Origin of the sequence: Streptomyces hesseae (genome assembly GCF_031845785.1) — a bacterium.
GTDB lineage: Bacteria > Actinomycetota > Actinomycetes > Streptomycetales > Streptomycetaceae > Streptomyces > Streptomyces hesseae.
In genome coordinates this window covers 114,300-203,420 of the sequence record NZ_JAVRFI010000011.1, presented here as the reverse complement: position 1 = coordinate 203,420, position 89,121 = coordinate 114,300, and the positions used below count along the sequence as shown (strand labels likewise).

The following is an 89,121-nucleotide window of genomic DNA, read 5'->3' as shown; positions in this document are numbered from 1 at the left end:
GCCCCCGGACCCCCGGTTGATTTCAGCCCCGCCGGCATTTGAGGCGCGGGGTCTGGGGCGGATCCCCAGGAAACGGTGAAAGGGCGGGACTGGGGCCTCCTCCCCCACGGCTCCTGCCACCGAAAGGAAGAGACACATGGAGTTCCAGAGCCCCGCACTGCGCAAGCTGGCCGGCGAACCCGGCGCCCTCGACGACTTCTGGAAGCGCGCCACAGCACACGGCACCCCCCTCGTCGAACCCGACCCCGAAGGAAACGACGCCTGGCGCCTCGTCACCTTCCTCTGGCGCGACGACCCCACCAGCCCCGCCTCCCACGTCCTCGCCCTGCTCCACACCGTCACGGACAAGGACCGGCACGCCCACGACCTGGCCCCCCACCTCATGGCGAAGGTGCCCGGCACCGACGTGTGGGCGATCAGCCACCGGCTGCGGGCCGATCACCGGGCCTCGTACCAGTTCTCCGTGCACCGCGGCACCCGCGAGGACGCCCTGCGCACCGACCGCCGCAGCTGGCTGCGCGTCCTGGACGAGGCGCTGCCCGATCCGCTCGCCGTGGGGGTCCCGCTCGCGGCCCGCGACGGCCGCAACCCCTCCTCCGTGCTGGCGCTCCCGGACGCCCCGGCCCAGGACTGGGCCGGCACCCGCGACGCCGTACCGCGCGGCAAGCGAATCGACGCGGAGGTCGACGGACGACGCGTCGGCGTGCACCTCCCCGCCGCGCACACGGCGGACGGCGGCCCGTACTCCGTCGCCGTGCTGCTGGACGGCGAGATGTGGGGCCCGGTGCTGGACTTCGGCACGACCCTGGACAACCTCCACCACGACGGCCGCATACCACCGACCGTGACCCTCATGGTCGAGACCATGGGCCGCGACCGGCGGATGGCCGATCTCAGCTGTAGCGAGGAGTTCGTCGACTGGCTGGCGGACGTGCTGCTGCCGTGGGCGGCGCGGGAGTACGGGGTGACGGGCGACCCGGCCCGTACGGTCGTGGCGGGGCAGAGCGCGGGCGGCCTTACGGCAGCGTTCGCCGCCTTCCGCAGGCCCGAGCGGTTCGGGAACGCGCTGTCCCAGTCGGGCTCCTTCTGGTGGCCGGACGGGACCGAGTTCGACGGCGGCAGCGAGTGGCTGACCCGGCAGTTCGCGACGCACGAGACGCTGCCCGTCCGCTTCCATCTGGAGGTGGGCCTCCAGGAGTGGATGCTCCTGCCGCAGAACCGCCACCTGCGCAACGTACTCGAAGCACGCGGCTACGACGTGGCCTACCACGAGTTCAACGGCGGCCACGACTACGCCTGCTGGCGCGGCGGCCTCGCCGACGGGCTCGTGGGGCTGCTGGGACGGTAGAAGACGCGGAAAGCCCCCACACGCTCGGCGTGTGGGGGCTTTCCGCGTCGCCAGGGTCAGGCGGCCGCAGCAGCCTGCGGCTCGTCGTCGAACGACGGAGGCGCCGGGGCCTCCCTGGGCATCCGGAACGCGCACAGCGTGCCGAGGGCGACGAGGCCCGCGGTGACCGCGATGGCGGCCCGGTACGGGGCCGGGTCCGTCTCGTGGCCGCCGGAGCCGCCCCAGGCGGAGATCACCGCGGCGACGGCCGCGATGCCGAGCGCGCCGCCGAGGGTGCGCACGATGGTGAACAGGGCCATGGCCTGGCCCATGGCCGGGGGCGGTACGTCCGCGAACCCGGCGATCTGCACGGTGAGCACGGCCGTCCCCAGCACCAGGCCCACGCAGAACATCAGCGCCCGCACGGCCCACGCGTTCTCGGCCACCCCCGGCACGGCCAGCGCGCCGAAGACCGCCGTCGCCAGCAGCAGGGCGGGCACGGCGAGCCACCGGGGCCCGAGCCGGGGCATCAGCCGGTCGGCCACCTGGGAGGCCAGCATCAGCCCGAGCGCCTCCGGGAAGACGCTCAGCCCGGCGTCCAGGGCCGAGGCGCCCAGCGCCGCCTGGTAGAGCAGCGGGAACGCGAAGAGCACGCCCATCAGCCCGGCCGAGGTGACCACCGCGAGGACCGTGGCGGACGCGAACACCTTGTCGGCGAGCAGTCCCAGCTGAAGCAGCGGCGTCCGCGCCCTGAGCAGATGGACGCACCCGGCGGCCAGCAGCACGAGCCCGAGCACACCGGAGACCAGGACGGACGGCGTGGTCCAGCCGTGCGTGGGCCCGAAGCCCAGCGCGTAGGTGAGCAGGCCCAGCGCCGGGGTCGCCAGCAGGAAGCCCGTCAGGTCGAAGCCCTCGGTACCCTCCGTGTGCTCCGACAGCCCCAGCACGCCGACGATCACGGCTGCCGCGCCGATCGGCACGTTCACGAAGAACAGCCAGTGCCAGGACAGGTGCTCGGTCAGGAAGCCGCCGAGCGGCGGGCCGAGCGCCGGCATCAGCGCGGTCGGCACGATGAGCACCTTGGACAGCTTCATCCGCTCGTGCGGCGGGAAGGCCCGGAAGAGCAGCGTCATGCCGACGGGCGTCAGCAGCCCGCCCGCGATGCCCTGGACGACGCGCGCGAGGACCAGCGTCGGGAGGTCCTGTGCCAGGCCGCAGACGGCGGAGGCCGCCGTGAAGACGGCGAGCGCGCCGAGGAAGACCTTCTTGGTGCCGAGGCGGTCGCCGAGCCAGCCCGCGACGGGCAGGGCGACGGCGAGCGCGACGAGGAAGGCCACCTCGACGGTGTTGGCGGCCGACACCGGTTCGCCGAAGTCCCGGGCGATGGTGAGCAGCGCCGGGTTGACGATGGTGGAGTCGAGCCCGTTCATGCACATCGCCGCCGTGTAGACGACCACGACGGCGATGCGCGGAGGGAGCCCCCTCACCGGGCGGAGACCGGGGTCAGGTCGGTCCAGTTCTCGGTGATCCAGTCGGTGGCCGACTGCCGGGCGCAGGGCCCGTGGACGGTCGTCCAGCCCTCGGGCACGGCGGCGAAGCCCGGCCAGAGGCTGTGCTGCCCCTCGGCGTTGACGAGGACGAGAAACTCCCCGTCGCCGTCGAAGGGGTTGGCGGGTGCGTCGCTCATGGGGTCAGTTCTCCAGATTCCGCAGTCGGTCGGCGATGACGCTCGCGATGTGCGCGATCGGTTCGGGCAGGGTCATGTCCTTGTGCGAGCAGGCGACGTTCGTGTTGTCGATCCGCCCGGTCGCATAGGGGGTCCAGGTGTCGGGGGTGAGGGTGTCGTCGATGGTGTCGACGGTGGCCCGGAAGAAGAGCACGTCGCCCTTGAAGACGCGGTGGTCGAAGGCGCGCACCAGGTGGTTGGTGTTGAGGTAGGTGCGGTTGAGGGCGTCGAAGGTGGTGTCGTCGAGGCCGGCCAGCGGGGAGCCCTCGCGGCGCAGCACCTCGATGACGTTCTCCAGTTCCAGCGGCTTGCCCTCCAGGCTGTCCGGGCCGTGGCCGCCCATGGTCAGCAGCGCCTCCAGGGCCTCGGCCTGGTCGGGCACGGGCAGCTCGCGGAAGCCCTCGGCGGGGTAGGCGTCGAGGATGGCGAGCAGTTCGACCTCCGCGCCGAGGTCCTGGAGGCGGGTGGCCATGGCCTGGGCGATGATGCCGCCGGTGGACCAGCCCATCAGGCGGTACGGGCCGTCGGGCCGGACCTCGCGGAGCCGGTCGACGTAGTGCGCGGCGAGCTCCTCCATGCTGGCGGGCAGCGGCAGGGCGGCCGTGGCCGGGCCGACGCCCTGGGCCTGGAGGCCGTAGATCGGCACATCGGCGGGCAGGTGGCGGATGAGTCCGGCGTAGCACCAGCTCAGGCCGCCGGCGGGGTGGACGCAGTAGAGCGGTGCCTTGTCGCCGTCCTTCGCGGGGCGCAGGGGCAGCAGGACGTCCAGGGCGTCGGCGGCCTCGGCGTCCAGGGCGGCGGCCAGCGCGGCCGGGGTCGGGGCCTGGAAGACCGTGCCGATGCCGGTGTCCGTGCCGAGGGCCTCCTTGACCCGTCCGGCGAGGCGCACGGCGAGCAGCGAATGGCCGCCCAGGTCGAAGAAGTTGTCGTCCACGCCGACCCGGGGCAGGCCCAGGACGTCGGCGAAGATCGCGCAGAGCTGTTCCTCGCGGGGGCCGCGCGGGGCGCGTCCCTCGGTGACGGCGGCGGCGAGGTCGGGGGCGGGCAGGGCCTTGCGGTCGAGCTTGCCGTTGGCGGTCAGCGGCAGCCGGTCCAGCAGGACGACGGCCGAGGGGACCATGTGGCCGGGGAGTTCGCCCCGGGTGTGCTCGCGCAGCAGGGCCGGGGTGGTCTCGCCGGCGGGGACGGCGTAGGCGACGAGGCGCTTGTCGCCGGGGGTGTCCTCGCGGACGACGACGGCCGCGTCGGCGACGTCGGGGTGGTCGGCGAGGACGGCCTCGATCTCGCCGAGCTCGATGCGGAAGCCGCGGATCTTCACCTGGTGGTCGGCGCGCCCGAAGTACTCGAGGGTGCCGTCGGGGCGGCGGCGGGCGAGGTCGCCGGAGCGGTACATGCGGCTGCCGGACTCGCCGAACAGGTGGGCGAAGGGGTCGGCGACGAATCGTTCCGCCGTGAGGGCGTGCCGGCCGAGGTAGCCACGGGCCAGGCCCTCTCCCGCGACGTACATCTCGCCGGTGACGCCGGGCGGCACGGGCTGGAGGTACCGGTCGAGGACGTAGACGCGCAGGTCGGGGATGTTGACGCCGATGGTGCTGGAGGTGCCGGCGGCGGCGCCCGCCCGGTCGAGGGCGATGTACGAGACGTGCACGGTCGTCTCGGTGATGCCGTACATGTTGACGAGCGTCGGCGCGTCATCGGCGTGCCGCTCGTACCAGTCGTCGAGGCGGCCCAGCTCCAGGGCTTCGCCGCCGAAGACGACGTAGCGCAGGGCGAGTTCGCGTCCCGGGTTCTCCTTGTCCGCGGCCATGAGCTGGTAGAAGGCGGACGGCGTCTGGTTGAGGACGGTCACGCCTTCGTCGTCCAGCAGGCCGAGGAAGGCGGCCGGGTCGCGGCTGACGAGGTGGGGGACGACGACGAGCCGGCCGCCGTGCAGCAGCGCGCCCCACATCTCCCAGACGGAGAAGTCGAAGGCGTAGGAGTGGAAGAGGGTCCACACGTCGTTCTCGTCGAAGCCGAACCAGTGGTCGGTGGCGGAGAACAGCCGGGTGACGTTGTGGTGGGTGACGGGGACGCCCTTGGGGCGGCCGGTGGAGCCCGAGGTGTAGATGACGTAGGCGACGTCGCCGGGGCGCTGGGCCCGGGTGCGGTCGGCGTCGGTGAGGTCGGTGGGCGCGTACGCGTCGGCGTCGGTGCCGTCGACGAGGACGACCGGCAGGTCGTGCGCCGGGATCCGGTCGGCGGTCGCGGTGTCGGTGACGACGGCGGCCGGGGCGGCGTCGGCGAGCATGTAGGCGAGCCGGTCGGCCGGGTAGTCCGGGTCCATGGGGAGGTAGGCGGCGCCGCACTTGGCGACGGCCAGCAGGCCGGTGACGAGTTCGAGCGAGCGCGGCAGGGCGAGGGCGACGATGGAGCCGGGGCCGATGCCGCGCCCGGCGAGCAGCCTGGCCAGACGGTTGGCGCGGGCGGACAGCTCGGCGTAGGTGAGGGACGCGTCGTCGCAGGTGACGGCGGTGCGGCCGGGGTGGTGGCGGGCGGCGTCCTCGTACAGCTCGACGAGGGTGCGCTGCCTCACGGGGGTGTGGGTGCCGGCGTTCCACTCGACGAGGGAGCGGTGCAGCTCCGCCCCGTCGAGGAGCGGGAGGCGGCCGACGGGGGTGTCGGGGTCGGTCGCGGCGGCGGTGAGCAGCCGGGTGAGGTGGGCGGAGAGGCGTTGGGCGGTGGTGGTGTCGAAGAGGTCGGTGCGGAACTCCAGGAAGCCGGATATGCCGCCGCCGGGCCGCTCGCCGGCGTTGAGGGTGAGGTCGAACTTCGCGGTGCCGGTGGGCATGGCGGTCATCCGCGCGGCGAGGTCCGGTCCCATGGCGAACGCGGCGTCGGGCATCGACTGCCAGGCGAGCATCACCTGGAAGAGGGGGTGCCGGGCCAGCGAGCGGGGCGGGTTGAGCTCCTCGACGAGCCGGTCGAAGGGCACGTCGGCGTGCTCGTACGCGGCCAGGGCCGTGGTGCGGACGCGCTCCAGGAGGGCGCGGAAGGTGGGGTCGCCGGAGGTGTCGGTGCGCAGGACGAGGGTGTTGACGAAGAAGCCGACGAGGTCGGCGGTGGTCTCGTCGTCGCGTCCGGCGACGGGGGTGCCCAGCGGGATGTCGGTGCCGCAGCCGTAGCGGGTGAGGAGGGCGGCGAGGGCGGCCTGGACGGCCATGAAGACGCTCGTGCCGCTCGCGCGGGTGAGGGCGGCGAGCGCGGCGTGGGCGTCGGCGCCGAGCTCGAAGGGGACGGTGGCGCCCGCGGTGGAGGCGATGGCGGGGCGCGGCCGGTCGGTGGGGAGTTCGAGCTGGTCGGGCAGGCCGGCGAGGGCCGCCTTCCAGTGGTCGAGCATGCGGACGGCGGCCGGGGTGGGCGCGTCGGCGGTGCCGAGGAGGCGCTCCTGCCAGGCCGTGTGGTCGGTGTACTGGACGGTCAGGGGTGCCGCGCCGGGCGCCCGGCCGGCCGCGCGGGCGGTGTAGGCGGCGGCGAGGTCACGGGCGAGGGGCGTGGTGGAGGCGCCGTCGCCGGCGATGTGGTGGAGCAGGAGCAGCAGGGTGTGCCGGTCGCCGCCGTCGCTGAAGAGGGTGACGCGCAGCGGGAGTTCCGTGGCCAGGTCGAAGGAGTGGCGCACGGCCTCGGTGAGGTCGGCGTCGAGTGGGGCGACGCGCAGCTCGGGGCGGGCCTGTTCGGGGGTGAGGATCAGCTGGTGGGGCTCGTTGTCGAGGGCCGGGTAGATCGTGCGCAGCGTCTCGTGGCGCTCGGCGAGGTCGGCGAGGGCGAGGCGCAGCGCGTCCTGGTCGACGGGGCCGGTGAGGGTCAGCAGCAGCGGGATGTTGTAGGTGGGGCTGGGGCCTTCGAGGCGGTACATGAACCACAGCCGCTTCTGGGCCGGGGAGAGCGGCATCCGGTCGGTGCGCGGTACGGGCACGAGCGCGGGCCGGTCGGGGTCGGTGTCCCGGTCGCGGACGAGGGCGGCGAGGGCGGCGGGGGTGGGGTTGCGGAAGACGTCGGCGAGGCCCAGGAGGTCATCGCCCAACGCATCGCGGACACGGGCGGCGATCCGGCCGGCGAGCAGCGAGTGGCCGCCGAGGGCGAAGAAGTCGGCGTCGGGGGAAGGTGCCTCGGGCAGGCCCAGGACGTCCTGGAAGAGAGCGCAGACGATCTCTTCCTGGGGGGTGCGGGGGGCGCGGTGCGCGGTGGAGGTGGGTTCGGGGTCGGGCAGGGCATTGACGTCGAGCTTGTCGTTGGCGGTGCGGGGCAGGGCGTCCAGGATCAGGATCGCGGCGGGCACCATGTGGTCGGGCAGCCGCTCGGCGAGGTGGGCGCGGAGCTCCTCGGGGTCGGGCGCGGCGCCCTCGGCGGGTACGGCGTAGCCGAGGAGGCGCTTGCCGGTGGCGGTGTCGCGGGCGATGACGGCGGCCCGGTCGACGGCGGGGTGGCCGGCCAGGACGTTCTGGATCTCGCCGAGTTCGATGCGGAAGCCGCGGATCTTGATCTGGCCGTCGGCGCGGCCGAGGAATTCCAGGGTGCCGTCGGGGCGGCGGCGCACGAGGTCGCCGGTGCGGTACATCCGGGCGCCGGGCTCGCCGTGGAGGGCGCCGAAGGGGTCGGCGGTGAAGCGTTCGGCGGTGAGGTCGGGGCGGCCCAGGTAGCCGGCGGCGAGGCAGGCGCCGGCGAGGTACAGCTCGCCGGTGACGCCGACGGGGGCCGGGCGCAGGGAGTTGTCGAGGACGTACGCGCGTGAGCCGCGCACGGGCCGGCCGACGGGGGTGCCGTCGCTGTCGGCCAGCCAGTAGTAGGCATCGACGGTGGTCTCGGTGGGGCCGTAGAGGTTGATGGGGCTCAGGCCCTCGGTGGCGGCCAGGCGGCGCCACAGGGGCTCGGGCACGGTCTCGCCGCCGACGACGACGAGGGCGGGGTGGTGCCGGCCCGGATCCAGCAGGCCCTCGGCGACGAGCGCTTCGACGTAGGAGGGGGTGGCGTCGAGGTAGTCGACGCGGTGTTCGTCGATGTAGGCGGTGAGGGTGGCCGGGTCGCGGTAGGCGGCGTCGTCCAGGAGGTGCAGCTCGTGGCCGTGGACCATCCAGATGACGGGGTCCCAGGAGGCGTCGAAGGCGAAGGAGGCGCTGTGCGCGATCCGCAGCCGGTCCCGTCCGGTGCGCTCCAGGGCGGGGGCGATGTGGTCGGTGCCGTGCCCGGCGTGGAGGTTGGTGAGGGAGGCGTGGGTGACGAGGACGCCCTTGGGGCGGCCGGTGGAGCCCGAGGTGTGGATGACGTAGGCGGGCTGCTGAGGTCTGGGCGCGGCGGGGGCCGTGGCGGGCCGGGCGGCGATCCGGGCGCGGGTGACCTCGTCGTCGAGGAGGAGGACGGGCACGGTGTGCTCGGGCAGGCCGCGTACGGCGTCGGTGGTGCCGACGAGGCAGCCGGGGCGGGTGTCGTCGAGGACGGCGGTGAGGCGCTGGGCGGGGTGGCCGAGGTCGAGGGGCTGGCAGACGCCGCCCGCCTTGAGGACGGCGAACAGGGCGACGACGGTGTCGGCGCTGCGGGGCAGGGCCAGGGCCACGGCGGTGCCGGGGCGGACGCCCGCGGTCAGCAGCTCGTGGGCCAGGCGGTTCGCGGCCGCGTCGAGTTCGGCGAAGGTGAGGGCGGTGGCGCCGCTGCGGACGGCGATGGCCTCGGGGGTGCGGGCGGCCTGCGCGGCGAACAGCTCGGGCAGGGTGCGGTCCACGGGGGCCTCGGTGCGGCCTGCGGTGGCCCGGTGGATCTCCTCGGCGTCGAGGAGGTCGATGGTGCCGACGGGGCGCTGGGCGTCGTCGAGCAGCAGGTCGGTGAGGGCGTCGAGGTAGCGGAGCAGTCCGTGCCCATGGGCGGCGAGGGAGTCGGCGTCGTGGCGGGCGGGGTTGGCGTCCAGGCCGAGGCGCAGGATGCCGTCGGGGCCCGGGGTGGCGCCGATGGCCAGATCGTCGACGGGGCCCGCGGCGAGGTTGCGCACGACGCCGGGCAGGCCAGCGAAGTCCAGGTCCTCGTTCTCGAAGGGCTTGATGTTGACCATCGCCCCGAACAGCGGCTGTTCCGGCGAGAGCCCGAGGTCGCGGCGCAGGTCCTCCTGGCGGTAGCGCTGGTGACGGTTGGCGGCCCGCATCTCCATGACGACACGGCGGAGGAATCCGGCGCCGGTGTCCTGGGGGCGGACGGCGACGCGCAGCGGCATGACGTTGACCATCATGGCGGGCGTGCGCAGGGCGGTCTTGTTGGTGCGGCTCTTCAGCGGCAGGCCGAGCACGATGTCCTCGGCGCCGGTGACGCGGTGGAGATAGCCGGCGGTGGCGGCGACGAGCAGTTCGGCCCAGGTGGCCTTCACCGTGCCGGCGGCGGTCGTCAGCCGGGCGAGGGAGCCGGCGGGGAGTCCGGCGGTGTGGCGCAGGACCGTTCCGGCGGGGGCGGCGGGGCGGTCGGAGAGCGAGACGGGCTCGGGGCGGTCGGCGAGGCGCTCGCGCCAGTGGGCGCGGTCGGTGGCGTGGCGTTCGCTCGCCAGGTAGGCGGCCTCGTCGGCGACGAGTTCGCCGATGGTGCCGAAGGGGTCGGTGGTGGGCTCCACGCCGGTGGCCAGCGCCGTGTAGACCTCGGCGAGGCGGCGCCCGATGAGGGTCAGGGCGTAGGCGTCGACGACGAAGTGGTGGACGCGCTGGTACCACCAGTAGCGCTCGTCGGCGAGACGGATGAGGGCGTGGGTGACGAGGGGGCCCTCGGTGAGGTCGACGGGGCGGGCGAGGTCGGCGGCGGTCCAGGCCGTCGCCTCGGCCTCGGGGTCGGCGGCGGTGCGCAGGTCGAGCCGGTGGAGGGCGGGCGCGGGGGCGCCGAGGCGCTGGGCGGGGGTGGTGCCGTCACCGGCGGTGGCCAGCAGGGCGAGGGTCTCGGCCTCGGCGGTGGTCCGCTTCAGGGCGCGCTCGAACAGCTCCTCGTCCAGGGGCCCGGCGATCTCCACCCGGTCGCCGGTGTTGTGGACCGGGTTCGCGGGGTCGAGAGCCTGGGCGTAGAGGATTCCTGACTGCGCGGCGAGGAGCGGCAGTTCGGCGGAGTTCTCGTCCTGGTGGTGACGCATCGCGTGGGGACTCCCGGTTTCTGGCGAACGTTCCTGGTCGCACCGGTAACCCCCGGTGCGCCAGCTTAGGTAAGCCTAAGCTATTTTCTGATCGCTTGTGAGCGTGGGTCCGGCTGTTCCGGACACCGCGCGGAGACGACGACAATGGAGCGGACATGACCGTGGCCGAGGGCCTCAAATCAGCCATACGCGAGCGCGTTCTGGACCGCCGCGAGGGGCTTCTGGCGCTCAGCCGGCGCATTCACGCCCACCCCGAGACGGCCTTCACCGAGCATCAGGCGGCCGCGTGGTGCGCGGAGACGCTGCGGGAGCACGGTTTCGCCGTCACCGCCCCCACCCATGGCCTGGACACGGCGTTCACGGCGACCGCCGGCTCCGGCCCGGTCACCGTGGCCATCGCCTGCGAGTACGACGCCCTGCCCGGCCTCGGGCACGCCTGCGGCCACAATCTGATCGCGGCGGCGGGCGTCGGCGCGGCGCTCGGCCTGGCCCCCTTCGCGGACGAACTGGGCCTGACCGTGCGGGTGCTGGGCACCCCGGCCGAGGAGCGCGGCGCGGGCAAGGCGCTGCTGCTGGAGGCGGGGGCCTTCGAGGGGGTGGACGCCGCGATGATGGTCCACCCCTGCCCGTTCGAGGTGGCCGAGTTCCGCTCGTTCGCGCTGGGCACGCTCTCGGTCGAGTACCGGGGGAAGGCGGCGCACCCCAGCCTCAACGCCCATGAAGGCCGCAACGCCGCCGATGCCCTGACGGTGGCGCAGGTCGCGCTGGGGCTGCTGCGCCAGCAGTTGCCGCCGCAGTGGAAGGTGCACGGGGTGACCACGGGGGCGGGCACGGCGCCCAATCTGATCCCCGACCGGGCGACCGCCGAGTACGAGATCCGCGCCTCGGCCGCGGAGGACCTGCGGGAGCTGCGCGAGCGTGTGGAGGCGTGCTTCCGCGCCGGGGCGCTGGCCACCGGCTGCGAGGTGTCGCTGACCCGTCCCGAGCCGGACTACCTGGACTTCCGCACCGACCCCGGTCTGATCGCCCTGTGGACGGCCAACGCCCGGGCGCTGGGGCGGCCCGAGCCGCAGCGGAAGGACGCGTTCGCCTGTACGGACATGGGCAATGTCTCGCACGTGGTCCCGTCGATCCATCCGGTGCTGGACATCACGGGCGGCTCGTGCGGGCCGCACGAGCCGGAGTTCGCCGAGGCGGCGGTTTCGCCGGAGGCGGAGCGGGCGATCCTCGACGGGGCGATCGGAATGGCGTGGACGGCCGCCGACTTCGCGGCGGCGCGGCGCACGTAACCGGGGGCTCCGCCCCCGGACCCCCGGTCCTCAAACGCCGGACGGGCTGACAGAAGTCAGCCCGTCCGGGGTGCTGCCTACTTCTTGAGCGCCTTCGTGATGTCGTCGATGACGACATCACTGGCGAGCGGACCACCACGCGTGGACCAGACCGAACCGTTCACGGTCACGGCGTGGTTCTTCTTCACCGCGTTCAGGTCCTTGTACGCGGGCTTCTCCTGGACGTCCTTGAGGGCCTTCTCGCCGTCCGAGGTCAGCGTGGAGAGGAACAGCCAGTCGCCGTCGATCTCGCTGATCTTCTCGAGGCTGAGCGCCGGGGTGTGGGCGTTGCCGTCCTTGTCCTGCGTCTTGGGGCGCTTGAGGCCCATGTCCAGGGCGACGCCGCTGGCGAACTGCTTCTTCTCCATCCAGCTGGGGCCGTCCGGGTTCCAGCGGACGATGGAGACCTCGGCGCCCTTGTTCTCGCCGAGCTCCTCGCCGGCCTTCTTGGCCTTGGCCTCGTAGTCGGCGATGACCTTGTTGGCCTTGTCCAGGCCGTTGACGGCGTTGGCGACACCCCGGAAGGACAGCTTCCAGTCGTCGGTCGGGGCCATGGTGACCAGGGTGGCCGGGGTGATCTCGCGGAGCTGCTTGAGGACATTCTGGTCCTGCATGTCACCGGCGAGGATCAGGTCGGGCTTGGCCGCGAGGACCTTGTCCATCACCGGCTGGAGCAGGTTGCCGACGACGTTGATGCCCTTGACCTTGTCCTCCAGGTAGGCCGGGGGCTTGTTCAGGCCCTGGCCGTTGGTGATGCCGACCGGCTTGATGCCGAGCGCCAGCACCGCGTCCAGGTCCTCCTGGGTGAGGGTGACGACGCGCTTGGGGTGGGTGGGCACCTTGACGGCCGTGCCGGTCGCGTCCTTGATCATGCGCGTCTCGCCGCCCGACGCCGCCGCCTCGTCCTTCGTCTTGTCCGAGCCCGAGTCCGAGTCGGAGCCACAGCCGGTGAGCAGCAGCGCGGCCGCACCCACAGCGGCGAGAGCCTGCGCCGCGCGGCGCGGGGCGGACTGGAGGAGGCGGTTGGGCGAGGTCATCAGATGCTCCGGACGTCGGGATGGGATACGAGAAGGGGGCGCCGTACGGGATCACTCCCGCCGGACAAGCTGGATATTAGGTTAGCCTTACCTTAAAGTCACCTCGCGGGGTGGGCCCCCTTCCGGACGCGGCCCGGCACAGCGAAGCGGCCCGCCGGGACGGCGGGCCGCGGAATCCGTTCGCTGCCGGGAGGCCTCCGCTATTCCTGACGGAGGAACAGCAGCCGGGCGAGCACCCCCGCCCGGCGCGACTCCGGCGGGATCACGTCCTCCGCGCCCGTGGACGCGTCCGGCCGTTCCTCGACGACGACGGGGGCGGGCTCCGGCTCGGGAGCGGGGTGGTGGGCGCGATAGGCCTCGGCGCGCACATAGGCGCCGAGAGCACGCGCGGAATCGATGCGCATGGCGTCACTCCTGGGTCTGAACTGCCGGCCTGCCGGGACGAGCCCGGGTGTCAGCGACGCCCCGCCCACTGCCCATCGCGCGTCGGCGGCGGGGGCGGGGCGTGGCCGTGCTCAGCAGCGCAGAACGGAATGCTGTGCGTGGCCCGCGGCGACGGTGTCGCCGGGCCGCGGCGGAACTCCGCCGCCGGGGAGCCCCCCGGTCCCCCCGGCGGACGACGCGAAGGCCGGCGGGCAGACGAGCCTGCCCGCCGGCCGCCCGACCCTCCCCGGACGTGGCACACGCTGCTCGGGCGCGCAGGCGACGCACTCGTCGGACGAGTCGTCGGACAGCGAGGCGGAGGCGAGGGTCTCCTCACGGACGGAGACGCGCTCCATCCCGGCGGACGCCGACCCGGTCAGCACCAGCAGCAGGGAGGCCAGCACGGCGACCGCAGCCCGCAGCACGGGCTGCGGTACCGCTGTGCGACCCCACATCGACATACACCAAGCGTAGATTCCAGGTCACCCCGGGTGCATTCCGTCGATCGGGTGAGATTGCGAAGTCGAGTGTGAAATTCCGGGATATCTCCGGTCGGACCATACGACTGAATGCCCGGACGCGGCCTGGCCGAAATCCCTCCCTTCCCCTCACGTCGTCTCAACTGCCGCTCAACTCACAGGACATCGCAGCGGTCCTGGGAAGTGTCCGCGTTCCCGTACGAGAGGCACAGAAGATGACCGCACGGTCCATACGCAGAGCACTGACCGGGTTCGTGGTGGCCGCGACGGCCGCCGGCGCCCTCACCGCCACGGCCCCGGCGGCCTCCGCCGCGCCCGGCCCGGAGCGCGGCCACCGCGCGACCCAGGACCTGATGGACGCCGGAGTCAAGGCGGGCGTACCCGGCGTCCTCGGACAGGCCCGGGAGAGACTTCAGGACAAGACCCTCACCTGGAACGGGTCCTCGGGCGTCGCCGACCTCGACACCCACCGGCCCCGGCTCCCCGAGGACCGGTTCCGCGTCGGCAGCATCAGCAAGGTCTTCGCCTCGGTCGTCCTCCTCCAGCTGGAGGCCGAGGGCAGGCTGAGCCTCGACGACACCGTGGAGAGCAGGCTGCCGGGCGTCCTGCGCGGCAACGGCGGCCACGACGGCCGCAACGTCACCATCCGTCAGCTGCTCAACCACAGCAGCGGGATCTACAACTACACCGAGGACCCCGGCTTCAAGGAGTACATCTCCACGGAGTTCATGGAGCGCCGCTTCGAGACACGCACCCCGCGCGAACTCGTGGACGTGGCCCTGCGGCACGACCCCTACTTCGCGCCGGGCAAGGGCTTCCACTACTCCAACACCAACTACATCGTCGCCGGGATGATCGTCGAGAAGGTCACCGGGCGCTCCTACGCCACCGAGATCACCCAGCGCGTCATCCACCGCGCCGGTCTGCGCTCCACCACGTACCCCGGCACCTCCTCCGCGATGCCCAACCCGCACGGACGCGCCTACAGCAAGCTCCTCAAAGAGGAGCCTGACGCGAAGGTCCACGACGTCACCGAGCTCAACCCCTCCTGGGGCGGGTCGGCCGGCGCGATCATCTCCACCACCGGCGACCTCAACCGCCTCTACAGCGCGCTGCTGGGCGGCAAGCTCCTGCCCGGGAAGCAGCAGCGCGAACTGCTCACCGCCATTCCCATGAGCGAGGGCGCGCCGGGCGGCTACGGGCTCGGCGTCATGCGGGCCACCCTGTCCTGCGGGGTGACCGTCTGGACCCACAGCGGCGGCATCCACGGCTCCACCTCCCTGGTCGTCTCCGACGAGAAGGGCACCCATACCGCCGCGTTCAACTACAACGGCGACTGGCACGCCGACCTGCCCGGCCTGATCCAGGCCGAGTACTGCGGCCCGGCCAAGCCCACCGGTGCCGCGCGCGACACCTTGAACAAGCTCACCTCGCTGCGCTGACGCGTGCTCCGGATCTCCGGCGCGGGCCGGGGCCGGTGAGGTGTAATACGAGCGGACCGTGCCCGGTTCCCCGGGCGCGGTCCGCCTTCTCGATTTTCCCGACAGGCTTTTCTCGACAGGTTTTTATCGACGGAAGGAGCGGCCGTGGAACGACCCGACCGGGAGCGGGAGGAGTCGGCGGCCCGGCAGGCGGCCGCGCAGCTCACCGCGCAGGGCGTCCACGGCGTCGCCCTCGCCTGGGTGGACAACGCGGGCATCTCCCGCGTCAAGACCGTCCCCACGAACCGGCTCGCGCACGCCGCCCGCTGGGGCGTGGGCATGTCGCCCTGCTTCGACGTGTTCCTCGTCGACGACTCCAGCGTCACCAGCCCGCACATCGGCGGCCCCGACGGGGACCTGCGGCTCTTCCCCGACCTGGACCGGCTGACCATGCTGGCCGCCCGGCCCGGCTGGGCCTGGGCGCCCGCCGACCGCTACGAGCAGCACGGCGGGCCGTACGCCGCCTGCCAGCGGCTGTTCGCGCGCCGGGCGACCGAGGCGGCGGCCGCCCGGGGGCTGCGGCTGCGCATGGGATTCGAGACCGAGTGGGTCGTGGCGCGGGCGGGCGCGGAGGGCCCCGGGCCGGCCTACGCCTGTTCCGGCCCGGCCTACGGGATGGCGCGGGTGACCGAACTGTCCGGCTATCTCGGCGACATCCTCGACGCCCTGGCCGCCCAGCGCGTCGACGTCCTCCAGATCCACCCCGAATACTCGCCGGGACAGTTCGAGGTGTCGGTCGCCGCGACGGACCCCGTGGGCGCTGCCGATCTCGCCATGCTCGTCCGGGAGACGATCCGGGCCGTGTCCCTGACCCATGGCCTCGACGCCTTCTTCGGGCCCGTCGTCGAGCCGGACGGGGTGGGCAACGGTGCCCATCTGCACCTCAGCCTCTGGGAGGACGACCGCTCCCTCTGCTCGGGCGGGGACGGCCCGTACGGCATGACGCGGGAGTGCGAGGCGTTCCTCGCCGGGATCCTCGCGGAGCTCCCCGCGCTGCTGGCCCTGGGCGCGCCGTCGCCCGCGAGCTATCTGCGGCTCGCGCCCTCGCGGTGGGCGGGCGCGTTCCAGTGCTGGGGCCTGGAGAACCGGGAGGCCGCGCTGCGCTTCATCGCCGGTTCCCCGGACGCCCCCGGGGCGGCCAACGCCGAGGTCAAGTGCTTCGACCCGGCGGCCAACCCCTATCTGGCCGTCGGCGCGGTCATCACCGCCGGGCTGGCCGGCCTGGACGCCGGGCTCGCCCTGCCCCCGCCGGTGAACGGCGATCCGGCGGCCACGGGCGTCGCGCCGCGCCTGCCGGCCTCGCTGGGCGAGGCGGTGGAGCACTTCGAGCGCTCGGGGCTGCTGCGCGACGCGCTGGGCGACGTGCTGTTCGAGGCCGTCGTGGCCGTTCGCAAGGGAGAGGTGAAGCTGTTCGACGGCGTCCCGCCGGAGGAGATCGCGGCGGCCACCCGGGGACGGTACTGAGATGTCCGGTCTGCGGTTGCCCCCGCTGGTGGACCAGCACTGCCACGGCGTGGCGCGCGGCGACCTCACGGACGCCGCCTTCGAGGCATGGCTCACCGAGTCGGACGCGGCCGCCGCGCCCGGCACCGGTTTCTTCGACTCCCAGCTCGGCTTCGCGGTGCGCCGCTGGTGCCCTCCCCTGCTGGACCTGGAGCCGCACGCCCCGCCCCGCCGCTATCTCGACCGCCGCCGCGAGCTGGGCGCGGCCGAGGTCACCCGGCGGCTGCTGGGCGCGACCGGTATCGGCGCCTATGTGGTGGACACCGGGATACCGGGCGACCTGACGACACCTCGGGAGCTGGCGGCGGCCGGTGGGGACGTCCCGTGTCATGAGGTCGTCCGCCTGGAGTCGCTGGCGGAGGGGCTCGCCGACCGCGCCGACGGCACGGCCGCCTTCCTGGACGCCCTGGACCGGTCGGTGGCGGATGCGGCCCGTACGGTCGTGGGCTTCAAGTCGCTGGCCGCGTACCGGCACGGGCTGGACCTCCCTCCCGAGCGGCCCCGGCCGGCCGAGGTGCGCACGGCCGCGGACCGGTGGCTGGTCACCCGTGCCCCCGGCGAACGGCTGACCGATCCCGTGCTGCTGCGCCATCTGCTGTGGTCGGCCGCCGGCACCGGGCTGCCGCTCCAGATCCACACCGGCTTCGGCGATCCCGACCTGCGGCTGCACCGCAGCGACCCGCTGTTGCTCACCGACTTCATCCGGGCCGTGCGCCCCACCGGCTGCACCGTGGTCCTGCTGCACTGCTATCCGTACCACCGCGGCGCCGCCTATCTCGCGGCCGTCTTCCCGCACGTCTACGCCGACGTGGGGCTGACCCTCTCGCACGCCGGCGCGCGGGCCGAGGCCGTGCTGGCGGAGATGCTGGAGCTGACGCCGTTCGGCAAGCTGCTGTTCTCGACCGACGCCTATGGGCTCGCGGAGCTCTATGTCGTGGGCGCGGAGCTCTTCCGGCGGGCGCTCGTCCGGCTGGTGACGGGATGGGTGCGGGAGGGCGCCTGGCCAGCCGCGGACGCGGAGCGGGTCGCGGCCCTGGTCGCGGCGGACAACGCCCGGCGCGTGTACGGCCTGGCTGGGTGAAAGTGCCCCGAAGGGACGCGGGGCAGTGTCGATATGCGGCTAACGCCGCGTGGGCGCGACCAGCCACGACGCACCCGCGGATGGATTGCCGGACTTCCGGCGGAGCGCTTAGGCGCGGAGGTCACCGGGAACGAGACGGACCACCCCGTATGTCTGTACGACACACCCGGCCGCCGGCGCGCCGCGGCGTATGTACCGTCCGGTGTCCACCCGCCGGAGTCGTTCCGACGCGTGGTCCTCCTGCGGTAGACGGGCGTCGGTCCACGGCCGCATCGGGTTCCCGCCATGCGGAGAGGACAATTTCGCTACTCTGGGCGGTCGAGCCGCCGACGCGGGGAGGACCCATGACCACCGGACCGTGGAGCATCGAGCGCATCCGCGACGCTCTCGGCAGCCCCGACCTCTCCCGACGCTTCGTCGCCGAGATCGGCCGGGCCCCGGCGCACGAGATGCTGACCGTCTTCGCGAAGTGGCAGGGCATCGCCGAGCGCACGCTCGCCGCCGTCGAGCGTGGCCGACAGGCGGCGGCCGCCGAGGCGGCGGGCGGCGAGGTCCCGGGCGAGTGGATCGACATCACCCAGAAGGTCCAGGAGGACGCCGCCCTCGTTCGCGCCCACGGGACCCCCTGCGGCTGAGAACCTGGAGCGGTGTACGCGCTCAAGTACGACGCCACGATAGCCGCCGTCTGGGACTCCCTCCCGCCGTCGGTGAGCGCACGGCTCAGCGACGTCCTCGCCACGGCCTGCACGGACCCGTTCACGGTGACCGTCCCGTACGGCGAGGACGACGGGATCATGCGGATGCTCGTGCTGGACGAGGTCCTCGTCGTCATCTACCTGGGGCACCAGACGAAGACCCTGCACATCTATCAGATCGACTATCTCGGCTGACCCGGTCGGGCCAGGCCGGCCAGCACCCCGGCGGCCCGGTCGAGTTCGTCCTCGGTGTTGTAGTAGTGCGGGGAGAGCCGTACCAGCGGGTGGACGTCCCGGCCCTCGGTCCGCGCCTGGTCGGGCGAGGTCAGGCTCACATTGATCCCGTGCCGGGTCAGCGTGTCCTTGACCTCGTCCGAGGGCACGCCGTCCACCCGGGCGGTGACGATGGCGCACCGCTCGCGGCCCTGGTCGTACGTGGTGACGCCCGGCAGCGCGTCGAGCCGCTCCCGCAGCGCCGCGCCCAGGGCGAGGGTCCGTTCGCCGGTCACGGCCGGGCCGAGCTCCAGGGCCTGGCGGACCGCGCTGCCCAGGCCGAGGACGGCGGCGTAGTTCATCTCGAACGTCGTGAACCGCCGTATCCCCTCCCGCCAGGTGAAGCCGCCCTTGTCGTCCCAGGCGGCCGCGGTGGACTCGGTGACGTGGGGTTCGAGGTGCTCCAGCGTCTCGGGGCGCACCCACAGGAATCCGGTGCCGCGCGGTCCGCGCAGGAATTTACGGCCGGTCGCGACGAGCATGTCGCAGCCGATCCCGCGGACGTCGACGGGGAACTGGCCGACCGACTGGGTGGCGTCCAGCAGGAACGGCACCCCGGCCCGGCGGGTGATCCGGCCGACGTCCGCGACCGGGTTGACCAGGCCGCCGCCGGTGGGGACGTGGGTGACGCCGACCAGCCGGACGCGCTCGTCGATGAGCTTCTCCAGGGCGGCGGTGTCCAGTTGCCCGTGCTCGTCGTCCGGGACCACCACGACCTCGGCGCCGGTGCGCCGGGCGATCTGGAGATAGGCCAGCATGTTGCTGCCGTACTCGGCGTGCCCGGTCAGGATCCGGTCGCCGGGGCGGAAGGAGAGCGCGTAGAACGCGGCATGCCAGGCGTGGGTCGCACTGTCGAACAGTGCCACCTCCCCGGCGCGTCCGCCGATGAGTTCGGCGACGGCGGCGGGGACGGCCTCGATGGCGTCGAGCCGCTCGGTCGCGGCCTCGTAGCCGCCGATGCGGGCCTCCAGTTCGAGGTGGGCGGTCACGGTCTCCAGGGTCCGGCGGGAGAGCAGGCCTGCGCCGGCGTTGTTCAGATGGGCCCGGTGGGCGCAGCCGGGGGTGCCGGCGCGCAGTGCGGTGATGTCCATGACGCGTGGTCCTCCTGAGGGAGAGGGTTCGTCCGACCCTCGACTTCGGCTCCACTTTTCCCTGGGGGTGGCACTGGTACCACCCCCGGAACGGATAGCAGCGGGATCGATCATGTACCTGGCGAGCGCGAATATCGATGGTGTCACCGCAATCGCGCAGGAGGATCCGATGTCCGCAACCGCTACGTCCCGTCGTCGTAAGGCGTCCGCTGTCTCGGCCGCCGTGGTGGCGGCCCTCGCCGTCTCCGTCCTTCCGGCGGCCGCCGCCCAGGCCCACCCCCACCCGGCCGTCACGGCCGCGCAGTCCATACCGTCCCGCTACGCCGACCAGAAGCTCGACTGGCAGCCGTGCCAGGGGGACCCGTCCCTGGAGTGCGCGACGATGACCGTCCCGCGCGACTGGCACCACCCGGACGCGGGCCCGGACCTCACCATCGCGGTCTCCCGGCACAAGACGAGCGACCCGGCCAAGCGGCGCGGGGTGCTGATGATGGCGGCGGGCGGCCCGGGCGGCAAGGGACTGCTGAGGCCCGGGAGCTTCGCCAAGGCATCGCCCTCGGTGGCCGCCGTGTACGACGTGGTGAGCTTCGACCAGCGCGGCGTCGGACGCAGCACCCACGCGGTGTGCCAGAGCGACGCGGAGTTCCCCGCCCTCATGGCCGGCGACTCCCGGGACCGCTCCCCCGCCGCGATCCAGGGCGTACTGGAGCGCTCGCGCAAGTTCGTGAACGACTGCCAGGAGCGCAGCGGCGGCCTGCTGCCCTACCTGACCACCGAGCAGACGGTCCGTGACATGGACCTCTACCGCACGCTGCTCGGGGCGCCGAAGATCTCGTACTACGGGGCCTCGTACGCCACGACGGTCGGCGCCTACTACGCCACCCTCTTCCCCCAGCGCGTCGAGCGCGCCGTACTCGACAGCAACATCGGCTTCGACAGCACGATGGAGCAGTGGATGACGGGTCAGCCGAAAAGCTTCCAGCGCCGCTTCGAGCAGGACTTCCTGCCGTGGCTGGCCAAGTACGACAGCGTCTACCACTACGGGCGCACGGTCGCCGAGGCCAAGGCGAACTGGGAGCGCCGGCGCGCGGCCCTCCACGACCACCCGCTGGACCTCGGCTCGGCGGTCCTCGACCCCAACCTGTTCGACGCCGGCACCAGCTCGGCGATCTACAAGGCGACCCAGGGCTTCCCCACGCTGGCGGGCGCGCTCGCGGCGCTCGACCACTGGGACACCGCGACGCAGCAGGAGAAGGGGCTCGTCGGGCAGCTCTTCGGCCACTACCCCGACCCGGGTTTCTTCGCCGAGTACTTCTCGGTCACCTGCAACGACACCCCGTGGAGTCGTGACATCGACAAGTGGGTCGCGCGGAGCGGCAAGGACACCGTGAACCTGCCGCTGCTGGGCGCCCGTGAGCTCACGTTCGCCTCCGTGTGCGCGTACTGGCCGAAGTCGGGAGCGCCCGAGGTGAAGGTGACCGGCGCGGGGCTGCCGGCCACCCTGATGGTCAACTCCACCCACGACCCGGCCACGTACTACGAGGGCGCGCTCAGGGCTCACCGCGCGCTGCGCGGCTCGCGCCTGGTCACCGTCACCGGCGACGGCGACCACAGCCAGTACCAGAACGGCAACGCCTGCGTGGACGGCGTCGTCGACGCCTACCTCCTCGACGGCGTGGTGCCGAAGCGGGATCTGACGTGCCAGGCCAAGCCGCTCCCCGTCCCCGCCGGGGCGGCCGGATAGCGCCGTGCCGTATCCGGTGCGGGGGGCCTGTCGTTGAGTCGGCAGGGCGGCGGCAGGAAGGCCGGGAGATGCGCATCCAGATCATCACAGCGGGCACGATGGGCTCGGTCGCCCCCTACACCGGTCTCGGTCACCGGCTGTTCGCCGAGGGCCATGACGTGGAGATCGTCACCCACGCGAAGTTCTCGGACGTGGTGGCCTGCTGCGGGCTGCGGATGCGCGCGCTGGCGGCGGACCCGTTCGAGGAGCTGCTGGACGCGCACGCCCGGCTGCGGGGCGGTCTCCGGGCGCCGCTGGCGGGCCTGCGGTTCGTCCGGGCCACCGAGCGGGCCGCGGTCTCCCTCGTCGACGGGATCCTCGCCGGTGTCGACCTCAAGGCCGACCTGGTCCTGCTGTCGGCCATCACGGCGCCCCTGGGCCGGGTGGTGGCGGACTACCACGCCCTGCCGAGCATGGGCGTCTTCCTCCAGCCCGACACCCCCACCTCCGCGTTCTCCCCGTGCACGACGGCCTGGCGGCCCCCGGGGCACGCCAACCGGCTGCGCGGCCATGTGGCGAACGCGCTGCTGGACGCGGTCTACGCCGGCGCCAACCGGGAGCTGCACGCCCGGCTCGGGCTGGCCCACCGGAGCACCCACCGGCTGCGCGTGGCCAGGGAGCGCGCCGGATGGCCGATCTGGCACGGCTTCAGCCCCTCGGTGGTGCCCCGCCCGGCCGACTGGCGGGGCGGGCTGGGCGTGGCGGGCTACTGGTGGCCGCACGAGTGCGCGGACTGGCAGCCCCCGGCGCTGGTCACGGACTTCCTCGCGGCCGGCCCGCCACCGGTGTTCGTGGGCTTCGGCAGCATGATGCCCGGCGACCCGGGGCGGCTGGCCGGGCTGACGGCCGAGGCGCTGCGCCGGGCGGGGCTGCGGGGGGTGGTGCAGTCCGGCTGGGCCGGGCTGTCCGTGCTGAACGACGACGTCATCACCGTCGGCCCGATCCCGCACGGCTGGCTGATGCCGCGCATGGCGGCCGTGGTGCACCACGCGGGCGCCGGGACGACGGCGGCCGGGCTGCGCGCCGGGGTGCCGGCGGTGCCGGTGCCGGTCCTCACCGACCAGCCGTGGTGGGCCGAGCGGCTGACGCGGCTGGGCGTGAGCCCGGGGGTGCTGCCGTTCGCCCGGCTGACCGCCGACCGGCTGGCCGCCGCCCTGCGCCGGGCCACGGGCGAGCCCCGCTTCGCCCGGCGCGCCACCGAACTGGCGGCCAGGCTGGGGCTGGAGGACGGGGCGGGGGCCGTGGCCCGCGCGGTCGCGGAGCGCGGCCGGTGAGCGGCCGGCTCCCTCGGGGGGACAACGCGCGCCGGCCGCCGGGCCGGGCCGCCTTCGGACGAGGAGACCTGTGACACCGCATCCCCACCCCACCGGCCTCGCCCTCGGCGCGCCGGCCGCCGGGCACCTGTCCGGCAGCGCCATGCCGCCGCTGGACGCCTGGATGCACCGGGACCAGAACAGCGGGACGATCTGCCTGACCTGGTGCCTCGTCGCCTGGTTCCGGGGCTCGCCGCCGTCCCTCACGGACCTGCGCGACCGGGTCCGGCGCCGGTGGGGGCGCTACGAGCGGCTGCGCCTGACGCCCGCTACGCCGGGCGACGCGCCGGACGCGTGGCCGTGGTGGACACCGGGGCCGGACTTCTCCTGCGAGCACCACGTCGTGGCGTCCTCCGCGCCGGACGGGCCGGAGGTCCGGGCCGCCCAGCTGCTCGCCCAGCCCCTCGGCCCGGCCCGGCCTCCGTGGCAGCTCCATCTGCTGCCGACGGACGAGGGGTTCGCCCTGCTGCTGCGCACTCACCACGCCCTGCTGGACGGGATGTCCGCCATCACACTGCTGCGCGCCCTGCTCGACGCGCCGACGACCGTGCCCGGCCCCCGCGCCCGGCCCGCGGCCGGCCGGGCGGAGGCGGCCGGCCCGCCCCGCTTCGCACTGACCCGCGCCCTGGCGGACGTACTGCCCCGGGCCCGGCCGCTGCCGTTCCACGGGCCGGTGGACTCCCGGCGGGCGGTGGGCTGGAGCCGGGTGCCGATGGCCGAGCTGAGCACCGCCCGGGACGCCCTGCGCTCGGGGCGTGCCTCCGCCAACGCGGTCTTCCTCGCCGCGACGGCCGGCGCGCTGCGCGCGGCGGGGGCCACCGGGCGACTGCCCCGGCTGCCGGGGGTCTGCGCCATGGTCCCCGTGGACGTCCGGGACGGCGACGGCCCGGAGGTCCTGGGCAACCACTACGCCACGGTCCGTGTCCCGCTCCCGGCCCACGACGACCCCCTGCGGCGGCTGGCGGCCGTCGACCGCTTCACCCGGCGGGCGGAGCTCAAACGACGGGCACGGGCCCAGGCGCTCCTGGTGTCGTCGCGGCCCCGGAGGTACGGGTTGCTGGGCGACGCCCTCGGTCGTTACGCGAACTCGCCCCTGTACTCCTCGTTGCTGTGCAGCAGCGTGGCGACCCACGCGAGCGGTCTGCGCTTCGGCGCGGCCCCGCTCGTCGGCGTCGGCGGGCTGCCGCCGCTGGGCCCGGAGCGCGCGCTGGCGGTGACCATGTTCCTCCACGACACACAGGCGGTGGTGGCCGTGGTCACCGATCACGGCCACCAGCGGTTGGCGGCGCGGCTGCCGACCCTGATCCGCGAGGAGATCCACGCGATGCGGCCATGAGCGGGCCCGGGCACGACCGGCCCGTCCGTTACCGCGTGCTGTACGGCATATGGGCAGTAACGTCCCCCCATTGGCCGTCGTTCCTCTGATGAAGGCCCCCCACGAACGGAGACCGGCCGTGCCGACGCGTACCGCCCTCTTGGAAGAGGTCATCCCGCTCACCCTCGACGGTTACGCGTACAGCGGCCGGGTCGTCCACCGGCCGGACGCCAGAATCGCACCCATGGTCTTCGTGGGCGGGGCGTTCCAGTACAAGAACGCCTGGGGGCGGCTGGAGCAGGGGTGCCTGGAGGCGGCCAGCGTCATCACGGTCGACCTGCCGGGCTGGGGCGAGGCGGACCGGCTGCCGGCCCGGTACGGCTTCGATTTCCTCGCCGAGGCCCTCGACCAGCTGCTGGCCAAGGTCGCCCCCTCCCCCGTCAACGTACTCGGTACGTCCTACGGCAGCGCCGTCGCCTACCAGTGGGCGCGCGAGCACCCGGAACGGGTCGAACGGCTGGCGCTCGTGGGCACCATGGCCCGGCTGACCGACACCCTGCGCGCCGATATGACGCACACCATCAGACTGGTCGAGCAGGACCGGCGCGCGGAGTTCGTGGACCGCGTCGTGGCGGGCATGATGTGCGCCTCGCCGCAGGTCACCATCTCCCGGCGCCCGACCGTCGCCCGGTGTCTGGCCCGTGCCCTGCGCGACATGTCCCCGGACGACCTAGGCAAGTACTGCGACAACTCCCGGCGACTGATGCTGCATTCGCCGCTGTCCGGCGGTGCGGGCCCGGTCCTGCGGGTCCCGGCCCTGGTCGTGACCGGCGAGCACGACCCGCTGAGCACGCCCGCGCTCGGCCGGGAAGCGGCGGGCCACTTCGCGGACGCGCGGTTCACCACGCTCCGGAACGCCGATCACCTCGTCCATCTCGAATGCCCGGCCGAACTGGTGGACCTCCTGGTCCGCTTCTTCTCCGGCGGCCCCCTGGACGGGCTGGACTACTGCCATCCGGTCGAGTACCTGCGGCACCCGGCGCGGGGCTCCGTCCCCGCGCCGCGCCCGCCCAAGGAGGACTGAACCCGCTGCCCGGGATCAGTCCTCGTGGGCACCCTTGGGCAGCTTCCGCAGCGTCATCCTGGTCGTCGCGCCGAACGCGTAGTCCAGCATTTTCGCGGCGTCCGGATAACGGCTCACGGCGTCGTTGAGAATGACGCCGACGACCGTGCGGCCCTTTTGCGTGGCGGCGAATACGAGGCAGGGCCCGGCCGCCTGTGTCGACCCGGTCTTCACACCGACGACGCCCCGGTAGGAACCGAGGAGTTTATTGGTGTTGTACCAGGTGTAGAGGCGATTCACATTCGTCGCCTTCTGCTGGGCGTTCAGCGACCGGACCACCGAGCCGAGCGTCGCGTCGCGCAGCGCGTGCCGGGCGAGCAGGGCGAGGTCGTGCGGGGTGCCGTAGTTCTCGCCGGTGCCGGAGATCCCGTCGAACGAGTCGTAATGGGTGTTACGCATTCCCAGTTCGCGGGCCTTGGCGTTCATGGCGGCGACGAAGGACCCGGTGCGCTCCTCCTCCGTGTCCCCACTGCCGAAGGTGTCGGCGAGGGCGTAGGCGGCGTCGCAGCCGGAGGGCAGCATCAGCGCGTAGAGCAGCTGGCGTACGGTCAGTTTGTCGCCGGTGCGCAGGTCGGCGGTGCTGGCGCCGGTCCGGGCCACGTAGTCGCGGTAGGACTGCTTGACGGGGATCTCCCGGCTCAGCTCGCCGGCGTGCTCGTCGAGGACGACCACGGCCGTCATGATCTTGGTGGTGCTGGCCATCTGCCGCCGGGTGTCGGCCTCCTTGCTCCACAGCGGGCGGCCCGTGCCGCCGTCGAGCAGATAGGCGCCCTTGGCGCCGATTCCCGCCGGTCCGCCCGCCGCTTCGGCGGTGGCCGACGGGAGGGCGAGCGCCACGGCCGCGACCGACGCGGTCAGCGCCGCTCCCCAGCGGCGCGGCCGTGCGTCGCGTCCCCCATATCGCTGCATAGAGTCTCCAGATTTCCTCACTGATCGGATCGGGGCGTGCGCATGGTCGCACCCGGTGCCGCGCGAGAGGAAATCCATTCACTCTTCAGTGAATACAGTCGGATGATCACCCGAGGGTCGAACGTATTTATTTATGGAAAGGGGGGAGTGCCCTTGGCCCGCGCCATGGACACTCCCCCTCTTCAGGGCCGGGAAAACCCGCTCGGATCGAGCCGCTCAGATAGCGCAGACGCCCTTCGCGTGGTCGACCGTCGCGGTCGCCTGCGAGTACGTCCACTCGGGGTCGAGCAGCTTGTTCTCCAGCTGCTTCGCCGCCTCCGGGTTCTCGACGATGTAGCCGAAGTCCTGGAGCCAGGACGGATAGAGGTTCTTCGAACCGATGTAGAAGGCGGAGCTGTCCACGGAGACCAGCTTGTGGTGGAGGGCGTAGGGGTGGCCCTCGGCCCACTTGGCGCTGTCCGAGCTGCGGAAGGTGGCCAGCTGGAGGTTGGCGCACATGGCGGCCTTCGCCTTCTGCTGATCACCCGTCACCAGGGCGAGGCGGCCGCGGAGCGTGTCGCTGATCTCGGCGAGGGACTTGATCTGCGAGTAGCCGCCGCTGCCGACCGCGCCGCGGTTGGCCGGGTCGCTGACGACGATGCGGACCTTCACACCGGCCGCGATCTTGGCGGCGAGCTGGTCGTAGAGCCGGATGTCGTAGCGGGCGATGGGCGGGCAGGTGGCGTTGAGGTCCTGCTGGGAGATGACGACGCTGCGCTCGGCGCTGGCCACCAGGGCGCGCAGGGCGCTCTCCTCGGGGTTGACCGTGTCGTAGTCACGGTCGGCGTTGGTCTTGTCCGGCAGGCCGATGACGCACTTGGTGTCGGGGGCGGTCGGCAGCCGGGGCCGGAACGCGGAGGACGGGTCGGAGTCCTTGATGCCGACGCCCAGGCCGCCGACCGCGATGACGGGGACGTTCCCGGTGCGCGGGGCGGAGGCCGGGTTGGCGTCCTTCTCCATCGTGGGCATGCAGTCGCCGCCCGACGAGGTGAACCAGACGCTGGCGACATTGCTCTTGTTGGCACACGTCCACGTCCACAGCGTGTCCAGGTAGCGGCCGGCGGAGGTGGCGGCGGGGCCGGTGAGGGCCATGTCCACGTCGGTCACCGGGTGTTCGGTGCCGACGTAGTCGCCCTGCCAGCTGTTGATGCCGCCGGCGATGGCCGACGCGCCGTCCACGACGAGCAGCTTGGAGTGGTTCCACGAGAAGCTGGTCTTGGAGGTGGTCATCGAGGCGACGTTCAGCGTGATGCTGTCGGCCGCCTTGCCGAGCCGGGCCTTGAGGTCGTCCCGGTACTTCGACGGCAGGACGTTGAGGTGGTAGACCGGCGCGGCCCCGACCAGCACCCGGACCTTCAGCTTGTTCCCGGAGGCGACGGCGGCCTTGAGGCCGGCGGCTATCGCGTCCTGGAACGCGCCGTCGGGGAAGGGCGCGAGGGTGGAGATGTCCACCGTGCGCTTCGCCTGGGAGATGTTCTCCGTCATCTTCGCCAGCAGCCGCTTGGTGCCGGGCCGGTCGGCGCACTTGTCGTCGCCCCAGCAGCCGGGGGTCTGGAGCAGCCAGCCCGCCGGGTCATCGGCGGAGGCGTCCAGCCTGTTGCCCTCGGTGCGCTGCCAGACGTCGCCCTCGAGGCCGGGCGAGACCTCGCGCAGCGCCTTCTCCACGGCGTCGAGGTGCGGGGTCGCGGAGGAGGCCGCGAAGGCGGGGGCCGCCGGCAGGGCGGCGAGGGCGACGGCCGAGACCGCCGCGCAGGAGGCAAGACGGTGTAAACGGCGGAGCCGGTGGCGAAGCATTGGTGCGTCCTTCAACAAGTAATGATTCCGTGAACGGAAGGTCAACGGATGATCAACGCGCAGAAACTATCAGCTCCTCGGACGCGTACATCTCACGTATGACATGCCCTTCGGCCACCAGCCCTCAGAGGTACACCGGACCGCCTCGCGGATGGATTCGCCCGGGCGTCCCTTGGCCATAGCTTCGTGATCACTGGTGGGGCCGGGCGACCGTGCCCGCCCCGCCCGTGGCGTCACGAAGAAAGGCAGACATGTACGGGAAGGCATTCGCGCCCGAGTACCGGGGCGCGCTCGGCGAGCTCTCGGTCAACTCCTCCCTCGAGGAGGTGCTGACCAAGGCGGTGGAGCAGCGACGGCGCGCCGAACTGGCCGGATCCGAGCTGGAATCGGCGCACGCGGGGCTGGCCGTCGCCGAGGCCAGCCGGCGGCTGGGCCGGGTGACCGAGGCCGAGGCGGCCTGGAAGGCGAGCTACCGGGCGGCGCGGGGGGCCGGCGACGAGGGCGCCATGGCGTGGGCGGTCTGGAGCGGCGGCACCCTGGCCCGGCAGCGCGGCGAACTGCGTCTCGCCCGGCGCCGGCTGGCCATGGCCGCCGGCCTCGCCGAGCGCGGCGGGGACATCGTGGCCCGCGGCTATTCGCTCGCCGGACTGGCCGAGACCGGCCGTATCCAGGGCGACTACCGGGCCGTCGCCGAGCTGCACGAGAAGCTGCTGGCGGAGGCCCGGAAGCGGGGCGAGGCCCGGCACACGGTGTGGGCGCTGGAGGGCATCGCGCAGATGCACCGCAACACCGGCGCGTACGACAAGGCCCTGGAGATGTTCGAGGAGGCGGCCCTGATAGCGGAGGGCGCCGACGACGCGCGGGGGCACTCCTGGGCGTTGCGCGGCATCGCCGACGTGCTGTCCCTGCGGGGCGAGACGGACCGGGCGCTGGCGCTGCTGTCCCGGGCGGAGACCGCCTGCCGGGAGATGAACCTGGTCAGCGCGCTGGCCTACAACCACAAGATGCGCGGCAACGTGCTCTTCCGGGCGGGGCGCCACGAGGAGGCACGGGACGTCTACGCCGGTGCCCTGGAGGAGTTCCGGGCCATGTCCGAGCCGCGGGGCGCGGCGCTGGCGACGCTCGGCCTGGTCAAGGCCCGGGCCCGGCTCGGGCGCGACCTGGCGGAGACGGCGGCCGACCTCGAGGAGCTGCGTGGCAGGCTGGGCGGGCTGGGGCTGCTGCACGCCCGGGACATGGTCGACAAGGCGTGCGCGGAGCTCGGGATCGTCCCCGGCCGGGCCGGATCGGAGGGCTGACGTGACGTCGGTCCACACGCCCCCGCCCCTGGTGTCCCCGCCCCCGGTATTGCCGGCGGGGGTGCTCGGCCGCTGCCGGGAGCTCGTCGACCCGGCCCTGCGGAAGGCGGTGGGCACCCTCCACCCGTGGCCGCGCCGGATGGCCTCGTTCGCGCTCGGCTGGTGCGAGGCGGACGGCACCCCGAGCGCGGGCGGCGGTGGCAAGGGCGTCCGTCAGGCGCTCGCGGTGCTGGGCGCCGAGGCCGTGGGCGCGGCCGGGGACGAGGGCGTCACGGCGGCGGTGGCGGTCGAGCTGGTGCACACCTTCTCGCTGATGCACGACGACGTCATGGACGGCGACGAACGGCGGCGCCACCGGGAGAGCGCCTGGCGGGCGTACGGCACCGGGCCCGCGGTGCTGGGCGGGGACGCGCTGTTCGCGCTCGCGGTCGAGACGCTCGCCCGGCACGGTGGCTCGCACACCGGGGCGGCGGTGGCGCGGCTGGCCGGGGCGCTGCGCGAGCTGGTGCGGGGGCAGGCCGACGACCTGCTGTTCGAGGCCCGGCCCTGGACGGGGCCGAGGGCCGTGCGCCCGGCGGAGTACGAGGCGATGGCGGCGGGCAAGACCGGCTCCCTGCTGGCCTGCGCCCTGACGCTGGGTCCGGTGCTGGCGGGCGCCCCGCCGCTGATGGTGGAGGCGCTCGGGGAGGCGGGCCGACAACTGGGCCCGGCCTTCCAGGCCGTGGACGACCTGCTGGGCATCTGGGGTGATCCGGGCATCACGGGCAAGCCGGTCCACAGCGATCTGACGCGGGGGAAGAAGACCCTTCCCGTACTGGCCGCGCTGGCGGCGGACGGCCCCGCCGCCCGCGAGCTCGCCGCGCTCCTCGCCCCGGGCGTCCCGCTGGACGCCGATGCCGCCGGTCGCGCGGCGGGGCTGGTCGAGGAGGCCGGGGGCCGGGACGCCGCGCTCGCGGAGGCCCGGCGCCGGGTGGCGGCGGCCCGGGAATGCCTGTACGGGGTGCCACTGGCACCCCGTACGGTGGACGAACTCGTCGCGCTCACCGGGTTCCTGGTGGACCGGCGGCTGTGACGGGGCGCGGGCCGCGTCCGCGGCCCGCGCTCAGGCGTTGCGCAGGACGACGACGCTGCTGGCGGCCTTGTCGTGGAGGCACTGGCGGTAGGGGCTGTCCCAGAGGCACCAGAGGACGTTCAGCAGGCCCAGGAACGGGACGAAGCCCATGAGGTAGCTGCTGAGCATGCGCCACAGCGCGCCGCCGTAGGAGAGGTTCTGGCCGTCGGAGAGCCGGGCGACGCGGATGCCGCAGATGCGCTTGCCGAAGGTGGAACCCGACTTCGAGAGCATCAGCGGCTCGTAGAGGAAGAACACCGCGATCATGCCGACGAGCATCACGAGGGTCGCGAGGGGGGCCGCGCCGGCGGCCGACCTGATCACGCCACTGATCACCAACGGGATGATCATGAGAATGACCACGAAGATGCCGTCGAGGATGCGCGCACCGAGGCGCGCGCCCTGGCCGGCGAGGGCCTGCGGCGGCGGGCCGCCCGCGCCCATCGGGGGCATCGGCGGCGGGTAGTAAGGAGATTGAGGCTGGCCGTAGCCGTAGGGGGGCTGCTGGCCGTACGGGGTCTGGCCGTACGGGTTCTGCCCGGCGGCCGGAGGCTGCTGATATTGACTCACACAACTGATCCAATAGGAGACGCCACCGATCATACAAATCGGTTTCGGGGGACCGCGGAGATCGATGACAAACGGTTATCCGGAGAACGGGCGCGGACCGAACGGACGCGGATCATCGAATCACCGGACATTGCCATGATTTTCGATTGCCGCCCATGACGGCCGTGGCACGGCTGTTACACAACAGCGGGAAAACCGGCGGACGCGGATCATACGATCAGTCCTTCTCTTCGCGGGCGTTCCCCGCGCTCCGTCGTTTCCGCACACACCCGCACCGTCACACCCCCACACCGCCGTCGAGGGGAGATCCGTCGTGTCAGGTCGAATAGCGCGTCGCCGGCTCCTCCGGGTCGCCGGGTGCGGCCTGGTCGCCGGAGCGGGCGCGGCTGGCGCGCTCCAGTGGTCGGCGCCGGGGGCGCAACAGAGCGCGGAGCGGGGGCGGTTCACCGCCGCGCGGCCCGCGAGCGAAGCCCCGGCGGAGGCGTTCGTCCACATCATGGCGCACGCCGACGACTCGCTGTATTTCATGAACCCCGAACTGGAGCAATGCCTGCGCGGCGGGGCTCCGGTGGTGACGGTCTGCATGACCGGCGGCGAATCCGACGGCCGCAACGCGCTGTACGCCGGCCCCGGCTACGCCGGACTGCCGGAGCGGCGGCCCGACTTCGCCCGCGCGAGGATCAACGGGCTCCGGGAGGCGACCGCTTACATGGTCACCGGCGACTGGCTCAGCCCCTGGCACGTCGAGCCGCTGACGCTTCTGCCGGGCTTCCGGGTCGAGTCGCAGACGCTCGCCGCCGCGCCCCGGGTCCAGCTGATCTTCATGGAGCTGGTCGAGGCCCGGGCCCTGCGGACGCCGCGCCGCGACAGCCTGCGGGGCCTGTGGCTGGGCGCGACGCGGGACCTCCCCACGCTCGTCCCCACCGCGAGCCCGGTCGGCCGCGTCTTCCGCTACACCCGGGAGCAGGTGATCGACTCGCTCGCCGCCGTACTGGAGCGCCACCGGCCCACGGTCGTCCGGACCCTCGACCCCACCCCCACCCGCCTGCCACGCCAGCCGCACTACTCCGGCGTCCCCTCCGTGCTCCAGGGCATCGCCACCTACGACCACCAGGACCACACGGCCTCCGCCCACTTCGCGCAGGCGGCCCTGGCCCGCTACTGGGGGCGGGGACCCGCCCGGCTCACGGCCGTGGACAGCTACCTCGGCTACGAGGTGGCCCTCCTGCCGAACAGCCTCGACGACGCCGCCACCGCCCACAAGACCACCGTCCTCGACGTCTACGGCTGGGTCGGGGGCCGGGACTGCGGCGATCCGGCCGGGTGCGGCGACCGCAAGGTCGGCGCGCGCTCGAAGGACTCCCGCTGGACGAACAACCTCCGCCATCGCGCCCCCGGCACACAGGCCTGGGTGCGACCGCTGCCGGACGGACGGCTCGCGGCGTTCGCGGTCCTCGGCGGACAGGCCCACTGCTGGACGGAGACGGGGGCGGGCAGCGGCGTCTGGTCCGGCCCGGTGCCCCTGGGGGGCTCCCTGCTGGAAGGCCAAGTGCAGGCGCTGCGGCACGCGGACGGCACGCTGGGGCTGTTCTCCGTGCGCACCGTGCTGCCCGCGCCCGGCGTCCCCCACCGGCGCGAGGTGGTGACGACGGCCCAGACCGGCACGGTGTCCGCCGGAGCCCCGGCCTTCGGCCCGTGGCTGTCCCTCGGCGCACCGGAGAAGGACCCCTCGGGGTCGCTGGAGACGGGCTATCCGGTCGCGGTGACCGGCCGGGACGGCAGGGTGTTCGTCTTCGTACGGAACCGGTCGGGCGGGGTGAGCTTCCGCTCCACCGACGGCGCCGGGGAGTGGGAGGCGTGGCGGTCCCTGCCCCCGGGCCCCGGGCGGCCCGTGGTCGTCCAGGACGGCCTGGACGCCGCCGTCGACGACGCGGGCCGCGTCCACGTCGTCGCGGCCGGCCCCCGGACCGTCCACCACTGGCGGTCCCGGGAGCAGGGCGGGCCGCCGGTCGCGGCCGGGCCCACCCTGCTCCCGGCCGCGACCGGCCCGTTGAGCCTGGCCGCGCTCCCCGGCGGGGGCATGCGCCTGGCCCTGCGCGAACCGGTCACCTCCCGAGTGGTCGTCGCCGACCTGCGGCCGGGCGGCGCCGGCTGGCGCGTCACCGCCCAGTGCGCGCCCATCGGCGGCTATGGCCGGGTGGCGCTGGCGCGTGAGGGCACGGCCACCGTGCTCGCCGCCCGCGACGCCGCCGGACTGGTACGGCTGTCCGCCGGCTCCGGCCGCCCGGGCCCCTGGCTCGGCGGGGGCGTCCCCCACCGGGGCACGGCCGCGCTCACCCGGGACTCCCGGGGGCGCACGGTCGCGGTCGTGCTGGGCATGGACGGACGCCTCGCCAGCGCCCGGGTCAGGGGCACGGGAAGCGACGCAGCCGCCGACTGGGTCACGCACGACGGCAGGGTCCTGGGCGAGCTACTGATGTCCTGAGCGCCCCCTAAGGGGCGCGAGGAACTGCGCGACAAGCCCCCACCGGCCCGCAGGTAACCAATCCCGCCCAGGCGGAGCCGCTCGTCACTTCGTCTTGATGTCCTGCTGGATGACGCGCTCGACGTTGCGCTCCGCGAGCGCGGTGATGGTCACGAAGGGATTGACGCCGATGGAACCCGGTATCAGCGAACCGTCCGTGACGTAGAGGTTCTTGGCACCGGCGACACGGCCGTAGAGGTCGGTGGCCTTGCCCAGGACGGCGCCGCCGAGGGGGTGGTAGCAGAAGTCGTCGGCGAAGGCCTTGAGCCGGGTGCCGAAGAGGTCGTAGCGGTAGATCGTCCCGTTGGCCTTGTTGACGCGGTCGAAGAGCGACTTGGCGGCGGCGACGCCAGGGGCGTTCTGGTCGCGGGTCCACCGCAGGTCCGCCCGGTCGGAGGCGGCGTCGTAGACGAAGGTGCCGCGCTCGGGGTTCTTGGTGATCGCCAGATAGAGGCTGACCCAGGTCTCCAGGCCGGCGGGCATCGGGGCGATCTCGGCGAAGACGGGGGCCGTGGGGTTGTTCCAGTCGTCGATGCCCAGGGCGGGGATGGACGACTGCTTGGCGCCGGTGGGGTTCCACATGTGGTTGGCGCGGGCCGTCATGATGTTGCCGTTGGGGCCCCAGCCCTTGCCGATCTCGGAGCTGAGGTCGGGCAGGGCGCCGGTCTCCCGGGCGCGCAGCAGCAGTTCCGTGGAGCCGAGGCTGCCGGCGCCGAGGAACAGATAGGTGCAGGAGATCTCCTTGACCGCCAGCGTCTTCCCGTAAGCGTCCGTCTCCTCGACGGTCAGGACGTAGGAGCCGTCCTTCTGCGTCCGCACGGACTTGACCTTATGGAGGGTCCGGATGGTGACCTTGCCGGTGCCGAGGGCGGTGGCCAGATAGGTCTTGTCCAGGCTCATCTTGCCGTGGTTGTTGCCGTAGATGACCTCACCGGCGAGCGCGGACTTCGGCGCCTCGCCGGTGGCCTCGCGTCGCATGTGGTCCCAGTCGTAGACGTTGGGCACGAAGGTGGTGCCCAGACCCGCCTTGCCGGCCTGATCCCGGGAGACGCGCGCGAACTTGTACCACTCGGTGTCCTCGAACCACTTCGTGTCGATGTGGTTGACGCGCAGGGTGGAGTTGGCGCGCGGGAAGTACCGGTCGTACATCTCGGCGGCGTCGACCTGCGGCAGCACCTCCTCGAAGTAAGAGCGCTTGGGCGTCACGGCCATACCGCCGTTGACCAGCGAGCCGCCGCCGACACCGCGGCCCACGTAGACGGACATCTGGTCGTAGTTGACCCGGTCCAGCACTCCGGCGTACGGGGTGATGTCACGGTTGACCACGTCGAGCCAGAGGAACGAGCCGAGCGGGGCCTCGGTGCGCTTCTTGAACCAGCTGGAGCGCTCGTCGGGCTTGAGCATGCCGGTGAACACCTTGCCGTCCGACCCCGGCTTGTCCCACTGCTGCCCCATCTCCAGCATCAGGGTCTCCACCCCGGCCTCACCGAGCCGGAGTGCCGCGACGGCGGCGCCGTAACCGGTACCGATCACCACGGCCGGCACATGCGTCCCACCGTCCCCGGCCGCGCGGCCGGCGGCCTGCGCCCGGGACGCCGTGGAGATCGTCGTGGCCCCGCTGAGGGCGGCGGCGCTCAAGGCCGCCATGCCGAGCAGACGGCGGCGCGACAGGTGCTGGTTGACTCCCACGTGGATCCTGACCTTTCGGAGGCTGGTGAAACCGCTGATGAATCCGGTGCACAGCCACTCTGCCCAACGTTCCGCTCAGGAAAGACCTAGAAGAATGACCAGACTTCAAAAGGATACTTGCACTTCTTCATCGAAAACGTTCACAAGTAGCACTCTCCTCCGAAGCCGATATGTGTGGGACATATGACTCCTGTACGCTCCCGGCCGTCACCGACTCATCGGAGCGCCCTGTGCAGTTACCACTGGACCCCGCCACCGCCCTCCGCCCGGGCCACGCCGCCGACGCCTCCTGGCCCACGGCCCTCGACGCCCCGCCCGCCGGGGCGCTCGACCTCTGGCTGCTGAGACTCCCCGGACCGTGGCTCGGCGCGACCGCCCTCGACGAGGCGCCGCTCGACGGCCAGGAGCGCGCACGGGCGGACGCGTTCGCCCATCCCTTCGACCGCGCGGGCTATGTGGCAGCGCATCTGACGCTGCGTCGGATCCTCGGGGCGTATCTGGACGCCGCCCCCGGCGCGGTGGACCTCGTCCGCGAGGCGTGCCCCTGCTGCGGCGGGCCGCACGGCAGGCCGGCCGCGCCCGGCGCACCCTTCTTCTCCCTGGCGCGGGGCGAGGGGCTGGTGCTGATCGGCGTCGCCTCCGCCCCCGTGGGCGTGGCCGCCGAACGACCCCCGGGCATCCACACGGTGGCCGAGGCCGCCCGCTCCCTCCACCCCGCCGAGCACCGCGAGGTCATGGCCGCGCCGGTGGTGCGCCGCCCCGCGGTCCACTCCCGGCTACGGGTCCGCAAGCGCGCCTACCTCAAGGGGCTGGGCGCGGGCCTGGGCCGCTCCCCCGCCCTCGACTACGTGGGCAACGGCGGCCCGGACACGCCCCCATGGCCCGCCGGCTGGACGATCGTCGACGTACCGGCCGGCACCGCCTCGGCGGCCGCGGCGGTGCGCGGCCGGCTCACGGTCCGCTACGACGTCAGGCGGCTGGACCCCGAGGATCTGGCCGCCTGAACGTCATCTCATGGTTTGTTGCTTCTCGTTACTTCTTGACCGTCCACTCCGCGGACTCCTTGGCGAAGCCGGAGTCCGGGGTGAAGCTGATGGCCTTGACCTTGGCGCTCTCGGGCATCGAGACCACCACATAGCCGAGGGCCTTCTGGCCGCCGCTGAGCTTGACCGTGGCGGGCATGTTGGCACCGGCGGTGGTGGAGCCGATGGAGTGGGTGTAGGCCTGGCCCTGCTCGTCCGTGACCTTCACGCCGTTGGCCGGGCTGTCGTCGTACACCTCGGTGCCGGTGTTGACGATCTCCAGCTGGGCGGCGACCCAGCGCTTGCCCGCCGAGGGCTTCATGAACTTGTTGTCGCTCTGGGCCGGGTCGGCGAAGTTCTTGAGCGTGACGGCGATCTGGGCACCGTTCTTGGCCTTGATGGTGACGGTGTTGCCGGTGACCTGGCTGCCGCCCTGACCGGCGGAACCCTTGTCGGCCCCGCCCTGGGCGGCGCCACCCTTGTCAGCGCCACCCTTGTCGGCGCCACCCTTGCCCGGGTCGGCGGTGGCGGCGCCCTGGCTCGCGCTGTTGTCGGGCTTGGCGTCGACACCGTCGCTGTTGCAGGCGGTGGCGGTGGCGGCGAGTGCGATCACGATCGCGGCGGTGGAGAGCTGACGACGCATGGTGTATCCCCCGTGGTGGTTCGGTTTTTGACGTGCACATTCTTACCCGCAGGTCAGAGCCGTTTTCGCCATCCAGGGGGCCTGTGGGCTTCCTGTGACATTCAGGTGATCAAACCGTGGCGGCGATACACGGCGACCGCGGACCAATCGGACCTACGGGATCGTCACCCCGGAGCGGACCCCGCCGATCCGGCCCCGGACCATGCCGGCCGGCGCGTCGAACTCCTCGACACAAAGTCGTCTCGCCATGACGACGAAGACACCGAGCAGCACGCAACCGCCGACGAGGGCCGCCGGAGCCGGGCCGCCTACCGGATCGGCATCCCCGAGATGGCTCGCGCGATCACCAGGCGCTGGATCTCGCTGGTGCCCTCGAAGACGGAGTAGATCGCGGCGTCCCGGTGCATGCGTTCCACCGGGTAGTCGCGGGTGTAGCCGTTGCCGCCGAGGATCTGCATGGCCTGGGCGGTGACCTGTTTGGCGGTCTCGCCCGCGAAGAGTTTGGACATCGAGCCCTCCGCCGCGGTGAAGGGGCGGCCGGCCGTGGCCATCCAGGAGGCACGCCACACCAGCAGGCGGGCCGCGTCGATACGGGTGCGCATGTCGGCGAGCTGGAAGGCGACGCCCTGGTTGTCGATGATCGGGCGGCCGAACTGGACGCGGGTGCGGGCATAGTCGAGCGCCACCTCGTAGGCGGCGCGGGCGATGCCGACGGCCTGGGCGCCGACGGCCGGGCGGGACGCCTCGAAGGTGGCCATCGCGGCGTTCCCGCCCCGCTCGCCGCCGTTCGCGCGCTCCCGGGCGCGGGCGAGGCGTTCGTCCAGCCGGTCCTTGCCGCCGAGGAGGCAGTGGCCGGGGACCCGGACGCCCTGGAGGACGACCTCGGCGGTGTGGGAGGCGCGGATGCCGTGCTTGCGGAACTTCTGGCCCTGCGTGAGGCCGGGGGTGCCGGGCGGGACGACGAAGGAGGCGTGGCCCCTGGACCCCAGCTCCGGGTCGACCACGGCGACGACGACATGGACGTCGGCGATGCCGCCGTTGGTGGCCCATGCCTTGACGCCGTCGATCACCCACTCGTCCTTGGCCTCGTCGTGGCGGGCGCGGGTGCGCATGGCCGAGACGTCCGAGCCCGCGTCGGGTTCGGAGGAGCAGAAGGCGGCGATCTTCACATCGTTCGCGTCGCCGTACATCTGCGGCACCCAGGTGCCGATCTGCTCGTCGGTGCCGTTGGTGAAGACGCTGACCGCCGCGAGCCCCGTGCCGGTGATCGCGAGGCCCAGGCCCGCGTCGCCCCAGAAGAGCTCCTCCATGGCCACCGGGATGCCGAGACCCGTCGGGTCGAAGAACTGGCGGGCGTAGAAGTCCAGCGAGTAGAGCCCGATCCTGGCGGCCTCCCGGACCACCGGCCAGGGGAATTCCTCACGTTCGTCCCACTCCGCGGCCGCTGGTCGCATCACGTCGGCGGCGAAGCCGTGGATCCAGTCCCGGACGGTCTCCTGCTCTTCGGTCAGCTCCGGCTCGAAGGCGGCCATGTCCCCTCCCGGCATGCGCTACTCGCGGTAACCGCAGTATGTTACCCGTCGGTAAAGCCTGTCAACGGACCGCCCATCGAATCCGCTGCGTGGAGCGGGTGTTACTTTGCGCAGGCATTTCGGATCACTGGGGCGGGGAGGCACGTCTGATGGAGACCAGTCAGCGGGAAGAGCAGCACAAGGCGGCGGAGCAGCGGCGGAGGGAGCTGCTGGAGGCCGCGGACCGGGTGGTGCTGCGGGACGGGCCGGGGGCGTCGATGAACGCCATCGCGGCGGAGGCGGGGATCACCAAGCCCATCCTCTACCGGCACTTCGGCGACAAGGGGGGCCTGTACCGGGCACTGGCCGTACGGCACACCGACGCCCTGCTCGCCGGGCTGCGGGCGGCGCTGGACGCGCCCACCAACCGGCGCGAGCGGGTGGAGACGACGCTGGACAGCTATCTGGCGGCCATAGAGGCGCGGCCCCAGGTCTATCGCTTCCTGATGCACCCGGCCGACGAGAGCCAGCCCTCCGACCAGGGCTTCGACGTCGGCCGGCACTCGGCGCCGCTGCTGCGGCGCATGGGCGAGGAGCTGGCGCAGGTCATAGTCGAGCGCGTGGACCTCGGCCCGGACGGGGAGGAGCTGGCGCGGACGTGGGGCCACGGCATCGTCGGCATGATGCACGCCGCCGGTGACTGGTGGCTGCGGGAGCGACCGTTCCCCCGCGAGCAGCTCGTCCGCCACCTCGCGGACCTGCTGTGGGGCCGCCTGGCCACGTCGGGCGACCGGGCGGACGGGCCGGGGTTCTAGCCCCTGCCGGGGCCTGTACGCGCGGGCCGGGGCCCGTACGGCCCGACCGCCCAGGCGGTCGGGTGGTCCGCGTCAGCCCGCCCGGCCGCCCATGGCCGGAGCCTCGGCCGCCGCCGCGGCCTCGGTCCCGGCCGTCGAGGCGACGGCCCCGGCCGGGGACAGCCCGGCCCGCCGGGCCGCCCGCAGGGCGCGGCGGCGACGCAGGCCCGTCAGATGGTCGAGGTACAGCCCGCCGTCGAGGTGGTCGCACTCGTGCTGGAGGCACCGCGCGAAGAAGCCGGTGCCCCGTACCGTGACCGGGGAGCCGTCCAGGCGGACGCCCTCGACGACGGCCTCGTCGAAGCGCGGGGTGCCCGCCTCGATCCCCGGAACGGACAGACAGCCCTCGGGGCCGCGGATCACGGGGCCGTCGGTGGCGACGAGCCGGGGGTTGACGACATGGCCCAGATGGCGGCGGTCCTCGTCGTCGGGGCAGTCGTAGACGAAGACGCGCAGCGGCACGCCTATCTGGTTGGCGGCGAGGCCGACGCCGCCCGCCTCGTACATGGTGGCGAACATGTCCTCGACGAGCCGGGCGAGGTCGTCGTCAAACGCCGTGACCTCCTCGCAGGGTGCCGCGAGACCCCGGTCTCCGAGCAGCCTCATGGGCCGCACACGTCCTGAACTGCCGGGAATGGTGCCTCGTCGCATGGGCTCCAGCGTACGTTCCCCGGGCCGCGGGTTCGGGCCCGCGGCCGGATCTCGATAGGCTGATCCCCGACCGGAGTCTCCTGGCCGGCCCTCGGCACTGGAGGGGCGTTCCACCGGCTGACCAGGATTTACGGCCCGGCGCCGAACAAGGAGGATCTAGGACGATGGCAGGCAACTCGGGGCCGCTGTCGCCGCGGGCCAAGCTCGCCGTGACGGCGGGCAAGGCGGCTGCGGCGGTGTCGCGCGCAGCGGGCCGCGGCAGTGGGTCGGTGATCGGCGGCAAGGTCGCGCTCAAGCTCGACCCCGACCTGCTGGCCCGGCTGGCAACCCACCTGGACGTGGTCCTGGTGTCGGCCACCAACGGCAAGACGACCACGACCCGGCTGATCGCCGAGGCACTGCGGGCCAGCGGTCCGGTGGTGTCCAACGCGTTGGGCGCGAACATGCCCGCGGGCATCACCTCCGCCCTGGCGGGCGGCTCGGACGCCCGCTACGGCGTGATCGAGGTGGACGAGAAGTACCTCGCGGGTGTCGCCCGCGACACCTCGCCCAAGGCCATAGCGCTGCTGAACCTCTCGCGCGACCAGCTGGACCGCGCCGCGGAGACCCGCATGCTGGCCGAGAAGTGGCGTGAGGGCCTGGCCGGCACCAAGGCCGTGGTGATCGCCAACGCGGACGACCCGCTGATCGTGTGGGCGGCGTCCTCGTCGCAGAACGTGGTGTGGGTCGCGGCCGGCCAGGAGTGGAAGGACGACGCCTGGTCGTGCCCCTCCTGCGGTGGTGTGATGCAGCGCCCGGGCGACGACTGGTTCTGCGGCGAGTGCGGCTTCCGGCGGCCGACGCCGAGCTGGGCGCTGTCGGGGGACTACGTCCTCGACCCGCACGGCTCCGCGTGGCCCATCCACCTCCAGCTGCCGGGCCGGGCCAACAAGGCCAACGCCACCACCTCGGCCGCCGTGGCCGCGACCTTCGGCGTGCCGCCGCAGGTGGCGCTGGAGCGGATGTACCAGGTGCAGGCGGTGGCCGGCCGGTACGACGTGGTGACCTACCTCGACCGTGAGGTGCGGCTGCTGCTGGCGAAGAACCCGGCCGGCTGGCTGGAGACGTTCTCGCTGATCGACGGCCCGCCGGCGCCGGTGATCCTGTCGGTGAACGCCCGTGGCGCGGACGGCACCGACACCTCGTGGCTGTGGGACGTCGACTACACCCGGCTCGCCGGGCACCCGATCATGGTCATCGGCGACCGCAAGCTGGACCTGGCCGTGCGCCTCGAGGTCGCGGGCGTGGACTTCCGGGTCTGCGAGACGTTCGACGAGGCGGTGCAGATGGCCCCGCCCGGCAAGGTCGAGGTCATCGCGAACTACACCGCCTTCCAGGACATCCGCCGCGTCGTCGGCAACTGACCCACGGCAGCACTCAAAGGATTGTGAGCATGAGCCAGAACAGTCTGCGTGTGGTGTGGGTCTACCCCGACCTGCTCAGCACCTACGGCGACCAGGGCAACGTCCTGGTCCTGGAGCGCCGCGCCCACCAGCGCCGCCTGGACGTCCAGCGCGTGGACGTCCGCTCCGACCAGCAGATCCCCACCTCCGGTGACATCTACCTGATCGGTGGCGGCGAGGACCGGCCGCAGCGGCTGGCCGCCGAGCGGCTGCGCCGCGACGGCGGTCTCAACCGGGCCGTCGCCAACGGCGCGATCGTCTTCTCGGTCTGCGCCGGCTACCAGATCCTGGGCCACGAGTTCGTCAACGACCTGGGCCGGCGCGAGCAGGGCCTGGGTCTGCTGGACGTCATCAGCACCCGGGGCGAGGGCGAGCGCTGCGTCGGCGACGTCCTCGGCGACATCGACCCCCAGCTGGGCCTGCCCCCGCTGACCGGCTTCGAGAACCACCAGGGCGTCACCCACCTGGGCCCGACGGCCCGCCCGTTCGCCCGGGTCCGTTTCGGCAAGGGCAACGGCACGGGCGACGGCACCGAGGGCGCGTTCAACGACACCGTCTTCGGTACGTACATGCACGGCCCGGTCATGGCCCGCAACCCGCATATCGCGGACATGCTGATCAAGCTGGCGCTGGACGTCAACGCCCTGCCCCCGGTCGACGACCGCTGGTACGAGGCGCTGCGCGCCGAGCGGATCGCCGCGGCGACACAGCCCGCATAGCGGACGGTCGTGATCCCCGCCGCCCCGACGGTTTAGGGTGGCGGGGATTCCCACCGGACGACGGGGTCCGGTCCTTAAGCGGCCCCGCGGGGCCCCGATCCAAAAGGTCCCCCTGTCATGCGCATCGGTGTGCTCACCTCCGGCGGCGACTGCCCCGGGCTCAACGCCGTCATCCGTTCCGTCGTCCACCGCGCCGTCGTCGACCACGGCGATACGGTCATCGGTTTCCACGACGGCTGGCGCGGTCTGCTGGAGGGCGACCAGCGGCCGCTGGACCTGGAGTCCGTGGCCGGCATCCTCGCCACCGGCGGCACCGTTCTCGGCTCCTCCCGGGTACGGCCCGAGGATCTGCGCGGCGGCGTGGAGCGCGCCCGCGAGCACATGGCCGCGCTCGGTCTGGACGCCGTCATCCCCATCGGCGGCGAGGGCACCCTCAAGGCGGCCCGGCTGCTGTCGGACGCGGGGCTGCCGATCGTCGGCGTGCCCAAGACCATCGACAACGACATCGCCTCGACCGACGTCACCTTCGGCTTCGACACGGCCGTCGGTGTGGCCACGGAGGCCCTGGACCGGCTGAAGACGACCGCCGAGTCCCATCAGCGGGTGCTGATCGTGGAGGTGATGGGCCGCCACACCGGCTGGATCGCCCTCCAGTCGGGCACGGCCGCCGGCGCCCACGCCATCGTGGTGCCGGAACGGCCCTTCGACATCGACGAGCTGACGGCGGTCGTCGGCAAGCGCTTCGAGGCGGGGAAACGATTCGCCATCGTGGTCGTCGCGGAGGGCGCCAAGCCGCGCCCCGGCTCGATGGACTTCGAGACCGGCGGTACGGACGTCTACGGGCACGAGCGCTTCGCCGGCGTCGCCCGGCAGCTGGCCGGGGAGCTGGAGCGCCGCCTGGACAAGGAGGCCCGGCCCGTCATCCTCGGCCATGTGCAGCGCGGCGGCACCCCCACCGCGTACGACCGGGTGCTCGCCACCCGCTTCGGCTGGCACGCGGTGGAGGCCGTGCACCGGGGCGCGTTCGGGATGATGACGGCGCTGCACGGCACGGACATCACTCTGGTGCCGCTGGCCGAGGCCACCGAACGGCTCAAGACGGTCCCGCCGGAGCGCTACGCCGAGGCCGAGAACGTGCTCTGATCCGGTCCCCGGGGCGCCCCCGGCCGTGGGTCCGCCCCGGGGCGCCTCTACTCTGGTCCCGGCGCATCGGTGCGAAATGGGAGAGACTGGATGGATCACGGCGGACACGGCATGCACGGCATGATGCACATGGACATGCCGCCGTTCACGCTGGGCCGGGGTCTGCAATTCAGCGGCGAGCCGTTCTTCATGATCGGCTGCCTGCTGGGGCTGGGCCTCTACGGCTGGGGCGTGGTGCGGCTGCGGAGACGCGGCGACGCCTGGCCGTGGGGCCGGGTGGTGGCGTTCACGCTGGGCGTGCTGAGCGTGGCGCTGGTGATGTGCACCAAGCTCAACGACTACGGCATGGTCATGTTTAGCGTGCACATGGTGCAGCACATGGTGATCAGCATGCTCTCCCCGATCCTGCTCCTCCTGGGCGCCCCGGTGACGCTGACGCTGCGGGCGCTGCCCGCGGCGGGGCGCGGTCGCAAGGGGCCGCGCGAGTGGCTGGTGGCCCTGCTGCACAGCCGCTACATGCGGATCATCACCCACCCGGCGTTCACGATCCCGATGTTCATCGCGAGCCTGTACGCGCTGTACTTCACGCCGCTCTTCGACTTCCTCATGGAGACGAGGACCGGGCACATCGCGATGATGGTGCACTTCCTCGCGGTGGGCCTGGTGTTCTTCTGGCCGATCATGGGTGTGGACCCGGGCCCCCACCGGCCCGGCTATGTGATGCGGATGCTGGAGCTGTTCGCGGGCATGCCCTTCCACGCCTTCTTCGGCATCGCGCTGATGATGGCCTCGGAGCCGATGATCGGCACGTATATGCACCCGCCGGCCTCGCTGGGCATCGACGCGCTGGACGACCAGAAGGCGGGCGGCGGCATCGCCTGGGCGTTCAGCGAGATCCCGTCGGTCCTGGTGCTGCTGGCGCTGGTGTACCAGTGGTACCGCTCCGAGCAGCGGCAGGCCAAGCGGTCCGACCGCGCGGAGGAGCGCAGCGGCGACAAGGAGCTCCAGGCCTACAACGCCTATCTGGCCTCGCTCCACGCCAAGGGCCAGTAGGGCTGGGCCGGGCGGGCTCGGCCGGGCCGGGTCCCGGCGGCGGTATGGCGGTACGGACCGCGGTGGGGAGACGATGGTCTCCTGGCCGCGGTCCGCGCGTATGTACGGCTGTACGGCCGTACGGCGGGGCCGCCGTGGAGGAGGTGCGGGATGCCCGGATCGACGAAGGCCATGGCGGGGCTCACGGTCGCGGGGCTGGTCCTGGTGACGGCCTATTCGGTGACGATCGGCAGCGACGGCTGGCTGTGGTTCGCCTGGGTGGTGCTGGGCGTGGCGACGATAGGGGCGATGGCGACGCGCGGGGCCTGAGCGCCGCGCCCCGCGCGGGCGCTCAGAAGCGGGCGTTCAGAATTGGAAGACCGCTCCCGTGGCGGCCTCCAGGAGGCAGAGGTTGGGGTAGGTCCTCCGCCAGGCCACCGTGGTGCCGTGCCACGCCCCGTCGGCGGTGGCGACGACCGGGTCGTCCTCCCGGGTGCACACCCGGCCGGTGTCGCCGGGGAGGGCGTCGGGCCGGCCGCCAGCCCGTTCCAGGTCCGCGCACGCCTCGGCCGCGTGGGGGTGGTGGCCGCCCGCGCCGGGACAGACGAGCCGGAGGCCGCGGATCCAGGTGTTCCGCGCGCCGGAGATCGTGAGGAGGAGCTGCCCCGTCTCCTTGGTGCCGGGGGTGTCGGCGCTCGCCGGATCGGGGGGCAGCGCGAACAGCGCGGTGGCGGTAGCGGTGATTGTCGCCGCCGCTGCCGCGATGGTGCGTACGGACATGGGTGCCTCCCGGGCGCGGTCGTGCCGGTCAGGGCACCTCGTGGGGCCGCCGTACGGCAAGCGACCGCACCGGGCCCTCACCCGCGTGGGGGATTGCGGCCACCCGGGCGGCCGCCGGGCCGGAGCGGAAATTCCCTCGCCGCGGACGGCTGCCGTCCGTACGCTCCCCTCCGTACAAAAGGCTTCTGACAAGGGGGAACGTAGTGAGCACACGGCTGCGCGAGGTCGCGCGGGTGACGGAGTCGATCGTCGCCGACGGGGGCTATACGACACCGGGCGGCCGGTGGACGGACATCGCCGGGGCGGTCGAGCTCGCCCGGCGGGGGACGCGGCTGTACGGGCCGGAGCCGGTGGCGGTGCCGCCGGGGAAGCCGGTGGCGGCGACGGTCTTCGAGGTGACGGCCGAGGGCAGTCTGGGAGCGTCGCGCCGGCTGGCGGCGGACGGCAGGGTGGCAGCGGACGGCGGGGTCGCGGTGCTCAACTTCGCCTCCGCCCGCAACCCCGGCGGCGGCTACCTCAACGGCGCCCAGGCGCAGGAGGAGGCGCTGTGCCGGGGCTCGGCCCTGTACACCTGCCTGCGCGAGGCCCCGGAGTACTACGCCGCCCACCGCGCGGACCCCAGCCCCTTCTACAGCGACCGGGTCATCCACTCCCCCGGCGTCCCGGTCTTCCGCGACGACCGTGACGGGCTCCTGGAGACCCCGTACACGGTGGGCTTCCTGACCTCCCCGGCCCCCAACGCCGGGGTGATCGCCCAGCGCACCCCGGAGCTCACCGCCCGGGTCCCGGCGGCGCTGGCGGAGCGCGCGGGCCGGGTGCTGGAGGTGGCGGCCGCGCACGGCTACCGCCGGCTGGTCCTCGGGGCGTGGGGGTGCGGGGTCTTCCGCAACGACCCGGGGCAGGTCGCGGCGGCGTTCGCCGGGCATCTGACGGGCACGGGACGCTTCGCCGGCCGTTTCGAGCACGTCGTCTTCGCGATCCTCGACCGGCGGACGGACTCGCCGACCCGGGCGGCCTTCGCGTCGGTGTTCGCGGCGGAGGCTCGCTGAGGCGGAGGGGCGAGGCCCATCGGCCGGGTCAGGCCCGCTCCCCCATCATCTCGGCGACGAGGAAGGCCAGGTCGAGGGACTGGGCCCGGTCGAGCCGGGCGCCGCGGGCGGCCCCGTCGGCCCGGTCGCCGGTCAGCGCCACATGGATGCCTCCCGCGTGGGTGCCGCAGGTCCGGTGGACCTCGAAGAAGCCCCGGACCTCGTCGAGGAGGGCGTCGAAGTCGTGGACCGTGTGACCGCCGGACGTCCGGACGGTGTTGCCGTGCACGGGGTCGCAGACCCAGGCGGGCGTGGCGCCCTCCCCCGCCGCCTTGCGCACCAGCGCGGGCAGCCGGTCGCGGACGGCTCCGGCGCCCATCCGGGCGATGAAGGTGAGCCTGCCGGGGATACGGTCCGGGTCGAGCCGGTCGACGCAGGCGAGGACGGTGTCCGGGTCGGCGTCGGGGCCGAGCTCCACTGCTACGGGGTTGTGGATCCGGGAGAGGTACGCGAGGTGCTCGCCGTCCGCCTCCCGGCCGGGCAGGGCGGCCCACAGCAGATGGGCGCTGGTCGCGTAGGGCAGCCCGGTGCGGGCGTCGGTGCGGGTGAGCGCCTCCTCGTAGTCGAGCCGCCGCCCCTCGTGGCCCGCGAAGAAGTCGACGGTGTGGACCTCCTTGGGGTCGACCCCGCACGCGTGCATAAAGCGCAATGAGCGCTCGATCCCGTCGGCGAGCTCCGTGTAGCGCCGGCGGGCCGGGGAGTCGGTCACGAAACCGCGGTTCCACTCATGCACTTGATGGAGGTCGGCATGCCCTCCGATACCGAAGGCGCGTACGAGATTCGTCGTAGTCGCCGACGCGTCGTACATCCGGCGCAGCCGGTGGGAGCCGGGGTCGCCCGAGCCGGTGGGCCCGCCGAAGTCGACGCGGCCGAAGTCGACCCGGCCGACCTTGACCACCGGGACCGAGGCCGCGTAGGTGAGGACCACGGCCATCTGGAGGAGCGTGCGGAGGATCCCGCCGACGGAGTCGGCGGTCGTCCGGCCGAAACTCCGTGCGCTCTCGCCCCCTTGGAGCAGGAACGCCTCGCCCCGGGCGACGGCCGCGAGCCGGTCCCGCAGCCGGTCGCACTCCTCGGCGAAGACGAGCGGGGGCAGATCCTGGAGCGGCCCGCCCGTCACCGGCGGTCCGGCCTGCGGCAGTGGAGTCATGTCCCCGTCCCTGGGCGGGCCGGCCGCGCGCGGCGGCCGGCGGGATGTCCGGCCCAGGAATTCCAGCCCACCCGCCGGGCCCCGTCAAGGACGACCCACCCCTTTTCCGGTGCGAAGGGGTTTGTCCAGGAGTTCACGCGGTACGCGCAGTGGTGAGGTCCTTGAAGACGACCCAGAGGTCCTTATGACAGCCGAGTCCGAATCAGACAAGGCCGAATCAGGCAAGGCCGACGACGCGTCCGTCGACATCCCCGTGTCCCGCGTCCTGCGGGCGGCCCGCGACCAGCTCGCCGAGCTGGCGGGCCTGCGGGCCGAGGGGGTCTCCGGTTTCGAGCGGACCCCCGAGGGCTGGACGGTGGAGATCGAGGTGGAGGAGATCCCGCGCGTTCCCGAGACGATGAGCGTGATGGGGCTCTATGCGGTGACCCTCGGCCCCGAGGGCGACCTCACGGGTTTCCGCCGCGTACGGCGCTACGAACGAGGGAGGACCGACTCCTGACGGACGCCGGCCATGAGTCGGCGGTGAAAGGAAGTTCCCGACATGAGTGTTGTCCCGGCGCAGCGGTCCGGGGGTGCCGGTGGCACCAGCGGCCTGTACGACGTCCTTGAGCTCGTTCTCGACCGAGGTCTGGTCATCGACGCGTTCGTCCGGGTCTCCCTGGTCGGCATCGAGATCCTGAAGATCGACGTACGTGTCGTCGTCGCCAGCGTGGACACCTATCTGCGGTTCGCCGAGGCGTGCAACCGGCTCGACCTGGAGGCGGGGCCGCACCGGAGTGCCGGGCTGCCCGAGCTGGTGGGCGAGGTCACCGAGAGCGGGGCCCGTGGCAAGAGCAAGGGCGTGCTCTCCGGCGCCGCCCGGACGGTCACCGACGCCTTCCACCAGGCCCGCGGGGACGACGAGCCGAGCCGGGCCCGCCGGACCTCCTCGCGGAGCAAGAAGGAGGAGAGCGAGTGAGCACCTACGTCTATGGCATCACCGACGGTGAGCGCACGCGGCTCCCCGAAGGGCTCACGGGGATCGGCGAACCGCCGCGGCCGGTCCGCCTGGTGACGGATTCCGGGCTGGCGGCGGTGGTCAGCGACTGTCCGGAGGGCCTGCGGCCCAAGCGGCGCGATCTGCTGGCCCACCAGCAGGTGCTGTCCGAAGCGGGCCGGAAGTCCGCCGTCCTGCCCATGCGGTTCGGCAGCGTCTGCGACAGCGACGACGACGTGGTCCAGGTGCTGTCCCGGTACGCCGAGCGCTACCGGTCGACGCTGGAGCGGCTGTCCGGGCGTGTGGAGTACAACGTCAAGGCGGTGCACCATGAGGAGACGGTGCTCCATGTCGTCCTCGCCGAGAACGCCGAACTGCGGGCCCTCGCCGAGGCCAACCGGAGGGCGGGCGGCGGCACGTACGAGGACCGGCTGCGATTCGGGGAAATGGTCGCCGAGGCGGTCCGTTCCCGGGAGGCGTGGGACGCCGACCTGGTGCGCGACACCCTGGAGCCGCTGGCGGAGGGGTGCCGGACCGGCCCGGAGAGCGGCGGCTGGTTCCTCAGTCTCTCCTTCCTCGTCGCGGAGCCGGCCGCCGAGGTACTGCTGACCACCGTCGAACGGCTGTGCAGGGCCCACCCACAGCTCGACCTCAAGGTGACCGGTCCGCTGCCGCCCTACAGCTTCGTCGATTTCGTCGATTCGTGATGCTGGTCGGCTGGGTCCTCCGCAGTCTCCTGGCCGAGGCCGAGCGGCTGTACTACGACCCGGCCGTCGTCCAGGGCGAACTCCGCGCCCTCGGGGAGGAGCTGGAGGCCGGCCGGGTGGACGAGGCGGAGTTCGACCGGCTGGAGGACGCGCTGCTGGACCGGCTGGAGGAGGCGCGGCGGCGCTCACCGGTCAGGGAGGAGACCCAGGACCCATGAGTTTTCCGAGCCGGCTGCCCGACGCCCGTTCCCCATCGGAGGGTTCGGCCAATCTCGCCGACATCCTGGAGCGGGTGCTCGACAAGGGAGTGGTGATCGCGGGCGACATCCGCGTCGACCTGCTCGACATCGAACTGCTGACGATCAAACTGCGTCTGGTGGTCGCCTCGGTCGACAAGGCGAGGGAGATGGGCATCGACTGGTGGGAGCACGACCCCTCGCTCTCGTCCGGGAAGCGCACCCGGGAACTGCGGGAGGAGAACGACCGCTTGCGGGCGCGCCTCACCGCTCTGGAAGAGCGACCGCCCCGGGAAGAGGACAAGGAAGGAGGCGACCGGTGACCGATCGGGAACTGCTGTACGTCTACGCGGTCGCCAGGGACACCGGCCCGGCCCGGGACGATCCGCAGACCGTGACGACGGGCGTGGCCGGGGAACCGGTGCGCGAGATGTGCCACGCGGGGTTCACGGCCCTGGTGGGCCGGGTGCCCGCGGCGGAGTTCGAGGAGGGCGCGCTGCGCGAACGGCTGGAGGACCTGGCGTGGCTGGAGCGGGTGGCGCGTGGCCACCAGCGGGTGGTCGACGCCGCGGTCTCCCGGTTCTCCTGCGCGCTGCCGTTGCGGCTGGCGACCGTCTACCGCGACGAGGAGAGGCTGCGGCGGATGCTGACGGCCGGCCGGGTGTCCATCGGCTCCGCGCTGGAGCGGCTGGAGGGGCGCGTCGAGTGGGGCGTCACCGTGTACGCCGTGCCCGGCCCGGCGGCGCCACCGCCACCGCCGCCGTCGCGGGAGCCGTCGGGCGCCCCGTCCGGCCGTGACTACCTACGGCGGCGCGGGGCCGAACGGCGGGCCCGCGAGATGGGCACGCGGCGCGAGAACCATGCGGCGGATGTGGTGCACGAGACGCTCGCCGTCCTGGCCGAGGCGGTCCGCCTCCACCCGCCGCAGAACTCCCCGCTCTCCGGCCACCGGGGCCGCAACGTCCTCAACGCCGCCTACCTGGTGCCGCGGGCCCGCGCGGAGGAGTTCACGAGGGCGGTCGCCGACCTGACGGACCGGCCCCCCGGCGACGGCCTGTGGATCCGCCTGACGGGACCATGGGCCCCCTACTCCTTCGTCACCCACGAGCCCCGCTCCCCGGACGGACCATGACCGGCCAAGGGCTCCCGGCGGAACGGCTGTCCCTGGTGGACCTCCTCGACCGGCTGCTCGCGGGCGGCGCGGTGATCACCGGCGACATCACCCTGCGGATCGCCGACGTCGATCTCGTCCGGATCGATCTGCGGGCCCTGATCAGCTCCGTGAACGCACAGGTGCCCTCACCCTGGGAGGAGCCGTCGCCATGACCCGCCGCGTGGAACTGGACCAGGACACCGTCGAGCGCGACCTCATGCGGCTGGTCCTGACCATCCTCGAACTGCTCCGGGAGCTGATGGAACGTCAGGCACTACGTCGCGTCGAGCAGGGCGACCTGACGGAGGACCAGGAGGAGCGGATCGGCCTGACGCTGATGCTGCTCGCCGACCGCATGGACCGGCTGTGCCACCAGTACGACCTGGAGCCCGAGGACCTCGACCTGGACCTGGGCCCCCTCGGATCGCTCCTCGGCAGGCGGTGAGTCAGGTGAGTCATGGGGCACATAGCTCTTCCCCGGCCCCGCCGGACGGACCACGCGATTTCGATTTCACCCGCTCCCCGCCCGGACGCGGGTGCCCAGGGCCGAGGCCAGTTCCCGCACGCCGACAGTGCGCGGGTGCCGGTCGATCAGGTCGCCGGCAACTCGCCGGATGACGGGCCGGTCCCGTACCTCCGCCGGGGAAACGCGAAGGGCGTGGAGGAGAGCGTCAGCGGTTTGCTGAGGTTTGTCCCACTGCCACCAGGCGCGGGCAAGGTCGGTGTGCATGCGGGCGCGTCGTTCGGCCGTGGAGAACTGCGCAGGGTGCAGGCTACGGCCGGAGTGAAGGGCGGCGCCGGCATCGCCGATGGCCCAGTACACGCCGACCTCGTAAAGCGTGACCGCGGCCGGGCTGATCGAGAACACAGCACCCGCAGGCGAATGGTCAGGCAGGCGTGTGGCTGCGCGGCCAGCTTCCCGCATCAGCGTCAGGGCTTGGTCGCGGTCACCGGCGCGGGCAGCGGTGTACGCGGTGGTACAGAGCATCTGGGCGTACGCCATCGCCTGCGCCTGCGTGGCCAGACCCGTGCGCTCGACGGTGGCCAGGGCGCGGTCGACCAGGCGCTGGGCCGCATGCGGCTGGTCCTGGTGCCGAAGCACGATGCTCAGCTCTCGGGACGCCTCGGCTGTGGCGATGGCGCTGCCGGACAGGTCCGCGTAGGTCAGGGCCCGGTCCGCTGTCAGCCGGGATCGCTCGTAGCGACCGATTTTCGTCAGGACCCGGGAGACCAGGGAGTAGCACGAGGACAGGGTCGCGTAGGCCGACTGCGACCCGGTGCGGGCGGCAGCGTGGGCGTCTGCCAGCAGTGTCGGCAGCGTTTCCAGGAGCTGGGCGTGTCGGCCGGCGTCGAAGAGGACAGCCGCGGCCAGAACATCTGTCGGTAACCCCACCTCGCGCGCGGCGTGTCGAAGTAGGCCCAGGTCACCCGTGCCGTGGCGTTCGAGGCGGGAGATGGTGGAGGCCGAACAGCCCAGCCTCCGGCCGAGATCGGCCTGACGCCAACCGTGACGGGTCCGGCCGAGCCGGATAAGGGCGCCGGCCTGACGCCCTTCGATCAGGACGGCGGCCTCGGCCGTCCTCCACAGCGGATCGGTGCTCATCACACCCCCAGTGGGCGCGGGACCGGCGCGCCCACGGTACGCGTCGCCGCGGGGCTCGTCGAGGGCGTGTGCAGCATCTGCACACCGTGTGCGACCTGCGGCAATGGATCACCGGGAGCGGCGTGGGAGCGATGCACTGAGGGCGCGCCCCAGCCACGGGGTGAAGGCATCGAGCACCAAGGGAGGACAGCATGGCGACGGCAGTCGAGACTGGGCCGAAGGCTCGCGACCCCCGGGAGTACGTGAAGCCGGAGGTGTGGGAGCGAGAGATCCTGCTGCTGATGCGCGACTACCCCTTCGACGAGGTGTACGCCGACCGCCTGTTCCACGCGGCCGTGTCGTACCTGATCACCGCGATGGAGAAGTGGGGCCAGGCGCTGGAGATGTGCTGCGGCCGCACTGTGGACATCGCGGTTCACACCTTCATCCTGGACACCAGGAACTACCGGGAGTTCTGCGCCGAGCACTTCCAGGGCCGGTTCCTGGAGCACATCCCCGAGATCGGGTTCAAGTACGACGGCTCGGTGGAACGCACCGCGAAGATCATCCACGGCAATGGGTTCGAGGTGGACTGGAAGCTCTGGGAGGCCGACTACGCCAAGTGCGGCCCCTGTGCGCCGGGCACGAGCTGTCACTGAGTGAACCCCGGACGGTCAGGCCCGGGAGAGCCGCGAGCGCTCCCGGGCCGCTTCATGGGCCGAGCGGGCGACCTTCGGCAAACACGCCTCGGCGGCAGGGCGGCCCCGGTACGGTGACGGACTCACGTGGCCCGCCGTTCCCCGCGAGGAGCCCCATGCCCCGCCCGCCCCTTACCCCCGCCGAATACTGGGACCTCTACAAGCCCCACCGGGGCGAGGGCGCACAGCCGGCCCCCGAGCAGGGCCGGTTCGAGTGGACGCAGTTTCCCGGTCACGGCCCCGGCCCCGAACTCCTCGGCGCGCCGCGCACGGTTCTGGAACTCGGTCCCGGAGAAGGCACCGATGCCGTCTACCTGGCCCGCCACGGCGCCCAGGTCACGGGCGTCGACTTCTCCGCGTTCCAGACCGAGCGCGCCCGCCGCTGGTGGGCGGACGAACCCGGCGTCACCTTCGTCCACGCCGACGTGTGCGACTTCCTCGTCACCGAGGCCACCGAGTACGACGCGATCTACTCCATGTGGGGCGCGGTCTGGTTCACCGACCCCGAACAGCTCCTCCCACTGGTCGCAAAGCGCCTGGCGCCGGAAGGCATCTTCGTCTTCAGCCACGCCGAGCCGGGCCCCGACACGTACGGCCCCCAGCAGATGCGCGGGAAATGGCTCGAAGGCCGGCAACGGGAACTCACGGTCCTGCGCTGGCAGTACCCACCCCAGACGTGGGCCGACCTGCTCAAGCGCAGCGGCTTCACGGACATCGACGCGCGCATCGTGCCCCCGCCAGCCGACGAGGCCCTGGGCACCCTCCTCGTGCGGGCCGGCGTCGCCTGATCCCGGCAGGACGGTCACCACGCCAAGACAACTGCGCCCCGGCCCTTCTCGGGCCGGGGCGCAGACGCTACAGGTACCGCTACCGGGAATTACTTGGCGGCGGTGGCCTTCGGGGGCACCGGGGTGGCGTGCGGGGTGCACGTCACGTCGGAGCCGCCGGTGAGCTTGCCGGTCAGGAGGTAGGCGTCGACCTTGCTGTTGATGCAGGGGTTGACGAGACCGGTGACGCCGTGGGAGCCGGCGCCCTTCTCCGTGATCAGCTGCGAGCCGCGGAAGCGCTTGTGCAGCTCGACCGCGCCCTCGTAGGGGGTGGCGGCGTCACGGTCGGACTGCACGATGAGGGTCTGCGGCAGGCCCTTGTGCGTGGTGACCTCGATGGGGTTGTACTGCGGGCCCTTCCAGGTGGCGCAGGGCAGGTTCATCCAGGCGTTGGACCACGTCATGAACGGGGCCTGACGGTCGACGCGGGTGTTGTCGCGGTCCCACTTGTTCCAGCTGGTGGGCCACTTGGCGTCGGCGCACTCGACCGCGGTGTAGACGGCGTTGCCGTTCTCCGAGGCGATGTTGCCCGCCTTGTCGGCCATGTCCGGGCCGGCGGCCTGGACCAGCGGCTTCTCGTCGCCGGCGACGTACTTGCTCCAGGTCTGGGCGACCGGCACCCACGAGGAGTCGTAGTACGCGGCCTTCTGGAACCAGCCGATCAGCTCGGCCGGGCCGACGAGCCCGCCGATGGGCTTGGCCTTGGCGGAGGCGCGGAGATTCTCCCAGTTCTGGTGGACCGTGGCCTGGGTGGCGCCGAGGTGGAAGGCGTCGTCGTGCTGGGCGACCCACTTCTCCCAGTCCTTGAACCGGCCCTCGAAGGCGATGTCCTGCTCGAGGTTGGCCTTGTACCAGATGTTGTCCTGGGCCGGGTTGACGACGCTGTCGACGATCATGCGACGGACGTGCGTCGGGAACAGCGTGCCGTAGACGGCGCCGAGGTAGGTGCCGTAGGAGACGCCGAGGTAGTTCAGCTTCTTCTCGCCGAGGGCGGCGCGGACGACGTCCACGTCACGGGCGGTGTTCGTCGTCGTCATGTACGGCAGGAGGTCGCCGCTGCGCTCGAAGCAGCCGTCCGCGTACTCCTTGGCCAGCTTGCGCTGGGCGCGCTTGTCGGCCTCGCTGGAGGGCACCGGGTCGGGCTTGGGCGCCTTGACGAACTCCTGGGGGTCGACACAGGAGATCGGGGCCGAGTGACCGACACCGCGCGGGTCGAAGCCCACGAAGTCGTACGCCTTGGCGATGTTGACGTAGAGCGGGTTCTTGGTCGTGACCTTCGTGGGGAAACGCAGGCCGGAGCCGCCCGGGCCGCCCGGGTTGTAGACGAGCGAGCCCTGGCGCTCGCTCGCGGTGCCGGTGGACTTGACCCGGTCCACGGCGATCTTGATGGTGCGGCCGTTGGGCTTGGCGTAGTCGACGGGAACCGTGACGAAGCCGCACTGGATCGGCTTCTGGAACCCCCAGTCGGCAGGACAGTCCTGCCACTGCACGCCCGTCTTCGCGGCGTGCTCGGCGGCGATCTTCACGCCCTTGGCCTCGGCGGCGCCTCCCGGCACGGCCTGCGCCGCGCCCGCCGTCGGGGCCGCCAGGAAACCGGCAACGAGCGTACCGGCCAGCACGGTGCCGGCCGCACCGGCTATCGCGTTGGTTCTCAAGATAGGAATTCCCCCTGCTTCGAACGCCGCCCCGGAGGGCAGCGATGATCACGCGGTCTGCGGGGAATCCTTTCGTCTCCCCTGCCACAAAGGACAGGGTGTAAGGGCGTTCTTTACTAATCCGTAAAGATGACGGAACAAGACAGGGCACGGGTGGTGGCCTTCACCCCAACTGGCGCTAAAACGCCCGGATTACGTCGTTCAGCTCGCTTGTCCATGAATCCAGCACCTTGCGCAGTCCCAGTGCGTCCCGTGCGACCGCGCTCACCACGACGGCCGGGCCGGCGAGCGGGGTGACGGCGGCGGTCGCGCCGAGCGGACGGGCCGTCATCGGCCGGTCCTCGAAGGCCGGATGCACGACGACGAGCTGGCCGACCGCGCGGTGCCCGCCGAGCACCGCGCCGCCGTCCCAGCCGGGCACCCCCGGTCCATAGCACAGCTCCTGGTCGAACAGCGGCCGCCCGGCGAGGTGGACCGTCAGCCGTGAGCGCAGCCGTCCCGGGGGCTCGCCCGCCCGGCCCAGGACCTGCTCCTCGCGGAGCAGCAGCCGGGCCCCGGCGGCGAGCGCGACACGGGTGGTCGTCCGGACGTCGCTGCCGTGCGCGGAGATCAGCGGCTCGGGCAGCCAGCGCAGGGCGGCGCCCTCGCCCACGTCGATACGGGTGTCATAGGTGGCGGGCGCGCCCGTCCGGCCCGGCAGGGCGATCGTGGCGGCCGTGGTGGAGAAGGACAGCGCGGCGCCGCGCTCGACGCGGGCGCCGAGCGTCAGCCGGTCGCCGCCGAGCGGGGCGCTCATGGCGCCCACGAGCGCCACCCGGGCCTCGGCCCCGCGCCCGCCGATCCGGCGCAGGGCGAACGGCCCCCCACCCTCCAGGACGGGCAGGGCGGTGCCGCCCCTGCCGTCGGGGGCGGCGACGATCCGGGCCGCCGCCACCACGCCGGCGGGGTCGGGCGCGGTCGCCGTGGCCACGGCGGACGACGGAGCCACGGCGACGGGCGGGGTCACGGCGACCGGTGGAGTCACGGCGCCGTCCAGATCGCGAGCCGTTCGAGCACCCAGTCCCGTACGGGCGCGACGCCGCCCTCGGTGGCGAGCGAGGTGAAGGCCACCGGAAGCTCCCCCCGCTGGGCCTTGGCGTCGCGCGCCATGCCCTCCAGGTCGACGCCGACGTACGGGGCGAGGTCGGTCTTGTTGACGACCAGCAGATCGGCGGTGGTCAGGCCGGGTCCGCCCTTGCGGGGGATGTCGTCACCGCCGGCCACGTCGATGACGAAGATCTGCGCGTCGACGAGGCCCTTGGAGAAGGTGGCGGTGAGGTTGTCGCCGCCGGACTCCACGAGGACGAGGTCGAGCGGGCCGACCGCGTCCTCCAGATCCTCGACGGCTTCGAGGTTGGCGGAGATGTCGTCGCGGATGGCGGTGTGCGGGCAGGCGCCCGTCTCCACGGCGGTGATGCGCTCGGGCGGCAGCACGGCGTTGCGCAGCAGGAACTCGGCGTCCTCGCGGGTGTAGATGTCGTTGGTGACGACGGCGATGGACAACCGCTCGCGCAGCGCGCGGCACAGGGCGGCGACTGTCGCCGTCTTGCCCGACCCGACGGGCCCGCCGAGCCCGATCCGCAGGGCGCGGCGGCTGCCGTCGGGACGGGTGGGCGCGGCGGCGCTGTAGGTGTGGCGGTGGGGGTAGGCGGTGGGGTGGTCGAGGTGCACGGGTTCCCTCCGGGGGTGTCGGATTCAGCCCCTCCGGCGTTCGAGGAGCGGGGGTCCGGGGGCTGGGCCCCCGGGAGACAGCGGCTACGTGGCGAACAGCCGCACCGGCCAAGCGGCGTGCTGCTCCGCCGTGATGTCGAGCAGCGGCGCCGCCGGAGCGGGCAGGGCGTCGGTTCCCTCGTCGAGCGCCCGCAGCGCCGCCTCCGCAGCGCGCGCCGCGACGTCGTCGAGCTCCGGCGCCAGCCGCGCCAGCACCGCCGTCGCCTCGAACGGATCGAGGCTCAGCAGCCGCACCACCGCCGTCGCCGGCCCGCTCACCGCCTCGTACGCGGCGGCGTACGCGGCGGCCGACGGCCCCAGCCCGGCGGAGCGTGCCACCAGCCCGAGGACGACGGGCTGGTGGGCGCCGCGCGGCAGGGCCGCCGCGAGGGCGTCGAGTTCGGGCGACGGCCAGGCGGCGCGCGCGGCGCGCATCAGCTGACGGCCGAGCCGGCGCGCGGCGGCGCGCAGGGCCGGCGAGGGGGTGCGGGCGTCGGCGGCCGCGTCGAGGTCGAGCGGGTCGATCCCGGCGGCCGCGGCCGCGGCGAGCCCCGCCGCGGTCAGCCCGGCGGTGTGCAGCCGTCCCCGGCAGAAGGCCTCCAGGGACGCGCCGTCCGTGACCCGGCCGGCCTTGACGGCCGCCTCGGCGCCGCCGGAGTGGGCGTGGCCCCCGGCGGGGAAGCGGCCGTCGGCCAGGACGAGGAGCGCGGCGGACATGGTGCCGCCCATCGGCTGCCTGTCGGACATGGTGCTCATCGGTGGCCCGTCAGAATCATCAGAAGAGGAAGTACCGCTGGGCCATGGGCAGCTCCGTCGCCGGGCGCGGCTCGACCGGCTCCCCCTCGATGGTCACCGTGAAGGTGTCCGGGTCCACCTCCACCCGGGGGCGGGCGTCGTTCTCGCGCATGTCCGCCTTGGTGAGGCGGCGGGTGTCGCGGATGGGAACGAAGCGTTTGCCCAGGCCCAGCCGTTCGGGCAGCCCGTCGTCCAGCGCCCACTGGGTGACGAAGTTGAGGGAGTTGGCGGCGGGCGCCCTGCCCCGGGCGCCGAACATGGGGCGCGGGAGGACGGGCTGGGGGGTGGGGATGGAGGCGTTGGCGTCGCCCATCTGCGCGTAGGCGATCTGTCCGCCCTTGAGGACGAGCAGGGGCCGGACGCCGAAGAACGCGGGCTCCCACAGCACCAGGTCGGCGAGTTTGCCGGTCTCGACGGAGCCGATCTCGTGGTCGAGGCCCTGGGCGACGGCGGGGTTGATCGTGTACTTGGCGACGTAGCGGCGGGCCCGCCGGTTGTCGGCGCGGCCGTCGCCGGGCAGGGCGCCGCGCCGTTCCTTCATCACATGCGCGGTCTGCCAGGTGCGCAGGACCACCTCGCCGATGCGCCCCATGGCCTGGGAGTCGGAGGAGATGATCGAGATGGCGCCGAGGTCGTGGAGGACGTCCTCGGCGGCGATCGTGCCGGGCCTGATCCGGGACTCGGCGAAGGCGAGGTCCTCGGGGACGGCGGGGTTGAGGTGGTGGCAGACCATCAGCATGTCGAGGTGTTCCTCGACGGTGTTGACGGTGTGGGGCCGGGTGGGGTTGGTGGAGCTGGGGAGGACGTTGGCCTCGGAGACCACCGTGATGATGTCGGGCGCGTGCCCGCCGCCCGCGCCCTCGGTGTGGTACGCGTGGATGGAGCGTCCGGCGATGGCGGCGAGGGTGTCGCCGACGAAGCCCGCCTCGTTGAGGGTGTCGGTGTGGATGGCGAGCTGGGCGCCGCTCTCCTCGCACACGCTCAGACAGGCGTCGATGGCGGCGGGGGTGGCGCCCCAGTCCTCATGGATCTTGAATCCAACGGCTCCGGCGCGCAGTTGGGCGCGCATCGCGTCGTAGGAGACGGTGTTGCCCTTGCCGAGGAGGCCTATGTTGACCGGGTGCCCCTCCATCGCCTCGAACATCCGGGCGAGGTGCCAGGAGCCGGGGGTGATGGTGGTGGCCTTGCTGCCCTCGGCGGGGCCGGTGCCGCCGCCCACGAGCGTGGTGACGCCGGAGGCCAGCGCCTCGTCGGCGAGCTGGGGGCAGATGAAGTGGACGTGGGCGTCGACGGCGCCGGCGGTGAGGATCCTGCCGTTGCCGGAGATGATCTCCGTCTCGGGGCCGATGACGAGGTCGGGGTGGACGCCGTCCATGGTGTCGGGGTTGCCGGCCTTGCCGATGCCGGTGATCCGTCCGTCGCGGATGCCCACGTCGGCCTTGACGATCCCCCAGTGGTCGAGGACGACGGCGCCGGTGATCACGGTGTCGGGGGCGCCCTCGGCGCGGGTGACGCGCGACTGGCCCATCGACTCGCGGATGACCTTGCCGCCGCCGAAGACCGCCTCGTCCCCGGCGTGGCCGGGGCCGCCGCAGCGGTCCTCCTCGATCTCTATCAGCAGGCTGGTGTCGGCGAGCCGGATCCGGTCGCCGGCCGTCGGCCCGTAGAGCGCGGCGTACTCGGCGCGGGTCAGCTCAGGCATCGAGCGGTCCCCCGCACTCGCCGCGCAGCCCCTCGACGACGCGCTTGCCGCCGATGGGCACGAGGTCGATCTCGACCGGGATGCCCGGCTCGAAGCGCACGGCGGTGCCGGCGGCGATGTCGAGGCGCAGGCCGTGGGCGGCCGCGCGGTCGAAGGCGAGGCCCGGGTTGGCCTCGGCGAAGTGGTAGTGGGAGCCGACCTGGACGGGCCGGTCGGCCGCGTTGAGGACGGTCAGCCGGACGCGTCGCGGCCCTTCGTTGAGCCGTACGGGCGCGTCGGCGTGCAGGATCTCTCCGGGAATCACGGTGCCCCCGTCACGCGATGGGTTCATGGACGGTGACGAGCTTCGTCCCGTCCGGGAAAGTGGCCTCGACCTGGACGTCGTGGATCATCTCGGGGATGCCGTCCATGACCTCGTCACGGGTGAGGACCTTGCGCCCCGAGGACATCAGCTCGGCGACGGTGCGGCCGTCGCGGGCGCCCTCGAGGATGTGGGCGGTGATCAGGGCCACCGCTTCGGGGTGGTTGAGGCGCAGCCCGCGGGCCCTGCGCCGCTCCGCGACGTCGGCGGCCACATGGATGAGCAGTCGTTCCTGCTCGTGCGGGGAAAGTTGCATGTATCCCACCTCAACACAGTGTTGACCTGGGGTTCTTCTCCCCGCGGCCCCTGACCGCAGATTAGGGCGCAAGCTTTTCCAACGCGTTAACCGGGATGACCGATTTTTGGTGCGTCCATGACCAGCCCCCGCGCCTCCGGCGCGGGGGGGACGTCAGCGCCGCGCGGTGCCGCCGTGACCCCGGTGCTCGGCCGCGATGCCGAAGCGGCCGCGTTCGCCCGGAGCGGACGACGACACCGGGCGGACCGTGGCGACGGTACTGATCACCGGCTCCTCCGGCGCGGCCGCCCCGGCCGGCTCCTCCTCCAGTCGTCGCAGGTCGTCGGCGGAGACCAGGGCCACCAGCGGCTTCCCGTGACGGGTGACGACGACCCGCTCGCCGCCGTAGACGACACGGTTGATGAGGTCCGCCAGCTCGGCTCGGGCTTGCGTCACAGGAATCTCGTAGGCCATGACCCCATTCTAAGCTGCTGTACGTCCTGTACATTTTTTACAGAAGGCCGATCGCGACGGCCGATCGAACCGATCGAAAGGCGCAGCTCATGGACCGACCCCTCGCCCGGCACGTCCTGCCGGAGTTCACCGAACGCACCAGCAGCGGGACGCATACCTTCGATCCCTACTCCAAGCTGTTCTCCGAGCGCGTGATCTTCCTCGGGACGGCCCTCGACGACGCGGCGGCGAGCGATGTGATCGCCCAGCTGATGCACCTCGAACACGCGGCGCCCGGGCAGGACATCGCGCTCTACATCAACTCCCCCGGCGGCTCCTTCTCCGCGATGTGCGCCATCTACGACTCCATGCGCTATGTCGGCTGCGACATCCAGACCTACTGCCTGGGCCAGGCCGCCTCGGCCGCCGCCGTGCTGCTGGCCGCCGGCACCCCTGGCAAGCGGATGGTGCTGCCGCACTCCCGGGTCCTCGTCCATGAGCCGGCCCTGCCCGAGCCCGTCCGGGGGCAGCCCTCGGACCTGGAGATCCAGGCCGCCGAGATGCTGCGCGCCCGCGAGACCCTGGTGGAGATGCTGGCGCTGCACACCGGGCGGAGCCCGGAGCGCGTCCGGCGGGACATCGAGCGCGACACCGTCCTCGACGCGGCGGGGGCCGTGGCCCACGGCCTGGCCGACGCGGTGGTCACCGACCGCCGGGCGCAGGGCGCGCCGGCCGGGGAGAGGTGAGCGGCGTGCCGCACGGGCCGTCCCACCGGTTCCCTCCGGAACTGCCGCCACTGCCCGCGCTGACCCGGGCCGAGGGCGAACTGGTCGACCGTTATCTGGAAGTACTGGATCAGCTCGGACGGATCAACCCGGCCCGCGCGCAGGACACGTATGGCGGGCTACGAGCCGCGCAGAGGCTCGTGGTCGCGGCCGCGGGACTGCGCGACGCGCTGGCGACGATGCACGAACGGGGCGAACGACAGGTGTACGCGGGAACGCTGGCGCGGGCGATGCGGGTCCTGGACGGCGAACGCCGGGCGCTGCGGGTGACCTTGCCGCCTCCGGTTACGAACTGAGGAGCGGAAACATTCTTCCCTCGATCTCCTTCAGACAGCGGATGCGATTGTAGACAAGCCGTGGTGATCATGTCGGGCCGTACGCGCGGTTTGCGCTCGGGGTGATCGCCCGCGCCGCAGGTGACCGGCTCACCAGGGGAAATCCACAGGAACCAAATCGCCCTGCGTCCACCGGAATTGCCCAACGGTGACGAGGCTCACATATGCCCGGATCCCCTCGGCGTGCCCGGCGCGACTGCGCCAAGATCCCTCCGACGACAAGACCCCGCCACCACGGCGGGGCGGTCCGGGCGGACGCCGAACCCCGCCGCCGCCCGGGCGCTGGTCGACATCAGTGCACCGGCGGGGATGGAGGACCCAGGCACGACGGGCGGGCCGGAACGATCCATGCGGTGAGATGGAACGGCCGGACCAGCCCTTGGGGTGAAGCCGCCTCGGCGGCCGGGCATCTTCGCCTGCCCGAACCCGACAGGTCATCCTTCACAGGCGGCTGACGAAGGGTTTGGCATGGGCGCGCACAAACGTCCCTCACGGCTGTCCAGGGCCGGGGTGGTACCCCTGTCCGTGAAATCCGCCCTGACTCTGGCGGCCGTCAGCGCAACGGTACTGGCACCCGGCGCCGTCAACGACGCCGAAGCCGCCACCCTCTCCACCAAAGCCCTGTGGATCGCGGCCTCGAAGGCGGGCTCCCCCTATCTGTGGGGTGCTACGGGCCCGTACAGCTTCGACTGCTCGGGGCTGACGCAGTACTCCTTCAAACGGGCCGGCAAGCAGCTGCCCCGTACCGCCCAGGAGCAGTACAACCGCACCGAACACATCCCCTCCCCCTCCCGGGAACAGGGCGACCTGGTGTTCTTCCACGGCCGGGGCGGCGTCTACCACGTGGGGATATACGCCGGGAACAATCTGATCTGGCACGCCCCGAAGACCGGTTCGGTCGTCCGCCTCGAGCGCATCTGGACCAGAAGCGTCTCGTACGGCCGAGTGAACGACTGAACCACCGGCGCGGGTGACGACCGGCGCGGCTACCGCTTCCCGCCCCCGTCGTCCCGCAGAATCCAACGCGCGTACCCGTCGCGCCGGACTCCCCGCGCGCCGAGCGCGTCTTCCGTGGCAGCGGACCCGACTGCCGTGCGGTGCCCCACGGGCACCGGCTACACCTGAGAACCCACCGGTTCCTGTGCGCGGCTCCACAAGAGCGCCGGGCCGGGCGGACATTCCCGCCCGGCCCCTCCGCGCTGCCGGTCAGCGGACGGACACCGTCCAGGGCAGCGTGATCCACACCGTCTTGCCGCCGTCGGCGGTCGGGGTGACGACGACCCTGCCGCCGTACTCGGCGGTGAGCGCGCGGACGATCACCATGCCGCGGCCGCTGTCCTGCCGGCCGTCGGCGGGCAACCGCCTGGGGTGGCGCGGATGGCTGTCGGTGACCCCGACCCGCAGGCGCTCCTCCCGGTCCAGCCGGAGCTCCACGGTGAACGTGGGCGACTGACCCCGGGTGTGCTGCACGGCGTTGGTGGCCAGCTCGGAGAGGATCAGCCGGATCGTGTCGGCCAGGTCCGTCCCGTTCGGCAGGCCCCAGGTGACGAGCACTTCCATGACATGGCGGCGGGCGACGGAGACCGAGGCGGGAGCACTCGGCAGGGTGACGGTTGCTTCCTGGTGATCTGCCATGGCGCTGTCCCTTTCCCCGCCGAGGCTCGGCCCGGCTCTTGCGCGCCAGCGTCCCACTGATAACGGCCGCGATGGGTGTGATCCACCGGATTGTGGATATATCTGTCGCTCAAAGCGGTGAACTCTACGACGAGCGACCGGATTTGGCCGTGGCCCTGGTTTATTGACTCTGACGCGAGGCGTGTGAACAACGCGTCGAGGGTTATCACGACGCTTCCATGTGAGCGGCGGGGAGGGAGAGCTGATGCGGAACGGACCCGCGGTGCGCCGCCGCAAACTCGGCGCGGAGCTGCGCCGCCAGCGCGAGCTGACGGGGATGACGAGCCGGGAGGCGGCCTGCGCGGTCGGCTGGCACCAGTCGAAGGTGAGCCGGATCGAGACGGGCAGCAGCGGGGTGAAACCCGCCGATGTGGCCCGGCTGCTGGATGTCTACCGGGTGTCGGACCCGGAGCTGCGGGCCCTGCTGGGGGCCCTGTGCGGGGCGGGGTCCAAGGACGCGGAGGGGTCGCGGCGCGGCTGGTGGTACGCCTATCGCGACCTGCTGCCTTCGGCGTATCTCGACTTCATCAGCCTGGAGTCGGAGGCCTCCCACGCCCGCACGCTGGAGACCACGGTGGTGCCCGGGCTGTTGCAGACGCCCGACTACGCCCGGGCGGTGACCCGCGCGGCGCTCGGCGATCCACCGGCCCGGCAGGTCGAGGAGCTCGTCCGGGTGCGGCTGGCCCGGCAGGCGGTGCTCGGGGGACGCCGGCCGCTGGAGCTGTGCGCGGTGCTGGACGAGGCAGTACTGCGGCACGAGGTGGGCAGCCCCGAGGTGATGACGGGACAGCTACGGCATTTGCTGGAAAGGGGCTCTCTGCCGCATGTACGGCTGCACGTACTGCCGTTCACCAGCGGCAACCATATCGGTATCACGGGCCCTTTCGTTATCTTCTCGTTTCCGCGCATCGCCGATCTGGACGTGGTTGTTCTCGACCACTTGACGAGTAGCCTCTATCTGGAGCGGAAAGAGGACCTCCGGGCGTACGCCTCCGCATTCACGACGCTCCGGGCGCACGCCCTGTCGCACGAGAAATCGTTGGAATACATCGCCGGGATCAGTGACGGCGCGTAGGGAGGCGACATGTCCGCAATGCCTCGGTACGTACCCTCTGCATCGGCCCAGCCCGCCCGGTGCCACGCGGTATGGCACCGAAGCAGCTACAGCACCGGAATGAACAACTGCGTCGAGACGGCGCTCCTGGGTACGGAGCTGCTCGCCGTGCGTGACTCACGGCGCGGCGCCGGCCCTGTCCTGCTCTTCCCCCGCACCACCTGGTCGGTCTTCGTCACGGACCTGGACGGCGGCCGCCCGGCCCGTTCCCCCGGCGAGGATGCCGACGGGGCCTGAGACGGCGGAAGCCGGAACCGTCAGGCGGCGGCCGGCGCGGTCCGTACGATCGTGTCGGCCGCCGCCGCGACCTCCCCGTCCGTCAGGTCCGCCCGGGCGGTCAGCCGCAGTCGCGAGACGCCGTCGGGTACGGACGGCGGCCGGAAGCAGCCGACGGCGAGCCCGGCCTCCCGGCAGTCCGCCGCCCAGCGCACCGCGGCCTCGGGCGAGGGGGCCCGTACGGAGACCACCGCCGCGTCGGGGCGCACGGCCACGAGCCCCGCCTCGGTCACCCTGCGGTGGAGCTCGGCGGCCACGGCCCGGACCCGCCCGGCGCGCTCCGGTTCCCGGCGCAGCAGCGCGAGGCTCGCCAGGGCGGCGCCGACCGCCGCCGGGGCGAGGCCGGTGTCGAAGATGAAGGTCCGGGCGGTGCTGACGAGGTGCTCGATCACCCGGGCCGGGCCGAGGACCGCGCCGCCCTGGGCGCCCAGCGACTTGGAGAGGGTGACGGTGGCGACGACGTCCGCGTCGCCCGCGAGCCCGGCCGCGTGGAGGGCGCCCCGGCCGCCGTCGCCGAGGACGCCGAGGCCGTGGGCGTCGTCCACGAGCAGCGCCGCGCCGTTCTCCCGGCAGACCCCGGCGAGTGCGGCCAGCGGGGCGGCGTCGCCGTCGACGGAGAAGACGGAGTCGGTGACGGCGATGGCCCGGCCGTCGTGTGCGGCGAGGGCCTTGGCGAAGGCCTCCGGCTCGGCGTGCGGGACGACGGCCTTCTCCGCGCGGGCGAGCCGGCAGCCGTCGATGAGGGAGGCGTGGTTGCCCTCGTCGCAGACCAGGAGGGTGCCGCTGCCGGCGGGGCCGGAGAGGGCAGTGACGGCGGCGAGGTTCGCGGTGTAGCCGGAGGAGAAGACGAGCGCGGCCTCGAAGCCGCAGAACGCGGCCAGTTCCTCCTCCAGCCGGGTGTGCAGCGCGGTGGTGCCGGTGACCAGCCGGGAGCCGGTGGCGCCCGCGCCCCAGTGCCGGGCCGCCGCCGCGGCGGCCTCGGTGACCTCGGGATGGCGGGTCAGGCCCAGATAGTCGTTTCCGGCCAGGTCGACGAGATCGCTGTCGGCCGCGCGGGGCCGCAGGGTGCGGACGAGGCCGGCGGTGCGCAGCCGCGCCTGCCGCGCGTCGATCCAGTCGAACGGGTCGCGGTGCATGGCCGTCCCTCGCGTTTGGTGGGTTTGCATAAAACCTAGCCGTCCCGGGGCCGGGGCAGGATGTGGCGATACACACACCTCAAACCCCGCCTGTTGTGCGATCTCTCCTTGGCCGGGGGCGGTGGAGTACGCGAGGATCTGCGCCATGGACCTGCTGAACACGCTGGTGGAGAAGGGGTTGCGGCGGGAGCTGCCGACCCGCGAAGAGGCACTCGCCGTACTGGCGACCTCCGACGACGAACTGCTCGACGTGGTGGCGGCGGCCGGAAAGGTACGCCGTAAGTGGTTCGGGCGGCGGGTGAAGCTCAACTACCTCGTCAACCTCAAGTCGGGCCTCTGCCCGGAGGACTGCTCGTACTGCTCGCAGCGGCTCGGCTCCAAGGCCGAGATCCTCAAGTACACCTGGCTGAAGCCGGACGAGGCCTCGAAGGCCGCCGCCGCGGGTGTCGCCGGGGGCGCGAAGCGGGTCTGTCTGGTGGCCAGCGGGCGCGGTCCGACGGACCGGGACGTCGACCGGGTGTCGAAGACCATCGAGGCGATCAAGGAGCAGAACGAGGGCGTCGAGGTGTGCGCCTGCCTCGGTCTGCTCTCCGACGGCCAGGCCGAGCGGCTGCGCGCGGCGGGCGCCGACGCCTACAACCACAACCTCAACACCTCCGAGGCCACCTACGGCGCCATCACCACCACCCACACCTACGCCGACCGCGTCGAGACGGTGCGGCAGGCCCACGCGGCGGGCATGTCCGCCTGCTCCGGCCTGATCGCGGGCATGGGCGAGAGCGACGCCGACCTGGTGGACGTGGTCTTCTCGCTGCGGGAGCTGGACCCGGACTCGGTGCCGGTCAACTTCCTCATCCCCTTCGAGGGGACGCCGCTGGCCAAGGAGTGGCACCTCACCCCGCAGCGCTGCCTGCGGATCCTGGCGATGGCGCGGTTCGTCTGCCCGGACGTCGAGGTCCGGCTGGCGGGCGGCCGCGAGGTGCATCTGCGCACGATGCAGCCGCTGGCGCTGGAGATCGCCAACTCGATCTTCCTGGGCGACTACCTGACCAGTGAGGGCCAGGAGGGCAAGGCCGACCTGGCGATGATCGCGGACGCGGGCTTCGAGGTGGAGGGCGCGGACACGACGACGCTGCCCACGCACCGGGCCGACGTCGCCTCCGCCGCCTCCGCCGGTGGTTGCGGCGGGCACTCGGGCGGCGGCTGCGGGCCGTGCGGCGACGGTGGCGGTCACGGTGACGCGGAGGCTGCGGCCTCGGCTTCGGGCGGCTGTGGTTCCGCGGGTGTCTGCGGTACGGCTGTGGCCGAGGTGCCGGCCGAGACCGCCACCGTCGCGGAGACCGCCTCCGCCGCGGGCCAGGCCGCGCCCGGCGAGGTCCGCCCGGATCTGGTGGCCGTGCGCCGCCGGGGCGCGGGGACGGACCTGCCGCCCAATGCCTGAGCCGCTCGACCCCGGCCGGCTGCTCGACCTCGACCGGCGGCACGTCTGGCACCCCTACGGCCCGATGCCGGGCCGCCAGGAGCCGCTGGTCGTCGAGTCCGCCTCCGGGGTGCGGCTGCGGCTGGCCGAACCGGCCCATGGTTCCCGTGAGTTGATCGACGGGATGTCCTCGTGGTGGTCGGCCGTCCACGGCTACAACCACCCCGTCCTCAACGCGGCCGCACAGGCGCAGTTGGGGCGGATGAGCCATGTGATGTTCGGCGGGCTCACCCATGAGCCCGCCGTCCGGCTGGCCACCACCCTCGTGGACATCACGCCCGAGGGGCTGGAGCACGTCTTCCTCGCCGACTCCGGCTCGGTGTCGGTCGAGGTCGCGATCAAGATGTGCCTCCAGTACTGGCGTTCGCTGGGACGGCCGGAGAAGCGGCGCCTGATGACCTGGCGCGGCGGCTACCACGGCGACACCTGGCAGCCGATGGCCGTCTGCGATCCCGACGGCGGCATGCACGAGCTGTGGTCCGGGGCGCTGCCGAAGCACGTCTTCGCGGACACCCCGCCGGGCGGCTTCACCGACGACGCCGACCCCGCCTACGTCGCGCACCTGCGCGAGCTGCTGGCGCGGCACGCCCATGAGCTGGCCGCCGTCATCGTGGAGCCGGTGGTGCAGGGCGCGGGCGGCATGCGCTTCCACTCCCCCGCGTATCTGCGGGTGTTGCGGGAGTTGTGCGACGAGTACGACGTGCTGCTGGTGTTCGACGAGATCGCCACGGGCCTCGGCCGTACGGGCGCGCTCTTCGCCGCGGACCACGCGGGTGTCACCCCGGACGCGATGTGCGTCGGCAAGGCGCTGACCGGCGGCTATGTGACCCTCGCGGCGGCGCTGTGCACCTCCCGGGTGGCGCGGGGCATCAGCTCCGGCGAGGTCCCGGTGCTCGCGCACGGCCCGACGTTCATGGGCAACCCGCTGGCCTGCGCGATCGCCAACGCCTCGCTGGAGCTGCTGCTCTCCGGGGACTGGCGGACGGAGATCAAGCGGATCGAGGCGGGGCTGCGGGACGGCCTGGCCGGCGCCGCGGACCTGCCGGGCGTACGGGACGTACGGGTGCTCGGCGCCATCGGCGTCGTCGAGCTCGACCACGAGGTGGACATGGCGGCGGCCACCCGTGCGGTGGTCGGCTCCGGGGTCTGGCTGCGGCCGTTCCGGAACCTGATCTACACCATGCCGCCGTTCGTCACGGCCGACGAGGACCTGGCGAGGATCTGCGCCGCGGCGACCGCCGCCGCGCGGGTGGCGTGACGGGAAGAGGGAGAGATTCATGTCGGTACTGGTCGTCACGGGCACGGGCACGGAGGTCGGCAAGACCGTGGTGACGGCCGCGATCGCGGCGGCGGCGCTGGCCGCCGGCCGCTCGGTGGCCGTCCTCAAGCCCGCGCAGACCGGGGTCGCGGTGGACGAGCCGGGCGACGTCGCGGAGGTGCTGCGGCTCGCGGGGCCCGTGACCGGGGTCGAACTCGGCCGCTTCCCGGAGCCGTTGGCCCCGGCGACGGCTGCCCTCCGGGCGGGCCTGGACCCCGTGCGGCCCGCCGAGACCGTCCGGGCGGTGCGGGAACTGGAACACACGCATGATCTGGTGCTCGTCGAGGGCGCGGGGGGGCTGCTGGTCCGGCTGGACGAGGACGGCTCCACGCTCGCGGACGTGGCGGGCCCGCTGGACGCGCCCGTCCTGGTCGTCGCCCAGGCGGGGCTCGGCACGCTCAATGTCACGTCGCTGACGGCGGAGGCGCTGGCCGCGCGGGGGCTGCGGCAGGCGGGTGTGGTCATCGGCAGTTGGCCTGCCGGGCCTGATCTGGCGATGCGGTGCAATCTTGTGGATCTGCCGGATGCGGCGGGGGCGCCGCTGCTCGGCGTTCTGCCGGAGGGGGCGGGCGGGTTGGCGCCTGCCGACTTCCGCCGGGCCGCGGGGGGCTGGCTGGCGCCGGAGCTTTCGGGCGGCTGGGATGCCGCGCGCTTCGTGGCGGCACACGGGGGTTGATGCCCCGGTCCCGCCCTTTCACCGTTTCCCGGGGCTCTGCCCCGGACCCCGGTCCTCAAACGCCGGACGGGCTGTGAAGTACTCGGTCCGCCCCGGGGAACAATCGCGGTAGCCGCCGTATCCCCGGGAAGGGGTGTGCCATGCAGCTCCGTAGTACCAGAACCCCGCACGACGCCGTGCACCATCCGGTCTTCGCCCAGGTGTGGGCGAAGGTGAGCCCCGTGCTGGACGACCGCGCCGGGATGGCCGAGTACCGGCGGGAGCTGCTGGCCGGGCTCTCGGGCCGGGTCATCGAGATCGGCGCCGGGAACGGGCTGAACTTCGCCCACTACCCCGGCACCGTCTCGGAGGTCGTGGCGATCGAGCCGGAGCGCGGGCTGCGCCGGCTGGCGGTGGACGCCGCCGTACGGGCCGGGGTGCCCGTGGACGTGGTGCCGGGCGCCGCGGAGGCGCTGCCGGTCAAGAGCGAGGCGTTCGACGCGGCCGTGGTCTCCCTCGTGCTGTGTTCCGTCCGGGATGTGCGGCGCTCGCTGGGCGAGCTGCGGCGCGTTCTGAGACCGGGCGGTGAGCTGCGGTTCTTCGAGCACGGCATCGCCCAGGGCCGGGTGCTCGCGGATGTCCAGCGGGGGCTGGACCGGACGGTGTGGCCGTTGCTCTTCGGCGGCTGCCACACGGCCCGCGACCCGCTCGCCGCCCTCGACGGGGCGGGGTTCGAGCTCGGCGCGTACCGGCGGCTGCTGATGCCCCGCACCCGGGTGCCGATGCCCTCCGCGACCTGTGTGCTGGGGGTGGCGCGCCGGCCCGCCGAACCCGCGAACAGTTGAACGGAGGCACCCTCCGGTAAGTTGGCCGTACACGACAACCGAGGGGGCTCCATGTCACGTCCGTTCCGCTTCGCCGTCAACATGCTGAATGCCGGTACGTCCGCCGAGTGGCGGGAGAAGTGCCGCCGGGCGGAAGCGCTCGGCTATGACGTCATCCTCGTGCCGGACCACCTCGGCATGCCCGCGCCCTTCCCCTCCCTGGTGGCGGCGGCCGAGGTCACGGAGCGGCCGAGAGTCGGCACGTTCGTGCTCAACGCGGGGTTCTGGAACCCCACGCTGCTGGCCCGCGAGGTGGCCTCCACCGATCAGCTCACGGGCGGCCGTCTGGAGCTGGGGCTGGGCACCGGCTATGTGCGTGAGGAGCACGAGCGGGCCGGGCTGCCGTTCGGCTCACCGCGCGAGCGGGTCGACCACCTGGAGCGCACGATCGTCGAGCTCGACCGGCTGCTCGCCGACCCGGAGCACCGCCCGGCGGCCGCCCAGTCGCCCCGGGTGCCGCTGCTGCTGGGCGGCAACGGGAACCGCGTCCTGCGGCTGACCGCCCGGCACGCGGACATCGCGGGCTTCACCGGCACGACCAAGGACGCCGCCGGGAACCTCCATCTGATCACCCCCGACGCGCTCCAGGAGCGCGTCGCCGCCTACCGGGGCTTCGCGGCCGGCCGGACCGAGCCCGCCGAGCTCAACTATCTGGTGCGCTTCGTGGCGGCCGGCGGCGACCGGCGCGCCAAGGCCCGCGAGCTCCTCGACCAGGCGCCCGGGCTCGCCGAGGACGACCTGCTGGCCCACCCCACCGCCCTGACCGGCACGGTCAAGGACATGGCCGAGCAGCTGCGGGGCCACCGCGAGCGGTACGGGTTCACGTACTTCACCGTCCTGGAGCCCGCGCTGGAGGCCTTCGCCCCCGTGATCGAGGAACTGCGAGGCTGATCACAGCCAACCGCTTTGCTGGTCCTTTACTATTGATGGTCATCATCGTCAGTGATGGTGACCATCCTGTTTCCCAGGGATCCGACCCTGTCATGAGTGAAAGGTGTGAGCGTCCGCCCATGGGCGAGCCCCCCAGTAGTCCCCGGAGCCGACATCGCGCGGTCCTTCCTCCCCTGCCCGATCATGGGACGGAGGTGAACCGATGACCGAAGTCCTCCTCCTGGTGGTGGCGCTGCTGCTGACGCTCGCCTGCGCCGTCTTCGTCGCGGCGGAGTTCTCCCTCACCACCGTCGAGCGCGCCGAGCTGGAGCGGGCGGCCGACAGCGGAGAGCGCGGCGCCGAGGGCGCCCTCAAGGCCGTCCGGAGCCTCACCTTCCAGCTGTCCGGAGCGCAGCTGGGCATCACCGTCACCGGCCTGATCATCGGCATGATCTCCAAGCCGTCCATCGCCGCGCTGCTCACCGGCCCGGTGGAGGCGCTCGGCCTGTCCGCCTCGGTGGCGTCCCAGATCGCCCTGATCCTGGGCACGGTGATCTCCACCGTCGTGCTGATGGTCGTCGGCGAGCTGGTGCCCAAGAACTGGGCGATCTCCCGGCCGCTGCCGATGGCCAAGCGGGTCGCGGGCCCGCAGCGCGCGTTCAGCGCCGCCTTCCGCCCGCTGATCCGCCACCTCAACAACACCGCCAACCACGTCGTGCGCCGGATGGGCCTGGAGCCCGCCGAGGAGCTCGCCACCGCGCGCGGTCCGCAGGAGCTGATCGCGCTGGCCCGGCACTCCGCCAAGGAGGGCGCGCTGGAGGCGGACACCGCCGAGCTGTTCGTCCGCACCCTGAACCTCGCGGACCTGACGACGGAGAACGTGATGACCCCGCGCGTCCAGGTCATCGCGCTCGACGCCCGGGCCACCGTCGAGGACGTCGCCAACGCGACGCTCGCCACCGGCCTGTCCCGCTTCCCCGTCTACCAGGGCAGCCTCGACACCGTCGTCGGCCTAGCCCACGTCAAGGACGTCCTGGCCATACCGTCCGACGAGCGCCCGCGCCGCCCCGTCACCGCGATCCTGCGCGAGCCCCTGCTCGTCCCGGAGTCACTGACCGTGGACCGGCTGCTGGACCGGCTCGCCGGCAAGCGCAGCATGGCCGTCGTCATCGACGAGTACGGCGGCACGGCCGGCGTCGTCACGCTGGAGGACATCATCGAGGAGGTCGTCGGCGAGGTGCGCGACGAGCACGACCCGCACGCGCTGCCCGACCTGGCCCCCGCGGGCCGGGACGCCGACGGCCGCAAGCTCTACGACGCCGACGGCGCGGCCCGCACCGACCAGCTGGAGCACATCGGGCTGCGCGCGCCGGAGGGCCCGTACGAGACCGTGGCCGGGCTGATCGCCACCGAGCTCGGCCGGATCCCGGACGAGGGCGACACGATCGAGGTCGCGGGCTGGCGGATCCGGGTCACCGACGCCGCCGGGCGGCGCGCGGCCCGGGTGCTGCTGACCGCCCCCCTGCCGGAGGCGGACGGCGGCGCGGCCGCCGAGGGGGGTGCCGGCCGATGACGCTGGTCCAGTTGCTGATCGGGCTGGCGACGCTGGTCGTCAACGCCTTCTTCGTGGGCGCGGAGTTCGCCCTGATCTCCGTGCGCCGCGGCCAGATCGAGCCCTACGCGGACGCCGGCGACCGCCGGGCCCGTAGCGTCCTGTGGGGCCTGAAGCACATCTCGGCGCTGATGGCCGCGGCCCAGCTCGGCATCACGCTGTGCACGCTGGTCCTCGGCGTGGTGGCCGAGCCCGCCATCGCGCATGTGACGACGCCGCTCTTCGAGGCGGTGGGGCTGCCGGACGGGATGATCCACCCGCTGTCCTTCGTGATCGCCCTCGCCCTGGCCACCTATCTGCACATGCTCTTCGGCGAGATGGTGCCGAAGAACATCGCGCTCGCCGAGCCGGTGCGCACCGCGCTGCTGCTCGGCCCGCCGCTGGTGACGCTGGCGCGGGCCCTGCGGCCCTTCGTCTTCGCCATCAACCGGCTGGCGAACGGGGTGCTGAAGCTGCTGCGCGTCGAGCCGAAGGACGAGGTCACGGCCGTCTTCTCGGACGACCAGCTCGCCCGGATGGTCGCCGACTCCAGCGCGGCGGAGCTGCTGGACCAGCGGGCCACCGCGCGGCTGCGCAACGCCCTGGAGCTGGGCAAGCGCCCGGTCCAGGACGTGGTGATGCCACTGGAGCGCGTGGTCAGCGCCCACTTCGGGGTGACCCCGGAGGAGCTGGAGCGGCTCTCCGCCTCCTCCGGCTACTCGCGCTTCCCCGTGGTCGACGACGGGAGCCGCATCCTGGGCTATCTGCACGTCAAGGACGCCCTGGACGCCAAGCCGCGCGACATGCCGTTCCCGCTGCGGCGGATGCGCCCGATCGCCCGGGTCCGGGCGGACACCCCGCTGGACGACGTGATCACGGCCATGAGCGGCACCGGCGCCCACCTCGCCGCGGTCATCGGCGAGGACAACCGGCTGGCCGGGCTGGTCACCCTGGAGGACGTGCTGCGCGAGCTGGTCGGCTCCCGGCCCTGACACCGCCCCCGACCGGCGGCTCCCCGGCGGCGGGGGCGATAGGATCGCCCCCGCCATGCCGATGAATGCCGCGTACACGCACCCCGAGCCGTACACCAGCTTCGTCGCTGTCGGCGACTCCTTCACCGAAGGCATGTCCGACGGCCTGCCGGACGGTTCCTACCGCGGCTGGGCGGATCTTCTCGCCGCCCGGCTCGCGGCCCGGACCACCGGCTTCCGCTACGCCAATCTGGCGGTGCGCGGCAAGCTGATCGCCCAGATCGCCGACGAGCAGGCGGGCCCGGCCGCCGCCATGGGCGCGGATCTGGTGACGCTGGTGGGCGGGCTCAACGACGTCCTGCGCCCCAAGTGCGACGTGGACCTCGTCTGCGCCCGTCTCGCCGAGGCGGCGGACAGGCTGGCCCCGAGCTGCCGGCAGCTGGTGCTGATGCGCAGCCCGGGGCGCCGGGGCCCGGTGGCGGAACGGTTCCGGCCGCGGATGGAGCACCTCTTCGGCTTCGTCGACGAGCTGGCCGAGCGGCACGGCGCGGTGGTCGTGGACCTTTTCGGCGCCGATGTCCTGGGCGATTCCCGGCTGTGGGCCGAGGACCGGCTGCACCTCGACGGCGAGGGGCACCGGCGGGTGGCCGAGGCGGTCTGGCAGGCGCTGGGCCACCCGGCGGAGTTCGACTGGCGGGCGCCCCTGCCCCCGGCCGTGCGCCCCGGCTGGGCCGCCCGCCGCACGGCCGACGCGCGCTTCGCCCGGGAGCACCTGGCCCCGTGGATCGGCCGCCGGCTGACCGGCCGCTCCTCGGGCGACGGCCGGCCGCCCAAGCGCGCCGAGCTGCTGCCGTACGAGCCGCTGCCCTAGCGGCGCTCTCGTAGCAAGCCACGCCCCTCTTGTAGCAAGCGACAAACCGGGGCGGGGCATCCGTCTGCGCGAACCGCCAGTAGACTTCGGTCACGTGACTGCAAAGCCCCGCATCCCCAACGTCCTCGCCGGCCGCTACGCCTCCCCCGAGCTGGCCGTGCTGTGGTCCCCCGAACACAAGGTGAAGCTGGAGCGCCGGCTGTGGCTGGCCGTGCTCCGCGCGCAGAAGGACCTGGGGATCGAGGTGCCCGACACCGCCCTCGCCGACTACGAGCGCGTCCTCGACCAGGTCGACCTGGTCTCGATCGCCGAGCGCGAGAAGGTCACGCGGCACGACGTGAAGGCCCGCATCGAGGAGTTCAACGCCCTCGCCGGCCATGAGCACGTCCACAAGGGCATGACCTCCCGCGACCTCACGGAGAACGTCGAGCAGCTGCAGATCCGGCTCTCCCTGGAGCTGGTCCGCGACCGCGTCGTGGCCGTCCTGACCCGGATCGGCAAGCTCGCCGCCGACCACGCCGAGCTGGTCGTCGCGGGCCGCTCGCACAACGTCGCCGCGCAGGCCACCACGCTGGGCAAGCGCTTCGCGACCACCGCCGACGAGCTGCTGGTGGCCTTCGCCCGTACCGAGGAGCTTCTCGCCCGCTACCCGCTGCGCGGCGTCAAGGGCCCGGTCGGCACCGCCCAGGACATGCTCGACCTGCTCGGCGGCGACACCACGAAGCTCGCGGAGCTGGAGCGCCGGACCGCCGAGCACCTCGGCTTCGCGCACGCCTTCACCTCCGTCGGCCAGGTCTACCCGCGCTCCCTCGACTACGACGTCGTCACCGCGCTGGTCCAGCTGGCCGCCGCGCCGTCCTCGCTCGCCAAGACGATCCGGCTGATGGCCGGCCACGAGCTGGTCACCGAGGGCTTCAAGCCCGGCCAGGTCGGCTCGTCCGCGATGCCGCACAAGATGAACACCCGCTCCTGCGAGCGCGTCAACGGCCTGATGGTGATCCTGCGCGGCTACGCCTCGATGACCGGCGAGCTGGCGGGCGACCAGTGGAACGAGGGCGACGTCTCCTGCTCGGTGGTCCGCCGCGTGGCGCTGCCGGACGCGTTCTTCGCGCTCGACGGCCTGCTGGAGACCTTCCTGACCGTCCTCGACGAGTTCGGCGCCTTCCCGGCCGTCGTCGCCCGTGAGCTGGACCGCTACCTCCCCTTCCTCGCCACCACCAAGGTGCTGATGGGCGCGGTGCGGGCCGGTGTCGGCCGCGAGGTCGCGCACGAGGTCATCAAGGAGCACGCGGTGTCCTCCGCGCTGGCGATGCGCGAGCAGGGCGCCGAGCGCAACGAGCTGCTGGACAAGCTCGCCGCCGACGAGCGCATCCCGCTGGACCGCGCCGCGCTCGACGCGCTGATGGCCGACAAGCTGTCCTTCACGGGCGCCGCGGGCGACCAGGTCGCCACGGTGGTCTCCCGTATCGAGGAGATCGCCAAGCGGTACCCGGAGGCGGCCGCGTACGCGCCGGGGTCCATCCTTTAGGCATGACTCCTGAAGACCTTGAGGCCGCCCGCGACCGTCTCGTCCCCGACGTGGTCGCGGACGGCCTCGACGTCCTGTTCTGCGGCATCAACCCCGGGCTGCTGACCGCCGCCACGGGCCATCACTTCGCCCGCCCCGGCAATCGCTTCTGGCCCGTCCTCCACGCCTCCGGCTTCACGCCCCGCCGGCTGGCCCCGGCGGAGCAGGGCGAGCTGCTCGCGTACGGACTCGGGATCACCAATGTGGTGGCCCGGGCCTCCGCGCGGGCCGACGAGCTGACGGACGAGGAGTACCGGGAGGGCGGGCGCGTTCTCGTGGAGAAGGTCCTCCTGCTGCGGCCGAAGTGGCTGGCGATAGCCGGTGTGACCGCCTATCGCGTCGCCTTCGGCGACAAGAAGGCGAAGATCGGGCCGCAGGAGCGGACGATCGGGGAGACGCGGATCTGGGCGCTGCCCAGGATGGCCGAGGAGTACGGGCGGCTGCGCGCCGCCGTGAGCGACGGGTAGGCCCTGGCGCTCGCCCCCTCGACTCCCACCGGCTACGATCCGTCGGCAAAAGGAGCGCAAAGCGAGGAGGCGGGCAACGTGGGGCGGCTCACCGGCGGGGATCCGTCGCTGCTGCGGCGGATCAATTCGGCCGTGGTCCTGCACGCGCTGCGCGCCGCCGAGGCCCCCACGCTCACGGACCTGGTCACGGTGACGGGCCTGTCCCGGCCGACCGTCGAAGGCGTGGTCGAGGGGCTGATCGACACCGGTCTGGTGGTGGAGGCGGCCGTCGACGAGAGCGCGACGCGCCGTCAGGGCCGCCCCGCCCGGCGGTTCCGCTTCCGGGTGGAGGCCGGGCATCTGCTGGGCGTCGAGATCGGCCCGCACCGCGTCGCCGCGCTGATGGCGGACCTGGGCGGACGGGTCATGGGCTCCGCGCAGGTGGAGGTCTCCGCGACCGCGTCGGCCGACGAGCGCCTGGAACAGGTGCGGGTGGCCGTCGCCGACCTGCTCAAGCGCTCGGGTGTGGCCCGTAGTTCGCTGCGGGCCGTGGGCGTGGCCACCCCCGGCATCGTGGAGGCGGACGGCACCGTACGGCTGAGCACGGCGCTGCCGGGCTGGACGGGGCTGCCGCTCGGAGAGCGGCTGCGCCGCTCGTTCCGCTGCCCGGTGCTGGTGGAGAACGACGCCAACGCGGCCGCCGTGGCCGAGCACTGGAAGGGCGCGGCCCGGCAGTCCGACGACGTCGTGTTCGTGCTGGCCGGGCTGAGCCCGGGCGCCGGCGCGCTGATCGGCGGGCGGCTCCACCGGGGTTTCGGGGGCGCGGCCGGGGAGATCGGCGCGCTGCATCTGCTGGGGCGCGAGGCCACCCCCGAAGAGGTCCTCTCCCCCACCGGGGAACCGCTGCATCCGCTGGACGAGGCCCAGGTGGCCGAGGTGTTCGCGCTCGCGGCGCGGGGGGACGAACGCGCCCGGGCCGCCGTGGAGCGGTATCTGCGCAGGCTCGTGCACGACGTGGCGGCGCTGGTGCTGGCGCTGGACCCGGAACTGGTCGTGGTCGGCGGCTGGGCCGCCGGCCTGGACGGGGTCCTGGAGCCGCTGCGCACCCAGCTGGCCCGCTACTGTCTGCGGCCGCCGCTGGTGGCCCAGTCGCTGCTGGGCGAGGCGGCGGTGGCCACGGGGGCGCTGCGCCTGGCCCTCGACCACGTCGAGAAGCAGCTCTTCGCGGTCGAGAGCACGGTCACCGCCCGGCGGTGACCGGCGGCGGCCGGCGCGTCAGCCCGCCAGGAGCTGTACGGCGGGGGCCGTGGCGTCCCCGAAGGTCAGCCGGCAGGTGTCGGCGCGGTACGTGGCCACGGCGACGGCGGCGGTGCGCCCGCCCGAGAAGTAGCGCGTGGTGACGACGAGGACGGGTGAACCGGGCAGCCTGTCGAGCTGCTTGGCGTCGTCGGCGCGGGCCGAGCCGAGCTCCACGGCCTGGTCCTGCCCCTCCATCCGCAGCCGCTGGAGCTCGCGCAGCACGGCGTGGGCGCGGGCCGGCCCGGTGGGCGGCTCGTCGGCGGCGAGGCCGGGCACGCTGGCGGCGGGCACGTACAGCACCTCGGTGGCGACCGGCTGGCCGCGCGTCTTGCGGGTGCGACGGACGGTGTGCAGCGATGTGGCCGGATCCATGTCGAGGAGCCGGGCCACAGCGGCCGGCGGAACCTGCTCGGCACCGTCGACGGGCTGCCAGGCATCGCCGGGCGCGCCGGGCCAGGAGTGCTCGGGGTCGGTGACCGCGACCCCCATCCGGGGCGGGGCGACGGTGGTGCCGACGCCGCGCCGGCGCTGCAACCGGCCCTCGAGCTCCAGTTGCTCCAGCGCCTGACGGAGCGTGGCCCGGGCGACGCCGAAACGGGCCGCGAGCTCACGCTCGTTGGGCAGGATCTCACCCACCCCGAACTCGGAGTCGAGTGCGTCACTGAGGACGGTCTTCAGGTGCCAGTACTTGGGCTCCGGCACCGATTCCAGCTGCGTGCTCCCCACCCTGACCCTCCGCAAAGGCTTTTCGCGCGCTTATTTATTAAAGGTTGTTGCAGTATGCCTGCGACCATAGGGCGGTGCGCTTACTTGGTCAAGACCAATGGCGTCGCGAACCGGACACTGTCAGTGCCCTCCGATACCGTCGGATACGGTTATTGATCACCAGTACGAGTCGGTGGGGAATCGACGGAACGTCAAGGGGGCGCACGATGCGACAGGTCCCGGACCAGGTCACGGTGGTCACCGGAGCGAGCAGGGGCATCGGCGCCGCGGTCGCGCTGCGGCTGGCGCGCGCGGGTCACGCGGTGGCCATCGGCTACGAGCGCTCGGCGGACGCCGCGGAGAAGACGGCCGAGGCGGTGCGCGCGGAGGGCGTGGCGGCGGTCGCCCTCCAGGTCGACACCAGCGTCGAGAGCGAGGTCGACGCCTTCTTCGAGGCGGTGAAGGAGCGGCTGGGCGCGGTCACCGGCCTCGTCAACAACGCCGGGATCACCGGGCTGTTGGGCCGTTTCACGGAGACCCCCGTGGAGCAGATGCGCCGCGTGGTCGACGTCAATGTCACCGGCGCGCTGATCTGCGCCCGGCGGGCGGCGCTGGAGATGTCGACGAGCCACGGCGGGCAGGGTGGCGCGATAGTCAACATCTCCTCGGCCGCCTCCACCCTGGGCAGCCCGGGCGAGTACGTGCACTACGCGGCGAGCAAGGCCGCCGTGGACGCCATGACGATGGGCCTGTCCAAGGAGCTGGCCGCCGAGGGCATCCGGGTCAACTCCGTCCAGCCCGGCATGATCGTCACGGACATCCACGCCGCGATGGGCGACCCCGAGCGACCCTGGCGCAAGGCCGGCGGCATACCGATGGGCCGCCCCGGCGAGCCCGAGGAGGTCTCCGGGGCGGTGGCGTGGCTGCTGTCGCCGGAGGCGTCGTACACCACGGGCGCGGTGCTCCGCGTGGCCGGCGGGCTGTAGCCGTACCCCGGCCGGGGCGTCAGGGCAGCACCCCCGTCAGCTTGTCGGGATTGCGCATGACGTGGATCTCCGTGATGAACCCGTCGGTGGTCTCGACGCTGACGACGGTGTCGGGCAGCCCCCGGGACAGCACCAGCACCGCCGGGGCACCGTTGACCTCGACGATCCGGACCTCCGGGTCGGTGATCGGCTTGGCGGCGATGGCCAGCAGGAAACGGGCGACCTTGTCGGCGCTCTCCAGCACGCGCAGCGGGCCCTTGGCCTTGCCGCCGCTGTCGCCCACGAGGCGGACGCCGGGGGCGAGGAGGGCGAGCAGGTCCTCGACGCTGCCGCCGGTGGCGGCGGCGAGGAACCGCTCGGTGAGCTCCCGGCGGCCCGCGGCGTCGACGTCGAAGCGCGGTCTGCGCTCCGCCACATGGCGGCGGGCCCGCCCGGCGAGCTGCCGCACGGCCGCCTCCGTGCGGTCGAGGGCCTCGGCGATGTCCGCGTAGGGGAAGCCGAAGGCCTCGCGGAGGACGAAGACCGCGCGCTCCAGCGGGGAGAGCGATTCGAGGACGACGAGCAGGGCGAGGGAGACGGTGTCGGCGAGCACGGCCCGTTCGGCGGTGTCGGGGACGGTCGTGCCGAAGTCGGTGGCGACGGGCTCGGGCAGCCACGGCCCCACATAGGTCTCGCGCCGCGTCTGCGCCAGGCGCAGCCGGTCGAGGGCCAGCCGGGTGGTGACGCGCACGAGATAGCCGCGCGGGTCGCGGACGTCCTCGCGGTCCGCCGCCGACCAGCGCAGCCATGCCTCCTGGACGACGTCCTCCGCGTCGGCGAACCGGCCGAGCATCCGGTAGGCCACCCCGTTGAGGGTGGTGCGGTGTTCCTCGAAGACGTCGAGCAGGGAATCACTTGCGTTCACCTCCTCATCCCAGCGGAGGGGGTGGTGATTGTCCACGTGATCGCGCCCACGCTCTACCCAGTGGTAACCGTTGCTGACATCCTGTCTCGGTACGTCGCCCCACGGATGACGAGGAGCACCGCCCATGGCCGAGAAGATCTCCTTTCCCGTCGACACGCCCTCCGGACCGCGCACGGCCACGGTGGTGTACGAACGCCTCGGCGGCGGGGAGCCCATGGTTCTGCTGCACGGGATCGGCCACCATCTCCAGGTCTGGGACCCGGTGGTGGGCCTGCTCGCCGCCGAGCACGACGTCGTCGCCGTCGACCTGCCGGGCTTCGGGCTCTCCCCCGGGCTGCCGGGCGGGATCTCCTACGACCTCAAGGGCGTGATCCCCGTGCTCGGCGCGTTCTTCGACGCCCTCGGCCTGGACCGGCCGCACGTCGTGGGCAATTCCCTCGGCGGCCTGATCGCCCTGGAGCTGGGGCACCGCAAGCTCGTGCGGTCCGTCACGGCGCTCTCGCCCGCCGGTTTCTGGACCGAGAACGAGCGCCGGTGGGCGTACGCGCTGCTGCGGGGCATGCGGACGGGCGCGCAGCGGCTGCCCGAGCCGACCGTGGCCCGGCTGGCCCGGACGGCCGCGGGCCGCGCGGCGCTGGCCGGCTCCATCTACGCCCGGCCGGGCCGCCGTTCGCCCGACGCCCTGATCGCCGAGACACGGGCGCTGCGCGAGGCGACGGGCTTCGAGGCCACCCTGGCCGCCGGACGCTCGCTGCTCTACACCCACGACGTGCCGGACGTGCCGGTCACCGTCGCCTGGGGCACCCAGGACCGGCTGCTCCTGCGGCGCCAGGGGGTGCGGGCGAAGAAGGTGATCCCCGGGGCCCGGCTGGTCCGACTGCCCGGCTGTGGTCACGTGCCCATGAACGACGACCCCGCGCTCGTCGCCCGCGTAGCGCTGGACACCTCGCGCTGAACGCTGTTCACGAGGAGTTCGGCTGCCGGGCACATGGCCCCGGTAGGAACGGAACGACCAGTGGAGGAAGAGGCGGCCGGGCTCCGTGGGGCCGGCCGGACACAGGAGGACGTTCTGATGGTGAAGGCGTACGGCCCGGGGGTCGGCCGGCGGTCGGTGCTGCGGGGCTCCCTGGCGGCCGCCGGGGCGGCCGCGCTGCCGCCGCTCGCGGGGGCGGCGCCCGCACAAGCGCTGTCCGCACGGGCGCCGTCCGCGCCGGCACAGCTCCTGTCGGGGCGGCCGAGCGCCGACTGGGGTGTGCAGGCCGGCGATGTGACAGCCTCGTCGGGGCTGGTGTGGGTGCGCTCGGACCGCCCGGCCCGGATGGTCGTGGAGACCTCGGCGACCGAGTCGTTCCGTAACGTCCGCCGCTGGACCGGGCCGGTGGTCGGCCCCGGCACGGACTTCACCGGCCGGACGGCCCTGCGCGGCCTGCCCGCCGGGGAGCGCGTCCACTACCGGGTGGTCCTCGCCGACCCCGACGACCCGCGGCGCACGAGCCGCCCGGTGTACGGCTCGTTCCGCACCGCCTCCACGCGCCGCGAGGACGTCCGGTTCCTCTGGTCGGGCGACCTCGCGGGGCAGGGCTGGGGCATCAACCCCGACCGGGGCGGCTACCGGATCTATGAGCACATGCGCCGGCTGGACCCCGACTTCTTCCTGTGCAGCGGCGACAACATCTACGCCGACAACCCCATCCCGGCGACCGTGGCCCTGCCCGGCGGCGGCACCTGGCGGAACATCACCACCGAGGAGAAGTCGAAGGTCGCCGAGACCCTGGCGGAGTTCCGGGGCGCGTTCCGCTACAACCTGCTCGACGAGAACCTGCGCCGCTTCAACGCCCAGGTGCCCACCATCGTGCAGTGGGACGACCACGAGGTGCACAACAACTGGTACCCCGGCCAGCTCCTGGACGACGCGCGCTACACGGAGAAGCGGGCCGATGTCCTCTCCGCGCGCTCGCTGAAGGCGTTCTCCGAGTACTTCCCCCTGTCCACCCTCACCCCCGACGCCGACGGGCGCGTCTACCGGGTGCTGCGCCACAGCCCGCTGCTGGATGTCTTCGTCCTGGACATGCGCACCTACCGGAACGCCAACTCGCCGAACCGGCGGCCCGACGACACCCAGGGCATCCTGGGCGAGCGCCAGCTGCGCTGGCTCAAGCGGGAGCTGTCGCGGTCCCGCGCGGTGTGGAAGGTGATCGCCTCCGACATGCCGCTGGGGCTGGTGGTCACCGACGGTCCGGTGAACTTCGAGGCGGTCGCGCAGGGCGACCCGGGCGCGCCGCTCGGCCGTGAGCTCCAGATCGCCGAGCTGCTGCGGCACATCAAGCACCGGCGGATCACGGGCACGGTCTGGCTGACGGCGGACGTCCACTACACCTCGGCGCAGCACTACGCCCCGGAGCGGGCGGCGTTCAAGGACTTCGCGCCGTTCTGGGAGTTCGTGTCGGGACCACTGAACGCGGGCGGCTTCCCGGCGGTGAAGCTGGACGGCACCTTCGGGCCGGAGCAGCCCTTCGTCAAGGCGCCCGCGACGGCGAACGTCCCGCCGGGGCAGGACAGCCAGTTCTTCGGCGAGGTGGCCATCGACGGAGGCAGCGGCGAGCTGACCGTACGGCTGCGGAGCGAGACCGGCGGCGTCCTGTTCACCAAGGTGCTCCAACCGGGGCGCGTCGGACAGTGACGCCCTCGCGGCACGGTGGGATGGTGGCGGTCTCACCCGTCGCGAGGAAGGTGCGGTGCCGTGGCCGAACAGGTGGATGTCGTCGTCATCGGGATGGGCCCCGGCGGCGAGCATGTCGCGGGCGGTCTGGCGGAGGCCGGGCTGGACGTGGTGGGCGTGGAGGCCGAGCTGGTCGGCGGTGAGTGCCCGTACTGGGCCTGTGTGCCCAGCAAGATGATGATCCGCGCCGGGAATCTGCTGGCCGAGGCCCGCCGGATTCCCGGTATGGCGGGCTCGGCGCGGGTCGACGCGGACTGGGGCCCGGTCGCCGCCCGGATCCGGGACGAGGCCACCGACGACTGGGACGACCGGGTCGCCGCCGACCGGTTCACCGGGCAGGGCGGGCGGCTGGTGCGCGGCCGGGGGCGGCTCGCCGGTCCGGGGAAGGTGGCGGTCGGCGACGAGGTCTTCGAGGCCCGGCGCGGCATCGTCGTCGCCACGGGCAGCAAGCCGCAGATCCCACCGGTGCCGGGCCTCGACTCCGTGCCGTACTGGACCAACCGGGACGCGATCGCCGCGAAGGAGCCCCCGCGCTCGCTGCTGGTGCTGGGCGGCGGGGCGATCGGTGTCGAGCTCTCCCAGGTCTACGCCCGTTTCGGTACGCGCGTCACCGTCATCGAGGCGATGGGCGGCCTGATCCCCGCCGAGGAGCCGGAGGCGGGCGAGCTGCTGGCCGGGGTACTGCGCGCCGAGGGACTGACGCTGCGCACGGGCACCGGGGCGGCGCGGGTGCGGCACGACGGCGACGCGTTCGTGCTGGAGCTGGCGGACGGCTCGGAGCTGACGGGCGATCAGCTGCTGGTGGCCACCGGCCGCCACGCGGACTTCTCCGGGCTGGGGCTGGACACCGTCGGCCTCGACCCGTCGGTCCGGGCGCTGCCGACGGACGGCTGGATGCGGGTGGCGCCGGGGCTGTGGGCGCTGGGCGATGTGACCGGGCACGGAGCTTTCACTCACGTGGCGATGTACGAGGCGGACATCGTGCTCCGCGAGATCCTCGGCCGGGGCGGCCCGGACGCCGACTATCGCGCCCTGCCCCGGGTGACCTTCACCGACCCGGAGGTCGGCGCGGTCGGCCTGACCGAGAAGCAGGCCCGCGACAAGGGGCTGCGGGTGCGCACGGGGTGCTCGAAGGTGCCGGACTCGGCGCGCGGCTGGATCCACAAGGCGGGCAACGAGGGCCTGGTCAAACTGGTCGAGGACGCCGACCGCGGGGTGCTGGTCGGCGCGACGGCGGTGGGGCCCATGGGCGGCGAGGTGATGTACGGCCTGGCGGTGGCGGTCCAGGCGGAGGTGCCCGTGGCCACGCTCCGGCACATGATCTACGCCTATCCCACCTTCCACCGGGGCGTGGAGGACGCGCTACGGGCGCTTGAGACATCCTGACCCCCGCCGTGTAAACATCAGGAAAATCCTCCCAGCAGGCACAGAAACGAACAGAAGCGTCCTTTACTCATCGGACACAGGGCGTTCGTGATCGCGCAACACCGCTCCGTCAGGGTGGCCGCATGACCGACGAGACCATCGCGAAGAGCTCCCACCGGCACCACTGGCGCCGGGACCTGGTGGAACTGGCCGCCCTGTTCAGCGCGGTCGCCATCGCCGACTCCGTCGCCGACACCGTCGTCCACGGCCCCGACGGCCCCGTGCTGCTGGGAGCCTCCGCCGCGGCGCTGCTGGCCACGGCCGCGTTCCACACCTGGTGGGCGCGGCGCCGCGGCCCCGCGCCCCCGGCACCCGCCCCCGGCACCGTTCCCGCCCCGCCCGCCACGGCCGACGGCACCACGCCCGCCACCACGCCCACCGCCCGGCACGGCGGCGCCACGACGCTGTGGCGGATGCGGACGACCGTACGTGACGAGCCCGGCAGCCTGGCCGCCCTCGGCCTGGCCCTCGCGGGCCTCGGCGTCGACATACTGTCCCTCCAGACCCATCCGCTGGGCGACGGCACCGCCGACGAACTGCTGCTGCGCGCCCCCGCCGCCCTGGGCCCCGCCGAGCTCACCCGGGCCGCCGCCGAGGGCGGCGGCCGGGACACCTGGCTGGAGCGGGCCGACGCCCATGACCTGGTGGACGCCCCCACCCGGGTCCTCCACCTCGCCACCCGCACCGCCCTGGACTCCGCCGAACTGCCGCTCGCCCTGCGCCGGCTGCTGGGCCGCTGCACCATCCGCTCGATACCGGCCACCCGTTCCGGCGCGGCCGGCGAATCCGTACCGGACGACGGGGTGTGCGAGGGGACGGTGATGCGGCTGCGCGAACCCTCCGGCGGCACCATCACCATCGACCGCCCGTATCTGTCCTTCACCCCGACCGAGTTCGCCCGCGCCCGCGCGCTGGTCGAGCTCGACGCCCGCCTGGGCCCGCGCGCGGCGCACCCGGACGATGTGCTGACGCTGCCCGAGGGCGGCGAGATCACCGTCCGGCGCGCCGGCACGGGCGATCTGGCCGCCGCCCGGGAGATGCACGAGCGCTGCTCCCCGGCGACGCTCTCCCAGCGCTACCACGGCCCCCTCGGCAACGCCGACCGCTATCTCCACCACCTGCTGAGCCCCCGCTTCGGCCGCACCCTGGCCGCGTACACCGCCACCGGACGGCTGGTGGCGCTGGGGCATCTGCTGTGGGACGGCGACGAGACCGAGGTGGCGCTGCTCGTCGAGGACGGCTGGCAGCGGCGCGGGGTCGGCGGCGAACTGCTGGGCCGGCTGGTGGCCATGGCCGCCGAGGCGGGCTGCGAGAGCGTCTACGCCGTCACCACCGCCGCCAACACCGGGGTCGTCGCCGCCATGCGCGCCCTGGAACTGCCCCTGGACTACCAGATCGAGGAGGGCACGCTCGTCATGACCGCCCGTATCGCCGCCCGGCCCCCGGCCACCCCGGAGCGTCCCGTGGCCGTACGCCGCGCCACGGGCGGCTGACTTGGCGGCCCGCCGGAGGAAAAACCGGTGACGCGGCGGTACCGCGCGTACGAGGATGGGCGCATGCCGAACACCACCAGCGCAGAACTGCCCCGCCAGGTCGCCGACGCCTATGTCACCGCTTTCATCGAGCTCGATCCGATCACCGGAACCTTTCTGGGGGTCGCGGAGAGCTCCCGGCGGCTGCCGGACTTCTCCCCGGCGGGAGCGCGGGCCGTCGCCGACCTGGCCCGCGCCACCCTGGAGGCGCTGACCGAGGCCGAGGCGCGGCCGGGCGGGGACAGCGACGGCGAGCGGCGCTGCGCCCGGCTGCTGCGCGAGCGGCTGACCGCCGAGATCGCCGTGCACGACGCGGGCGAGCACCTGCGCACGGTCAGCAATATGCACTCGCCGCTGCACATGGTGCGCGAGGTGTTCACGCTCATGCCGCTCGACGGCAAGGACGACTGGTCGGCCGTCGCCGAGCGGCTGCGCGCCGTACCGGCGGCCCTGGAGGGCTATCGCGCCTCCCTCGCCGAGGGTCTGTCGCGGGGGCTGCTCGGCGGCCCCCTCCAGGTGACCACGGTGCTGGGGCAGTTGACCGAATGGATCGGCACGGGTGCGGGCTGGTTCGGCGACCTCGTCGCCGACGGGCCCGAGGAACTGCGCGCCGAGCTGGCGGAGTCGGCGCTCGTCGCCACGGGCGGCCTCGTCGCGCTGCGCGACTGGCTGCGGGACGTCTACGCCCCGGCCGTCGAGGGCGCGCCGGACGTCGTGGGCCGTGAGCGCTACGCCCGCTGGTCCCGCTACTGGAACGGCACCGACCTGGACCTCGACGAGGCGTACGCCTACGGCTGGTCCGAATTCCACCGCATACTCGGCGAGATGCGCGTGGAGGCGGAGAAGATCCTGCCGGGCGCGAAGACCCCGTGGGAGGCACTGGCCCACCTCGACGCGCACGGCACCCACATCGAGGGCGTCGAGGAGGTGCGGGTCTGGCTCCAGAAGCTGATGGACGAGGCGATCGAGGCGCTGGACGGCACCCACTTCGAACTGGCCGAGCGCGTCAAGCGCGTCGAGTCCCGCATCGCCCCGCCGGGCGGCGCGGCGGCGCCGTACTACAGCCAGCCGTCCGAGGACTTCTCCCGCCCGGGCCGCACCTGGCTGCCCACCATGGGCGAGACCCGCTTCCCGGTGTACGACCTGGTGTCGACCTGGTACCACGAGGGCGTGCCCGGTCACCACCTCCAGCTGGCGCAGTGGGTGCACGTCGCGGACCGGCTCTCCCGCTACCAGGCCACGGTCGGCCTCGTCAGCGCCAACTGCGAGGGCTGGGCGCTCTACGCGGAGCGGCTCATGGACGAGCTGGGCTTCCTCACCGACCCCGAGCGCCGCCTGGGCTATCTGGACGCCCAGATGATGCGCGCCACGCGGGTGATCATCGACATCGGCATGCACCTGGAGCTGGAGATCCCCGGGCACTCCCCCTTCCACCCCGGTGAGCGCTGGACGCCGGAGCTGGCGCGGGAGTTCTTCGGCATGCACAGCGGCCGCCCGGCGGACTTCGTCGACAGCGAGCTGGTGCGCTACCAGGGGATGCCGGCGCAGGCGATCGGCTACAAGCTCGGCGAGCGCGCCTGGCTCACCGGCCGGGAGACGGCACGCGCGGCCCACGGCACGGCGTTCGACGCCAAGGCCTGGCACATGGCGGCGCTGTCCCTGGGTTCGCTGGGCCTGGACGACCTGGTGACGGAGCTGTCGGCGCTCTGAGGCACGTACGGCTGCCGCGCCCCCCGTCGGGTGCGGCAGCCGTCGGGTGCGGCAGCCGTCAGCAGCCGCAGTCGGCGGCGCCGACGGGGGCGGTCAGCGGGTCGGGCTCCCGGACGCTCCTGCCCTCCCAGGTCTCCACCTCGTAGCCCTCGCGGATCCAGTACTCGATGCCGCCCAGCATCTCCTTGACGCGGTAGCCGAGGCAGGCGAGGGCGAGCGCGGCCCGGGTGGCGCCGTCGCAGCCGGGCCCCCAGCAGTACACGACGACGGGCACGGCGGGGTCCAGGAGTCCGGCGGCCAGCCGCGGGACGTCGGCGGTCGGCAGGTGGACCGCGCCGGGAATGTGCCCCTGGTCCCAGGCGGCGGTGGAGCGGGAGTCGACCACCGTGAAGTCCCCGCGACCGGTGGCCAGTGAGGCGTGGACGTCGGCGACGTCGGTGTGGAAGGCGAGCCGGGCGGCGAAGTAGGCCGCGGCCGCGGTGGGATCGGCGGGCGGAACGGCGAGGACGGGGCTGGCGGCACGGGCGGCGGTTGCGGTCATGCCCGGAAACCTACGGTCCGTGACCGGCCGCCGGAACCGGTGATCCCCGGCGAAACCATTGCCCTACCAGGGATTCCCCTGCTAGACATCGCACATGACCGGCTATTCCCCCGACGCCACCGACTGGCGCATACTCGACGCCCTCCAGAGCAACGGCCGGGCCGGCTACGCCGAGTTGGCCCGCGCGGTGAACATGTCCGCCAGCGCCGTGACCGAGCGGGTCCGCCGGCTGGAGGAGGCGGGCGTCATCGAGGGCTACACCGCGGTGGTGGACCCCGAGCGGCTCGGTCTACCGGTGCTGGCGTTCGTCCGGCTCCGCTATCCGAACGGCAACTACAAGCCGTTCCACGATCTGCTGGACTCGACTCCCGAGATCCTGGAGGCCCACCACGTCACCGGTGACGACTGCTTCGTGCTGAAGGTCGCCGCCCGTTCCATGCGCCACCTGGAGGAGGTGGCGGGCCGGATCGGCGGGCTCGGCGCGGTGACCACGAGCGTGGTCTACTCCTCGCCGCTGCCCCGCCGCCCGTTCAGCCGGCGGACGCCGCCCGGTGCCGGACGGACGAGCCCGACCGCTCCTTGACGATGTGCAGTTGCGCGGGGACGCGCTGTCTGAGGTCGGCGACGTGGCTGACGATGCCGACCGTGCGGTCGCGCTCGCGCAGCGAGTCCAGGACGTCGAGGACCTCGTCGAGGGCCTGCTCGTCGAGGCTGCCGAAGCCCTCGTCGATGAAGAGGGTGTCCAGGCGGACGCCGCCCGCCTCCTCCGTGACCACGTCGGCGAGGCCCAGGGCGAGGGCCAGCGAGGCGAAGAAGGTCTCACCGCCGGAGAGCGTGGCGGTGTCGCGCTCGCTGCCCGTCCAGGCGTCCACGACGTGGAGGCCCAGGCCGGAGCGGCCGCGCCCGGAGGTCCGGGCGTCGGAGTGGACGAGCGTGTAGCGCCCGCCCGACATCCGCCGCAGCCGGACCGTCGCGGCGGCGGCGACCTGCTCCAGCCGGGCGGCCAGGACGTACGACTCCAGGCGCATCTTGCGCTCGTTGCGGGCGGAGGTGCCGGCGGCGAGCGAGGCGAGCTCGGCCACCCGGTGGTACTCCGCGCGCAGCGGGGCCAGGCGGCGGGCGTCG

General features: G+C 72.9%; 86 protein-coding genes (1 of these 86 cut by a window edge). 55 read left to right on the top strand and 31 right to left on the bottom strand.

What is annotated here, in order from left to right; translation table 11 throughout:
• Positions 1-136 precede the first annotated feature (136 nt).
• Positions 137-1,348 carry an enterochelin esterase gene (fes, locus tag RM609_RS19110; RefSeq protein ID WP_311612436.1) on the top strand — a complete coding sequence of 404 codons (1,212 nt, stop codon included), beginning with the start codon at positions 137-139 and terminating at the stop codon, positions 1,346-1,348.
• A gap of 56 nt (positions 1,349-1,404) precedes the next feature.
• On the opposite strand, the gene RM609_RS19105 is transcribed toward fes, so the two are convergent.
• Genes RM609_RS19105 through RM609_RS19095 form a run of 3 tightly spaced genes read right to left on the bottom strand, consistent with a single transcriptional unit; the run spans position 1,405 to position 10,179 of the window.
• Positions 1,405-2,763, bottom strand: coding sequence for a DHA2 family efflux MFS transporter permease subunit (locus RM609_RS19105; RefSeq protein WP_311612449.1), 1,359 nt, complete (start codon positions 2,761-2,763; stop codon positions 1,405-1,407).
• Between the two features lie 47 nt (positions 2,764-2,810).
• Positions 2,811-3,014: an MbtH family protein gene (locus RM609_RS19100; RefSeq protein ID WP_311612435.1), complete on the bottom strand. Its 204-nt coding sequence runs from the start codon at positions 3,012-3,014 to the stop codon at positions 2,811-2,813.
• 4 nt (positions 3,015-3,018) lie between these two features.
• Positions 3,019-10,179, bottom strand: a complete 7,161-nt coding sequence (locus RM609_RS19095) for a non-ribosomal peptide synthetase (RefSeq protein WP_311612434.1) — start codon at positions 10,177-10,179, stop codon at positions 3,019-3,021.
• A 155-nt stretch (positions 10,180-10,334) separates the two neighbouring features.
• Here RM609_RS19095 and RM609_RS19090 point away from each other — a divergent pair, with 155 nt between their 5' ends.
• The gene (locus tag RM609_RS19090) at positions 10,335-11,468 is read left to right on the top strand and encodes a M20 family metallopeptidase (protein WP_311612433.1); all 1,134 of its coding nucleotides are present in this window, start codon (positions 10,335-10,337) and stop codon (positions 11,466-11,468) included.
• 77 nt (positions 11,469-11,545) lie between these two features.
• On the opposite strand, the gene RM609_RS19085 is transcribed toward RM609_RS19090, so the two are convergent.
• From RM609_RS19085 to RM609_RS19075, 3 genes are all read right to left on the bottom strand, one after another.
• Positions 11,546-12,544, bottom strand: coding sequence for an ABC transporter substrate-binding protein (locus tag RM609_RS19085; RefSeq protein WP_311612431.1), 999 nt, complete (start codon positions 12,542-12,544; stop codon positions 11,546-11,548).
• Between the two features lie 200 nt (positions 12,545-12,744).
• Positions 12,745-12,948: a hypothetical protein gene (locus tag RM609_RS19080; protein ID WP_311612430.1), complete on the bottom strand. Its 204-nt coding sequence runs from the start codon at positions 12,946-12,948 to the stop codon at positions 12,745-12,747.
• Positions 12,949-13,059: 111 nt separating this feature from the next.
• Positions 13,060-13,428: a hypothetical protein gene (locus tag RM609_RS19075; RefSeq protein ID WP_311612428.1), complete on the bottom strand. Its 369-nt coding sequence runs from the start codon at positions 13,426-13,428 to the stop codon at positions 13,060-13,062.
• Between the two features lie 233 nt (positions 13,429-13,661).
• Between RM609_RS19075 and RM609_RS19070 the strand changes: the two genes are divergently transcribed.
• From RM609_RS19070 to RM609_RS19050, 5 genes are all read left to right on the top strand, one after another.
• Complete coding sequence (locus RM609_RS19070) at positions 13,662-14,888, top strand: serine hydrolase domain-containing protein (RefSeq protein WP_311612427.1); 1,227 nt, start codon at positions 13,662-13,664, stop codon at positions 14,886-14,888.
• Between the two features lie 144 nt (positions 14,889-15,032).
• On the top strand, positions 15,033-16,391 hold the full coding sequence (locus RM609_RS19065) for a type I glutamate--ammonia ligase (RefSeq protein WP_311612426.1): 1,359 nt from the start codon (positions 15,033-15,035) through the stop codon (positions 16,389-16,391).
• A gap of 1 nt (position 16,392) precedes the next feature.
• On the top strand, positions 16,393-17,511 hold the full coding sequence (locus RM609_RS19060) for an amidohydrolase family protein (RefSeq protein WP_311612424.1): 1,119 nt from the start codon (positions 16,393-16,395) through the stop codon (positions 17,509-17,511).
• Between the two features lie 344 nt (positions 17,512-17,855).
• On the top strand, positions 17,856-18,146 hold the full coding sequence (locus tag RM609_RS19055; protein ID WP_311612422.1) for a hypothetical protein: 291 nt from the start codon (positions 17,856-17,858) through the stop codon (positions 18,144-18,146).
• Positions 18,147-18,158: 12 nt separating this feature from the next.
• Complete coding sequence (locus tag RM609_RS19050) at positions 18,159-18,401, top strand: hypothetical protein (RefSeq protein WP_311612420.1); 243 nt, start codon at positions 18,159-18,161, stop codon at positions 18,399-18,401.
• Here RM609_RS19050 and RM609_RS19045 read toward each other — a convergent pair.
• Positions 18,389-19,570, bottom strand: coding sequence for an aminotransferase class V-fold PLP-dependent enzyme (locus RM609_RS19045; protein ID WP_311612418.1), 1,182 nt, complete (start codon positions 19,568-19,570; stop codon positions 18,389-18,391). The genes RM609_RS19050 and RM609_RS19045 overlap by 13 nt on opposite strands.
• A gap of 169 nt (positions 19,571-19,739) precedes the next feature.
• Here RM609_RS19045 and RM609_RS19040 point away from each other — a divergent pair, with 169 nt between their 5' ends.
• The 4 genes from RM609_RS19040 (at position 19,740) to RM609_RS19025 (ending at position 25,065) form a co-directional block, all read left to right on the top strand.
• Positions 19,740-21,314, top strand: coding sequence for an alpha/beta hydrolase (locus RM609_RS19040; RefSeq protein WP_311612417.1), 1,575 nt, complete (start codon positions 19,740-19,742; stop codon positions 21,312-21,314).
• A gap of 68 nt (positions 21,315-21,382) precedes the next feature.
• Entirely contained in the window at positions 21,383-22,627 is a 1,245-nt protein-coding gene (locus RM609_RS19035) for a glycosyltransferase (RefSeq protein ID WP_311612416.1), read from the top strand.
• A 70-nt stretch (positions 22,628-22,697) separates the two neighbouring features.
• Positions 22,698-24,002: a wax ester/triacylglycerol synthase domain-containing protein gene (locus tag RM609_RS19030; protein ID WP_311612415.1), complete on the top strand. Its 1,305-nt coding sequence runs from the start codon at positions 22,698-22,700 to the stop codon at positions 24,000-24,002.
• A 118-nt stretch (positions 24,003-24,120) separates the two neighbouring features.
• Positions 24,121-25,065, top strand: a complete 945-nt coding sequence (locus tag RM609_RS19025) for an alpha/beta fold hydrolase (RefSeq protein ID WP_311612413.1) — start codon at positions 24,121-24,123, stop codon at positions 25,063-25,065.
• Between the two features lie 15 nt (positions 25,066-25,080).
• On the opposite strand, the gene RM609_RS19020 is transcribed toward RM609_RS19025, so the two are convergent.
• Together RM609_RS19020 and RM609_RS19015 are read right to left on the bottom strand one after the other, a co-directional pair.
• On the bottom strand, positions 25,081-26,013 hold the full coding sequence (locus RM609_RS19020; RefSeq protein ID WP_311612411.1) for a D-alanyl-D-alanine carboxypeptidase family protein: 933 nt from the start codon (positions 26,011-26,013) through the stop codon (positions 25,081-25,083).
• 216 nt (positions 26,014-26,229) lie between these two features.
• Positions 26,230-27,846, bottom strand: coding sequence for a phospholipase D-like domain-containing protein (locus RM609_RS19015; protein ID WP_311612410.1), 1,617 nt, complete (start codon positions 27,844-27,846; stop codon positions 26,230-26,232).
• A 251-nt stretch (positions 27,847-28,097) separates the two neighbouring features.
• On the opposite strand from RM609_RS19015, the gene RM609_RS19010 reads away from it, so the two are divergent.
• Together RM609_RS19010 and RM609_RS19005 are read left to right on the top strand one after the other, a co-directional pair.
• Positions 28,098-29,144, top strand: a complete 1,047-nt coding sequence (locus RM609_RS19010) for a tetratricopeptide repeat protein (RefSeq protein WP_311612409.1) — start codon at positions 28,098-28,100, stop codon at positions 29,142-29,144.
• Position 29,145: 1 nt separating this feature from the next.
• Entirely contained in the window at positions 29,146-30,216 is a 1,071-nt protein-coding gene (locus RM609_RS19005; RefSeq protein WP_311612407.1) for a polyprenyl synthetase family protein, read from the top strand.
• 30 nt (positions 30,217-30,246) lie between these two features.
• Here the strand turns inward: RM609_RS19005 and RM609_RS19000 are convergent, their stop codons facing one another.
• On the bottom strand, positions 30,247-30,825 hold the full coding sequence (locus RM609_RS19000) for an RDD family protein (RefSeq protein WP_311612405.1): 579 nt from the start codon (positions 30,823-30,825) through the stop codon (positions 30,247-30,249).
• A 313-nt stretch (positions 30,826-31,138) separates the two neighbouring features.
• Here RM609_RS19000 and RM609_RS18995 point away from each other — a divergent pair, with 313 nt between their 5' ends.
• The gene (locus RM609_RS18995; protein WP_311612403.1) at positions 31,139-33,310 is read left to right on the top strand and encodes a PIG-L family deacetylase; all 2,172 of its coding nucleotides are present in this window, start codon (positions 31,139-31,141) and stop codon (positions 33,308-33,310) included.
• Between the two features lie 84 nt (positions 33,311-33,394).
• On the opposite strand, the gene RM609_RS18990 is transcribed toward RM609_RS18995, so the two are convergent.
• On the bottom strand, positions 33,395-34,996 hold the full coding sequence (locus tag RM609_RS18990) for a GMC oxidoreductase (protein ID WP_311612447.1): 1,602 nt from the start codon (positions 34,994-34,996) through the stop codon (positions 33,395-33,397).
• A 272-nt stretch (positions 34,997-35,268) separates the two neighbouring features.
• On the opposite strand from RM609_RS18990, the gene RM609_RS18985 reads away from it, so the two are divergent.
• Complete coding sequence (locus RM609_RS18985) at positions 35,269-36,042, top strand: 4'-phosphopantetheinyl transferase family protein (protein ID WP_311612402.1); 774 nt, start codon at positions 35,269-35,271, stop codon at positions 36,040-36,042.
• A gap of 28 nt (positions 36,043-36,070) precedes the next feature.
• On the opposite strand, the gene RM609_RS18980 is transcribed toward RM609_RS18985, so the two are convergent.
• Both RM609_RS18980 and RM609_RS18975 read right to left on the bottom strand, forming a co-directional pair.
• Positions 36,071-36,703 (bottom strand): DUF4352 domain-containing protein, encoded by a 633-nt coding sequence (locus tag RM609_RS18980; protein ID WP_311612400.1) that lies wholly within the window; start codon positions 36,701-36,703, stop codon positions 36,071-36,073.
• 308 nt (positions 36,704-37,011) lie between these two features.
• On the bottom strand, positions 37,012-38,235 hold the full coding sequence (locus tag RM609_RS18975) for an acyl-CoA dehydrogenase family protein (RefSeq protein WP_311612398.1): 1,224 nt from the start codon (positions 38,233-38,235) through the stop codon (positions 37,012-37,014).
• 149 nt (positions 38,236-38,384) lie between these two features.
• On the opposite strand from RM609_RS18975, the gene RM609_RS18970 reads away from it, so the two are divergent.
• Complete coding sequence (locus RM609_RS18970) at positions 38,385-39,029, top strand: TetR/AcrR family transcriptional regulator (protein WP_311612396.1); 645 nt, start codon at positions 38,385-38,387, stop codon at positions 39,027-39,029.
• Between the two features lie 72 nt (positions 39,030-39,101).
• On the opposite strand, the gene def is transcribed toward RM609_RS18970, so the two are convergent.
• Entirely contained in the window at positions 39,102-39,719 is a 618-nt protein-coding gene (def, locus tag RM609_RS18965) for a peptide deformylase (protein ID WP_311612395.1), read from the bottom strand.
• A 164-nt stretch (positions 39,720-39,883) separates the two neighbouring features.
• On the opposite strand from def, the gene RM609_RS18960 reads away from it, so the two are divergent.
• From RM609_RS18960 to RM609_RS18940, 5 genes are all read left to right on the top strand, one after another.
• Positions 39,884-41,122 (top strand): MurT ligase domain-containing protein, encoded by a 1,239-nt coding sequence (locus RM609_RS18960; RefSeq protein WP_311612393.1) that lies wholly within the window; start codon positions 39,884-39,886, stop codon positions 41,120-41,122.
• A 29-nt stretch (positions 41,123-41,151) separates the two neighbouring features.
• Positions 41,152-41,880 (top strand): type 1 glutamine amidotransferase, encoded by a 729-nt coding sequence (locus RM609_RS18955; protein WP_311612392.1) that lies wholly within the window; start codon positions 41,152-41,154, stop codon positions 41,878-41,880.
• A gap of 117 nt (positions 41,881-41,997) precedes the next feature.
• Positions 41,998-43,023, top strand: coding sequence for a 6-phosphofructokinase (locus RM609_RS18950; RefSeq protein WP_311612391.1), 1,026 nt, complete (start codon positions 41,998-42,000; stop codon positions 43,021-43,023).
• Between the two features lie 90 nt (positions 43,024-43,113).
• Positions 43,114-44,076: a cytochrome c oxidase assembly protein gene (locus tag RM609_RS18945; protein WP_311612390.1), complete on the top strand. Its 963-nt coding sequence runs from the start codon at positions 43,114-43,116 to the stop codon at positions 44,074-44,076.
• Positions 44,077-44,226: 150 nt separating this feature from the next.
• Positions 44,227-44,385: a hypothetical protein gene (locus tag RM609_RS18940; protein WP_311612388.1), complete on the top strand. Its 159-nt coding sequence runs from the start codon at positions 44,227-44,229 to the stop codon at positions 44,383-44,385.
• 36 nt (positions 44,386-44,421) lie between these two features.
• Here the strand turns inward: RM609_RS18940 and RM609_RS18935 are convergent, their stop codons facing one another.
• Positions 44,422-44,835 (bottom strand): SSI family serine proteinase inhibitor, encoded by a 414-nt coding sequence (locus RM609_RS18935; RefSeq protein WP_311612386.1) that lies wholly within the window; start codon positions 44,833-44,835, stop codon positions 44,422-44,424.
• A 203-nt stretch (positions 44,836-45,038) separates the two neighbouring features.
• On the opposite strand from RM609_RS18935, the gene RM609_RS18930 reads away from it, so the two are divergent.
• The gene (locus tag RM609_RS18930) at positions 45,039-45,884 is read left to right on the top strand and encodes a TIGR02452 family protein (RefSeq protein ID WP_311612384.1); all 846 of its coding nucleotides are present in this window, start codon (positions 45,039-45,041) and stop codon (positions 45,882-45,884) included.
• A gap of 28 nt (positions 45,885-45,912) precedes the next feature.
• Here RM609_RS18930 and RM609_RS18925 read toward each other — a convergent pair whose 3' ends face one another.
• A complete protein-coding gene (locus RM609_RS18925; RefSeq protein ID WP_311612382.1) occupies positions 45,913-47,073 on the bottom strand; it encodes a 3-deoxy-7-phosphoheptulonate synthase in 1,161 nt (386 codons plus the stop codon).
• 184 nt (positions 47,074-47,257) lie between these two features.
• Here RM609_RS18925 and gvpO point away from each other — a divergent pair, with 184 nt between their 5' ends.
• Genes gvpO through RM609_RS18885 form a run of 8 tightly spaced genes read left to right on the top strand, consistent with a single transcriptional unit; the run spans position 47,258 to position 50,590 of the window.
• Entirely contained in the window at positions 47,258-47,572 is a 315-nt protein-coding gene (gene gvpO / locus RM609_RS18920; protein WP_311612381.1) for a gas vesicle protein GvpO, read from the top strand.
• A 42-nt stretch (positions 47,573-47,614) separates the two neighbouring features.
• Entirely contained in the window at positions 47,615-48,031 is a 417-nt protein-coding gene (locus tag RM609_RS18915) for a gas vesicle structural protein GvpA (RefSeq protein ID WP_311612380.1), read from the top strand.
• A complete protein-coding gene (locus RM609_RS18910) occupies positions 48,028-48,756 on the top strand; it encodes a GvpL/GvpF family gas vesicle protein (RefSeq protein ID WP_311612378.1) in 729 nt (242 codons plus the stop codon). Before RM609_RS18915 ends, RM609_RS18910 begins: the two co-directional genes overlap by 4 nt.
• Positions 48,756-48,974, top strand: coding sequence for a gas vesicle protein GvpG (locus tag RM609_RS18905; RefSeq protein ID WP_311612446.1), 219 nt, complete (start codon positions 48,756-48,758; stop codon positions 48,972-48,974). The genes RM609_RS18910 and RM609_RS18905 overlap by 1 nt, the downstream gene beginning before the upstream one ends.
• Entirely contained in the window at positions 48,971-49,315 is a 345-nt protein-coding gene (locus RM609_RS18900; RefSeq protein ID WP_311612377.1) for a gas vesicle protein, read from the top strand. The genes RM609_RS18905 and RM609_RS18900 overlap by 4 nt, the downstream gene beginning before the upstream one ends.
• Positions 49,312-50,124, top strand: a complete 813-nt coding sequence (locus tag RM609_RS18895) for a GvpL/GvpF family gas vesicle protein (protein WP_311612375.1) — start codon at positions 49,312-49,314, stop codon at positions 50,122-50,124. Before RM609_RS18900 ends, RM609_RS18895 begins: the two co-directional genes overlap by 4 nt.
• Complete coding sequence (locus RM609_RS18890; protein ID WP_311612374.1) at positions 50,121-50,318, top strand: gas vesicle protein; 198 nt, start codon at positions 50,121-50,123, stop codon at positions 50,316-50,318. Before RM609_RS18895 ends, RM609_RS18890 begins: the two co-directional genes overlap by 4 nt.
• The gene (locus tag RM609_RS18885; RefSeq protein ID WP_311612371.1) at positions 50,315-50,590 is read left to right on the top strand and encodes a gas vesicle protein K; all 276 of its coding nucleotides are present in this window, start codon (positions 50,315-50,317) and stop codon (positions 50,588-50,590) included. The genes RM609_RS18890 and RM609_RS18885 overlap by 4 nt, the downstream gene beginning before the upstream one ends.
• A gap of 66 nt (positions 50,591-50,656) precedes the next feature.
• On the opposite strand, the gene RM609_RS18880 is transcribed toward RM609_RS18885, so the two are convergent.
• Entirely contained in the window at positions 50,657-51,748 is a 1,092-nt protein-coding gene (locus tag RM609_RS18880) for a helix-turn-helix domain-containing protein (RefSeq protein WP_311612369.1), read from the bottom strand.
• Positions 51,749-51,939: 191 nt separating this feature from the next.
• Between RM609_RS18880 and RM609_RS18875 the strand changes: the two genes are divergently transcribed.
• A complete protein-coding gene (locus RM609_RS18875) occupies positions 51,940-52,386 on the top strand; it encodes a glycine-rich domain-containing protein (RefSeq protein ID WP_311612367.1) in 447 nt (148 codons plus the stop codon).
• A gap of 155 nt (positions 52,387-52,541) precedes the next feature.
• Positions 52,542-53,213, top strand: a complete 672-nt coding sequence (locus RM609_RS18870; RefSeq protein ID WP_311612365.1) for a class I SAM-dependent methyltransferase — start codon at positions 52,542-52,544, stop codon at positions 53,211-53,213.
• A gap of 89 nt (positions 53,214-53,302) precedes the next feature.
• On the opposite strand, the gene RM609_RS18865 is transcribed toward RM609_RS18870, so the two are convergent.
• The 8 genes from RM609_RS18865 to RM609_RS18830 form a co-directional block, all read right to left on the bottom strand.
• Complete coding sequence (locus RM609_RS18865; RefSeq protein ID WP_311612364.1) at positions 53,303-54,907, bottom strand: alpha/beta hydrolase; 1,605 nt, start codon at positions 54,905-54,907, stop codon at positions 53,303-53,305.
• Between the two features lie 178 nt (positions 54,908-55,085).
• On the bottom strand, positions 55,086-55,895 hold the full coding sequence (locus RM609_RS18860) for an urease accessory protein UreD (RefSeq protein ID WP_438828477.1): 810 nt from the start codon (positions 55,893-55,895) through the stop codon (positions 55,086-55,088).
• A 32-nt stretch (positions 55,896-55,927) separates the two neighbouring features.
• Positions 55,928-56,617, bottom strand: a complete 690-nt coding sequence (gene ureG, locus RM609_RS18855; protein WP_311612362.1) for an urease accessory protein UreG — start codon at positions 56,615-56,617, stop codon at positions 55,928-55,930.
• 84 nt (positions 56,618-56,701) lie between these two features.
• Positions 56,702-57,403, bottom strand: a complete 702-nt coding sequence (locus tag RM609_RS18850) for an urease accessory protein UreF (RefSeq protein WP_438828475.1) — start codon at positions 57,401-57,403, stop codon at positions 56,702-56,704.
• Positions 57,404-57,431: 28 nt separating this feature from the next.
• Complete coding sequence (locus RM609_RS18845) at positions 57,432-59,153, bottom strand: urease subunit alpha (RefSeq protein WP_311612361.1); 1,722 nt, start codon at positions 59,151-59,153, stop codon at positions 57,432-57,434.
• Positions 59,146-59,457 (bottom strand): urease subunit beta, encoded by a 312-nt coding sequence (locus RM609_RS18840; protein WP_311612359.1) that lies wholly within the window; start codon positions 59,455-59,457, stop codon positions 59,146-59,148. Before RM609_RS18840 ends, RM609_RS18845 begins: the two co-directional genes overlap by 8 nt.
• Positions 59,458-59,467: 10 nt before the next feature.
• Positions 59,468-59,770 (bottom strand): urease subunit gamma, encoded by a 303-nt coding sequence (locus RM609_RS18835; protein WP_229356557.1) that lies wholly within the window; start codon positions 59,768-59,770, stop codon positions 59,468-59,470.
• A 153-nt stretch (positions 59,771-59,923) separates the two neighbouring features.
• Positions 59,924-60,223, bottom strand: coding sequence for a type II toxin-antitoxin system Phd/YefM family antitoxin (locus tag RM609_RS18830; protein WP_311612351.1), 300 nt, complete (start codon positions 60,221-60,223; stop codon positions 59,924-59,926).
• 89 nt (positions 60,224-60,312) lie between these two features.
• On the opposite strand from RM609_RS18830, the gene RM609_RS18825 reads away from it, so the two are divergent.
• The 3 genes from RM609_RS18825 (at position 60,313) to RM609_RS18815 (ending at position 62,279) form a co-directional block, all read left to right on the top strand.
• Entirely contained in the window at positions 60,313-60,948 is a 636-nt protein-coding gene (locus RM609_RS18825; RefSeq protein ID WP_311612350.1) for an ATP-dependent Clp protease proteolytic subunit, read from the top strand.
• Positions 60,949-60,953: 5 nt separating this feature from the next.
• Positions 60,954-61,283 carry a hypothetical protein gene (locus tag RM609_RS18820; protein ID WP_311612349.1) on the top strand — a complete coding sequence of 110 codons (330 nt, stop codon included), beginning with the start codon at positions 60,954-60,956 and terminating at the stop codon, positions 61,281-61,283.
• Between the two features lie 507 nt (positions 61,284-61,790).
• Positions 61,791-62,279, top strand: a complete 489-nt coding sequence (locus RM609_RS18815) for a C40 family peptidase (protein ID WP_311612348.1) — start codon at positions 61,791-61,793, stop codon at positions 62,277-62,279.
• Positions 62,280-62,528: 249 nt separating this feature from the next.
• Here RM609_RS18815 and RM609_RS18810 read toward each other — a convergent pair whose 3' ends face one another.
• The gene (locus RM609_RS18810; RefSeq protein WP_311612346.1) at positions 62,529-62,957 is read right to left on the bottom strand and encodes an ATP-binding protein; all 429 of its coding nucleotides are present in this window, start codon (positions 62,955-62,957) and stop codon (positions 62,529-62,531) included.
• A gap of 244 nt (positions 62,958-63,201) precedes the next feature.
• On the opposite strand from RM609_RS18810, the gene RM609_RS18805 reads away from it, so the two are divergent.
• Both RM609_RS18805 and RM609_RS18800 read left to right on the top strand, forming a co-directional pair.
• Positions 63,202-64,071 carry a helix-turn-helix domain-containing protein gene (locus RM609_RS18805; protein ID WP_311612344.1) on the top strand — a complete coding sequence of 290 codons (870 nt, stop codon included), beginning with the start codon at positions 63,202-63,204 and terminating at the stop codon, positions 64,069-64,071.
• A 9-nt stretch (positions 64,072-64,080) separates the two neighbouring features.
• On the top strand, positions 64,081-64,347 hold the full coding sequence (locus tag RM609_RS18800) for a DUF397 domain-containing protein (RefSeq protein ID WP_311612342.1): 267 nt from the start codon (positions 64,081-64,083) through the stop codon (positions 64,345-64,347).
• Between the two features lie 20 nt (positions 64,348-64,367).
• Here the strand turns inward: RM609_RS18800 and RM609_RS18795 are convergent, their stop codons facing one another.
• Complete coding sequence (locus RM609_RS18795; RefSeq protein ID WP_311612341.1) at positions 64,368-65,522, bottom strand: 8-amino-7-oxononanoate synthase; 1,155 nt, start codon at positions 65,520-65,522, stop codon at positions 64,368-64,370.
• Between the two features lie 145 nt (positions 65,523-65,667).
• Here RM609_RS18795 and bioB point away from each other — a divergent pair, with 145 nt between their 5' ends.
• The 11 genes from bioB (at position 65,668) to RM609_RS18740 (ending at position 77,432) form a co-directional block, all read left to right on the top strand.
• Positions 65,668-66,963: a biotin synthase BioB gene (bioB, locus tag RM609_RS18790; RefSeq protein ID WP_311612340.1), complete on the top strand. Its 1,296-nt coding sequence runs from the start codon at positions 65,668-65,670 to the stop codon at positions 66,961-66,963.
• Positions 66,956-68,260, top strand: a complete 1,305-nt coding sequence (locus RM609_RS18785; protein ID WP_311612339.1) for an adenosylmethionine--8-amino-7-oxononanoate transaminase — start codon at positions 66,956-66,958, stop codon at positions 68,258-68,260. The genes bioB and RM609_RS18785 overlap by 8 nt, the downstream gene beginning before the upstream one ends.
• 19 nt (positions 68,261-68,279) lie before the next feature.
• Positions 68,280-68,996, top strand: coding sequence for a dethiobiotin synthase (gene bioD / locus RM609_RS18780; protein WP_311612337.1), 717 nt, complete (start codon positions 68,280-68,282; stop codon positions 68,994-68,996).
• Positions 68,997-69,136: 140 nt separating this feature from the next.
• Entirely contained in the window at positions 69,137-69,820 is a 684-nt protein-coding gene (locus tag RM609_RS18775; protein WP_311612336.1) for a class I SAM-dependent methyltransferase, read from the top strand.
• Between the two features lie 51 nt (positions 69,821-69,871).
• On the top strand, positions 69,872-70,750 hold the full coding sequence (locus RM609_RS18770) for an LLM class F420-dependent oxidoreductase (RefSeq protein ID WP_311612334.1): 879 nt from the start codon (positions 69,872-69,874) through the stop codon (positions 70,748-70,750).
• Positions 70,751-70,952: 202 nt separating this feature from the next.
• On the top strand, positions 70,953-72,302 hold the full coding sequence (locus tag RM609_RS18765) for a hemolysin family protein (RefSeq protein WP_311612333.1): 1,350 nt from the start codon (positions 70,953-70,955) through the stop codon (positions 72,300-72,302).
• Entirely contained in the window at positions 72,299-73,312 is a 1,014-nt protein-coding gene (locus RM609_RS18760) for a hemolysin family protein (RefSeq protein ID WP_311612331.1), read from the top strand. Before RM609_RS18765 ends, RM609_RS18760 begins: the two co-directional genes overlap by 4 nt.
• Positions 73,313-73,367: 55 nt before the next feature.
• Positions 73,368-74,162, top strand: a complete 795-nt coding sequence (locus RM609_RS18755) for an SGNH/GDSL hydrolase family protein (protein WP_311612330.1) — start codon at positions 73,368-73,370, stop codon at positions 74,160-74,162.
• 94 nt (positions 74,163-74,256) lie between these two features.
• On the top strand, positions 74,257-75,690 hold the full coding sequence (gene purB / locus RM609_RS18750; protein WP_311612329.1) for an adenylosuccinate lyase: 1,434 nt from the start codon (positions 74,257-74,259) through the stop codon (positions 75,688-75,690).
• A gap of 2 nt (positions 75,691-75,692) precedes the next feature.
• Positions 75,693-76,196 (top strand): G/U mismatch-specific DNA glycosylase, encoded by a 504-nt coding sequence (gene mug / locus RM609_RS18745; protein WP_311612327.1) that lies wholly within the window; start codon positions 75,693-75,695, stop codon positions 76,194-76,196.
• A gap of 78 nt (positions 76,197-76,274) precedes the next feature.
• Entirely contained in the window at positions 76,275-77,432 is a 1,158-nt protein-coding gene (locus RM609_RS18740; RefSeq protein ID WP_311612325.1) for an ROK family protein, read from the top strand.
• An 18-nt stretch (positions 77,433-77,450) separates the two neighbouring features.
• Here the strand turns inward: RM609_RS18740 and RM609_RS18735 are convergent, their stop codons facing one another.
• On the bottom strand, positions 77,451-78,200 hold the full coding sequence (locus RM609_RS18735) for a GntR family transcriptional regulator (protein WP_311612323.1): 750 nt from the start codon (positions 78,198-78,200) through the stop codon (positions 77,451-77,453).
• A 206-nt stretch (positions 78,201-78,406) separates the two neighbouring features.
• Between RM609_RS18735 and RM609_RS18730 the strand changes: the two genes are divergently transcribed.
• Complete coding sequence (locus RM609_RS18730; protein ID WP_311612321.1) at positions 78,407-79,165, top strand: SDR family oxidoreductase; 759 nt, start codon at positions 78,407-78,409, stop codon at positions 79,163-79,165.
• Between the two features lie 19 nt (positions 79,166-79,184).
• On the opposite strand, the gene sigJ is transcribed toward RM609_RS18730, so the two are convergent.
• Complete coding sequence (gene sigJ, locus RM609_RS18725; protein WP_438828476.1) at positions 79,185-79,997, bottom strand: RNA polymerase sigma factor SigJ; 813 nt, start codon at positions 79,995-79,997, stop codon at positions 79,185-79,187.
• Between the two features lie 196 nt (positions 79,998-80,193).
• On the opposite strand from sigJ, the gene RM609_RS18720 reads away from it, so the two are divergent.
• The 5 genes from RM609_RS18720 (at position 80,194) to RM609_RS18700 (ending at position 87,455) form a co-directional block, all read left to right on the top strand.
• Entirely contained in the window at positions 80,194-81,024 is an 831-nt protein-coding gene (locus RM609_RS18720; protein WP_311612318.1) for an alpha/beta fold hydrolase, read from the top strand.
• Between the two features lie 117 nt (positions 81,025-81,141).
• A complete protein-coding gene (locus RM609_RS18715) occupies positions 81,142-82,749 on the top strand; it encodes an alkaline phosphatase D family protein (protein WP_311612316.1) in 1,608 nt (535 codons plus the stop codon).
• A 60-nt stretch (positions 82,750-82,809) separates the two neighbouring features.
• The gene (locus RM609_RS18710) at positions 82,810-84,174 is read left to right on the top strand and encodes a dihydrolipoyl dehydrogenase family protein (RefSeq protein ID WP_311612314.1); all 1,365 of its coding nucleotides are present in this window, start codon (positions 82,810-82,812) and stop codon (positions 84,172-84,174) included.
• Positions 84,175-84,296: 122 nt separating this feature from the next.
• Positions 84,297-85,706: a GNAT family N-acetyltransferase gene (locus tag RM609_RS18705; RefSeq protein WP_311612312.1), complete on the top strand. Its 1,410-nt coding sequence runs from the start codon at positions 84,297-84,299 to the stop codon at positions 85,704-85,706.
• Positions 85,707-85,769: 63 nt separating this feature from the next.
• Positions 85,770-87,455 (top strand): DUF885 domain-containing protein, encoded by a 1,686-nt coding sequence (locus RM609_RS18700; RefSeq protein WP_311612310.1) that lies wholly within the window; start codon positions 85,770-85,772, stop codon positions 87,453-87,455.
• Positions 87,456-87,513: 58 nt separating this feature from the next.
• Here the strand turns inward: RM609_RS18700 and RM609_RS18695 are convergent, their stop codons facing one another.
• Positions 87,514-87,996 carry a rhodanese-like domain-containing protein gene (locus RM609_RS18695; protein ID WP_311612309.1) on the bottom strand — a complete coding sequence of 161 codons (483 nt, stop codon included), beginning with the start codon at positions 87,994-87,996 and terminating at the stop codon, positions 87,514-87,516.
• Between the two features lie 94 nt (positions 87,997-88,090).
• Here RM609_RS18695 and RM609_RS18690 point away from each other — a divergent pair, with 94 nt between their 5' ends.
• Complete coding sequence (locus RM609_RS18690; RefSeq protein WP_311612308.1) at positions 88,091-88,579, top strand: Lrp/AsnC family transcriptional regulator; 489 nt, start codon at positions 88,091-88,093, stop codon at positions 88,577-88,579.
• Here RM609_RS18690 and RM609_RS18685 read toward each other — a convergent pair.
• On the bottom strand, positions 88,527-89,121 hold the 3' end of the coding sequence (locus RM609_RS18685; RefSeq protein ID WP_311612306.1) for an AAA family ATPase. Its footprint extends 2,522 nt past the window's final position; 595 of the gene's 3,117 nt are visible here — the last part of the coding sequence; the start codon falls outside the window, past its right edge; its stop codon occupies positions 88,527-88,529. The genes RM609_RS18690 and RM609_RS18685 overlap by 53 nt on opposite strands.

What these genes read in the sequence shown, in the direction of transcription:
- RM609_RS18770 (WP_311612334.1), top strand. Translation starts at nt 69,872, where the DNA reads ATGTCACGTCCGTTCCGCTTCGCCGTCAACATGCTGAATGCCGGTACG.
- RM609_RS19095 (WP_311612434.1), bottom strand. Translation starts at nt 10,179, where the DNA reads ATGCGTCACCACCAGGACGAGAACTCCGCCGAACTGCCGCTCCTCGCC.
- RM609_RS19070 (WP_311612427.1), top strand. Translation starts at nt 13,662, where the DNA reads ATGACCGCACGGTCCATACGCAGAGCACTGACCGGGTTCGTGGTGGCC.
- RM609_RS19060 (WP_311612424.1), top strand. Translation starts at nt 16,393, where the DNA reads ATGTCCGGTCTGCGGTTGCCCCCGCTGGTGGACCAGCACTGCCACGGC.
- RM609_RS18825 (WP_311612350.1), top strand. Translation starts at nt 60,313, where the DNA reads ATGGACCGACCCCTCGCCCGGCACGTCCTGCCGGAGTTCACCGAACGC.
- RM609_RS18875 (WP_311612367.1), top strand. Translation starts at nt 51,940, where the DNA reads ATGGCGACGGCAGTCGAGACTGGGCCGAAGGCTCGCGACCCCCGGGAG.
- RM609_RS18695 (WP_311612309.1), bottom strand. Translation starts at nt 87,996, where the DNA reads ATGACCGCAACCGCCGCCCGTGCCGCCAGCCCCGTCCTCGCCGTTCCG.
- RM609_RS19045 (WP_311612418.1), bottom strand. Translation starts at nt 19,570, where the DNA reads ATGGACATCACCGCACTGCGCGCCGGCACCCCCGGCTGCGCCCACCGG.
- RM609_RS19090 (WP_311612433.1), top strand. Translation starts at nt 10,335, where the DNA reads ATGACCGTGGCCGAGGGCCTCAAATCAGCCATACGCGAGCGCGTTCTG.
- RM609_RS18755 (WP_311612330.1), top strand. Translation starts at nt 73,368, where the DNA reads ATGCCGATGAATGCCGCGTACACGCACCCCGAGCCGTACACCAGCTTC.
- RM609_RS19075 (WP_311612428.1), bottom strand. Translation starts at nt 13,428, where the DNA reads ATGTCGATGTGGGGTCGCACAGCGGTACCGCAGCCCGTGCTGCGGGCT.
- RM609_RS18925 (WP_311612382.1), bottom strand. Translation starts at nt 47,073, where the DNA reads ATGACTCCACTGCCGCAGGCCGGACCGCCGGTGACGGGCGGGCCGCTC.
- bioD (WP_311612337.1), top strand. Translation starts at nt 68,280, where the DNA reads ATGTCGGTACTGGTCGTCACGGGCACGGGCACGGAGGTCGGCAAGACC.
- RM609_RS18720 (WP_311612318.1), top strand. Translation starts at nt 80,194, where the DNA reads ATGGCCGAGAAGATCTCCTTTCCCGTCGACACGCCCTCCGGACCGCGC.
- RM609_RS18890 (WP_311612374.1), top strand. Translation starts at nt 50,121, where the DNA reads ATGACCGGCCAAGGGCTCCCGGCGGAACGGCTGTCCCTGGTGGACCTC.
- RM609_RS18845 (WP_311612361.1), bottom strand. Translation starts at nt 59,153, where the DNA reads ATGCCTGAGCTGACCCGCGCCGAGTACGCCGCGCTCTACGGGCCGACG.
- RM609_RS18940 (WP_311612388.1), top strand. Translation starts at nt 44,227, where the DNA reads ATGCCCGGATCGACGAAGGCCATGGCGGGGCTCACGGTCGCGGGGCTG.
- RM609_RS18765 (WP_311612333.1), top strand. Translation starts at nt 70,953, where the DNA reads ATGACCGAAGTCCTCCTCCTGGTGGTGGCGCTGCTGCTGACGCTCGCC.
- RM609_RS18915 (WP_311612380.1), top strand. Translation starts at nt 47,615, where the DNA reads ATGAGTGTTGTCCCGGCGCAGCGGTCCGGGGGTGCCGGTGGCACCAGC.
- RM609_RS19085 (WP_311612431.1), bottom strand. Translation starts at nt 12,544, where the DNA reads ATGACCTCGCCCAACCGCCTCCTCCAGTCCGCCCCGCGCCGCGCGGCG.
- RM609_RS18810 (WP_311612346.1), bottom strand. Translation starts at nt 62,957, where the DNA reads ATGGCAGATCACCAGGAAGCAACCGTCACCCTGCCGAGTGCTCCCGCC.
- RM609_RS18885 (WP_311612371.1), top strand. Translation starts at nt 50,315, where the DNA reads ATGACCCGCCGCGTGGAACTGGACCAGGACACCGTCGAGCGCGACCTC.
- RM609_RS18905 (WP_311612446.1), top strand. Translation starts at nt 48,756, where the DNA reads ATGCTGGTCGGCTGGGTCCTCCGCAGTCTCCTGGCCGAGGCCGAGCGG.
- RM609_RS18975 (WP_311612398.1), bottom strand. Translation starts at nt 38,235, where the DNA reads ATGGCCGCCTTCGAGCCGGAGCTGACCGAAGAGCAGGAGACCGTCCGG.
- RM609_RS18990 (WP_311612447.1), bottom strand. Translation starts at nt 34,996, where the DNA reads ATGGCGGCCTTGAGCGCCGCCGCCCTCAGCGGGGCCACGACGATCTCC.
- RM609_RS19080 (WP_311612430.1), bottom strand. Translation starts at nt 12,948, where the DNA reads ATGCGCATCGATTCCGCGCGTGCTCTCGGCGCCTATGTGCGCGCCGAG.
- RM609_RS18850 (WP_438828475.1), bottom strand. Translation starts at nt 57,403, where the DNA reads ATGTCCGACAGGCAGCCGATGGGCGGCACCATGTCCGCCGCGCTCCTC.
- RM609_RS18980 (WP_311612400.1), bottom strand. Translation starts at nt 36,703, where the DNA reads ATGCGTCGTCAGCTCTCCACCGCCGCGATCGTGATCGCACTCGCCGCC.
- RM609_RS18960 (WP_311612393.1), top strand. Translation starts at nt 39,884, where the DNA reads ATGGCAGGCAACTCGGGGCCGCTGTCGCCGCGGGCCAAGCTCGCCGTG.
- RM609_RS18950 (WP_311612391.1), top strand. Translation starts at nt 41,998, where the DNA reads ATGCGCATCGGTGTGCTCACCTCCGGCGGCGACTGCCCCGGGCTCAAC.
- RM609_RS18835 (WP_229356557.1), bottom strand. Translation starts at nt 59,770, where the DNA reads ATGCAACTTTCCCCGCACGAGCAGGAACGACTGCTCATCCATGTGGCC.
- RM609_RS18690 (WP_311612308.1), top strand. Translation starts at nt 88,091, where the DNA reads ATGACCGGCTATTCCCCCGACGCCACCGACTGGCGCATACTCGACGCC.
- RM609_RS19105 (WP_311612449.1), bottom strand. Translation starts at nt 2,763, where the DNA reads ATGTGCATGAACGGGCTCGACTCCACCATCGTCAACCCGGCGCTGCTC.
- RM609_RS18730 (WP_311612321.1), top strand. Translation starts at nt 78,407, where the DNA reads ATGCGACAGGTCCCGGACCAGGTCACGGTGGTCACCGGAGCGAGCAGG.
- RM609_RS18800 (WP_311612342.1), top strand. Translation starts at nt 64,081, where the DNA reads ATGTCCGCAATGCCTCGGTACGTACCCTCTGCATCGGCCCAGCCCGCC.
- RM609_RS19010 (WP_311612409.1), top strand. Translation starts at nt 28,098, where the DNA reads ATGTACGGGAAGGCATTCGCGCCCGAGTACCGGGGCGCGCTCGGCGAG.
- RM609_RS18760 (WP_311612331.1), top strand. Translation starts at nt 72,299, where the DNA reads ATGACGCTGGTCCAGTTGCTGATCGGGCTGGCGACGCTGGTCGTCAAC.
- mug (WP_311612327.1), top strand. Translation starts at nt 75,693, where the DNA reads ATGACTCCTGAAGACCTTGAGGCCGCCCGCGACCGTCTCGTCCCCGAC.
- RM609_RS18775 (WP_311612336.1), top strand. Translation starts at nt 69,137, where the DNA reads ATGCAGCTCCGTAGTACCAGAACCCCGCACGACGCCGTGCACCATCCG.
- RM609_RS19015 (WP_311612410.1), bottom strand. Translation starts at nt 27,846, where the DNA reads ATGCTTCGCCACCGGCTCCGCCGTTTACACCGTCTTGCCTCCTGCGCG.
- RM609_RS18795 (WP_311612341.1), bottom strand. Translation starts at nt 65,522, where the DNA reads ATGCACCGCGACCCGTTCGACTGGATCGACGCGCGGCAGGCGCGGCTG.
- fes (WP_311612436.1), top strand. Translation starts at nt 137, where the DNA reads ATGGAGTTCCAGAGCCCCGCACTGCGCAAGCTGGCCGGCGAACCCGGC.
- RM609_RS19020 (WP_311612411.1), bottom strand. Translation starts at nt 26,013, where the DNA reads ATGCAGCGATATGGGGGACGCGACGCACGGCCGCGCCGCTGGGGAGCG.
- RM609_RS18935 (WP_311612386.1), bottom strand. Translation starts at nt 44,835, where the DNA reads ATGTCCGTACGCACCATCGCGGCAGCGGCGGCGACAATCACCGCTACC.
- RM609_RS19100 (WP_311612435.1), bottom strand. Translation starts at nt 3,014, where the DNA reads ATGAGCGACGCACCCGCCAACCCCTTCGACGGCGACGGGGAGTTTCTC.
- RM609_RS18705 (WP_311612312.1), top strand. Translation starts at nt 84,297, where the DNA reads ATGACCGACGAGACCATCGCGAAGAGCTCCCACCGGCACCACTGGCGC.
- RM609_RS19040 (WP_311612417.1), top strand. Translation starts at nt 19,740, where the DNA reads ATGTCCGCAACCGCTACGTCCCGTCGTCGTAAGGCGTCCGCTGTCTCG.
- gvpO (WP_311612381.1), top strand. Translation starts at nt 47,258, where the DNA reads ATGACAGCCGAGTCCGAATCAGACAAGGCCGAATCAGGCAAGGCCGAC.
- RM609_RS18870 (WP_311612365.1), top strand. Translation starts at nt 52,542, where the DNA reads ATGCCCCGCCCGCCCCTTACCCCCGCCGAATACTGGGACCTCTACAAG.
- RM609_RS18955 (WP_311612392.1), top strand. Translation starts at nt 41,152, where the DNA reads ATGAGCCAGAACAGTCTGCGTGTGGTGTGGGTCTACCCCGACCTGCTC.
- RM609_RS18900 (WP_311612377.1), top strand. Translation starts at nt 48,971, where the DNA reads ATGAGTTTTCCGAGCCGGCTGCCCGACGCCCGTTCCCCATCGGAGGGT.
- bioB (WP_311612340.1), top strand. Translation starts at nt 65,668, where the DNA reads ATGGACCTGCTGAACACGCTGGTGGAGAAGGGGTTGCGGCGGGAGCTG.
- RM609_RS18700 (WP_311612310.1), top strand. Translation starts at nt 85,770, where the DNA reads ATGCCGAACACCACCAGCGCAGAACTGCCCCGCCAGGTCGCCGACGCC.
- RM609_RS18880 (WP_311612369.1), bottom strand. Translation starts at nt 51,748, where the DNA reads ATGAGCACCGATCCGCTGTGGAGGACGGCCGAGGCCGCCGTCCTGATC.
- RM609_RS19035 (WP_311612416.1), top strand. Translation starts at nt 21,383, where the DNA reads ATGCGCATCCAGATCATCACAGCGGGCACGATGGGCTCGGTCGCCCCC.
- RM609_RS19055 (WP_311612422.1), top strand. Translation starts at nt 17,856, where the DNA reads ATGACCACCGGACCGTGGAGCATCGAGCGCATCCGCGACGCTCTCGGC.
- RM609_RS18970 (WP_311612396.1), top strand. Translation starts at nt 38,385, where the DNA reads ATGGAGACCAGTCAGCGGGAAGAGCAGCACAAGGCGGCGGAGCAGCGG.
- RM609_RS18785 (WP_311612339.1), top strand. Translation starts at nt 66,956, where the DNA reads ATGCCTGAGCCGCTCGACCCCGGCCGGCTGCTCGACCTCGACCGGCGG.
- sigJ (WP_438828476.1), bottom strand. Translation starts at nt 79,997, where the DNA reads ATGCTCGGCCGGTTCGCCGACGCGGAGGACGTCGTCCAGGAGGCATGG.
- def (WP_311612395.1), bottom strand. Translation starts at nt 39,719, where the DNA reads ATGCGACGAGGCACCATTCCCGGCAGTTCAGGACGTGTGCGGCCCATG.
- RM609_RS18815 (WP_311612348.1), top strand. Translation starts at nt 61,791, where the DNA reads ATGGGCGCGCACAAACGTCCCTCACGGCTGTCCAGGGCCGGGGTGGTA.
- RM609_RS18805 (WP_311612344.1), top strand. Translation starts at nt 63,202, where the DNA reads ATGCGGAACGGACCCGCGGTGCGCCGCCGCAAACTCGGCGCGGAGCTG.
- RM609_RS18830 (WP_311612351.1), bottom strand. Translation starts at nt 60,223, where the DNA reads ATGGCCTACGAGATTCCTGTGACGCAAGCCCGAGCCGAGCTGGCGGAC.
- RM609_RS18945 (WP_311612390.1), top strand. Translation starts at nt 43,114, where the DNA reads ATGGATCACGGCGGACACGGCATGCACGGCATGATGCACATGGACATG.
- RM609_RS18715 (WP_311612316.1), top strand. Translation starts at nt 81,142, where the DNA reads ATGGTGAAGGCGTACGGCCCGGGGGTCGGCCGGCGGTCGGTGCTGCGG.